The sequence below is a fragment of the Flavobacterium sp. RSP46 genome (genome assembly GCF_003984825.1).
Taxonomy (GTDB): domain Bacteria; phylum Bacteroidota; class Bacteroidia; order Flavobacteriales; family Flavobacteriaceae; genus Flavobacterium.
In genome coordinates, this window is sequence record NZ_RYDM01000001.1 from 823,126 (window position 1) to 938,468 (window position 115,343).

General features: G+C 35.9%; 123 protein-coding genes, 1 tRNA gene and 1 pseudogene (1 of these 125 running past the window's edge). 78 read left to right on the plus strand and 47 right to left on the minus strand.

The genetic code is table 11. The features are described 5' to 3' along the window. The first annotated feature begins 125 nt into the window (after positions 1-125). Complete coding sequence (locus EKM01_RS14905; protein ID WP_255416472.1) at positions 126-254, plus strand: hypothetical protein; 129 nt, start codon at positions 126-128, stop codon at positions 252-254. 515 nt (positions 255-769) lie between these two features. Here the strand turns inward: EKM01_RS14905 and EKM01_RS03665 are convergent. Continuing rightward, positions 770-1,480: a S24 family peptidase gene (locus tag EKM01_RS03665; RefSeq protein ID WP_126766857.1), complete on the minus strand. Its 711-nt coding sequence runs from the start codon at positions 1,478-1,480 to the stop codon at positions 770-772. Positions 1,481-1,572: 92 nt separating this feature from the next. Here EKM01_RS03665 and EKM01_RS03670 point away from each other — a divergent pair, with 92 nt between their 5' ends. From EKM01_RS03670 to EKM01_RS03780, 23 genes are all read left to right on the plus strand, one after another. Beyond that, positions 1,573-1,788: a hypothetical protein gene (locus EKM01_RS03670; protein WP_126766859.1), complete on the plus strand. Its 216-nt coding sequence runs from the start codon at positions 1,573-1,575 to the stop codon at positions 1,786-1,788. A gap of 5 nt (positions 1,789-1,793) precedes the next feature. Beyond that, entirely contained in the window at positions 1,794-3,836 is a 2,043-nt protein-coding gene (locus EKM01_RS03675; RefSeq protein ID WP_126766861.1) for a hypothetical protein, read from the plus strand. Positions 3,837-3,845: 9 nt separating this feature from the next. Then, a complete protein-coding gene (locus tag EKM01_RS03680; protein WP_126766863.1) occupies positions 3,846-4,724 on the plus strand; it encodes an ATP-binding protein in 879 nt (292 codons plus the stop codon). 1 nt (position 4,725) lies between these two features. After that, complete coding sequence (locus EKM01_RS03685; protein WP_126766865.1) at positions 4,726-5,352, plus strand: ATP-binding protein; 627 nt, start codon at positions 4,726-4,728, stop codon at positions 5,350-5,352. A 4-nt stretch (positions 5,353-5,356) separates the two neighbouring features. Then, positions 5,357-5,746, plus strand: a complete 390-nt coding sequence (locus tag EKM01_RS03690) for a hypothetical protein (protein ID WP_126766867.1) — start codon at positions 5,357-5,359, stop codon at positions 5,744-5,746. Between the two features lie 3 nt (positions 5,747-5,749). Further along, complete coding sequence (locus EKM01_RS03695) at positions 5,750-6,007, plus strand: hypothetical protein (protein WP_126766869.1); 258 nt, start codon at positions 5,750-5,752, stop codon at positions 6,005-6,007. 33 nt (positions 6,008-6,040) lie between these two features. Beyond that, positions 6,041-6,280 carry a hypothetical protein gene (locus tag EKM01_RS03700; protein WP_126766871.1) on the plus strand — a complete coding sequence of 80 codons (240 nt, stop codon included), beginning with the start codon at positions 6,041-6,043 and terminating at the stop codon, positions 6,278-6,280. Positions 6,281-6,282: 2 nt separating this feature from the next. After that, positions 6,283-6,936: a DUF3164 family protein gene (locus EKM01_RS03705; RefSeq protein WP_126766873.1), complete on the plus strand. Its 654-nt coding sequence runs from the start codon at positions 6,283-6,285 to the stop codon at positions 6,934-6,936. Between the two features lie 126 nt (positions 6,937-7,062). Next, positions 7,063-7,266 carry a hypothetical protein gene (locus tag EKM01_RS03710; RefSeq protein WP_126766875.1) on the plus strand — a complete coding sequence of 68 codons (204 nt, stop codon included), beginning with the start codon at positions 7,063-7,065 and terminating at the stop codon, positions 7,264-7,266. Between the two features lie 283 nt (positions 7,267-7,549). Further along, positions 7,550-7,747 (plus strand): hypothetical protein, encoded by a 198-nt coding sequence (locus EKM01_RS03720; RefSeq protein WP_126766879.1) that lies wholly within the window; start codon positions 7,550-7,552, stop codon positions 7,745-7,747. Between the two features lie 16 nt (positions 7,748-7,763). Further along, complete coding sequence (locus tag EKM01_RS03725; protein WP_126766881.1) at positions 7,764-8,012, plus strand: hypothetical protein; 249 nt, start codon at positions 7,764-7,766, stop codon at positions 8,010-8,012. Beyond that, positions 7,999-8,370: a hypothetical protein gene (locus EKM01_RS03730; protein ID WP_126766883.1), complete on the plus strand. Its 372-nt coding sequence runs from the start codon at positions 7,999-8,001 to the stop codon at positions 8,368-8,370. Before EKM01_RS03725 ends, EKM01_RS03730 begins: the two co-directional genes overlap by 14 nt. 533 nt (positions 8,371-8,903) lie before the next feature. Then, positions 8,904-9,254: a hypothetical protein gene (locus tag EKM01_RS03740; protein WP_126766887.1), complete on the plus strand. Its 351-nt coding sequence runs from the start codon at positions 8,904-8,906 to the stop codon at positions 9,252-9,254. Positions 9,255-9,264: 10 nt separating this feature from the next. Then, positions 9,265-9,405 carry a hypothetical protein gene (locus tag EKM01_RS14515; protein WP_158616084.1) on the plus strand — a complete coding sequence of 47 codons (141 nt, stop codon included), beginning with the start codon at positions 9,265-9,267 and terminating at the stop codon, positions 9,403-9,405. Continuing rightward, the gene (locus EKM01_RS03745; protein ID WP_126766889.1) at positions 9,402-9,734 is read left to right on the plus strand and encodes a DUF4406 domain-containing protein; all 333 of its coding nucleotides are present in this window, start codon (positions 9,402-9,404) and stop codon (positions 9,732-9,734) included. The genes EKM01_RS14515 and EKM01_RS03745 overlap by 4 nt, the downstream gene beginning before the upstream one ends. Next, positions 9,707-10,135, plus strand: coding sequence for a hypothetical protein (locus EKM01_RS03750; protein ID WP_126766891.1), 429 nt, complete (start codon positions 9,707-9,709; stop codon positions 10,133-10,135). The genes EKM01_RS03745 and EKM01_RS03750 overlap by 28 nt, the downstream gene beginning before the upstream one ends. 17 nt (positions 10,136-10,152) lie before the next feature. After that, on the plus strand, positions 10,153-10,383 hold the full coding sequence (locus EKM01_RS03755; RefSeq protein ID WP_126766893.1) for a hypothetical protein: 231 nt from the start codon (positions 10,153-10,155) through the stop codon (positions 10,381-10,383). Between the two features lies 1 nt (position 10,384). Then, positions 10,385-10,522 (plus strand): hypothetical protein, encoded by a 138-nt coding sequence (locus EKM01_RS14520; RefSeq protein WP_158616085.1) that lies wholly within the window; start codon positions 10,385-10,387, stop codon positions 10,520-10,522. Beyond that, the gene (locus EKM01_RS03760) at positions 10,519-11,055 is read left to right on the plus strand and encodes a hypothetical protein (protein ID WP_126766895.1); all 537 of its coding nucleotides are present in this window, start codon (positions 10,519-10,521) and stop codon (positions 11,053-11,055) included. Before EKM01_RS14520 ends, EKM01_RS03760 begins: the two co-directional genes overlap by 4 nt. 4 nt (positions 11,056-11,059) lie before the next feature. Next, positions 11,060-11,380 (plus strand): hypothetical protein, encoded by a 321-nt coding sequence (locus EKM01_RS03765; RefSeq protein WP_126766897.1) that lies wholly within the window; start codon positions 11,060-11,062, stop codon positions 11,378-11,380. A 68-nt stretch (positions 11,381-11,448) separates the two neighbouring features. Continuing rightward, complete coding sequence (locus EKM01_RS03770; RefSeq protein ID WP_126766899.1) at positions 11,449-12,267, plus strand: hypothetical protein; 819 nt, start codon at positions 11,449-11,451, stop codon at positions 12,265-12,267. A gap of 1 nt (position 12,268) precedes the next feature. Next, the gene (locus EKM01_RS03775) at positions 12,269-12,763 is read left to right on the plus strand and encodes a hypothetical protein (protein ID WP_126766901.1); all 495 of its coding nucleotides are present in this window, start codon (positions 12,269-12,271) and stop codon (positions 12,761-12,763) included. 87 nt (positions 12,764-12,850) lie between these two features. Then, positions 12,851-13,099, plus strand: coding sequence for a hypothetical protein (locus EKM01_RS03780; RefSeq protein ID WP_126766903.1), 249 nt, complete (start codon positions 12,851-12,853; stop codon positions 13,097-13,099). On the opposite strand, the gene EKM01_RS03785 is transcribed toward EKM01_RS03780, so the two are convergent. After that, positions 13,096-13,551: a hypothetical protein gene (locus EKM01_RS03785; RefSeq protein WP_126766905.1), complete on the minus strand. Its 456-nt coding sequence runs from the start codon at positions 13,549-13,551 to the stop codon at positions 13,096-13,098. The genes EKM01_RS03780 and EKM01_RS03785 overlap by 4 nt on opposite strands. After that, positions 13,548-14,102, minus strand: a complete 555-nt coding sequence (locus EKM01_RS03790; RefSeq protein WP_126766907.1) for a hypothetical protein — start codon at positions 14,100-14,102, stop codon at positions 13,548-13,550. The genes EKM01_RS03785 and EKM01_RS03790 overlap by 4 nt, the downstream gene beginning before the upstream one ends. Before the next feature lie 26 nt (positions 14,103-14,128). On the opposite strand from EKM01_RS03790, the gene EKM01_RS03795 reads away from it, so the two are divergent. Then, a complete protein-coding gene (locus tag EKM01_RS03795; RefSeq protein ID WP_126766909.1) occupies positions 14,129-14,362 on the plus strand; it encodes a hypothetical protein in 234 nt (77 codons plus the stop codon). On the opposite strand, the gene EKM01_RS03800 is transcribed toward EKM01_RS03795, so the two are convergent. The 6 genes from EKM01_RS03800 to EKM01_RS03820 all read right to left on the minus strand — a co-directional run bounded on the left by EKM01_RS03800 (position 14,355) and on the right by EKM01_RS03820 (position 19,805). Next, complete coding sequence (locus tag EKM01_RS03800; RefSeq protein WP_126766911.1) at positions 14,355-15,776, minus strand: phage minor head protein; 1,422 nt, start codon at positions 15,774-15,776, stop codon at positions 14,355-14,357. The genes EKM01_RS03795 and EKM01_RS03800 overlap by 8 nt on opposite strands. Positions 15,777-15,853: 77 nt before the next feature. Then, on the minus strand, positions 15,854-17,104 hold the full coding sequence (locus EKM01_RS03805) for a DUF935 family protein (protein ID WP_126766913.1): 1,251 nt from the start codon (positions 17,102-17,104) through the stop codon (positions 15,854-15,856). 1 nt (position 17,105) lies between these two features. Beyond that, complete coding sequence (locus EKM01_RS03810; protein ID WP_126766915.1) at positions 17,106-17,567, minus strand: phage protein Gp36 family protein; 462 nt, start codon at positions 17,565-17,567, stop codon at positions 17,106-17,108. A 1-nt stretch (position 17,568) separates the two neighbouring features. Next, complete coding sequence (locus EKM01_RS14525) at positions 17,569-17,724, minus strand: hypothetical protein (RefSeq protein WP_158616086.1); 156 nt, start codon at positions 17,722-17,724, stop codon at positions 17,569-17,571. 4 nt (positions 17,725-17,728) lie between these two features. After that, complete coding sequence (locus EKM01_RS03815) at positions 17,729-19,255, minus strand: hypothetical protein (RefSeq protein ID WP_126766917.1); 1,527 nt, start codon at positions 19,253-19,255, stop codon at positions 17,729-17,731. Beyond that, on the minus strand, positions 19,242-19,805 hold the full coding sequence (locus tag EKM01_RS03820; RefSeq protein ID WP_126766919.1) for a response regulator transcription factor: 564 nt from the start codon (positions 19,803-19,805) through the stop codon (positions 19,242-19,244). The genes EKM01_RS03815 and EKM01_RS03820 overlap by 14 nt, the downstream gene beginning before the upstream one ends. Before the next feature lie 189 nt (positions 19,806-19,994). Between EKM01_RS03820 and EKM01_RS03825 the strand changes: the two genes are divergently transcribed. The 27 genes from EKM01_RS03825 (at position 19,995) to EKM01_RS03955 (ending at position 46,375) form a co-directional block, all read left to right on the plus strand. Beyond that, positions 19,995-20,996, plus strand: coding sequence for a caudovirus prohead protease (locus EKM01_RS03825; RefSeq protein WP_126766921.1), 1,002 nt, complete (start codon positions 19,995-19,997; stop codon positions 20,994-20,996). A gap of 6 nt (positions 20,997-21,002) precedes the next feature. After that, positions 21,003-21,899 carry a hypothetical protein gene (locus EKM01_RS03830; RefSeq protein WP_126766924.1) on the plus strand — a complete coding sequence of 299 codons (897 nt, stop codon included), beginning with the start codon at positions 21,003-21,005 and terminating at the stop codon, positions 21,897-21,899. Positions 21,900-21,967: 68 nt separating this feature from the next. After that, positions 21,968-22,294 carry a hypothetical protein gene (locus EKM01_RS03835; protein WP_126563465.1) on the plus strand — a complete coding sequence of 109 codons (327 nt, stop codon included), beginning with the start codon at positions 21,968-21,970 and terminating at the stop codon, positions 22,292-22,294. Continuing rightward, entirely contained in the window at positions 22,291-22,767 is a 477-nt protein-coding gene (locus EKM01_RS03840; protein WP_126563464.1) for an N-acetylmuramoyl-L-alanine amidase, read from the plus strand. Before EKM01_RS03835 ends, EKM01_RS03840 begins: the two co-directional genes overlap by 4 nt. Further along, positions 22,767-23,246 (plus strand): hypothetical protein, encoded by a 480-nt coding sequence (locus EKM01_RS03845; protein ID WP_126766926.1) that lies wholly within the window; start codon positions 22,767-22,769, stop codon positions 23,244-23,246. The genes EKM01_RS03840 and EKM01_RS03845 overlap by 1 nt, the downstream gene beginning before the upstream one ends. Before the next feature lie 4 nt (positions 23,247-23,250). Continuing rightward, complete coding sequence (locus tag EKM01_RS03850) at positions 23,251-23,694, plus strand: hypothetical protein (protein WP_126766928.1); 444 nt, start codon at positions 23,251-23,253, stop codon at positions 23,692-23,694. Then, positions 23,694-24,887 carry a DUF2586 family protein gene (locus tag EKM01_RS03855; protein ID WP_126766930.1) on the plus strand — a complete coding sequence of 398 codons (1,194 nt, stop codon included), beginning with the start codon at positions 23,694-23,696 and terminating at the stop codon, positions 24,885-24,887. The genes EKM01_RS03850 and EKM01_RS03855 overlap by 1 nt, the downstream gene beginning before the upstream one ends. Before the next feature lie 5 nt (positions 24,888-24,892). Then, on the plus strand, positions 24,893-25,300 hold the full coding sequence (locus EKM01_RS03860; protein WP_126563460.1) for a hypothetical protein: 408 nt from the start codon (positions 24,893-24,895) through the stop codon (positions 25,298-25,300). A gap of 43 nt (positions 25,301-25,343) precedes the next feature. Continuing rightward, positions 25,344-25,667: a hypothetical protein gene (locus EKM01_RS03865; protein ID WP_126766932.1), complete on the plus strand. Its 324-nt coding sequence runs from the start codon at positions 25,344-25,346 to the stop codon at positions 25,665-25,667. Positions 25,668-25,822: 155 nt separating this feature from the next. Beyond that, positions 25,823-27,799: a phage tail tape measure protein gene (locus tag EKM01_RS03870; protein ID WP_126766934.1), complete on the plus strand. Its 1,977-nt coding sequence runs from the start codon at positions 25,823-25,825 to the stop codon at positions 27,797-27,799. 2 nt (positions 27,800-27,801) lie between these two features. Then, complete coding sequence (locus tag EKM01_RS03875) at positions 27,802-28,464, plus strand: DUF6046 domain-containing protein (protein WP_126766936.1); 663 nt, start codon at positions 27,802-27,804, stop codon at positions 28,462-28,464. A gap of 1 nt (position 28,465) precedes the next feature. Further along, a complete protein-coding gene (locus EKM01_RS03880; protein WP_126766945.1) occupies positions 28,466-29,440 on the plus strand; it encodes a hypothetical protein in 975 nt (324 codons plus the stop codon). Continuing rightward, on the plus strand, positions 29,440-29,949 hold the full coding sequence (locus EKM01_RS03885; RefSeq protein ID WP_126766947.1) for a hypothetical protein: 510 nt from the start codon (positions 29,440-29,442) through the stop codon (positions 29,947-29,949). Before EKM01_RS03880 ends, EKM01_RS03885 begins: the two co-directional genes overlap by 1 nt. Before the next feature lies 1 nt (position 29,950). Next, positions 29,951-30,160 carry a hypothetical protein gene (locus tag EKM01_RS03890; protein WP_126766949.1) on the plus strand — a complete coding sequence of 70 codons (210 nt, stop codon included), beginning with the start codon at positions 29,951-29,953 and terminating at the stop codon, positions 30,158-30,160. A 5-nt stretch (positions 30,161-30,165) separates the two neighbouring features. Then, positions 30,166-30,507, plus strand: coding sequence for a hypothetical protein (locus EKM01_RS03895; protein WP_126766951.1), 342 nt, complete (start codon positions 30,166-30,168; stop codon positions 30,505-30,507). Continuing rightward, positions 30,497-30,787 carry a hypothetical protein gene (locus EKM01_RS03900; RefSeq protein WP_126766953.1) on the plus strand — a complete coding sequence of 97 codons (291 nt, stop codon included), beginning with the start codon at positions 30,497-30,499 and terminating at the stop codon, positions 30,785-30,787. Before EKM01_RS03895 ends, EKM01_RS03900 begins: the two co-directional genes overlap by 11 nt. Next, the gene (locus EKM01_RS03905) at positions 30,787-31,659 is read left to right on the plus strand and encodes a nucleotidyltransferase (RefSeq protein ID WP_126766955.1); all 873 of its coding nucleotides are present in this window, start codon (positions 30,787-30,789) and stop codon (positions 31,657-31,659) included. Before EKM01_RS03900 ends, EKM01_RS03905 begins: the two co-directional genes overlap by 1 nt. Beyond that, a complete protein-coding gene (locus tag EKM01_RS03910) occupies positions 31,649-32,134 on the plus strand; it encodes a hypothetical protein (protein WP_126766957.1) in 486 nt (161 codons plus the stop codon). Before EKM01_RS03905 ends, EKM01_RS03910 begins: the two co-directional genes overlap by 11 nt. Beyond that, positions 32,127-32,897 carry a hypothetical protein gene (locus EKM01_RS03915; protein WP_126766959.1) on the plus strand — a complete coding sequence of 257 codons (771 nt, stop codon included), beginning with the start codon at positions 32,127-32,129 and terminating at the stop codon, positions 32,895-32,897. Before EKM01_RS03910 ends, EKM01_RS03915 begins: the two co-directional genes overlap by 8 nt. Before the next feature lie 4 nt (positions 32,898-32,901). Beyond that, the gene (locus tag EKM01_RS03920; protein ID WP_126766961.1) at positions 32,902-34,716 is read left to right on the plus strand and encodes a hypothetical protein; all 1,815 of its coding nucleotides are present in this window, start codon (positions 32,902-32,904) and stop codon (positions 34,714-34,716) included. Between the two features lie 10 nt (positions 34,717-34,726). Beyond that, on the plus strand, positions 34,727-35,365 hold the full coding sequence (locus tag EKM01_RS03925) for a hypothetical protein (RefSeq protein WP_126766963.1): 639 nt from the start codon (positions 34,727-34,729) through the stop codon (positions 35,363-35,365). Between the two features lie 38 nt (positions 35,366-35,403). Next, entirely contained in the window at positions 35,404-35,736 is a 333-nt protein-coding gene (locus EKM01_RS03930; protein ID WP_126766965.1) for a hypothetical protein, read from the plus strand. A 184-nt stretch (positions 35,737-35,920) separates the two neighbouring features. Continuing rightward, positions 35,921-36,559 (plus strand): thymidylate synthase, encoded by a 639-nt coding sequence (locus EKM01_RS03935; protein ID WP_126766968.1) that lies wholly within the window; start codon positions 35,921-35,923, stop codon positions 36,557-36,559. Positions 36,560-36,764: 205 nt separating this feature from the next. Then, the gene (locus tag EKM01_RS03940) at positions 36,765-37,904 is read left to right on the plus strand and encodes a restriction endonuclease subunit S (RefSeq protein ID WP_233589292.1); all 1,140 of its coding nucleotides are present in this window, start codon (positions 36,765-36,767) and stop codon (positions 37,902-37,904) included. Between the two features lie 33 nt (positions 37,905-37,937). Beyond that, a complete protein-coding gene (locus tag EKM01_RS03945) occupies positions 37,938-38,426 on the plus strand; it encodes a hypothetical protein (protein WP_126766973.1) in 489 nt (162 codons plus the stop codon). A 136-nt stretch (positions 38,427-38,562) separates the two neighbouring features. Beyond that, positions 38,563-45,285 carry a PKD-like domain-containing protein gene (locus EKM01_RS03950; protein ID WP_126766975.1) on the plus strand — a complete coding sequence of 2,241 codons (6,723 nt, stop codon included), beginning with the start codon at positions 38,563-38,565 and terminating at the stop codon, positions 45,283-45,285. Between the two features lie 13 nt (positions 45,286-45,298). Next, positions 45,299-46,375, plus strand: a complete 1,077-nt coding sequence (locus EKM01_RS03955) for a PorP/SprF family type IX secretion system membrane protein (protein WP_126555887.1) — start codon at positions 45,299-45,301, stop codon at positions 46,373-46,375. 264 nt (positions 46,376-46,639) lie between these two features. Here EKM01_RS03955 and EKM01_RS03960 read toward each other — a convergent pair. After that, positions 46,640-46,716: transfer RNA gene (locus EKM01_RS03960), tRNA-Met, on the minus strand. Between the two features lie 152 nt (positions 46,717-46,868). Between EKM01_RS03960 and EKM01_RS03965 the strand changes: the two genes are divergently transcribed. Next, entirely contained in the window at positions 46,869-47,261 is a 393-nt protein-coding gene (locus EKM01_RS03965) for an START-like domain-containing protein (RefSeq protein ID WP_126463160.1), read from the plus strand. Between the two features lie 54 nt (positions 47,262-47,315). Beyond that, positions 47,316-48,155 carry an aminotransferase class IV gene (locus EKM01_RS03970; RefSeq protein WP_126576655.1) on the plus strand — a complete coding sequence of 280 codons (840 nt, stop codon included), beginning with the start codon at positions 47,316-47,318 and terminating at the stop codon, positions 48,153-48,155. On the opposite strand, the gene EKM01_RS03975 is transcribed toward EKM01_RS03970, so the two are convergent. From EKM01_RS03975 to EKM01_RS03995, 5 genes are all read right to left on the minus strand, one after another. After that, complete coding sequence (locus tag EKM01_RS03975; RefSeq protein ID WP_126454436.1) at positions 48,152-48,712, minus strand: YqgE/AlgH family protein; 561 nt, start codon at positions 48,710-48,712, stop codon at positions 48,152-48,154. The genes EKM01_RS03970 and EKM01_RS03975 overlap by 4 nt on opposite strands. Before the next feature lie 119 nt (positions 48,713-48,831). Beyond that, positions 48,832-49,104 (minus strand): HU family DNA-binding protein, encoded by a 273-nt coding sequence (locus EKM01_RS03980; RefSeq protein ID WP_073017033.1) that lies wholly within the window; start codon positions 49,102-49,104, stop codon positions 48,832-48,834. Positions 49,105-49,283: 179 nt separating this feature from the next. Further along, positions 49,284-50,231 (minus strand): methionyl-tRNA formyltransferase, encoded by a 948-nt coding sequence (fmt, locus tag EKM01_RS03985; RefSeq protein WP_126766978.1) that lies wholly within the window; start codon positions 50,229-50,231, stop codon positions 49,284-49,286. Then, positions 50,231-52,126, minus strand: a complete 1,896-nt coding sequence (locus EKM01_RS03990; RefSeq protein ID WP_126555880.1) for an ATP-dependent DNA helicase RecQ — start codon at positions 52,124-52,126, stop codon at positions 50,231-50,233. The genes fmt and EKM01_RS03990 overlap by 1 nt, the downstream gene beginning before the upstream one ends. A gap of 59 nt (positions 52,127-52,185) precedes the next feature. Continuing rightward, positions 52,186-52,725, minus strand: coding sequence for an AAA family ATPase (locus EKM01_RS03995; RefSeq protein ID WP_126463169.1), 540 nt, complete (start codon positions 52,723-52,725; stop codon positions 52,186-52,188). A gap of 147 nt (positions 52,726-52,872) precedes the next feature. On the opposite strand from EKM01_RS03995, the gene EKM01_RS04000 reads away from it, so the two are divergent. The 4 genes from EKM01_RS04000 (at position 52,873) to EKM01_RS04015 (ending at position 56,365) form a co-directional block, all read left to right on the plus strand. Then, positions 52,873-53,157: a DUF493 family protein gene (locus tag EKM01_RS04000; RefSeq protein ID WP_126463171.1), complete on the plus strand. Its 285-nt coding sequence runs from the start codon at positions 52,873-52,875 to the stop codon at positions 53,155-53,157. Positions 53,158-53,241: 84 nt separating this feature from the next. Further along, positions 53,242-53,967: a DUF4290 domain-containing protein gene (locus EKM01_RS04005; protein WP_126463173.1), complete on the plus strand. Its 726-nt coding sequence runs from the start codon at positions 53,242-53,244 to the stop codon at positions 53,965-53,967. 104 nt (positions 53,968-54,071) lie between these two features. Then, positions 54,072-55,382 (plus strand): UDP-N-acetylglucosamine 1-carboxyvinyltransferase, encoded by a 1,311-nt coding sequence (gene murA / locus EKM01_RS04010; RefSeq protein ID WP_126463175.1) that lies wholly within the window; start codon positions 54,072-54,074, stop codon positions 55,380-55,382. A 113-nt stretch (positions 55,383-55,495) separates the two neighbouring features. Beyond that, positions 55,496-56,365, plus strand: a complete 870-nt coding sequence (locus tag EKM01_RS04015) for a cation diffusion facilitator family transporter (protein WP_126555878.1) — start codon at positions 55,496-55,498, stop codon at positions 56,363-56,365. A 147-nt stretch (positions 56,366-56,512) separates the two neighbouring features. Here the strand turns inward: EKM01_RS04015 and EKM01_RS04020 are convergent, their stop codons facing one another. From EKM01_RS04020 to EKM01_RS04030, 3 genes are all read right to left on the minus strand, one after another. Then, positions 56,513-58,999, minus strand: a complete 2,487-nt coding sequence (locus EKM01_RS04020; protein WP_126766980.1) for a DUF5686 and carboxypeptidase regulatory-like domain-containing protein — start codon at positions 58,997-58,999, stop codon at positions 56,513-56,515. 94 nt (positions 59,000-59,093) lie between these two features. Continuing rightward, positions 59,094-59,507, minus strand: coding sequence for a type II 3-dehydroquinate dehydratase (gene aroQ, locus EKM01_RS04025; protein ID WP_126555872.1), 414 nt, complete (start codon positions 59,505-59,507; stop codon positions 59,094-59,096). Between the two features lie 164 nt (positions 59,508-59,671). After that, positions 59,672-60,235 (minus strand): porin family protein, encoded by a 564-nt coding sequence (locus tag EKM01_RS04030; protein WP_126561673.1) that lies wholly within the window; start codon positions 60,233-60,235, stop codon positions 59,672-59,674. 419 nt (positions 60,236-60,654) lie between these two features. Here EKM01_RS04030 and EKM01_RS04035 point away from each other — a divergent pair, with 419 nt between their 5' ends. Both EKM01_RS04035 and xerD read left to right on the plus strand, forming a co-directional pair. Further along, complete coding sequence (locus tag EKM01_RS04035; protein ID WP_233589289.1) at positions 60,655-61,083, plus strand: porin family protein; 429 nt, start codon at positions 60,655-60,657, stop codon at positions 61,081-61,083. Between the two features lie 74 nt (positions 61,084-61,157). Further along, a complete protein-coding gene (xerD, locus tag EKM01_RS04040) occupies positions 61,158-62,054 on the plus strand; it encodes a site-specific tyrosine recombinase XerD (protein ID WP_126576658.1) in 897 nt (298 codons plus the stop codon). Positions 62,055-62,508: 454 nt separating this feature from the next. Here the strand turns inward: xerD and rny are convergent, their stop codons facing one another. The 3 genes from rny to EKM01_RS04055 form a co-directional block, all read right to left on the minus strand. Beyond that, positions 62,509-64,074, minus strand: coding sequence for a ribonuclease Y (gene rny / locus EKM01_RS04045; RefSeq protein ID WP_126561677.1), 1,566 nt, complete (start codon positions 64,072-64,074; stop codon positions 62,509-62,511). A 208-nt stretch (positions 64,075-64,282) separates the two neighbouring features. Further along, complete coding sequence (locus tag EKM01_RS04050) at positions 64,283-64,576, minus strand: cell division protein ZapA (protein WP_126463188.1); 294 nt, start codon at positions 64,574-64,576, stop codon at positions 64,283-64,285. Between the two features lie 8 nt (positions 64,577-64,584). Continuing rightward, complete coding sequence (locus tag EKM01_RS04055; protein WP_126463190.1) at positions 64,585-64,875, minus strand: hypothetical protein; 291 nt, start codon at positions 64,873-64,875, stop codon at positions 64,585-64,587. A 179-nt stretch (positions 64,876-65,054) separates the two neighbouring features. Between EKM01_RS04055 and EKM01_RS04060 the strand changes: the two genes are divergently transcribed. From EKM01_RS04060 to EKM01_RS04070, 3 genes are all read left to right on the plus strand, one after another. Continuing rightward, positions 65,055-66,749 (plus strand): M23 family metallopeptidase, encoded by a 1,695-nt coding sequence (locus tag EKM01_RS04060; RefSeq protein WP_126555866.1) that lies wholly within the window; start codon positions 65,055-65,057, stop codon positions 66,747-66,749. 15 nt (positions 66,750-66,764) lie between these two features. Further along, complete coding sequence (locus tag EKM01_RS04065) at positions 66,765-69,233, plus strand: carboxypeptidase-like regulatory domain-containing protein (RefSeq protein ID WP_233589290.1); 2,469 nt, start codon at positions 66,765-66,767, stop codon at positions 69,231-69,233. A gap of 122 nt (positions 69,234-69,355) precedes the next feature. Next, positions 69,356-70,078: a hypothetical protein gene (locus tag EKM01_RS04070; protein ID WP_126463194.1), complete on the plus strand. Its 723-nt coding sequence runs from the start codon at positions 69,356-69,358 to the stop codon at positions 70,076-70,078. 11 nt (positions 70,079-70,089) lie between these two features. On the opposite strand, the gene EKM01_RS04075 is transcribed toward EKM01_RS04070, so the two are convergent. The 5 genes from EKM01_RS04075 to EKM01_RS04095 all read right to left on the minus strand — a co-directional run bounded on the left by EKM01_RS04075 (position 70,090) and on the right by EKM01_RS04095 (position 76,534). Continuing rightward, complete coding sequence (locus EKM01_RS04075) at positions 70,090-70,791, minus strand: hypothetical protein (protein WP_126555863.1); 702 nt, start codon at positions 70,789-70,791, stop codon at positions 70,090-70,092. Positions 70,792-70,877: 86 nt separating this feature from the next. After that, the gene (locus EKM01_RS04080) at positions 70,878-72,707 is read right to left on the minus strand and encodes an ABC transporter ATP-binding protein (protein ID WP_126568636.1); all 1,830 of its coding nucleotides are present in this window, start codon (positions 72,705-72,707) and stop codon (positions 70,878-70,880) included. Beyond that, the gene (locus tag EKM01_RS04085) at positions 72,707-74,434 is read right to left on the minus strand and encodes a phospho-sugar mutase (protein ID WP_126563306.1); all 1,728 of its coding nucleotides are present in this window, start codon (positions 74,432-74,434) and stop codon (positions 72,707-72,709) included. Before EKM01_RS04085 ends, EKM01_RS04080 begins: the two co-directional genes overlap by 1 nt. 610 nt (positions 74,435-75,044) lie before the next feature. After that, complete coding sequence (locus EKM01_RS04090) at positions 75,045-75,998, minus strand: glycosyltransferase family 2 protein (RefSeq protein WP_126463202.1); 954 nt, start codon at positions 75,996-75,998, stop codon at positions 75,045-75,047. A gap of 5 nt (positions 75,999-76,003) precedes the next feature. Continuing rightward, positions 76,004-76,534 carry a DUF4199 domain-containing protein gene (locus EKM01_RS04095; RefSeq protein WP_126463204.1) on the minus strand — a complete coding sequence of 177 codons (531 nt, stop codon included), beginning with the start codon at positions 76,532-76,534 and terminating at the stop codon, positions 76,004-76,006. Positions 76,535-76,777: 243 nt separating this feature from the next. Between EKM01_RS04095 and EKM01_RS04100 the strand changes: the two genes are divergently transcribed. From EKM01_RS04100 to EKM01_RS04115, 4 genes are all read left to right on the plus strand, one after another. Beyond that, the gene (locus EKM01_RS04100) at positions 76,778-77,029 is read left to right on the plus strand and encodes a type B 50S ribosomal protein L31 (RefSeq protein ID WP_126454388.1); all 252 of its coding nucleotides are present in this window, start codon (positions 76,778-76,780) and stop codon (positions 77,027-77,029) included. A 161-nt stretch (positions 77,030-77,190) separates the two neighbouring features. Beyond that, a complete protein-coding gene (locus EKM01_RS04105; protein WP_126454386.1) occupies positions 77,191-78,366 on the plus strand; it encodes a GlmU family protein in 1,176 nt (391 codons plus the stop codon). Between the two features lie 283 nt (positions 78,367-78,649). Further along, positions 78,650-80,113 carry a sodium:alanine symporter family protein gene (locus tag EKM01_RS04110; RefSeq protein WP_126766982.1) on the plus strand — a complete coding sequence of 488 codons (1,464 nt, stop codon included), beginning with the start codon at positions 78,650-78,652 and terminating at the stop codon, positions 80,111-80,113. Between the two features lie 302 nt (positions 80,114-80,415). Next, positions 80,416-82,050: an ABC-F family ATP-binding cassette domain-containing protein gene (locus EKM01_RS04115; protein ID WP_126766985.1), complete on the plus strand. Its 1,635-nt coding sequence runs from the start codon at positions 80,416-80,418 to the stop codon at positions 82,048-82,050. A gap of 57 nt (positions 82,051-82,107) precedes the next feature. On the opposite strand, the gene EKM01_RS04120 is transcribed toward EKM01_RS04115, so the two are convergent. Both EKM01_RS04120 and EKM01_RS04125 read right to left on the minus strand, forming a co-directional pair. Further along, the gene (locus EKM01_RS04120) at positions 82,108-82,392 is read right to left on the minus strand and encodes a GNAT family N-acetyltransferase (RefSeq protein ID WP_126454468.1); all 285 of its coding nucleotides are present in this window, start codon (positions 82,390-82,392) and stop codon (positions 82,108-82,110) included. Positions 82,393-82,421: 29 nt separating this feature from the next. Beyond that, entirely contained in the window at positions 82,422-83,138 is a 717-nt protein-coding gene (locus EKM01_RS04125; RefSeq protein WP_126766988.1) for a pirin family protein, read from the minus strand. A gap of 240 nt (positions 83,139-83,378) precedes the next feature. Here EKM01_RS04125 and EKM01_RS04130 point away from each other — a divergent pair, with 240 nt between their 5' ends. Next, the gene (locus EKM01_RS04130; RefSeq protein ID WP_126766991.1) at positions 83,379-84,071 is read left to right on the plus strand and encodes an alpha/beta hydrolase; all 693 of its coding nucleotides are present in this window, start codon (positions 83,379-83,381) and stop codon (positions 84,069-84,071) included. Positions 84,072-84,090: 19 nt separating this feature from the next. Next, complete coding sequence (locus EKM01_RS04135) at positions 84,091-84,984, plus strand: lytic transglycosylase domain-containing protein (RefSeq protein WP_126766994.1); 894 nt, start codon at positions 84,091-84,093, stop codon at positions 84,982-84,984. Positions 84,985-85,268: 284 nt separating this feature from the next. Here EKM01_RS04135 and EKM01_RS04140 read toward each other — a convergent pair whose 3' ends face one another. Beyond that, positions 85,269-85,784 carry a DUF2892 domain-containing protein gene (locus tag EKM01_RS04140; protein ID WP_126561685.1) on the minus strand — a complete coding sequence of 172 codons (516 nt, stop codon included), beginning with the start codon at positions 85,782-85,784 and terminating at the stop codon, positions 85,269-85,271. 164 nt (positions 85,785-85,948) lie between these two features. On the opposite strand from EKM01_RS04140, the gene rpmH reads away from it, so the two are divergent. Together rpmH and carB are read left to right on the plus strand one after the other, a co-directional pair. Then, entirely contained in the window at positions 85,949-86,110 is a 162-nt protein-coding gene (gene rpmH, locus EKM01_RS04145; RefSeq protein WP_007136275.1) for a 50S ribosomal protein L34, read from the plus strand. A gap of 157 nt (positions 86,111-86,267) precedes the next feature. Next, complete coding sequence (gene carB / locus EKM01_RS04150) at positions 86,268-89,120, plus strand: carbamoyl-phosphate synthase large subunit (RefSeq protein WP_126561686.1); 2,853 nt, start codon at positions 86,268-86,270, stop codon at positions 89,118-89,120. 234 nt (positions 89,121-89,354) lie between these two features. Here carB and EKM01_RS04155 read toward each other — a convergent pair whose 3' ends face one another. From EKM01_RS04155 to EKM01_RS04205, 11 genes and pseudogenes are all read right to left on the minus strand, one after another. Further along, positions 89,355-90,521: an ATP-grasp domain-containing protein gene (locus EKM01_RS04155; protein WP_126766996.1), complete on the minus strand. Its 1,167-nt coding sequence runs from the start codon at positions 90,519-90,521 to the stop codon at positions 89,355-89,357. Between the two features lie 16 nt (positions 90,522-90,537). Beyond that, entirely contained in the window at positions 90,538-91,722 is a 1,185-nt protein-coding gene (locus EKM01_RS04160) for a M28 family peptidase (RefSeq protein WP_199749388.1), read from the minus strand. Positions 91,723-92,545: 823 nt separating this feature from the next. Continuing rightward, positions 92,546-92,902 (minus strand): type II toxin-antitoxin system HigA family antitoxin, encoded by a 357-nt coding sequence (locus EKM01_RS04165; RefSeq protein WP_126456257.1) that lies wholly within the window; start codon positions 92,900-92,902, stop codon positions 92,546-92,548. A 5-nt stretch (positions 92,903-92,907) separates the two neighbouring features. Further along, positions 92,908-93,201, minus strand: coding sequence for a type II toxin-antitoxin system HigB family toxin (locus EKM01_RS04170; RefSeq protein ID WP_126456259.1), 294 nt, complete (start codon positions 93,199-93,201; stop codon positions 92,908-92,910). A 997-nt stretch (positions 93,202-94,198) separates the two neighbouring features. After that, positions 94,199-94,345, minus strand: a complete 147-nt coding sequence (locus EKM01_RS14645; protein WP_199749390.1) for a hypothetical protein — start codon at positions 94,343-94,345, stop codon at positions 94,199-94,201. After that, complete coding sequence (locus EKM01_RS04180) at positions 94,332-94,916, minus strand: zeta toxin family protein (RefSeq protein WP_197037222.1); 585 nt, start codon at positions 94,914-94,916, stop codon at positions 94,332-94,334. The genes EKM01_RS14645 and EKM01_RS04180 overlap by 14 nt, the downstream gene beginning before the upstream one ends. Before the next feature lie 574 nt (positions 94,917-95,490). After that, entirely contained in the window at positions 95,491-96,180 is a 690-nt protein-coding gene (locus tag EKM01_RS04185) for a hypothetical protein (RefSeq protein WP_158614829.1), read from the minus strand. Positions 96,181-96,363: 183 nt separating this feature from the next. Then, the gene (locus tag EKM01_RS04190; protein ID WP_126463229.1) at positions 96,364-99,000 is read right to left on the minus strand and encodes a carboxypeptidase-like regulatory domain-containing protein; all 2,637 of its coding nucleotides are present in this window, start codon (positions 98,998-99,000) and stop codon (positions 96,364-96,366) included. Positions 99,001-99,026: 26 nt separating this feature from the next. Continuing rightward, positions 99,027-99,797, minus strand: coding sequence for a GLPGLI family protein (locus EKM01_RS04195; RefSeq protein WP_126463231.1), 771 nt, complete (start codon positions 99,795-99,797; stop codon positions 99,027-99,029). Positions 99,798-100,134: 337 nt separating this feature from the next. Then, positions 100,135-100,314 (minus strand): hypothetical protein, encoded by a 180-nt coding sequence (locus EKM01_RS04200; RefSeq protein ID WP_126463233.1) that lies wholly within the window; start codon positions 100,312-100,314, stop codon positions 100,135-100,137. 311 nt (positions 100,315-100,625) lie between these two features. Then, positions 100,626-101,729: pseudogene (locus EKM01_RS04205) on the minus strand (tyrosine-type recombinase/integrase). A 555-nt stretch (positions 101,730-102,284) separates the two neighbouring features. Between EKM01_RS04205 and EKM01_RS04210 the strand changes: the two are divergent. Further along, complete coding sequence (locus tag EKM01_RS04210; RefSeq protein ID WP_126463235.1) at positions 102,285-102,725, plus strand: hypothetical protein; 441 nt, start codon at positions 102,285-102,287, stop codon at positions 102,723-102,725. Between the two features lie 199 nt (positions 102,726-102,924). Here EKM01_RS04210 and EKM01_RS04215 read toward each other — a convergent pair whose 3' ends face one another. The 6 genes from EKM01_RS04215 to EKM01_RS04240 form a co-directional block, all read right to left on the minus strand. After that, positions 102,925-104,199, minus strand: coding sequence for a peptidylprolyl isomerase (locus tag EKM01_RS04215; RefSeq protein WP_126463237.1), 1,275 nt, complete (start codon positions 104,197-104,199; stop codon positions 102,925-102,927). A 33-nt stretch (positions 104,200-104,232) separates the two neighbouring features. Then, the gene (locus tag EKM01_RS04220) at positions 104,233-105,357 is read right to left on the minus strand and encodes a peptidylprolyl isomerase (RefSeq protein WP_126463239.1); all 1,125 of its coding nucleotides are present in this window, start codon (positions 105,355-105,357) and stop codon (positions 104,233-104,235) included. 14 nt (positions 105,358-105,371) lie between these two features. Further along, positions 105,372-106,031 (minus strand): gliding motility-associated peptidyl-prolyl isomerase GldI, encoded by a 660-nt coding sequence (gene gldI / locus EKM01_RS04225; RefSeq protein ID WP_126740677.1) that lies wholly within the window; start codon positions 106,029-106,031, stop codon positions 105,372-105,374. 3 nt (positions 106,032-106,034) lie between these two features. After that, on the minus strand, positions 106,035-107,039 hold the full coding sequence (locus tag EKM01_RS04230; protein ID WP_126556164.1) for a bifunctional oligoribonuclease/PAP phosphatase NrnA: 1,005 nt from the start codon (positions 107,037-107,039) through the stop codon (positions 106,035-106,037). 294 nt (positions 107,040-107,333) lie between these two features. Then, a complete protein-coding gene (locus EKM01_RS04235) occupies positions 107,334-108,590 on the minus strand; it encodes a voltage-gated chloride channel family protein (RefSeq protein WP_126767003.1) in 1,257 nt (418 codons plus the stop codon). Between the two features lie 35 nt (positions 108,591-108,625). Next, positions 108,626-109,036: a RidA family protein gene (locus EKM01_RS04240; protein ID WP_126456079.1), complete on the minus strand. Its 411-nt coding sequence runs from the start codon at positions 109,034-109,036 to the stop codon at positions 108,626-108,628. A gap of 283 nt (positions 109,037-109,319) precedes the next feature. On the opposite strand from EKM01_RS04240, the gene EKM01_RS04245 reads away from it, so the two are divergent. Continuing rightward, positions 109,320-109,988 carry a hypothetical protein gene (locus tag EKM01_RS04245; RefSeq protein ID WP_126767005.1) on the plus strand — a complete coding sequence of 223 codons (669 nt, stop codon included), beginning with the start codon at positions 109,320-109,322 and terminating at the stop codon, positions 109,986-109,988. A gap of 132 nt (positions 109,989-110,120) precedes the next feature. On the opposite strand, the gene EKM01_RS04250 is transcribed toward EKM01_RS04245, so the two are convergent. Continuing rightward, complete coding sequence (locus EKM01_RS04250; RefSeq protein WP_126767008.1) at positions 110,121-110,648, minus strand: hypothetical protein; 528 nt, start codon at positions 110,646-110,648, stop codon at positions 110,121-110,123. A gap of 198 nt (positions 110,649-110,846) precedes the next feature. Here EKM01_RS04250 and guaA point away from each other — a divergent pair, with 198 nt between their 5' ends. The 5 genes from guaA to EKM01_RS04275 all read left to right on the plus strand — a co-directional run. After that, positions 110,847-112,376, plus strand: coding sequence for a glutamine-hydrolyzing GMP synthase (gene guaA / locus EKM01_RS04255; RefSeq protein WP_126767010.1), 1,530 nt, complete (start codon positions 110,847-110,849; stop codon positions 112,374-112,376). Positions 112,377-112,506: 130 nt separating this feature from the next. After that, positions 112,507-114,459 (plus strand): LysM peptidoglycan-binding domain-containing protein, encoded by a 1,953-nt coding sequence (locus EKM01_RS04260; protein ID WP_126767013.1) that lies wholly within the window; start codon positions 112,507-112,509, stop codon positions 114,457-114,459. Continuing rightward, positions 114,459-114,860: an OsmC family protein gene (locus EKM01_RS04265; protein WP_126561696.1), complete on the plus strand. Its 402-nt coding sequence runs from the start codon at positions 114,459-114,461 to the stop codon at positions 114,858-114,860. Before EKM01_RS04260 ends, EKM01_RS04265 begins: the two co-directional genes overlap by 1 nt. Before the next feature lie 83 nt (positions 114,861-114,943). Then, complete coding sequence (locus tag EKM01_RS04270; protein WP_066082415.1) at positions 114,944-115,177, plus strand: DUF3820 family protein; 234 nt, start codon at positions 114,944-114,946, stop codon at positions 115,175-115,177. Between the two features lie 72 nt (positions 115,178-115,249). Beyond that, positions 115,250-115,343 carry the 5' portion of a CTP synthase gene (locus EKM01_RS04275; protein ID WP_126556181.1) on the plus strand. It continues 1,520 nt past the right edge of the window, so only the first 94 of its 1,614 coding nucleotides appear in the window; the start codon lies at positions 115,250-115,252; the stop codon falls past the right edge of the window.

A 115,343-nucleotide genomic window follows, 5' to 3' on the forward strand; every position in this document is an offset into this window, starting at 1 on the left:
CTTTGGGGTCGAACCAATTTGGAGTATGTTTTTTTATAGACGTTCGACCCTTTCCGGGTCAAACAAAATAATTAAAAATATTTTATTAGAAGTAGAGATTCAGAGTAATTTAAAGGGGTTGCGATATGAGTAATTGGAGAAATGTAGAAATTGGTAAAGTGATTGACTTTAATCCAAGTGAAAGTATCAAAAAAGGTACAATTGCTAAGAAAATACCAATGGACTATAGGCTATTAAACAATAGTTCTAATTAATACTTATATAAAAAAGGTCGAAAACACCAATGAAATCAATACTTAACATAAAAAAAGGTCGAAAAAGCAATTAAAACAAAACTTCTATTTAATTACTATTTACCACCATTTTACTACTATTGATTTAGCCATTTACTACCACCTATTTTGATTAGCTACTGTTATCTGGTACAAATACACCTAAAAGCACTATTTAATTGATGTTTAAAGCTATTTTAAACCATATTTAAGCCTCTTAATTGAGGCTTTTTTTATGCCATTTAGTGAGGAACACAAAAATATAGCAATTTCGATTTTTTATTTTGGGTGGACAGTTGGGTGGACATTTGCATGGACAGATCAGCAATAATATAAACTTGTTTACATGGCTGTAAATTAAGTTTAACCACGTTTATTGCATTAAAATTGTCAACTCACGATAGTTAATAACATGGTTTGATTATAATAAACAATTCAAAAACATTGATTGTCAATTATTTATGTTTTTAATTAAAAAAAAAGAAATAAAAAAAGTACTACTCTAGCCTAATCACACCCATAACTATAGCTATTGAGCGTATATCTGATTTATGTAATTCAAAAGGATCGTAGCTTTTATTATCACTAACAATAGTTACACAGTCCTCATTCTGCGCTTTGCAAATGCGTTTGATCAATACGCCTTGTTCAGTATCCAGTACATAAACTTTATTCCATTGGAAGAACGTGTCGAGCGGTAGATGCTTACATGCAACGATATCACCGCTATTATACTTCGGGTACATTGAGCTACCTCTTACTCCAATTAAATAATCTGATCCTTTAAAAGTTGGAACAATAAAGCGTTCTGTTTCATACTCCATAATTTGCACGTCTCCAGTTCCAAACCCCGCCATTGCCTCAACTGGAATTAAAGGAATCCCTTTTTCTTCTCTGTATCTTTCCTCTTTGTGGTCTTCAACTGAATTTGCTTCTATATTATTCTCAATATAAACTTGGTTACTTTCTTTTTCACTTCTTAAAACATTCCCTTGCTCATTTTTTATCCACATTTTTACTAATCGCCTGTCTAATTTACACAAACGATCAACAAAATCAGCTGGCAATGGCACTAAACTATTGAGAACTTGGGAAAAAGAGGACTTGCTTTTGTAGCCCATAAGCTTTCCTATCTCCTCTTGATTCTTGGCAATTCCTAAACTAATCAATGCTTTTACGGCTACTTTAATTCTCTGTATTTCAGTCATATAAAAAATATTATGTAAAAAAGTTTATATTTCATATCGATAATACTAAACAAGTTTATATATTTGTTTCAATATTTAAAACAAAAAAGGCAATGAACAAAAGTAAGACAAAAATTTATAAATCCTACGACTCAAATATTTTAGAGGCGTTGTTTTTAAAATATGGTGTTTCAAAATATTACATCCGTCAAAGTATAAGCGGGAGCGTTCAAGGTATAACACCCGACGCCATCAAAAAAGATTATGTGACAATGGAAAAAGCGAACCAGGAAACGGTTGCAAATCTTGTTAACAGAACTCTAGAGTAATAGATATGCCGTATCAATATTCAAACAATGTAATTGCCGTAGAGCTTGAGGAGCTAGTTCCAAATTTTTGGAACACTCTGGGCTCACTGCAGAAAGAAATTCAACGTTACAAAGACAAACCTTTTGGAATTAAACGTCTCCAAATAGGTGGTAACGGTAGAAAGCTACTGCTTGATTTTGACAGCCTAAAACCACACGTTCAAGAAGCAATTGGAGATCCTAGACGCGTTGACAACCCTTTAGAAACATTCTTTGAATTTGATGCCGATGCAGTACGCTATTATTCTAGGTTCAAAAGGTCAGGTAATAAACTGGAAGCCGACGAACAAGAGCGATACATTATTAACTCTAGTGTTATGAAAGCAGCTATAAAATTAGAGCAAGCCAGAACACAGGAACGCATCAAATTGAAAGGATCACTTAGAGGAATTACCGCCACGGTAGTCAAGGACGTCGAAAACTTCAATAATACGCTAAAAGTAAAGCACGAGGTATCACATAACCTTCCCGCTTCCGAAAAGCAGTTTAAAAAGCTTTTAAATGCGTGTAAAGAGGATTTGTACTACCCGCTTATCAAAGACCCGAACGGAGGAAAAACAAACAATGCTCGTAAGGTGGATGATCAAACTGAAATTTTGTTGAATTCAATTTTTGCTAAACAATTACATAAGCCAACACCTACGGATGTAGCTCGTAATTATGACGGTTTTTTAAATGGGTATGTTGAAGTTTATAATTCCGACACAGGAGAGCTTTATAATCCAAAAGATTTTAAGCCGCTTTCAACTGGTACGATTATAAATTACTTAAACAAATGGGAAAATAAAATTTCAAATCACAAATTGAGAAGTGGCGACCGACAAGTGTATATGGGAAATTTTACACCAGCACATCAAATGGATTTACCAGTTTACTCAGGTTCCATGATTTCAATTGATGACAGACAACCGCCATTTTGGTACGATAACAATAGAAATAGGGCTTGGTTTTACATAGGTGTCGATATTGCCTCTCAATGCTTCACAACGGTAGTTTATGGAAAGTCTAAAGAGGGGATTATCGTTGACTTTTACCGACAAATGGTACGAAATCATAGTGAATGGGGACTGCCAATTCCTCACGAATTAGAGTGCGAAAGCTCATTAAATAGTGGCTTTAGAGATACTTTATTACGTAACGGTAATATGTTTCAAAGCACTAGAATTATCCCAAACAAGGCCTCTGGAAAGTACATTGAGAGAATGTTTGGAAAGGTTCGTTATGATGTTGAAAAATCTGAAATAGGATGGATTGCTAGACCAAAAGCGAAATCAGAGGCAAATCAAGCCAGTGCAATTCCTACTACTATAATTCCTTATCCCGAATTAATTAACCAAAGGATGATTGAAATTGAAAACTGGAATAATTCGCCACATCCATCGGATAAGACAATGAGCCGTTTTGATTATTTCATGCAGAACCAACACCCCGATATTAAGCCTACGAATTGGGAGGCTATACTCCCATACATAGGATATAAAACGGAAACATCTTGCCAAGTTGGTGTAGTTGCACTTCAAAAAATAAAACGAGCTATTGCTGAGGACGGAAAAGTTTTAACAGGAGAGGCTTTAATTGAAAAAATGAAAATAATTGAGGGGAAAGAATTGGACGTGTATTGGCTTGACGGGAACGACGGTCAGGTTTTAAAATCACTAGTCTATTTGAGAGGAACAACACGGTTAATATGTGAAATAATGCCATTTCCTAAATACAATAGATCATCGCTCGAAAGAACACCAGAGCAAGAAAAAAATAGAGAATTGCAATCGGCTTATGTAGCATCAGTAGAAGGTTTCTCAAGATCACAAATTAAACGACTTGAAAATATTGGGATTATCGATAATACACCGAAGCTTATCAATTCAAACTTTAAGTTTTCAAACATAAAACGATACGAGGCACGAGAGGAACCAGTAGAAGTTTTTGCAGATGACCCCGATGACGATTTACCATACCAACCAAAACAAAGTACAGTGCCAGGATGGCGCGCCAATTTTAATCTATAAAACCAAAAGATGAATTTAACCACTGAATTTAAAGCAAAAGTAAGACAAGCAATACTTGAAAAAAGAGAGAATTACGGCGGTTCAGATGCCGATTTCTCTAAAAGTTTAGGGATTAATAACGCCATTTACAGCCGATTAAAAAAAGGAGAAACTGAGAGGATAATGAGCGATACCGTTTGGATCACTCTAGGAAGAGAATTACAAGTAAAAGTTTTTGAAGACAACTGGAAAGTAGCCCGCACTGCCGTTTACTCTGAAATAGAAGACAATTTGAGTTTTTGCAAAGAGTTAAGCCGCTCGATGGTGTTAGTAGATGACTGCGGGATTGGTAAAACATTTTGTACCAAACACATCATCAAGAAAATGAAAAATACTTTTTATGTGGATTGCTCTCAAGCCAAATCAAAACAACTTTTCATTAGGCTACTCGCTAAAACGGTGGGTATTGATAATCAAGGCAAGTATAACGATGTTTTAGCCAACTTAAAGTATTACATCACCACACTAGAAAAGCCTTTGATCATACTTGATGAAGCAGGCGACCTTGACTACTCCGCATTTGTAGAGCTTAAAGGAATCTGGAATGGTACCGACGGCGTTTGTGGTTGGTATATGATGGGAGCCGATGGATTAAGGAGCAAAATTTCAAAAGGAATGAATGCCAAAAAGGTGGGATTTGCAGAAATATTTAGCCGCTTCTCGGACGAATTTATAAAACTGGTACCAAACGGAAAAGCCGACAGACAAGCGTACTACTCTGACTTAATTGGAGCCGTAGCAATGGCAAACATCAAAGATAAGTCCAAGATAAAAGCACTTGTTAACAAGTGCCTAGATAAAGAAACAACACTTAGATATTTAGAAACCCTTATAAAATTAGGAGCATAGTATGGCTAGAGGAATTACAACCAAAACACTCTTAAGTAAAAAATTCAAAACATTCAAATTTGACGGTATTTGGGAAAAGGTTTTAGGGGAACAAGAGCGAAGCGGTATATGGGTGATTTATGGCAATGAAAAGAATGGAAAAACTACGCTAGCTCTACTACTCTCGGACTATCTAACCAAGTTTGAAAATTTGAATTATGTATCAGCTGAAGAGGGAACTGGATTCTCCTTTCAGCAGGCAGTTAAAAAAGCCCACATCGATTTTAAGAGCACGAAAATAAAGTGGCACGATTACCTAGAAATGGAGGATTTGACCAGCATGTTAGAAAAAAGACAATCCGCCCGAATTATGGTTATTGATAATGCTACAGCCTATGTGGATGATTTAAAAACAGCGGACTTACGAAGACTTAAAAGAAAGCATCCCGATAAACTAATTATTCTAATGGCACACATGGAAAAAAACGAGCCTACCACAGCAGTAGCAAAATTAGCAAAAAAGCTGTGCAACGTCTATTTCAGAGTCGAAGGTTTAACTGCATTTGTCGGTGGCAGATGTCCAGGGGGAAGTTTAACAATTAACGAACAAACAGCAATGCTATATCACGGCAGCGAAATAAAAAACTAGAGTCATGAAAACAACAATCACACAAGAGTCAAGCGTAGATTATTTAATGAATGAGCTACAAGCGAGCCAAACCAAAGAAGATTTTATACTATCCTTTTGGATGTTCTGGGCGCAAAGCGTAACCGTTAACAGTAGAGAGTTTCAAAACGTTGTTGCAAGTACACCCATAAGCAACTGGTTTATGACAGAATTAAAAAAGACAGAAAACGAGTTTAGATCATTAATATCAGAATATCCAGATACGCAAGGAAAGGACAAAGATTGGCTTTATATAAAATGTGTCAACAAATTAATGTCAAGGTTCCCAAAATCGCTGTTGGATCAAGCCAAAAAACCACAAACTATAAAAGTGGCTGGAATAAGAATAGAAACCTCAATACTTAACCAAAACTAGCCTATGAAATGTTATACCCCTTGTAAACGGCATCAACTCCTCGATTTAGTGCTTCAATATGACTCCTTTAAAAAGGAAATTGGAAAGCCCCACTTTTTTACTGACTCACAACGGTTTTTGATTAACCAGGAACGAGCCAAAATAATGCAAAATGATACCGATTTTACCCAGAATGAAGCCGTCATAATAAAGATAGCCTTTGTAGTAGAACAAATCAAAACCAATCACTGGAATCCACAGAAACCAATTGAGTATAAGTAAAAACCAATTTCAATAACAATAAAAACAATAATGATGGCACAAAAATTTTGCAAAATCTTCGAAGTCGAAGAACACCAAGTACTGTATCAAATTACAGAAGACGATGAAAGTAACGAATGTATTGAAACAACAACAATAATAGACGATCTCAGAATGTCTACTAAAATGTCTGGTTTTGAAAAAAACAATACAACCGCTGATATTCAATTTGAAAAAATAAATCAAGCTTTTGCCGAAAGCTTTTTCCAAGCAATGAAAAACCTAACTCAATAATTATGAACACAGAAACAGCAAAAGCCCCAACAGAATTGACAACTGCAGAATTGGAAGCACTTTTAAAAAACCGAAAAGCCTCAGAAGCAAAAAAACTAGAAAAAGAGCGCGCAGAGTACGAGAAAAATAGAGACGAAAAAATCTTTGCAATGATTACAACCGCCAAAGCACTGTATAGAGAACTGGGCGAATTCAAACAGTTTTGCCACATCGAGATGGACAACCAAGCCGTGAAACTTTCGGAATACGGAAAGATACGAAGCAACTCAAAAGGCGGTTTCTCGATTTCAGACATTGAGGACACCATGAGAGTGAAACGCCGTAGAGATACGGAACCCGCTTGGGATGAGCGCAGCTCGAAAGCTATTGAACTGATCAAAGAGTTTTTAAGTGATACCATCAAAAAACGTGACGTAAAACTTCACGAAATTTTGTTAAGCTTCTTAGAACGTAACGCAAACGGCGACCTCGAGTACAGCCGTGTAATGGATTTATACAAGCATGAGGATAAGTTTGACGACCCGCGTTGGAAAGAAGGCTTACGATTGATAAAAGAGTCATTCTCAAACCACTTAAAAGGATTTGGTTATGAATTCAAATTCAAAGACGACCAAGGACACTGGGAGAATATATTGTTAAACTTCTCAAGTCTTTAATGAACCAGTATGCTACAACCATAGCACTATTAGTGGTACTACTGATAGTGCTTAACGGCAAAGCCATAGTGAATTATATATCATGGCTTCGATTCAAAATAAGAACCTATTTCAAACAGCTAGAGAATGAGCGTAACAATAACCCCAATAATAGATCACGAACAATACGAGGTTAATGGTCATTTAGTTTGTAAAGATGGTTTGAATAACTGGACATGCAAACACGATTTATCGAGCCAAGAACTAAATGCTTTTCGGAATTATGAAAAGCTAGTAATAAACAATAAAGCCTTTAAAAAACACACAAAATCAATTTATAAAACAAAGTAATTATGAGTAAAAATTCAATACAATCAGGAGGAATAGGATTCGCAGGACTATTAACAATCGTATTCATAGTATTGAAATTAACTAAATACATAGACTGGAGTTGGTGGTGGGTACTCTCACCAATATTAATACCAACTATAGTTGTTATAGCGGTGCTAATAGTTCTTGGCGTGCTGTTTATGATAAAAAACAAATAATTGGTTAGTTAATTCGGTGTCCCGAGTGGAAATGGCTTTTGCGGGTTCGAGTCCCGCCTCGGGAGCAAATTTAAAACAACAACAAAATGGCAGATTTTAACAAAGAAAAAGCACTAGACGAATTATTAGCAATTTTTAGCCAAATGAAAAATCCATCTTTTTCAGATACAATGAAGGCAATGCAAACCGCTCAGAACTATTTAGAAGTAATACATCTGGAAAGCTTCCAGAAAGGATTAGAAGCCGGACTTAAAAAAATAGACATAGAAAACGACAACTCCTAAAAACAACAATAACAAAATGTATACAATAATCGAATTAGAAGATAACGGACAGGACTTTTTAGAATTAATCACAGACCAGAAAGGTGTAATCATTGACGCAAAACCTTTTCAAAAGGAAATTTGGGCGGGAGGAATAATTCCCATTGAGACAATGCTTATCGTTGGCGAAGAGTTACCTCTTCATAAACCGCCACATTTTAATTATGGTTTTTTAAAGCACAAAGTAAAATCAATAAAAAAAGTTGACAATTATGACAGCAACTAAATCGCCATATCTATTCGAGGGACAAGGTTCTGCAATAGATGACTACAACAGCCCAAAACAACAGCTTCAAAATGTAGTTAGTGGTAAATCAGGAAACTGGGGACTGTTTAAAAAAGACCATCCACTGGCAAAAGTTCACAAATTAATTAGATCGCTTTGCATTCAAAATGGTTGGAGTGTTACAAATGAAAGATGGGGAGAAATTGCCGACCTAGAAAAACTAAGCCGCTTTTTAAAAAGCGATAATTCACCAGTTAAAAAGCCTTTAATGGATATGTCGCATCAGGAGCTCGAAAAGATAATAGTTGCCCTAGAAGGTATTATAAACTCAACCTTTAAAACCAAAAAACACAAATAACATGAGCGACCTAATAATTTATTTGGCTGTGTTTTCCACAATGACATTGCTATTTAGCTTCGGTTTTTTAATTGGCTTTGCCAATGGAAGTAAAGCCAAAAAGAAAAATAAAACCCGCAAATCAAAATACCCACCATGTGACTGCAAAGATGTCAATGATTGCCATAAATGGTGCCACGCAAAAGAGTTATTCACCGAAGACTCCAAGAATGGACTCGTATAGTATCACCGAAATATGTCCACATGACATTGCCGAAACAAGAGTAATTGAAAGCGTCGCAACTTGTGAAACCATCGTAATAGTATGCACCCAATGTGGCGAACATTTATCAACCCCAAAAACCGAGTGTTAAGATGACCAGAGAGGAACAAATAGCAGATGCTTATAAAGAATGTCCTGAATATGTAAAAAAGCACATAAATAAAGAGGGATGGATTCCTCATACATATTATTTAGATCTGAAATGTTTTTATCATGGTGATGAAATTGATAAGATCGACAGTGAATTAGTTAGACCTAAAATATTAAGACAATGATACTACAACCTATTAACGCCAAACTTACAATAGATCAAATCGTTGCTCTTGAGTCAATGATGTGTAGCCTTGAAAAGTACAAACCTAAAAGCATAGAAGAAAAAGTAACCTACTCTGTAATTATTGATTTATCAGATAAAATAAACAAGCCCTACAATAAAATAATAAAAAGCGCTGACTTATTTAGTGATGGTAAAAAAATCAAATTACAATTGAAACTCCATGAAGCTTTTGCACTCTTAGGATTTATTGAAATGCACTTAAAATCACTACATAAAGAGTCAAAGTCACGAAATGACTTATTGAAACTCTTGTTATTTATTCAAGACGAATTTGCAAAATTTTAAAGTTAAAAAAATGCGTTCAAAATCAAAAAGAGGAATTCCTCCAACACTACCAGAAACAAGCTTTGAAACGAAGCAACGAGAACACAAACAGGCTATCGAAATAGCCTCTCAGTTCAAAAACATCAAACCTACTAAATACCTTTTAAAATGAAAAAAATATACATCGCAGGGAAAGTGACGGGAGAACCTATTGCGCAATGCACCATGAAGTTTGGCAAAGTTCAAAAAGCCCTTGAAGACTTAGGATATGAAGTTGTCAACCCGCTGGAGATAGTTGGCGACTGGAAGTGTCCTTGGGATATCGCCATGCGCAAATGTATTACGGCACTAATGCAATGCGACGCCGTTTTTTTAATCTATGATTTTATGCTAAGCAAAGGCGCACTCATCGAGTCAGAACTAGCAAAAAATGTGAACCTTGAAGTATTTGTAAACCTTGAAGATTTAATACAATGGAGAAATGCACCACTTATAAAGTAACCTTTAAAGAAACGGCTGACGAATGGCTGTTTCAATACAGGGACAGCGATGGAACAATTTACAGCTTTTTTAATATAAAAGGGAAACGGGTTTTAAAGCTATTTGCAAACGGACAGTTTCCTGGTACCGTAAAGGAAATGGAAAATTGGACAAAGTACAAGCAATTAGTTACAATAGAGTTGGTTTTAGACGATTACTCATTTGAGGCTTTTTGGGTTAAATACAATTTAAAAGTTAAAAAAGACCACTCTCAAAAAGCATTTGAAAAATTGTCCTTAGTTGAAAAAATAAAGTGTTTCAATGCCCTAAAAAAATACGATGAGTCTTTACTCAAAACAGGACAGGCAAAAGCGCACTTAGTCACTTGGCTGAATCAGAAAAGATATAATGATGAGTACTAACTAATAAAAAAACTACAATGGCAAAACTAACATTCAAAACAAAAGCACCAAGAAAAGGGTACATCAACCACGGAAGTTTTATGACACATGAAACAAAAGGAATTTATGACAAATTACCGACTGAAGAAATTCAAAAAGAAGCGCATAAAATAGTAGCCGAGACAATGTATGATTTGATTAAGAAGCTAGAAGTATTAGGCTATGATCAAACAAGAGTAGGTTTTTATATTCACACTAAACTATTTTAAAATGATAGATAAAAACATGGCCGCACTCGAAAGAGAAGCTAAAGATTTTCAAAAAGTGACTAAAGATGGAAAATTGAAATGGCAAAAGGAAAGAAACAGAATGAAGCACTTAACGCCTAAAAAGAAAAAAAGAAAATGATACTGCCATTTAGCACACAAATGAACGGAAAGCCTAATTATTTTATTGAGAAAATATGGGAAGGCTTGTTAAAGCATATTTTTTGTCAGGATACTGAATACATCGAATACCTAAATAGCCATGAGATGCAATTCGGTAAAAACTGGGATTGGCTCCGAGAAGGATGTGAGCCTGATCCCAAAATCCACACCATTCGGGAAGATAAAAATGATCGTTGGAAACCAGGAACAAAAATAGATTTCTTTATCAATTGCCGTCAAAAAGATATGTTTCGGTTTACACCGGTTCTGCCAGTGGTGAGTGTTCAGGGAGTAGAGATAATATGGGTTGAGTTGTTCGGCATCAAAGTGGTACATGTGTTTATTGAAAAAGAATTCTTTGCCAAGGTAAAATTTGATAGCGAAATGATTGTAAAGGATGACATGCTACGACTAGCCAAAAACGATGGCTTCGATACTATTGAGGACTTCTTTGCTTACTTCAATAAAGATTTTAAAGGTAAACTAATCCACTGGACGGATTTAAAATATTAGAAAGATGGTTACAAAACAAATAAATAAATCAGAAATACTAGCAATTCATAATTTCTTGATGTGTGCGATACACGATTTCCATGCAATGAATTGCCAATCGGATGAGTTAATTATTAGTCTGCCAAATTGGTTACAACAACTTTTACACTGGCACCCGATCATCAAATATTTAGATTACAATGAGCCGATGTCCTTAGAACATTTAAAATATGCTGATGTTAAAACACAACCCCATTACAGTGATGAAGTTGTAGTTTTTTTTAAAGATTACCACATTAACCCGCAAAGTTTTTCTCCAAAAATTCATTTAATACAGATTGATTAATGAAAAAATAAAAGCCAAACTTAAATTTGGCTTTTTATATTTATATTTGATTTATTAAACACAATTTTATGAAGATATTTCTAGCGATATTCAAGTGGTTTTTTTGGTTTTTTGGATTTTCTCTGATAGCCTCAGGTATTGCAGTAGCAATATTAGACGATAAAAGCGATAGATGGATACCAGCAATCACGCTTATTGTTTTTGGAATTATATTGTTTTCAATCGGCTATGTTTTAAAGATTAACAAATATAGTAAGAAGCAAAAGCAAACGGAATATTCCCAAAAAGAGAATCCAATAAGGACTTCAAATCTTGACGATTCACTTCAAACACTTGTTACGCACGCCCAAGCCCAATGGCAAAAAGAGGTAAAAAATTACAGGTATCAAAAAGAGCAAGTAAGAGGCAAAATACTTCAGTCATTAGAAAGTATGGAAATAATTGAGAGTACTAAAAACCTCGACACGCTTCAGAGCAGATACTCGTTTCTTCAAAAGTTATTTAACGAATTACAAATAGCTTCTACAAATTCAAGGTACCTTCGTGATGCCCAAGACTCTATTGATGATTACAAACAACTTTATTATGACAAAATACCTCGTAGAACTCAACTAGCGGGAGTTTTGAAACCTATGGATTTTGATATTGTTGCTTTCGGGGGGGAATCTATTTTTAACTGTTTTATGAGACATTACGATTTTCAATTACAACAAATAGATTCTCTCAAAACAGAATCAGGCAAAAAAGGACGTTATAAAAAGTTACTCGAGAGCCTTGACGAAACGACAATACTGTTAAGAGACGAATTTATAGGAGGTAAAGATTTTGAGGATTCACACCAAAGACTAAAAAAAATTAAATTAGAAATAGAACAAAAATTAATATAACATGAAAAACCTAATACTTTACATTGCACTTCTAATCTGCTCTTTTACACAGGCACAGAATATCGCATTAATCGAACGCATGCAAGCTGGTTCTTTATCAGAAGCAAAACAACTCACTAGCGAATTGTTGAACTTAAACGAAACTAAACTAGAACTGGTTAAAGAAAAGCAAACTAAGGAAGCTTACATACTGTTTTATCTTCCTGCAGGACTTACAGCTGAGCAAAAAGAATCTGCTGCAGTTGATGCTTATGAAAGCGGTGTTGTAGTGCGTCTTTCAAAACAAAATGACAACAGCTATAAATTAAAAGAGTTCTATGCAGACCCAAAATTGATGTTTGCCATTGTGAATGATGTGTTTTACCCAATGGCCAATTATAATGACTTTATTGTATCGGCTAAATATCGAGACTATATTGATATCCAAAAGAAACATAAGTTTTATTTTTACTCTGGTGATTCGCTAACAAGTAAGTATCGATTTTATTCCTATTAATAAAAAACCCGACTGGATCCAGTCGGGTTTTTTTATGCCTATCAATTCGTGTTGCACAATAGATAAAAACTATTTACATTTGCTTATATGTCTGTATCCCTCAATCGTAGTCTTGGTATTCAACGCAATAAGCTGTTACGTTACAGACTTATCAAAGAGCTGTACCAAAAACATAAGACTGAGGATATTCCCACAACAGTTGTATGGCGCAAATACATTTGCCCAATTTATCCCATTTCAAGAACAACACTTTACGAAGTGCTTTGTACACCAGTCACTTCGGAACTTAAAAAAATTGAGGATGCTATTGCAATTCAAACAAGATTGTTTAATTAAACATTAGTCATACCTATCGTATAAGTCACTTCGTACTCCTGAATTCCATCATCCCTTTTTACTTTTCGCATGGCGGTGCGCATCATAGCACCTGCAGAACCACCAACCGCTACACCGTGCAGTTTTGCGTGAACACTTGCTACAATGTCCCAAATAGCCCAAGCTTTGTCCTTTTGTGATTGTGGAGCTCTCGCACTTGTATTAGTTAGTTTGAGATTAGCAATACTGATCACAATGGTACCTGTGGCCATTTGGCGGTTTTGAGGTGTGGCCGTTTTGTCTTTTCCAATATCGCTATACTGCAGGTTGCCAATATCAATTAAAGCCAAAGGAAATTGTGTTGGCGGGTTGGGTGAATAATCATCCAGTTGTCCCCAGTCTTCATCCACATATCGCATTCCTGGTATAGGTGTCAAAATATCCTGAATGCTTTTTAATACTTCTTTACTCATCGTTTTAATTTATTAAAAATTTCCTTCTCTAAATCTTTCATGTTTCGGTCAACCACTTGCTCGATGCGTTGGCGCAGCTGTGGATGGTCGCCTATGAACTGGCGTTGTTTAACTTTCATTTTAGCACCTACTTTTTGCAAGGCTAAGGCTCTCCACATTGCCGCTTCGCCTGTCAATCTTTTGTTTCTAGCCGTGTCTCTATTGACAACTTGCTGGTCTTTATCTCTTTTCATTGTGATAGCTCCATCACTTTTGAAAAACATCGCCCAAAAGAAGCGTTTCATTCTTTCGGTTACAATAATTTCACCGCCCTCATTTTGTAGGCTTGCATAAGGCAAACTACTGGACCAGCTAATGTGATTACTTCCTTGTTTGGAACGAATAGAGCGGCGTAGCTTTCCAGTACGCATCATTAGACTTCCTTTGTGGTTTGGTATTTTACTGTTTTCCCAAGGCTTGTCAAAAAAGGCTTTGCGCTCAAAATTTCTGTCGAATTCGTCAGTCAGATCAATTCTTATATCAGATAGAATATTTTTTATAAAATCTTGCATATCAATATTTTTTGTACATTTGTTTTATGGAAGGTAAAGAACTACTTAACGAACTTTTATCAAAAAGAGACTATTCAGGCAATGACGCTGATGAGTATGCTCAATTCCTATCTACGCTTATGCTTCACTTAGGTGAGGAACTTTACCCTTTATTAGAAAAAGCGAAATCCAAAAATAAGAAGCTTGCTCTTAAACGATCCATTACTGAGTCTGACATATTAGTTGACGAATATACCGTTTCAGACATTACTTTTATTTAGTTTTTAAAATATCAGCAAGCTTTATCATTTCATCATAAAGCTCTGGCATTATCTCCTTGAACACATCATTACCCGCATATCTATTTTCAAAAGTGTGTGCTATAAATTCAGCCTCAGACATTCCTCTTTTTTTGAAATACGATTTATCGTGTCCATAACCAAAATTATAGTTTAGCGAACATACTGTATCAGCACAAGCCCCAATCTTTTCTAGTTTGTCATGTTCTTTATTTACATAAGCTTCATAACCCATTTTACGTAATTGCGTATCTACTGATTTAAATAACTCATTATCATTTTTAGCAAAAATGGTTTTGTGTTTTTTCATTAAATCAACAACCTCTTTTTGTGCTTGAAACCCTCTTTGAATATCGGCAGCGTGTCCAAATTCATGGTAAATAATAGATTGAGCATTCCACTTGCTGTTTCGTTTCCTTTCGTCAAAAGGAATTTTAACATAGTTTTCTGTTGGATGATAATATGCTCCTTTGTTGCGAATGCGTTTGTCTAAATTTACTTCAGTTAAAGTGGTTTCTTTTTTTAATAATGAAAAGAAACTGCGGTCTACTTTTACTCCAAATTTTTTTTCATAAGCATCAATGTTTACCGGAACAAATGTGTTTTCTAATACTTTTTCTACCGTTTTTGCCCCCGCCACTTTGCCGTACGGATGCGCTGGAGGAAATAAAACCTTTTCTGCACCAGGATTAAATCTAAAAATTTCTAAACGGTTCTTGCCGTCCTTGCCTATTTGGCTTGTGGCTTTTTCTCCTGCAGTAATTGCTTTTTCGCTGTCGCTGGTTTCAAATTTATCCTTTAAAACTTCTACCACAGTACAACGGCAGTTCCATCCATTGGGTGGCGTGTAAGAGTTCCAAAATGGGTCAGACTTTGGTAAAGTTATATCTCTTAATGCATCGTGTTCCGCACGCACTCGATTGTCTCCCGCTGTACGGTATTGCAACTCATATCGGTCATTGTCCGCAAACTCATTCCATTTAGCCGCCATTTGTGATGAACCAACAGCAAACTCATATTCAGCGTCTAAATAGTTCTTGTTGTAGGTTATATTCAGTTTGTCATACTCATGCGACAATTGACTGAATGGTTTTAAATTGCCTTTGTCATCTAACAATAATTTTGAAGCTTCAAACAGTTGGGCATTTGTTTTTAGACCGCCAAATAAACGAGCGTTATCCTGCAGCGCATTACGCATTACTTCAGGGATATCATTGTCAACAATGGCAAAATTGAAAGCATCAAATGTTTGATTGATCAAATCTTTATAGACTTTCTCAGTTTGCAAGTCTTCAGGTTTGTAACTGCCTATTTCGTGCAATCGTTTAAATGCTTTTTCACCAGTGTTTAAAAGCTTTTTAAATGCTTTATTATTTGATTGCGCTAGCGTAAGCAATTTTGTGTTACAATCATCACAACCGCATTTGTACAAATTGGAAATTCGCAAATGCAATGCCCCAAAATATTCAGGGCTTAGACGAAAAAACCGTCACCTAGATTAAGTGATAAGTTGGCTGGTGCCGCTGTCGTTTTAGTCCCTATTACTTTGATGCCAAATTTTTCTTCTACCCATTTAGGGTCAATCTCTAAAAAGTTAGCCGCCTCCGTTACCATTTTCCAAAGCACTGTTAAATCCTCCGTTGCATCGTATTTATACAATACGCCTGCAGGAAGTATTCCCAAAGTTTGCAAAGCAGGAATCACGGTATCACGCCAGCATTGTTCAATCAATGACAGATCACTATCAACCAAATCGTCAAGAATTCCAATTGAGGTTTTTTCTTTGCCGTTTGAACCGTTTTTGGTGTCTTGACCTACAACGGTTCCAGAAACTCCCATTGATAACTCATTATTGCAATAATTTAATAAATTAGCATACACATCACCATTAGTATTCACACCTTTGGCAAACTCAAAACTCTCCGAATCATCAATGATAAAGTAAGCAGCTGAACCCATATCAGCCATCATTTGTTTGGCACGATTGACCATTACACGGTCTTGTGTATTGGTTTTCATTACACGAGGTGGAATTCCGTAAATCTCACACAATTCACTCCAACAGCTACCACCAAAGCGTTTGAATAATACCATTGGTACACAACCATCCAATAGGCCTAAAGTGGTGTTCTTTTCGCCAAATTCAATCAACCATGACCCGTATTCTTTTTGTTCACGGTATTTGATTTTTTTATCATCAGTATAGTCATAATATAAATACCCGGTTACTGGGTCAACATTTTGACGTGGTATAGTGTCAAAGGTTAAAACAGGCTCATTGTTTACGAGTTTATACGAGAACTCACCCAACGAATGACGTCTATACACTGTTTCTAAAATGGCTTTATTGATTTGAAAAACAAAACCTTTGTCCTGGAGCAATGTGGTTAAATCATCATTGGTTTTTCCATCGGCATTTTTGATACTGAAGGGACGGCTCAATGATTTAAGCATTCTATTATTGACCTGAGACTGCAGGTGTAAATCTTTCAGAATGTTATCATACAGGTTTTGGATAGGAAAGAATTTTGGATTCTCTTCTACCATTGCCATATTTTGAGCATTAGTCCAGGTCTTAATGTCCTGTCTTGTTTGACTAATGGTCTTCGGTACAATATTCTGAATGTAACTATTCCCTGGCTTAGTGCTACCACTTACTCCAAGGTTTACCGTTTCAGGCTTTTGCCCAAACGGGTTTTTTATAAAATCTGTAATTTTTCCCATCTTAATAATCGTGATTAAATTTTGCTCTTGAACCAAATTCAAAAGGTTGTTTGTCGCCTGCTGTTGTTTCGTCTCGCACTAATTGTGGTAATGAGGAAACGTTGATAGTTCCTGTCGCTACTTTTGTAAACCAACTGGTGGCACGGTCATAGCGGTCTTTTGCTTTTTCGTAGATAAAGTCGGCATTGCATAACTCTGCTACATACCACTTTGCCAGCGTGCAACAATGTTGTACTACTAGTGAGTGGCGGTCGTTCCCTACTTTATTAAAAATGTTCTCTACATCATACAATAATCTACCATCCAACCATTTTTTGTTGTCCGTATTCGGCGTTAAGTAACTTCTTGCTTCTTCAATGGCAGCATTACAAGCTTGCACTACTAAATCATCATTACCTTCTGTAATTTGGTCTAGTTGGTAATCATAGATCACATTACCTAAATCTTCTTTTGTGATAAACATATTAATGTTGTTTAATGAATTTTTCTACGACTGAAACCCAAAAGGATTTTGCAGGATTTAATTTGCTAGTTGGACTTTCGCCTCTATAAACATAATGCTCTACATAAATTGGAAAGCCTAAAATGTCAACCCCTACTTGGTAAGTTGCTTTTATCATAGATTTAATATTTACGGTTGTTAATGTGTCCAACTACATACTGAGAATTCTCTTTGCTGGATACGTTTTCAATAATCCAAATACCACCTTCTAATCCATCTGGTCCATCCATCATTTTTGAGTTTGGCGCTACGCCTAAAAATTCCTCCTCCATTCTTTGCATGTGTGGATTGTCTTTTTCGTCTTCATTGAAATAGAGACAGCCTTGTTTGTATTTAGGTTCTAATGTTCCCTCTACACGGGTATATTTATCGTCTTTTTTCCTTTTGTCTAATGACATAAACAGCGGGAATTTATTCAATAGCTTACCAACAGCTTTTACCAATGGTTTTAAAACTTGCTCCCAAAAAGGATCTTGTAGCGAGTTGTTTTCAATCCAAGTTTTGAAGGTGTCAACCTTTTTACTCTTCACCCAATCGTTTGCATGGTAAAGGTTGGTTACAAAAGTTTGCTGTGTCATATTGTCCAGCCAAACCTTGTATAAATAAAAGTTTCCTTGTCTGTAGCCAATAACGCCCGTGAATTTTCGAGAGCTGTTTTTATTGTCTTTATTACTGGTGGCAGGATCGGAATAAACTAACACATGCTCACAAGCTCGAAGCGGTGGGCATTTAGCCCAATGTACTTTTTTGAATAATTTACCAACACGGATAGGGTTATTGAAATACTCTTTTTGAATGGCACTTGTGGTCATTGTTCTAAAAGCTAAATCAATCAACGCCTCGGTGTTACGTTGTGGCCAAGTAGAAACACCGTTTTTGTCTCGAATGTTTACGATATCGTGAATGTTAGCTTTTTTAGCCATTTCAGTAATGCAGCAATATTTCGCAATGATGTTTCCACAGGCAATAATTAACAACGGTACCGATATAGAACGAGTTGGAATTAATGCGGTTTCAAGCCAAGCGTATTTCTTTTCAATGGTATCAGGATTGTTACAATCAACATCAGTGTCAAAATCATCAATCAATATGACATCTGGACGGGCCGCATCGTTACGAGTTCCACGAGGCGATTGTCCCGCCCCAACTGCTCTAAATGAAACTCCTTTTTTGGTGGTAAAATCGCCCTCTTCCCAACCGCTTAATGCTTTTTGCTCTCCATAATCGTTTTTTAATCGGTCATTAACTTCGAGTAAAGTTTTATAGGGTTTTAATAGTCTTTCTGCATCATCATAAGTGGCAGACGTAAGTACAACAGTTTTCTTTTTTCCTGTAATTGTCAGTTTAATTACTTCCATCATAGTTCTACCTGACTTGGATAAATCTCTAGCCCAGGAACGCACTTCATACCATTCAGGATTTGCAAAAACCCGCTTAGTTGCTTTTTTGTGAAATGGTGCTGGTTCTGAGGTGTAAAAATTAGGAAAATAATACTTAAACCATTCCTCATCATTTGCCTCTAAATGTGCTATTCTTTTTAGCTTATTGGTTGCCGTTTCGTTCATGTCAACAGGCGTTGCCCTGTATTGGTTTACGACGAAAGCATCCCACGCTAATATTTGTTCTTTATCTTTTCTACTTAGTGCCATCGCTCATTTTTTGTTTGATAAAGGCATCGCAATAGGATGTTAATTGATTGGCAAAAACAGAATCAATACTTCTAACAAATAGTACCAAGCCTTTGGCAACTGATATGGTTTCGCCAATATTAGTCTCTGTTTCCAGTCGCTTAATAGCGGTGGTCAACTTCGAGATCATATCCGTGTCTTTTGAATTGGGAAAGTTTCCAATCAAAATGGGATAGTCTTCAGCAACGTATTTTGGGTATTCCAGTTTTTCGTCACCAGAGCTGTCTTTTAGCTTTATAGGCTTGAGCATAAAGTTGGGAATATCACGAACAACCGGGCGTGTCTTTATCTCATCATTTACGGCTTGTAATTGACCGTATAATGCGGTAATTTGACTGTCCTTGGTTACTAATAAAGATACTTTCTCTTTGTCCCAATCTCCTTTTTTTACCCAAGTGCCAACCGTTTTCTCCGTAAGCTTTAAACGTTCGGCAATTTCCTTTTGGCTGAGCCCGTCATTAATGTAATACCTTTTTGCTAGGTCATGTTCAACCTGTTTTTTGACTCCCATATTTGCGTATTTAATAGCAAAGTTGACAGATAAGAGGCTTTTAAAAAAATTACTGTTTACTTGCTTTACAACTCTGTAAGGTTCTCAAACACAAGTGTTCGGTTGCTGTGCTGTTGTTTTTTTGAGACTTGTGTTTAGCTAATCTTTGTCATCTCAAAAGGCAAGAACTGCCGACCAAAACACCTACAAATGGCCAGACCAGAATACTTTGTTTTTAATGACGAAAATGTGAAAAACTCTTATGGTTTTTACATCAATACTTTGGGAATTAAAATGGATCGCTTCAATGACAATCCAGTCATGTTGAATAACCATATCAACAGTACCGAAAATGTTATTGGCAACTGGTCGGATGCGGTTAAGGAAAACGGACTGTTAAAACTAAAACCCCATTTTGATGAAGAAAGTAATTTAGGTAAAGACGTAGCCGGGAAGGTTGATCGCGGTTTTTTAAAAGGCTGTTCAATGGGTATTATACCCAATTGGGATAGTGTTGAAAAAATTGGTGATCGCTTAATTATGATGGAATGTGAACTCGCTGAGGGAACAATTATACCGGTACCATCGAATAAAGGTGCAATTGCCATTTATAGTGCAGACGGCACTGAAGTTTTAAAAGCGAGCGATATTAAATCTCTTTGCTTATCCGTAACCGAAAAAATAAACGGAATCCCTGAAAATTTAAACTCAAAAACAGATATGAACAAAATCATTTTAAGCGTAGCGGCTCTTATGGCTTTAAGCTTTAAAGACCAGCCAAAGGATGGACTCGATGTTGCTGATGTAGAAGCCAAAGTATTAGGCTTATCTAAACAAGTAACCGACTTAACAGCCGAAAATCAAGGGCTGAAATTAGCGGCAGAAACTGCCAAAGAAGCTCAAGAAGCTGCAGTAAAATTAGCCGCAACCCAAAAGGTTGATTTGGCGGTCACTCAGGGTAAAATCCCTGCAGACAAAAAAGAAGCCTTTGTACAATTGGGAATTACTTCACCTGAAGTATTGCAAACCACATTGGATTCTATCCCCGCAAAACAAAATTTGGGTGCGGGTGTAATTGTTCCAGGAGGAACCGGAGGAGCTCCAACGGTAGCAACTATGGAGGAATTCCAAAAGTTGTCAGTTGGTGATCAACTGTCATTCAAGGCGGACAATCCAAATGAGTACCAAAAATTAGTAGAATCAATTAAATAATAAAATATGAATTTTCCAGAAATTTGGGTAAGAAGGGTTATTCAAAATATAACCAACCAATCCGTTGCGCCTTGGCTAGACGGGATTCCAGAACTTGATGCTGACTTTACAGTTCTTGAAGAGGGTTCTGCATCTGAGCTTACGGTGATTAATATTCCACGTGCGAATTTTAATCCAGATGTATTGGTAAACAATAATGTTTATCCAATTCCAATTCAAGCGTATTCCGATGATGGGGTGGTATTGTCTATTGACAAGTATCAAACGAAAGCCACTTCGGTTTCAGATGACCAAATCATAGGTTCTGCTTATGATAAAATTGACGCTACAACTCGTAGTCATGTCAGAGCGATTTTAACTAAAAAGTTCAAAAAAGCAATTCACTCTATTGCGCCAACTTCTACAACAGCAGCTACACCAGTAATTGCAGCTACAGGAACGGCAGTTGGAGGCATAGCAACTTTGCAGTATGATGACCTTGTTGCGCTTAAAGATAAATTCGATGCTGATGAAGTTGATCCAACCGAAAGAAGAATCGTGTTGTCAACTAAGCATTGGAACGACTTGCTAATTGACCGTAAAAACTTTGGGGATCAACTTGTTAATTATAGAACTGGAATGCCAGCGCCAATGATTGCAGGTTTTGAATTGTTCCAATATAACGGAAATCCTTTGTACACTAGCGCGGGTGTGAAAAAAGCATTTGGAGCTGTTAAAGCAGTTGGAGACCGTGAAGGGTCTGTTGCTTTTTGGAAAGGTGGAATTGCAAAGAAAACTGGTTTAACAAAACAGTATTTTACTGCAGCATCTACTGATACTGGAAACCAAGCTAACCTTTTAAACTACCGTCATTACTTTATGGCGTTGCCGTTTGAGAGCAGATTCATTGGGTCAATCTACTAGTGCCAAAAACTAGAACCTATAACAAAAGGCTACTGCAAAATGTAGTAGCCTTTTTTTAAAACACCTTAATGGAACAATTTATCTACCCCACGCTAACCGCATTTTTTGCCGCTTTGATTACTTGGTTTTTCAGCCGTAAAAGTACTGAAATTGATAATGGGACTAAGTCAGCTTTGTTTTATCAAAACTTACTAGACGATGCCACCAAAAGAATTAATCAATGCCTTGAAATTATCGATAATCTCAATATTAAAGTAGCTGAAAGGGATAAAATAATTGAAAGCCAAGATATTGAGAAAAAACAGTTACGTCAGCACATACAAGAGTTAATGGTGTCAAACGAAACTTTGATCAATGAAATAAAGAAGTTCAAACAGTTAAACGGAAAAGCATGAGAACGGCTAAAGAAATAAAATACATCGCTATTCATTGTTCGGCTGGTTTCGGTAAGCGGGAATCAATAGAGGCTTTTTGGAAAACCAAAGGATGGAAGTCTCCTGGATACCACCGCTTAATTGAAGTGGATGGAACAATACACAAGCTACTTGATTTTAGCAAAACATCAAACGGTGTTTTAGGTTTCAACGAGCAAACAATCAATATCTGTTATGTAGGAGGTGTTGAAAATAAGGGAACGGCGCAACAACCAATTTGGAAAGCCAAAGACACCCGAACGGAAGCCCAAAAAACAGCCCTTAAAAGTTGTATTAAAGAGGCTCAGCAATGGTTACAGAAAAACGCAAACACAAACAAAATTATCATTCAAGGACATCGTGACTTTTCACCCGATTTGAACAAAAACGGAATCATTGAAAGTTGGGAGCGCATTAAAGAATGTCCTTCGTTTGACGCTAAAAAAGAGTATTAATGAAATCACTAAAACACATTGTGTTGTTGTTTTTCTCACTCGTGGTACTGGCTTCTTGCGGAAGTTCGAAGCCCGCCACGTTTGAAAACAAAACGCAAACCATCACTATCAAAGAAACTATCCATGACACCCTTTTTAAGATAGAAAAAGATAGCAGTTCTTATCAAGCATTGCTAGAATGCCAGAACGGTAAGGTTGTTATAAAAAATGTTACTAAAGCCGAACCAGGGCGCACATTAAAAAGCCCAACGGTTCGGCTGGATAACAACCAGTTGAAAATTGACTGTGAGGCACGAGCTCAGGAGTTACTCGCTCATTATAAAAACACACATCAAACGAGTAATGAAGTCATCAGGGTACCGGTCGAAGTAAATAAACTGACTTGGTGGCAGGAAACACAAATTAAACTATTTCGAATCTTCGCCATCCTTTCGCTTTTATTAGCGGTTTGGCTATTTGTAAAATCTAAAATCACATAAAATCATGCACAAAATTTTTGAAACAAATCCAGACTTAAAGAAAGCGTACATCACTTCGGACGGAACGCCATTTTATCAAGAGACTGACGCAAAGAACCACGCCAAAACCTTAAATGATAAAAGCGTTGAACCTATTTTTAACGAAAAGGAATTACAGGTAGTTGATGAAGAGGAGTTGACGGATGCCGACCTAGAAATGGCAGAATTCGAAGCGGCTGAAAAGCTAAAAGCAGATCAAGAAGCTGAAAGGCAAAAAGCTATTCAGTACCAAATGGAATTAGCTCAAGCATTACTTGAATTTAACCCCGAAACCACTAAATATCCTGAGGCTTTGAAATTATTCAAAACATTAGGATTAGAAGCAGAAAACGAGAAAAAAGATACAATCTTTCCTTTGTTAGTTGCGGCGAAAGCAAGCGCACAAGAAGGAGTTAATACTCAAGAATAATGGGAAAACCAAAAGTAAGTATAGGCTTTGAAAACGGCAACCTTGGGGTTGTCGCTACAAGCCCCGATGGAATTTGCTCTATTGTGGCAAGTGCCGTGGCAAACGGAACTTTTGCTTTAAATACTGTTTATACAGTGTTTAGTTTGAAAGAAGCCGAAACATTGGGCATCATAGGTGGAATTTCTAACTATGAATTGCACAAAACCATCAAGGAGTTTTATGCTGAAGCGGGAGACGGTACTGAGCTTTGGATTTATGGCGTTGCCAAAACCCAAACTTTAGATCAATTAGTGGCTGCAAGTGAAGTTCCATTAATGGCATCAAACAGACGAATCCGTTTTGTGTTGTTGAAATATGCTCCAAGCGTTGCAGAAATGGTGGTTACTGCAGGAATAAGAACGGGTTTTCCTGCCACATTAGCGGCGGCTCAAACTATTGCTGATGATTTCACTATAAACAAAATACACCCAGTTGTTTTTGTTATCGAAGGATACAATTACACGGGAGTTCCGGGTGATTTAACTGGCTTTTCAATAACAACTTATAACCGTGTTGCGGTTTTAATTGGGGATACCGAAACAAGAACCGGAACAACAGCCTCCAAAGGTGCTGCAGTAGGAGTTTTAGGAGGTCGTATCGCTAAGAACCAAGTACATGTAAATGTAGGTCGTGTTCGTGACGGCGCATTGAAACCTTTAGAGTTCTTTGTCCTTGACACTCCCATTGAGCAAGTCAATATTGATGCTTTGTATGACAAAGGTTTTATCACATTGACTACTCACGTAGGGAAATCAGGTTACTATTTTGTAGATGATCATTTGGCTTGTACGGTTGAGGATGATTATCATTTCTTAACTCGTAGACGTGTTATTGATAAAGCCTATGTTTTAGCTAATGGAGTATTAACCAACTACGTTTTGGATGATTTTGATTTGTTAGATGGTGGGAAACTATCGCCAATTGACGCCAGAACCATAGAGGCCGAAATGGAGCGCGTGATTGCACAAGAAATGAGTGCAAGAAATGAGCTTTCGGTTGACAAGACCAAGGCAAATGATACAGGAGTACAATGTTTAGTAGATACTACTAATAACGTGGCTACTACTGGAATCATTAAAGGAAAAGTACAAGTGAAACCAAAAGGCTACGGTAGATATCTCGAATTTACAATAGGCTATAACCTTAACTCTTAGAAAATATGTTTAACACAAGAGAATACGAGTGGGCGGATATAACTGTCATTTTGGGAGGAGTTGATTTATTGACGATTCGCGCTGTAAAAGCTAAAAAGAAACGTGAAAAAGAGCCAATATATGCAAAAGGCCGTCAGCCATTTGCTATTCAGAGCGGGAATGATGCTTACGAAGGTGAGATTGAATTACTAAAGTCTGGTTATGATGCGTTAGAAGATGCTGCAGGCGGCAACATCTTGGACGCTAAAGTGGATATGCTTATTTGTTATGGTAATCCATCATCTGGCGATGTGATTCGCACGAAAAGAATTTCTGGAGTAAGTTTTACAGAGTCAGAAGAAGCTGCCAAACAAGGCGACAAGTTTATGCCAGTAACCTTACCATTCTTAGCATTAGGAATGAAAAATGTATAATCAATAATCCCGAGCAATCGGGATTATTTAATAAAAACAACAAATGAACACACCAACATACAAAGTAGTAGAAGGAACCAGTACAGCGTCTCCTGAACAATTAGAAGAATGGAAAGCCACACACGGTGAATTTTTTGGAATCGTAATCGAGGATAAAGTTTGCTATTTAAAAAAACCTGATCGTAAAGCGTTAAGCTTTGCCTCACAAGTAGGCTCTGACCCGATGAAGTTTAATGAAGTGATTTTAAAAAATTGCTGGTTGGGTGGTGACGAAGACATTTTAACAAATGATAGTTTGTTTCTTGCTGCCTCTTCAAAACTAGACCAAGTAATTGAATTTAAAAAAGCGGAGCTGGTAAAGTACTAGAGTCATCAGTTGTTGACGAAAACGACTGGTTTCGCATCACAAATGCCCAATTGCGCTATTACATGAGTATAGCCAATCCTGATGACTTGTCAGACGAAGAGTGGGCGCAACGATACAAAGAACTGGAATACATTCGAAAAAAAGAAAACGCATAAATGAGCAATACCTTATCCTATATCATACAAATTAATGAAAACTTTGATAAGGTAAATTCCTCATTCAATAAGTTTCAAACTAATGTACATACAGGAATTGACAAAGTTCAAAAGCAGTTGAATGGATTACGGTTAAACAACTTAATTCAAAATATAAGTTCTGCAGCCGATGGACTGACAGCAATGAATGATCCAGGGATAAAGTTGAGTACAAGTCTTTATGACCTATCCGCAATTACAGGAGTAACGGGAAGCAAATTAAAAGAAATTGAAGGTTATGCACGCGAGAACGCCAAAACGTTTGGAGGTGCTGCAGCTGATAGTGCGGAATCATACAAGTTGATTCTTTCGCAATTGTCTCCCGAAATAGGAAAAGTCCCTATCGCTTTGAAAGCAATGGGTAAAGAAGCATCGATTACAAGTAAATTGATGGGTGGCGATACTGTTGCTGCAACAAACGTTCTTACCACAGCGATGAATCAATACCAAGTTTCTTTGGCCGACCCAATAAAGGCATCCAAAGAAATGGCAAAGATGAACAATGTGATGGCAGCATCTGCTAAAGAAGGTTCTGCTGAATTGCCACAAATTGCTCAAGCCTTAGAACAATCAGGATTGGCTGCAAAAACGGCAAATGTTTCCTTTGAAGAAACGAATGCATTTATTCAGGTACTTGATAAAAACGGAAAAAAAGGAGCTGAAGGTGGTGTTGCTTTGCGTAACGTAATGGCAACATTAGCTCAAGGTCGTTTTTTACCAAAAGATGTAAAAGCAGAATTAACCAGTGCTGGAGTAAACATTAATAAACTTACTGATAACTCTATTTCGTTGTCAGAGCGATTAAAACCGCTAAAAAGCATAATGACAGATCAAGCTTTGGTTACAAAGCTTTTTGGTAAAGAAAATAGTAATGCGGCCATAGCTATGATTGCGGGTATTAACGAAGCGGAACGCCTTACAACAGCCGTGAGTGGAACTAATACTGCTTATGAGCAGGCAGCTATTATAATGGAAGCCCCTGCAGAAAAAAACAAGCAGTTACAGGCTCAAATTGATGACTTTAAAATATCCTTATTCAATGGTTCAAATGGTTTATTAGCTTACACTAATATTCTTGGAAACACTGCTAGAGATTTCAGCAATTTAATGCCCATTTTTCAAGGAGCGGGTACCATTATTTCAACAGTAACCAGTGCGACAAAACTACAGGCATTATGGACTGGGACTGTTTCTGGCGCTACTGCAGTATGGACAGGAATTCAAACTGCATTTAATACTGTAATGGCAATGAATCCTATTATATGGGTTGTTATTGGAATTATGGCTTTGGCAGCAGCTATTGTTTGGGTGGTTTCAAAAACAGAAGGTTGGGGTAATGCCTGGAAACATACCGTTACTGGTGCAAAATTATTGTTTACGGCTTATGTCGAAACTGTTAAAGCACAATTTAATACTATGGTAAACGGCATTATGATTGGAATTGATAAGATTCAAATTGCATGGTATAAGTTTAAAAATATGGCAGGTCTTGGCGATAGCAAAGCCAATTCTGCTGAGATATCCAAACTAAACAGCGATGTTGAAGCTCGGAAAGAATCTATCAAAGCGGGCTATAAAAAGGCTGCTTCTACTGCAGTCGCAGCAGGAATGGAATTTAAAGCGGCTTATGATTCCGTAAAATGGAAAAAAGAGAGTAAAACAGATGATGCAGGCATTGCCGACGCAGGAACTATTCCTGGTACTGCTGGAAAAGGTGGAGCGGGAAGTTCGGGTGGAGGTTCTGCAAGTGCTAAAAAATCAAACGAAGCCATTGCCACAGGCGGTACCAAACACAATTATATCACTATCACCATCAAAGAGCTGAACGGTTTGAAAGATGTGGTGATCAGTGGTAAAGATGCAGCCAATAAAGCAGGTAATGAAGTTGCAGACGAATTATTAAGAATATTGGCAATGGCCACAACAGCAACAGGATAATTATGCTAACAGATAAAGACATACTATTCGCTAGTTTGATGGGTACGGCTAACATTAAAACGTATCAGCGAACCCAATTAGTACAAAATGAATTAAGTAAACACGTTTTACCTAGAATTCCTTTTCTACCCTTTCAAAATGAAAATGTGATTGCTCAAGAGAATTTGAATCCTTCGTGGTTGATTAACCAAACGGATTTGCCAATTCCTGAAGAACAACAGTTTTTTCCGTTGTCTTTTAGTTTAACTGAAAATGGACAAAGATGGTTATTCCCTTATGAGCCTATGATTACAATAAGTTCAGGAAATACCGTAATAAAAAGAAATGTTGCTAAACAAGGCGATAAATTGATTGGTACAATAAAGGAACGCTGGAATCGAAAGGATTTTGATATTACAGTTACGGGTGTTTTGATGGGAAGTTTAACAACTGGAAAGTTTGAAGATTGTTTTCCTAGAGCACAAATGCGAAAGCTTTTTGAGTTTTTGAAGTACAACAAAGAGTTTTATATCTATTGTGCGCCTTTGGAAATTTTAGGCATTATAAAAGTAGTTGTTGAGGATTACACTTTTCCTTTTACCAAAGGGGAAAATGTGCAGGCTTATGATTTAAAATTAACAAGTGATGACTTTTACAACCTACTAGTTATCGAAGAAAATAAATAACATGTTTGATATTAACTGGAGTGTAAAGTTTAAAAATGCGGGTGTTACCTACAGGTTAGAAACGATTGCCGCCATTGATATTGACGAAAGCGTGGATAATCTAGTAGATACAGCCACCATAACGTTACCAGAGGCGGTAATGAATCAGGTTTTGAATATTGGCGACCGCATTGGTAGAGGCACAGAAGTGGCTGTACAATTAGGTTATGATGAAGTTTTAATAACGGAATTTGTGGGCTATGTAAAAGACATAGTGACTAACGATAGTTCTTTGAAAATTCTTTGTGAAGATGCTTTGTTTTTGTTTCGTGTAGGCGTTAAAGATATCGAAATGAAGCCTACCACAATGGCTAAAATTGCACAATCCTTACTCTCCCAAATTAATCCAGGTTATAAATTAGTTTGTGATTATGACATTGCTTACGAAAAGTTTGTCATTCATCAAGCCACTGGATTTGATGTTTTAAAAAAACTGGCCGAGGAAACGAAAGCCAACATCTATTTCAACACGGATAAAAAGGAGTTACATATTCATCCGCCTTATTTAGAAAAAAGCGGTGAAGTCATTTACTCCATGCAGGTGAACGTTGAAAAAAGTTCATTAGAATATAAAGAAGCCATCGACCGTAAAGTCGAGGTTATAGTTGAAAGTACTAATGTAAAAGGGAAAGTTGAAAGCTATACAGCAGGAACTACAGGAGGCGAAAAGATAACGCTAAAAGTAGGTTCTGTGAGTCCGCAAGATTTGCCAAAAATAGCCAATGCAGAACTCATTCGCCGTTCTGCTGATATGTATGAGGGAAGTATTGACGGTTGGTTAATTCCATTTGTGAAACCCACGTATTCGGCTAAAATTAAGGATGAAGATTATCCAGAAAAGGACGGAACCTATTATGTTGTGGGTGTTGTTACTTCTGTAAGTGAAGCGGGTTGTAAGAGAACTGTTAAATTAGGAGTTAAATTATCAGTTAAATAATGGATACATCTGCAGAAATAAAAAAGGCATTGATTGAAGCTTTAGGAATAGCTCCAAATTTAGCGATTACTGCAACCGTTGTATCGGTTGAAAATGACACTTGTACTGTGCGATTGTTGAGTGAGTTGGTTTTGTCTGACGTGCGATTGAAAGCGACTATTTCGGAAGATGATGATGATCATTTTTTGATTGTTCCAAAGCTAGATAGTGAGGTTATATTAATGAGCCAAACAGGGACTTTAAGCGGTTTGATAGTTTTGAAAGTTGATGCCGTTGAAAGCATTCAATATAAGAAAGGCGATTTTGAATTTGTTGTTGATGGTACCACCGGGAAAGTAACTTTAAAAAAGAGCGGCGTCAATTTTGGGGCTTTAGTTTCTGACCTGATAAAAGAAATAAGCAACGCCATTATTTTGACACCAGCGGGACCAGGACAGATAGCCGCCTCAACTAAATCCAAATTGACGGCATTGGACACAAAGTTTAAAACACTTTTAAACAGCAATTAAAATGGGGTTAAATAAAGCGGGATTAAAAGAAGCGATCAAAGCAATACTTACCGATATGCTAACCAAAGAGGAAAATTCTATTGAGGAATTTGCCACACGATTAAGTGATGGAATTGATGTGTTTGTAAAATCAGGGACGGTAAATGTAACTGTTGCCACAACTGGAACGGCTACGAGTCACACAGGAACCGGAACCGGAACCATAAATTAGACAATATGAAAGGCATAGGGATACAAGTAAACGACCATAACGACACAGGCGATATTTTGGATTTAAAAATTGAACCCATTCGTGACAGCTCCAACAAAATTGTTGGTGGCTTGGTTATAGGAGTTACACTAGAACAAAACATTTCACTTATGCTATTAGCGCACCAGGGGGAACTGAAATCAAACCCTGATTTAGGAGTTGGTCTTGAAGATATTGTGTTGAGCGAAGATTATTTGGCTTTTCGTCACAAGATCAGAGAGCATTTAAAAAAGGATGGATTAGCAGTAAGTCAATTGGATTTATTTGAAGGAAAACCTTTTAAAATAGTAGCCGAATATGGAAAGTAAAGTATACCAAGGACAAAACTTATCGGATAAAGCTGTTGAAATGACAGGCTCAATTGAAAATATTTTTGCGCTTGCTATCGAGAACAATGTTTCTATAACTGAATCTTTGGCCATCGGTACAACCTTGAATTATTCAGGTAAAGCAATCAAATCAATTAGCGCATTGTTTAATGACAATAATCGATGCTCCACCGCGATAACCGCTCAAAACCACGAGCTTATTGTAGCCGATGAGGGTATTGGTGCAATGATAATCGAAAACACATTTATAATAGGATAATGGCAAGAACTAAAACACAAATTAAATCAGAAATCACAACGCCATTTATGGCTAATGAAAAATTGGCGGCCGATTATGGTTTTGCTATTGGAGCTTCGTTTGATGCTGAATTTTCATTAGTGAGTTTGGAAAATATCCTTTTTGAAATAGTGGCTTTGGCTCTTTTTATTCACGAATTGTTTTTTGATCAACATACAAAAGAAGTCAATGAACGTTTAGCGAATGAAAAAGCAGGTACAAAACCTTGGTACCGCACGATGGCTTTGCGCTTCCAATTTGGTTTTGACTTGGTGGCGGATAAAGATTATTTTGATAATGGTACCGCTACTGATGAACAAATTGCCCTTTCAAAAATAATCAAATACGCTGCCGTAAACGAAGCGGCAGATAGTAGCCGTGTCATTCTAAAAATAGCGGGAGAAACTAGCGGTGTTTTATCTGATTTTGATGATCCGGCACAAGTTGAGGCAATTGAAGCTTATGTAAATGAAATCAGAGTGGCCGGTGTTCAGGTCACAATCATTAATTACAAAGCCGACAGGCTATATCTGAACTTACAAATAAAACGGGATGCCTTAATGCTTGACGAAAATGGAATGAGTAAACTGGATGCTAATTACCCAGTTGTTGAAGCTTTGCAGGAGTTTATGAAAGAGCTGAAATTTAACGGAGAATTGCAACTTTCTTTCTTGATAGATAAAATACAAATGGTGCCTGGTGTTTTAGATGCCACATTAATAAGTGCCGAAAGTTCTTGGATCGATCCTGCGCTAAATGGCTATGGAACCCCTCAACCAATTTTTATTTCAAAAATAGCGGAAAGCGGTTATTTTGAGATTGTAACTTTTGATAATGTCAATTATGTGGTATAAAATAGACTGGAACATACTTGTGTTGGATAATCTTCCAACAGTAATGCGAAAACCGTCTCTTTCTGCCTTGGCTCAAATACTGTTAAAGCCATTGAATTCTTTGTATTACAAATGGTATAACTGGCGAATAGACAATATTTATAAGTTAGATCACACAAACCAAATATGTTATTTAAGAGGATCGCTCAATGACAAATTTGACCCAGTGGAAAGGCGGATTTACATTGGTGATGGGCAATTTTACAAAACGCAGTACATCTTTACCGAGGTAGAAGAGCAAGATGTTTGGCTTGATACCGAGGTAGAACCGGACACAATTTGGCTTCGAACAGAATCCGAAACTGCGGACACAGGTTTAGACTTTATTGTCTATGTTCCGGAAGCTCTTTTTAACACACAACTGGATGGGCTACACGCACATATTAAATTTTATAAAGCAGGCGGCAAACGCTATAATATTTTTATAAATGAATAAAACAAATTTTAACCAAACAGGCGGTTTTCCGCTAAAAACAGAACGCTTGCAGGAACTGCAAACGGCTTTCGAAATCTTTCAGGCTTTTGGAGCATTGGCGGGTAACTTGACAATTATATCAGGTTGTGAGTTGTTAGGTGCGACCGTAAAAAAAGGGGTTGTTTACATCGATGGTGAACCGTTAGAATTTAGGGAAGCAGCCGTTACTGGAACTTCGACTGTAATCATTATTGAAGAGCCCGTAAATCGTGCCTTTGAAAATGGTACTGTAAAACAAGTTCACACTGTTCGCTATGCCACTTTTGGAACTGCTGCTACATCATGGTTGTGGACGGCTTTTAAGCGTGTTGATCCAGCTGTTCAATTAATGGTGCGTCTTGATTCCCTTGAGAAAAAAACGGCAGTATTTCAATCTGGTGGTGGGATGGTTCTTTGGAACAAACCCGCTGTTGATATTCCTGCGGGTTGGCAAGAAGTTTTAGATTGGCGTGGGCGTATTCCTGTTGGTCTTGATGCTACGCAACCTGAGTTTGATACTTTGGGTGAAATTGGAGGGGCGAAAAGCAAAACGCTTTCTATAGATGAAATTCCATCGCATACGCACGGATTTAGAGCGTATGTACAAAGTGGGTCAAATGATGGTTCTGGAGGAGAAGCCGCCGGTAATTTTCAAGATAAACAAACGGGATCCATCGGAGGCGGTCAATCTTTTTCATTAATGAACCCGTACAGAGTAGTATTATTTATTGAATATATAGGATAAAATTATGGCAAATTTAGCACAGATATATGACTGGTTTATGACCGGTAAAAAACCTACACAGGCTCAATTTTGGGCTTCGTGGGGTAGTTTTTGGAACAAGGAAGAGCCAATACCGCAAAGTAGTATTTCAGGTCTTACAAGTGTTTTGAATGCTAAAACTGAAAACGACCAGTTTAATGCGCATAAAACGGATGCTGTTGCTCACGCCACATTGTTCAGTGCCAAAGAAGATAAAACTAAAAAAGGCGTAGCCAATGGTTACGCCCCGCTAAATGAATTTGCAAAAATAGCCAGCGATTATTTAGTAATTGTAAATGATTTAGTTACTGGTGGCGTTACTTCATTGGCTAGTGCCGAAACGGTCAAAACATTAAAAACTCAGATCAACGCAATTAATGTATTGCTAACTTCTGACAATCTTAATTTAGACACTGTTCAGGAGTTAGTCGATGCTATTGAAAACGTGCAAACTTCCTTAAGTACGATTTTGGTTAATGACTTGACTACTGGCGGAACCACGAAAGCCTTGACGGCAGAAATGGGTAAAACTTTGAAGGGTTTGATTGATGGTTTGACAACAAACAAAGTAGATAAAGTAGCAGGCGAACGCCTTATAAATGAAGGTGAAATCACCAAGCTTGCAGGATTGGCAAACATTACCACAACTGTTAAACCAATTCTTTCAACTGCATTGGCAACGCAAAATGTAGCGGGATTTGTTACGTATATCAATGCCTTAAACCCGGTTCTTGTAGTTGGAGCAAGTGAGATTGTAAAATACAACCTTACTGATACTGGACGAGTTTTTGAATTGAATTTAAGAAACAGAAGTTTTGGAATTGGACAACCGGCTATTGTTGCAGCAGATGTTTTGGAGGTTACGGAGTTCTTGAATAAAGATATAAAATTGAGTAATTATCCAAACACAAGAAATGATGGGCAACTTCCAACGAATAAAGTTTTAAGCACCGATGCAAACGGAAACTTGAAAATGTACACGATTGCAACAGCGCCAGCGCCTTATTTAGAAGTTTTAATACCTGACAGCACATTGCCAAGCACAACCACAAATTTCACTTTAAAAGGGGCTTTTTTTACTCCTACTATGACTGTGGCAATTGTAGGGCAAACAATTAATTATATCACGTTTGTAAGTGATAATTTAGTTAAGGTTAATGTCACAACGGGAGCAGCTGAAGGACTTTATGCTGTCACTCTTAATAACGGGTTATCGGCAACTTTTGCTAATGCTTTAATGATTGTCTTAGGGACTGTTTACACTCCTACAACTGAAGATTGGGTAAATGTTACTGGTTTTATTGACTTAACAGAAAACAGTAGCGCCAAAGTTTTTAGTTATGGTATTTCAGGTTCTGCTACATTAAAACAACCATTATTCACAATTGATGTGTTAAATTTTAGAATAACTTTCTCTTTCTTACAATCGCCTTTTGGTTCAGAAACACCTGAGGAATGGCTTTCGTTTTTATCACTACATAGATCGTCAGATAATGTAAAAGTTTACGACTTTCAAATATTGAATGCTCCGTGGTATGGAAATACTAATACATCTTATTTTCGGTACTATCAAAATGATAATCAAGCAGGTGTTTATATAGAAGATAATATAATGCAAAATGCTGCAGTTCCAATAAATGTTTTATGGACTTTTCAAAGATTAAACGGAGTTATCACATTACGTAGAGGCTCAACGTTAGTTACAACTTTTTCTTACAACGAAGCTACCAATATGTATGCTATTTTTAAAGTTAAAAGGCAAGATATAATGAACATAAAATACATTGAATTAGCATCTTAAAACCACCATTATGAGCGCACAAATAGTATTAGATCATTACCTCGAAAAATACCAGACTCTTGGTAACACCATGAGTGATATAAACTTCGACAATCTTTCTTTTTTTACTGCAAAAGAGAAAGTAATTGACATGAAAGGACAATGGGTTTCTAAGTCTTATTATGCTGCAAAAGACAAGGAAGCCATCAGGATAACGTATGAGAAATTATACGGTACGCACACGCATAATGGTGTTGAGTGGCCAAACATATTTCTAGGAGTTGGAAAATCCATTCATTACTTGGACTGGGCTGGTGAAATCGCTTATACCAAAAACAAGCAACCAGAGTATTTTGATTTACAGCCTGTGTTTGTAGGTGATGGCACGGAGACGGTTGTTGGTTTTTCAAGTCAAAAACAAAGGCAAATATTAAAAGAAGAACGTCGTAGTGCGGATGATTATTTGCAGGCTAAAAACCCAAATTTATATGCGTTGCTTTATGCCAGATATACCGACACCTATGAATATTATCTAAAAACGGGTAAGAAAGCCGACCTGGTTACTGCTATAAATGCCGAAACTGATCCTGATATTAATGCGGTTTTTAACAATCTTGTTTTCGGTACTGAAATTACGGTACGGGATTTAATCCTAATGAATTTACAGTAATGGGTACCGCTTTAGCAATAGTGTCGGTATTTTTATCGATGCTACTATTTCCTTTAGGACTGCTGATAACGTTTTTCATTAATCTTTATAAAAGGCGTTGGAGTTTTTCGTTTAAGCGATTAGACCAGCAATTTTTGAGCATTGCCACAAGTATAGACGCATCCGGTAACGTGGTCTGTAAAGATTTGTTTAACCTGATTTTAATCAAGAAAGGAGGTTATGAATTCGGGAATAGGAAAGAAACTATCTCAAGCGTACTAGGTAAAAATCAACGTGATAACACGCTCACGGGGATAGGTAAAGGAGTCGCTTTTGTCCTTGACAAAATAGATCCTAATCATTGTATGAAAAGCATTGATAGTTTAGTGTAGTTCTCAGGAGGATGGGAAGTAAAAAATAGTCCTCCAACATTAAAAAAAACTCTCACATCTTAATTAATTTAGCACCAAAGCCAGCGTTGGAGGACATAAGTCTTCTAATGCTGGCTTTGCTATTTTAATTTATGATGTGAGAGGTACAAATATAATCAATCATCAATCAAAAATCGAATTAAAAATGAACAAGTATCATGGAATGCTTAATAAAATCCTTGAGAAAGGTAAGAATCAAAAGAATAAAAAAGGCTCAATCACTTATCTTTTGAATCAATCTCTAGAATTAAAGCCAATTGACCTGCTGGAACTGTTTGAGGGTCACGCTATGGCACGAAAGAAGCTTAAAGATGAATTAGGGTTGTTTATGGCCGGTGAACGCTCTACGGAGGCTTATAGGGGAGTTGGTGTTACTTGGTGGGATTATTGCGGTCCTATTCTAGTAAATAGTTATCCAACGTATTTTGAGCAATTGCCAAAGTTATTAGAGAAGATCAACAAAGAAAAGCGCACGTCAAAGAATTATGTATTGTTTCTAGGTTCTAACAATACTGAGAGCAATCAACAGCCGTGTTTAAGTTTGATACAGTTTCAGATAGAGAATGGAAAACTATTGGTTACAGCTTACCAGCGTAGCTCAGACGCTAACCTTGGGCTTCCTGCTGACATCTACCATTTGTATTTGATTAGTAACCAGATTGCGCTGCCCTTGAAGAGTATTACCTTGTTTCTAGGCAATGTTCACGTGTATGAGAACAACCTCGACAACACAAAGGCGCTGCTTGATGGGAATGATGCTAAGTTTAATTTAAACGTTGTTTAAAGGGTAGTTAAAAGGCTTTACAATGTGTGGAGCCTTTTTGTTATATTTGTCAAAAAAATGGAAGTTTTGATTTACAAAAATGGAAATTTTGATTTTTCGATTATAGGACAAACTTAAAGTTTTTGAAAAAAAAATAAAAGGTTTTGAGTTCTCAGAATATAGTGCAGGTCCTAAATTTAGGAATGGCGACACCCTTGTTGCAAAAATAACACCCTGTCTTGAAAATGGTAAAACTGCTCAAGTTGATGTTTTAGCAGAAAATGAAGTTGCCTTTGGCTCGTCTGAATTTATTGTTTTAAGAGAAAATGAAAATACAATCAATGATTTTATTTTCTATTTAGCAAAAAGTCCTGCTTTCAGAAAAAGAGCAATTGGTTGTATGGAAGGTACCTCTGGAAGAAAAAGAGTAAATGAAGGAGCATTAAAGTTGCAAGTTCTTCCAATACCTGATAAATTAACCCAACAAAAAATAGCCAAAGTCCTTTCTGATTTAGATTCTAAAATAGAACTCAATAACCGCATCAATACCGAGCTGGAAGCAATGGCAAAAACGCTGTACGACTATTGGTTTGTGCAGTTTGATTTTCCTTATTCCCCTCCTTCGGAGGGGTGTCCGCAGGACGGGGTGGGCATTGGAAAACCGTATAAAACTTCTGGTGGTAAAATGGTTTGGAATGATGAGTTGAAAAGAGAAATTCCGGAGGGTTGGGATTGTATTTTACTTGGTGAAATGGGTAATTTTAAAAATGGGGTCAACTATGATCCATCAAAACCTGGAAACGTTGCTTGTCCAATTATAAACGTGAGAAATATAAGTGCAAGTAGTTACTTTTTGAAAAATTCAGATTTAGATATAATTTATTTACGTGAATCAGATGTTAGGAAATATGCTGTTCATGAAGGAAGTATTATTATCGCAAGAAGTGGTATACCCGGAGCTACAAGATTAATTTCTGATTTTGTAGAAAACACATTATATTGTGGGTTTGCCATCCATTATGAACTAAATGATTTATCACTCAAAATTCCTGTTTTTTTCTATCTAAAATCAATTGAGGAAATAATAAAAAATGGTTCAGGTGGCACTATATTAAAAAATGTTAATCAAGCAAGATTGAATAATTTGCAAGTTATATTGCCCGAAAATGAAACAATAATTTCCCAATTCAACGAGCTGATAGTTCCAATTTTTAACAAAATAAATTTAATTGAAAGAGAAAACCAAGAACTCGCTTCACTTCGCGATTGGTTGTTACCTATGTTAATGAATGGTCAGGTGAGTGTGGGTGATGGTGAAGAGGAATTGGGAATGGTTGCGGAGGAAAGCCCACGTTATGGGAAATAAAAATCAATAGTTTGATACTAAAATTAAAAAAAGATGTCAAAACACGATGAAATAAAGCAAATGCCTTTGTACCAAAAGGCAGAGCAAATCCTAAAAATCACCATGGGATTAGTAGAAATTGTACCCAAAGAAAACGAGTTTTTGCAAGAAACGACCGTACGGTTTATGATGGAAAATGCGTTCCTGATTCCGGCCAAAATTGCTGGAGCTGCAGGGGTTGGGTTGTATGATATAAAAATGGAAAACGCCGCGATTATTCGTAAAGCTGCCAGAGAATTGTATGTGCAGGCAGGAAGTTTACGATTTGAAGAAGATATTACTGATAAAGATTACATCGAATTATTAAGAAATACCATTGACGAATTCAGGTTATTGTTTATTGATTGGGTGGCGAGTTTTGATGTTTGGGATTATATCAAAGACAGTTGGGGATTATTTAATCCGCCGGGTGTCAATGCCCATGATAAAGATCCAGATGATGATATCCCATTTGATCCAAATGATTTTTTTGATGATATTTAGACGACATTACGGAAAACCGTAAAGGAGATAGTATTATAAACTGTAGGTTTGAACTTTCATGTTTAGGAATAAATAAATTATCCTGTTTAATTATTTGGATAAAATATAATTACTGACAGCAAACAAAATATACTTAATGAAACACTTTTACAAAATTCTATTTTTATTTATCTTCCTTTTTACTGCAATATCTAGTGTTAACTCTCAGACAATTAACTTAATTAGATTTAATAATACAGCTAATTATACTGCTGGTTCAGGAGTTTCTGTAATCGTTAATCCAACAGGAATATTTCAATTGGATAATCAATTTATTTTAGAATTATCTAACGTTGGAGGGATTTTTCCGACTTCACCAACGATATTAACAACTTTAAATGAGTTTTATGCTCCTGTGATGAATGGTACACTTCCTGCTGGACTTCCTGCTGGAACTTATAAATTAAGGGTTAGAGCGACAACAGGTTTGGGGACAACACCAGAAACATATCCCACAGAAGAAACTTTATCATTTAATATTGTTCCAGGTAGTAGTGATATTCCTTCTGCTACTTCTGATTTAACAAATAATAGTTCTTTTTTTAATTGTACTTTAACCTGTTTAAAAACAACAAACATATTTGGTTCGTTGACACAAAGTTCAGGAGCTACTAGTAATATTTTGCCGAAAAAGAAGATTACAGTTTGCAATTATTTAAATACGGATAATTACAAAATAACCTTAATAGACGTAATTAATGGTACACAAACTCTCATTGCCTATAACATTGGAAATGGAGAAATAACGATCCCTGACAATTTAGCAATTGGAACGTATGTTTTTGAAATTGAAAAGAACAGTAAATCTGTGTATAGTTTGGTGTTTTTGTTTCACGGAAATGGTACAAGTTTAGGTAACTCTACAAGTGAAGTGGTTTGTGTAGGTGTAGATGTTTCATTTACTGTTGATGTAACAAATCAAGGAATTGGAAGAAATTACAGTGGTTCAAAATATAGGGTTGATTTTGGCGACAGTTCACCTGTATTGGAACTAACGCAGGCAGAATTAATGGCAAATCCAACCATAACTCATACATTTACGTCGGTATCATGTGCTAAGACTGATGGTAATTTTATTATAAAAGAAACTCTTTTAAATAAAGGCGTTTACAATGGTGGCGCTAATGCAAATTACTGTACTGAATTTTATAAAAATGGAAATGGTGTTGAGAAAAAAGTAAATGTAAGTTTAGCCCCAAAAGCAGAATTTCTTTTATCAACAAAGCAATGCATCAATCTAGACATTATTGCAACTAATAAAACAATGTTGGGGTCGTATGGGAGCAGTGGAACTTGTCTTGATAAAGCCACCTTTACATGGTATTACAAAAAACCCGGGGATGTGAGTTTTACGGAGGTTAAAATCTCTAGTTGGATTGATTCTTCGAATAATCTGAAAATTCCCAAAGCATTAATTACTATTCCAGGTTGTTGGGAAATAAAATTAACAGCAATAAATGACGATTTATGTCAGACTGTTTCTGAAGTTACTAAAACCATAAAAATAGAGATCTCACCAACAGCTACTTTCACGAATACACCAGAAACACCGATTTGTCCAAATACACAAATCCAATTTACAAATACTTCAAATGTAATTAATCTTAGTTGTCAAGAGCCAATCTATTTATGGACTGTTTCACCTTCTACTGGTTATCAATTTGTCAGTCCGTCTAATTCTGCTTCAAAAGACCCTGAAATAGTATTTACAGATCCTGGTATTTATACTGTGAAATTATCTGTTACAAATTCTTGTGGAACTGTTGTGTCGACACCAAAAATTATTGAAGTTTTAGGAAGCCCTACAGTAAGTTTTAGTCCTAACACAATATCAATATGCAATCAGGCACCACCCAATTATACAATCGATTTTAGTCAAGTCGGGACGAAGCCAAATTATAGTGTCGCTCCTTATGCTCCAACAAGTTTCTTATGGTCTATTTCCGGTAGTGGTGTCACTGCATCGGATTACAGTTTTATCGGCGGGACAACGGCTAATAGTCAGTTCCCTAAAATAAACGTTACGGCATTTAAAACGTATAATATCACTGTAGTCGTTAATGGAAATTGCGCAGGCTCAGGTCAAGCTACTTTTACTTTTACATTAAATAAATTCTCCAGTTTAATTGTTACAGATCCCTTAGCAGTTTGTTCTCCTGGGACTGTAGACATTACAGTACCAGCCATAACATTAGGTTCTGACAACGGATTAATTTATAGTTATTGGACAAACGCATCAGCAACAACAGCGATATCAGCACCATCTGCGATTACAGTTTCAGGTACATACTATATCAAAGCAACGAATACGAACGGTTGTTCTATAATTAAACCAGTAACAGTAGTTGTAAATGCTTTACCAGTTATAGGAGGGACATTGTCTACATGTATTGGTGCTAGCTCACAATTATCAGGTACAGCAACAGCATCCACAACTTCACCTTGGTCATCTTCAAATCCGGCTGTCGCTTCAATTAGCGATACTGGACTAGTTACTGCATTCACAAGCGGAACTACAATAATTACGTATACAAATTCTAATGGTTGCCAGAAAACAGAAACATTTACTGTGAGTATTAATCCAAGTATTATAACCCCACAAAACCAAACCATCTGTTCCTCTACCGCTTTTTCAATAGTTCCTTCAGACGGTGTGGGAAATATTGTCCCGGTTGGAACCACCTATTCATGGTCGGCTCCTGTGGTAACTGGAGGAATTACGGGAGGTGCAGCCTTAGTAAATCAAACAACTATAAAGGGTACATTAATTAATCCAACAAATGATGTTCAAACGGCTACATATACTATAACTCCTAAATCTGGAACTTGTACAGGGCCAACATTTACAGTAATAATTACTGTTAATCCCTCTCCAAAAGTCCAATTTTCGGGAGTAAATCAAACGCTGTGCTCTGGAAGTGACAGTTCACTAATAAGTTTATCAAGTCCTACTACCGGAAATGTTACCTTCAATTGGACGGCTACTATTCCTGCGGGAATTTCTGGCGCAACACCTTCGGGAACAGATACAATAGCAATTCAAACGCTGGTAAATTCAACCACAAATCCACTAACTGTAATTTATACTGCGACCGCTACTTTTAAAAATAATGCGGTTTCTTGTTCGGGGGTGCCTTTAGTTTATAAAATAACGGTAAGTCCTGCCATTATAACATCCAGTATTCCTTCTAATTTTAATGGATTTAATGTGAGTACTATTGGTGCAAGTGATGGAGCAATTAATGTTACCGTTACGGGAGGTTCGGGCGCTTATACTTATTTATGGTCAGGACCAAGCGGTTTTTCGGCTTCAAGTCAAGATATTTCACTTGTTCCAGCGGGCGCATACTCATTAACCATAAACGATGGACTTTGTAATCCTGTCATATTAAATTTTACCTTAACGGCACCATTAGCTTTGCTTATCCAGGAAGATACAGCAGCACAAATAAATGTTTTGTGTTTTGGTTATTTGACTGGAGCTATTAAAGTAGATGTTACACAACAATCTGTTGGACCTTATGATTATTTATTGACTTTGCAAGGAAGTGGAACAATTAATAGTATTGTTGATTCAGCAGCTACTACTTATACTTTTACGGGTTTGGGGGTAGGCATTTATGATATTAAAATTACCGATGCAAATGGAAGTGTGAAGACAATTTCTGGAATAGTAATTACACAGCCTAACGGTATAACAGCTTCCATATCATATCCTACGAATATCAGTTGTGCTGGCAGTGCAACGGGTTCGGCAACGGTAACCGCAAGTGGTGGTGTAGGAACTTTAACCTATTCTTGGAATACGAATCCAATTCAAACTACGGCAACAGCGTCAGGTTTGAAAGCAGGAACTTATACCGTTACGATAACCGATGAAAATACTTGTTCGATACAAAAACAGGTTATGATTACGGAACCAAACGGTATTATTACATCCATTACATCTCAAACCAATGTGTTCTGTTTTGGAGATAACACGGGTTCAGCAACGGTTTCTGCCACCGGAGGTACAGGAACTTTAACCTATTCATGGGACACTATTCCAATTCAGACAACGGCAACAACAACGGGATTAGTAGTAGGTACTTATAATGTAACCATAACAGATGCCAATGGTTGTTCAAAAGTGCAAACAGTACTTATTACTCAGCCTTCTGCCGGATTGACCGCTATGATTTCGAATTCAACTAACGTGAGCTGTTTTGGAGGAAATAACGGAAATGCTACTGTCTTAGTTACTGGAGGGACTTCCCCTTATTCTTACTCTTGGAATACCAGCCCAATTCAAACCTCGGCAACAGCTATCGGGTTAAAAGCCGGAACTTATAATGTAACTGTTACTGATGCGAAAGGGTGCATTATTTTAAGCTCCGTAACAATAACAGAACCAGCAGGAATGTCTGCAACTATAACCGCTCAAACGGATGTTTTATGTTCAGGAAATAGCACCGGTTCAGCAACTGTGACTGCTACTGGAGGCACAGCGCCTTTCAGTTATTCTTGGAACACAACACCAGTTCAAACTTCAGCTGTAGCAATAAATCTGACAATCGGCACGTATACAGCCACAATTACAGATGCTAAAGGTTGTACTACAGCAGCACAAGCCACGATCACAGAACCAAACGGAATTATAATTTCAATAGCCTCACAAACCAATGTAAATTGTTTCGAAAATAATACAGGTGCAGTTACCGTTTTAGCAAGTGGTGGAACGGGAATATTGACATACTCTTGGGATACAATTCCAGTACAGACTTCGTTAAATGCAACAGGATTAATTGCAGGAACTTATCATTTGACCGTTACAGATGCTAAGAATTGCTCGAAGGTTCAAACAGTAAATATTACGCAACCCGACGATATTGGTATAACTACTGATTTAGAAAAAGACATTACTTGTTTTAATGCTGCCAATGGTGAAATTAAAATCACAATCACTGGCGGTACATTAAATTACAATTATGCTTGGACGAAAGATGGAATTTCTTATGCAACCACCGATGATATATCCAATTTAAGTCCCGGAATATATAAAGTAACCGTATCGGACGCTAATAATTGCAACCCAAAAACTGCGACATTTACCATAACAGAACCACCTGTATTAGCGGTTAGCCTAATCAGTAAAACTAATATATTGTGCTCTGGAGAATCTACAGGAGCGATACAGATTGCAGTAGTTGGAGGAACACCTACACTTTCGGGCTATAGCTTTGCTTGGACTGGACCTAACGGATTTACAAGTTCCAATAAAAATCTCACTGCTACTTCAGCTGGAACTTATAATGTACAGGTTACTGATAATTCAGGTTGTTCTAAAGTATTAAGTGTTACACTTACCCAACCAACTGCCATTGTTTTGTCAGCCACAACCACACCAATAATCTGTTATGGTTCTAATGATGCTTCTATACGTCTTGTTATAAATGGAGGTCTTGCACCCTATCGAATCGTGTGGAGTAATCTTGGCAGCGGCACGTTTCAGGATAATCTTACGGCTGGTGATTATCTAATCACCATTACAGATTCAAATAATTGTGTAAAAACACTGAATGTAAATATCCCCGAATCCCCCATTTTTACGATCAATCCTGTAGTTAAAAACATTTCTTGTTTTGGTGCCCAAGATGGTAGTATAAATCTAAATATTATTGGAGGGATTGCTCCTGTAAAATTGGTTTGGGATGATAGTTCAGTAGCTGGAAATGTTAGAAACAATTTGAAACCAGGCTCTTACGTCGTAACTATCGTGGATGGTAAGCCTTGCGCAATCAAAAAAACTTTTATAATATTAGAACCTCAACCTTTAATTTTATCCGCTAATACTACCAATGCCTTTGATTGTGACAATGCCAATAGTGGTACAATAAATCTTCTGGTTGCTGGAGGGACACCACCTTTTACGTATTCTTGGTCAAATGGATCTACAACTGAGGATTTAGTGAATATTCCAGGAGGAAATTATCTGGTTACAGTAACTGATAGCAGAGGCTGTTCAAAACAGGCGCAATATAGCATCAATCGACCGCCACCTATCGTTATTGGAGTGGCAACCAAAACAGAATTTGATTGTGAAACCAAATACGTTAAACAAAACTTTGTAGCCCAAGTTTCGGGTGGGGTTCCGCCTTACCAATTGTCTTGGTCCAATGGAACGGTCAGCGGTTCAAATAATGAAATAATGAATACCAGTCAAAACGGAACGGCAATATTATATGTAACTGATGCCTTGGGCTGTAAAGCAAATTACTCCTTCAATGTTAAATTGCAGTCTCTTGGAACACCATCATTTAATGTAACATCATATTCTTATTTAACGTATGGTAGTTATTCTATAATGGATCCAATACAGTTTACCAATACCGCTACTGGTGATTACATCAGTATGATTTGGGACTTTAGCGACGGTAGCTTTTCAACAGATCTAAATCCAGTACATACCTTCATAAATCCAAAAGAATATACGGTAACACAAACAGTTACTTATCCGTTTGGATGCATCTATGTACAAAAAATTAGTTTTATCGTTGAAAAGGGGTATGTGTTGGTTGTTCCCACTGCTTTTACACCCAACAACGATATTGTCAATGATACATTCAGACCTGTGGCGAAGACCTTAAAAAATGTTCGCCTGGATATTTATGACACCTGGGGTTCACTTATTTATTCAGAAACCGGAGACACATTGAAAGGGTGGGATGGTAAAATAAAAGGCCAGAATGCGGAGAATGGTAATTATTATTGTAAAGTTAGCGCAGAAACTTTTTATGGAACTATTGTCACTGAAAATCACCCTTTTGTAGTAATAAAATAATCAACAACAGAGAATGAAATTAAAATTTGCTTTGTATATCCTGTTAACTTCCATATTTATTACAGAAGTTAACGCACAAGATCCTGTTTTTACACACTATTATTTTGTCCCTGAAACGCAGAACGGCGCGTTTACAGGAACCGTAAACACGTTAAACACCGGAATTTTACACCGAACACAGTGGCCCGATGGAGTTAGAAGAGTGGATACTGATTATGCCTTTATCAATGGTTCCATTGGGAATTTATCAGAAGATTCCCGTCCGAATGATTCAAATCTTCAAAATATTGGAATCGGTATCACCGTACTAAATCAGTATGAGGCTTTTACAAACTATAATTACACTCAAATTAACGGTGTGTTTTCGCTAAATCTTGACTTAGATAATTTTTATTCCGGATTAAGAATGATTTTAGGAGTAGAAGGGGGTTATGGAACTAAAAATTTTAATTTCAAAAGCCTTTTGTTTGAAGATCAAATTAATAGTAACGATGGTAGTATTGGTGATGGTAGTTCAGATCCAAGTCTTATAGGTCTACAAAATAAAATAGATTTCTTAGATATTTCATCTGGTCTTTTACTTTATACCGATGATTTTTGGCTCGGAGCTTCAGTGAAGCATCTCAATACTCCCAATATTGCCTTCGACTCTCAAGGTAAGCTCCCTTTAGATATGAACATTACTCTTCAGAGTGGATATGCATTTAATCTGGACAGTAATCCCGCTTTATCATTTTTACCGAATGATTCCAAATTAGTACTTACATCAAATTTCATGAAACAAGGACAATATAATCGATTGGATTTTGGTAGTATTGTTCATTTTAATCCATTTATTCTGGGAGTCATTGCTGCAACAAATCCTATGATTAAAAGTAGTGAAAGCCATATACTTACTTCAGTAAATCTAATTGGTTCTATTAAAATATATAACTTCACTTTTGGATATTCCTACGATGTAAGTACATCAAAAATAAAAAATACCCAAGGAGTTCATGAGTTTTCGCTTACTTGGCAGATAGGTAGGGAATGTCATAGTTGTAATAATTATTTAGCAAGAAGACCCTGGGGTAGGAATTATGATGATTAACATTTTAAAAGAAAAAACAATCAAACGAATTAATCATACTACAATCTTCTGCAACAATTAAAATTCTGAAAATTTGGTTGAAAGAGACGCGGTACACATGAAAACTACATTGCATGTTTGCCGTGTCTGTATCATACTTAAAGAATTATCAGCTCAATTCATAAAATTCGTCACTTCGGTGCTCACTGGAGTAATCAGAGGGCGATGTTTTTTGAATTATTTCCAATAAAAAACCCTAACATATTGATGTTAGGGTTTTTGCTTTGGTAGCGAGACCGAGATTTGAACTCGGGACCTCAGGGTTATGAATCCTGCGCTCTAACCGACTGAGCTATCTCGCCATAATTAGGGAAAAACCTTCCCTGAATGCGGGTGCAAATATAAAAATAAAAATATTGGATGCAACTATATTTTTAATAAAAAAATATATTTTTAAAAACACTTTTTTTATGTAGTTATATTCTATATATTTCCGAAAAATTAAATGTAGGTCATGGATCAAAAAGTACGTTACGAAATCGAGTTTCCCATAAATTCTTCTCCACAATTATTGTATCAGTATATCTCTACTCCATCAGGTTTGTCTGAATGGTTTGCAGATAATGTAAACTCTCGTGGTGAATTTTTTACTTTTATTTGGAAGGATTCCGAAGAAAAAGCAAGGCTTGCCTCTAAGAAAGCAGGTGAGAAAGTAAAATTCAAGTGGGTCGACGAGAATAGTAAAGACACGGAGTACTTTTTTGAATTGCATATTTTAGTAGATGAACTCACTAAAGACGTTTCTTTAATGGTAGTAGATTTTGCTGAAAAAGACGAGGTAGACGAGGCCACATTACTGTGGGAAAATCAAATATCGGATCTTAAACATCTAATAGGATCTGTATAGTAAAATCATATTTTATGACTTATATTTGCCTTGAATAAAATTTAGGGCTTCTTTATGATTAATTTTAATGGAACTATTGTGTCTCAGGACACCAATGTATTGTTTCAAAACCGTGCTTTTCTATATGGTGACGGTGTTTTTGAAACAGTTAAAATAGTAAATAATACAATTCTTTTTCTAGAAGATCATTATTTCAGGTTAATGTCTTCTATGCGGGTGGTACGTATGGAAATCCCAATGAATTTCACCATGGAATACCTGGAGGAACAAATTCTCTCTTTAGTAAAAAAAACGGGTCTCTCTCTTTCCTCCCGAGCCAGAATTACAGTATATAGAAACGATGGCGGGTATTATTTGCCGCAAAATAATACGGTTTCTTTTTTGATTCATTCAATAGCGCTTGAGAACACTTTGTATTCAATTGAAAAGAAAGAATATGAAGTAGATTTATACAAAGACTTCTATATCACAAAACAATTGCTATCGTCGATCAAAACGACTAATAAAATTATCAATATAACAGGAAGTATTTTCGCTAATGAAAATGGCTTGGACAATTGCTTAGTACTTAATGATAGCAAGAATGTAGTAGAAGCATTGCAGGGGAATATCTTTATGCTAATGGGTGATAAATTGATTACGCCGCCGGTTTCTGAGGGGTGTTTAAACGGCGTTATGAGAAAACAGATTTTAAGTCTGGCTAAAAAAATAGAAACTTTAGAGGTTGTCGAGGAAGTGATCTCTCCGTTTGACCTGCAAAAAGCGGATGAATTATTTATAACGAACGTAATAAAAGGCATTCAACCCATAACGCGATACCGCAAAAAAATATTTACGACTCACGTATCGACTCAATTATTAGAAAAACTCAACGAAATAGTCCGAAATACTTAATTTAGGTATGGATTTTCCGGAGCATTAGACCAGATGAGGTATTCGCCGCCTAATTCCATAATCTGTTCTTTCCAGAAATGAGTGGCTGATGTTCCAATTATTTTGTTTTCATAGCTGTTCGCCGTTATAATCCACGAGCGACTTTCCATTTCGCTTTCTAGTTGGTTTTCATGCCAGCCGGTATAACCTAAAAAGAATCGGATATTGTCTTTGCTTATTTCTCCTTTATTGATGAGCTCTTTAGTTGCTTCAAAGTCACCACCCCAATATATTCCGTTAGATATTTCAATGCTATTTGGAATTAATTCAGGGATATTATGAATGAAATACAAGTTGTCTTGTTCTACCGGACCACCATTATAAATCTTAAATCGTGCCGCTATCTCCGGAATTAAATCGTGGATAGTGTACTTTAAAGGTTTATTAATTATGAACCCTACGGATCCTTCTTCATTATAATCAGCTAATAAAATTACCGATCTATTGAATGATAAATCCCCAATTATCTTAGGCTCTGCTATAAGCAAATATCCTTTTTTTATCTTATCTGTTATCATCGGATTAGATTTTTCATTAAATTTAGGTTTTTTATTTTAAGGGCGCCATATAAAATCGGTGAAACGTATAAAAAAACCTTCCAGATGGAAGGTTTTATTATATTTAGGAAGGATAAAAATTAGTTTACTGCACCTTCTAATTCTGCTCCAGCTTTAAATTTCACTACATTCTTAGCAGCGATTTGAATAGTTTTTCCTGTTTGAGGATTTCTACCGTCTCTTGCGGCTCTGGCAGATACTGACCATGATCCGAAACCTACTAAAGATACTCTTCCACCTTTTTTCAAAGTTCCGCCTACGTTACCTAAAAATGACTCTAAAGCTAATTTTGCTGCAGCTTTTGTAATTCCTGCATCAGCAGCGATAGCATCGATTAATTCTGATTTGTTCATAATAATTAGTTATTAATTGTTGGTTAAAAAAAATTGTTAATACACAAATTTAGTAGGAAATACGTTCCTTGCAAGCGTTTTGTGTTAATTTAGAGTATTTTGTTGATAACTTATTTTTTTTGTTGATAAAGTAAAGATTGTTTCTTGTTAAAGTGTATGAAGTACCCTTTTTGTTGGTGTTAATAGACTTTTGCGTCAACAGAAAATACAATCCCGTTCAGAAATTCAGAAGTATTCATTTTCTTTTTGCCTGGAAACTGTAGAGTAAGTATTTGGATAAATCCTTTTTTTACCGCTACCTTCATTTCTTTTTTGGTACAAATTAAACTCCCGACAGCATAATTATGTTCCTCAGTGATTATTTTGGCTTCGTATAGCTTTACATTCCACTCTTCATTATTGTCGCCAAAGTAACTCCAAGCCGCTGGGTACGGACTCAAACCTCGGATCAGATTGTTTATTTCCTGCGCTGATTTTGTCCAGTCTATTTTGCAATTCTCTTTGTTGAGTTTGTAGGCTGTTTTGATATCGTTGGTGTCTTTTTGAATCACTGTCGATACACTTCCTTTTTCGATCAGTGCCAAAGTGTCAATAACGGTCTCGCTTCCTAATTCCATTAATCGGTCATGCAAATGTCCCGCATTTTCGGTTTCATCAATTGGAATTTCCGAACTTAAAATCATTGCGCCTGTATCAATTTTATCATCGATAAAAAAAGTGGTGACACCAGTTTTAGTTTCTCCATTAATGATTGCCCAGTTTATGGGTGCCGCGCCGCGATAATTCGGCAGGAGCGAAGCATGAAGATTAAAAGTGCCTAAAGAGGGCATTTCCCAAACTGCTTTTGGCAGCATTCTAAACGCAACTACAGTTTGCAAATTAGCATTCAACGCTTTTAATTCAGCTAAAAAAGTTTCGTCTTTTAAGTTTAAAGGCTGCAATAAAGTTAGATTATTGGCTAGTGCGTATTCCTTTACTGCTGAGTATTTTAATTTTTGTCCGCGACCTGCAGGTTTGTCTGCAGCAGTAATGACACCTACGACTTCGTAGTTGTTTTTAAGTATCGTGTCTAATATTCCCACGGCAAATTCAGGCGTACCCATAAAAACTATTCGTAATTTTTCCATTATGATCGTAAAGTATATTTATTATTTGGTTTAACCAAAATTGTGTTGTTTTCTAGTAAATCCTGAAGTACAAAGATAACTTCGTCTGGACTATTTTTAGTTTTATTTTGAATGTCTCTTGAGTTTAAATCTTCTGCTTGTAATAACGCAATTATTTCTTTGGAAAGCACCGATACCTCTTTTTTCTTTATTTTTTTAGTAATGCAAAAGGAGCAAACACCGCAATCAACGGTTGTTTTTTCGCCAAAATAATTTAGAATCAACTTATTTTTGCATACTTTTTTCTCACTTATATACTGAATTACGGATTGAAGCTGTTCTTTTTTTAACTGATTTTGATTTTCTAAATGCTTCGAAACTCGATTGATGGTTCTGTCATCTTCCCGAACTTCATTGAAAATTAATGTGGCGTCATTATTTTTCGAATGGTACTCTATAATTTTCTTTTCTTTTAATTTATGTAAAACAGCCTGAATTTCAGTTTCCTTATGGTTTGATTTTTTAGCAATCAGTTGCAGGTTGAATGCCGTTTGCATTTCGTAAATTCCCGGATACGTGCGCAAAATGGCTAAAATAATTTCCTCGTCATTTGGATTTAAACTCATATACCGAATCACTTCTTTGGAGGGAATAAGAAACTGCATGGTGATTTTTTCTGAAAATTCTTGAGACAGGCTAATAATTCCTTGTCGGTCCAGGAATTGCATTGCATGGTACGTTTTTAAGGTTGGGAATTCATATTTTAAACAAAAATGATGTAAATTGAAGGTAAACTGTTCATTGATTCCTTCTCCGTAAGCGATTTGAAAATAGTTGCAAAGCTTGACATACATGAGATTCAAAAACTTTTTATCAGGAAGAATAGTGATAAATTGGCTTTGAGCCTGAATGATGTCAGAGGGACTGGTTAATAAAACCGCAAAAGCTCTTTCTCCGTTTCTACCCGCACGTCCGGCTTCCTGATAATAATTTTCCATATTTTCCGGAAGCTGAATGTGAATGACCGTTTTTACATTGGCTTTGTCAATTCCCATTCCAAAAGCATTGGTTGCCACAATAACCTGTACATCCTCATTCATCCAGGATTCCATGTTTTTATCTTTTTCTTTGGACGAAAGTCCGCCGTGATAATACGTAGCTTTAAATCCTAATGAATTCAATTGAGAGGAAATATCCAGACACGATTTCCTGTTTCGTACATATATTATGGAAGGTTGTGGATTTTTCTTCAGGATTTGTTCGATTCGGAACAGTTTATCCTCGACCTCAAAAATCATATAAGCAATATTTTCTCTGGCAAATGATTTTTCAAAAATCTGTGGTTTATGTAGTCCCAGTTCTGCGATGATATCTTTTTTGACTCTTGGCGTTGCAGTAGCGGTTAAGGCTAAAAATGGGACTGTTGGAAAATGCTTTTTTAGTTCTGAAATTTTTAAATAAGCTGGTCGGAAATCATGTCCCCATTGGGAAACGCAATGCGCTTCATCGATTGTGATTAAATGGATGGGAAGATTTTTTATTCGTTCTAAAATCCAATCGGATTGAAGACGCTCTGGCGATAAATAAAGGAATTTGTAATTTCCGAATTGGCAATTGTCCAATAAATCAATCATTTCTTCGGATCGAATTCCGCCTGTCAGGGCTATGGCTTTGATGTTTCGCTGTTGCAAATTGGCGACTTGATCTTTCATGAGCGCTACCAATGGCGAGATAACCAGGCAAATGCCTTCTTTCATCATTGCCGGAATCTGGAAACAAATTGATTTTCCACCGCCGGTTGGCATCAATGCAAAAGTATCTTGACCGCTTAAAACGGAATCGATGATTTCCTTTTGCAGTGACCTGAATTTGTTGTGCTTCCAATATTTTTGAAGAATAGCTTCTGCTTCTTGCATAGAGTATAGATTTCATTTCATTGAAAAACAGTCCAAAGCATAGATCCTAAACCTGCAGACTATCTGGAAATTTCATCTAAGATAAAAAGAATTCGGTTATCCATCGTATCTTTTGGAACTTCTATGAGTTTGTACCCATAATTTTCATAGGTTTCAGTGAGATGATTGTAGATGAGTTTCGCTTGTTCGAAGTTTTCATAACGTTCGTGGTCGCTGATATAAATTTCTTCCCAAGGTGGGAGTATGAATATTTTTGAGTAGGTGTGTTCGCGGCAAGCCGTATCAAAAGTAGCAGGATAACTATCGCCTATGTAATGCATATAGGCCAAAACATCCGGAATTCCTCTGTCTATAAATACAATATCGTGGATTTCTTTAGAAGCATTTTGAAATTGTTTTTTTCTCCCTTCAAGAAGCAATTCGCTGAATAACAGTGGTTTTTCTAGGAATAATTGCTCGATTCCTTGTTTTTTTGCTTCCAATGTTACTTCCCGGGAAATTTCGGGATAACAACAATGTCCCTGAGCTATCAATCCATCGATGATAGTAGTTTTACCGGTTCCTGGACCGCCAATGATAACTATAATTTCTTTCTGCACTTTTAAAAAATAAGGGGCAAATTTACTTAAACTTATTGGGATTTGAAAAAATCATTGCGGTTAAAGTGCGATTAGACAAAAAATCATATTTCAAAATTCATAATTCACGTTTGAAACCGTATATTTGCCTTTATTTTTAAATAAAAAATGGATAAGAAGACGGAAGAATTTTACGATAGATTAAAAGTAGAGTTGGATATGAGCAATACATGGCCAGCAGAATATTTATTTAAATTTATTGTGCCAACAGAAAGTGATAATGTAGAACGCGTTGAGTTGGCTTTTGATTGTATGGGAGCGGTTATCAAAACCACAAAATCCAAAACAGGCAAATTTACCAGTATATCTGTTGATGTGACTGTGAAAGATGCACAAGAAATAGTAGATAAATACCTAGAAGTCTCTACAATAAAAGGCATTGTTTCTCTTTAGATATAAAAAAATTGGAATGGGTGTTCGAATGATTCCACTATTCGAAAAAGAAAACACGTAAATCAAAAAAATATACATTCAAATATGAATTCAAAATATAGTAAAGAAAATGCGAACGATGTAGTGCATCATTTGGAATACAATGCAGAGCGATCGCATTTGATTATTCCGGAGTACGGACGTCATTTGCAAAAATTAATTGATCAGGCAACTAAAATTGAAGATGATGTAGAACGCAATAAAGCGGCAAAATACATTATTCAGGTCATGGGCAGCTTGAATCCGCATTTGCGTGATGTTCCTGATTTTCAGCACAAATTATGGGATCAAATTTTCATAATGTCTGATTTTAAACTAGTGGCGGATTCGCCCTACCCAACTCCATCTCGCGAAGTCTTGCAGCTTAAACCGGATGTGTTGAGTTATCCTCAGAATTTTCCCAAATACAGGTATTATGGCAACAACATAAAATACATGATTGATGTGGCCAATAAATGGGAAGATGGCGATATGAAAAGTGCCTTGGTGAAAGTAATTGCCAATCACATGAAAAAATCATATTTGAGTTGGAACAAAGACACAGTAAAAGATGATGTCATTTTTGAACATTTATTTGAACTCTCCGATGGCAAGTTGAATTTGATTCAAAGTTCAGAGGAATTATTAAATACCACTGATTTATTACGAACCAATAAGCGGGTTTCGAATAAAATATTGCCGGTAGGACAACCCAAAATTCTTAGCAATAAGAATACAAAAACAGGAAAACCAAATCCGATTCACAAGAACCAAAATAGGAAACCTTTGTAAGTCAGTTATAAATTGGAGTTATAAGTTTTGAATTTTGTTCTATTACTTTTAGCTCGTAACTTTTTAACTCATAACTAATAATTTATAACTCATAACTGTAAAAAATGGGAATTTTCAAAATAGAAGGTGGCATCAGTCTAAAAGGAGAAATCACGCCACAAGGGGCAAAAAATGAAGCGTTGCAAATTTTATGTGCCGTTCTTTTAACACCTGAAAAAGTAATTATCAATAATATTCCTGATATTATTGACATCAATAAACTAATTACGCTTCTAGGAAATTTAGGAGTAAAAATTCAAAAAAATGGATCAGGCTCGTATACTTTTCAAGCTGATGAAGTGAATATAGAGTATCTGGAAACCGAAGCATTCAAGAAAGAAGGCGGTTCTTTAAGAGGTTCTATCATGATTGTTGGGCCACTTTTGGCACGATTTGGAAAAGGATATATCCCAAAACCAGGTGGTGATAAAATAGGCCGTCGAAGATTGGATACGCATTTTGAAGGATTCATCAATCTGGGCGCTAAATTTCGTTACAACAGAGAAGATCATTTTTATGGCGTTGAAGCACCAAAAGGATTAAAAGGGGCCGATATGTTATTAGACGAAGCCTCCGTAACCGGAACCGCAAATATTGTTATGGCTGCCGTTTTGGCCAAAGGAAAAACAACAGTGTATAATGCAGCTTGTGAACCTTACTTGCAACAATTGTGTAAGATGTTGAACTCTATGGGAGCTAAAATAACTGGAGTTGGGTCTAACTTATTGACTATTGAAGGAGTTGAAAGTTTAGGTGGTTGCGAGCATAGAATTCTTCCAGATATGATTGAAATTGGGAGCTGGATTGGCCTGGCTGCAATGACAAAATCAGAGATTACAATAAAAAATGTCAGCTGGGACAACCTTGGTGTTATTCCTACTACCTTTAGAAAACTTGGAATTACGCTGGAACGTCGTGGCGATGATATATACATTCCTGCTCACGTAGATGGATATGAAGTAAAAACAGATATTGACGGTTCTATTTTGACAATTGCTGATGCACCTTGGCCTGGATTTACTCCGGATTTATTGAGTATTGTGCTTGTAGTTGCCACTCAGGCAAGAGGTGATGTTTTGATTCATCAAAAAATGTTTGAAAGCAGATTGTTCTTTGTGGATAAACTGATTGATATGGGAGCAAAAATTATGTTGTGCGATCCGCATAGAGCAGTTGTGATGGGACATGATTTCAAATCGCAGCTCAAAGCCACCACAATGTCATCACCGGATATTCGTGCGGGAATTTCATTATTGATTGCTGCGCTTTCCGCAAAAGGAACGAGTACAATTCAAAACATTGAACAAATCGACAGAGGATACGAACGTATTGACGAACGATTGAGGGCTATTGGTGCAAATATTGTACGTGCATAAATAACATAAATCATAAAAATTTTCGTTTAAGTAAGCCAGAAAGAATTTAAATCTAAAATTCAATTCGGTTTACTTAAACGATTTTACTTTTATTTCATCTTTAAACAAAGCGCATGTCAAGCGAACAAACAGCGATCAAGGCGACTTATTTTAGCATTATAGGGAATACTTGCCTGGCTATTATTAAAGGGTTGGCCGGTTTTTTCGGAAATTCGTATGCACTAATTGCAGACGCAATTGAATCAACGACTGATATTTTTGCTTCTTTTTTGGTGTTGTTCGGAATTAAATATTCCAACAGGCCAGCGGATAAAAATCATCCGTACGGACATGGTAGAGCAGAACCTTTGATTACTTTTCTGGTGGTAGGTTTTTTGATTACTTCGGCCACAATTATTGCCTATGAAAGTATTGTAAATATTGGAACGCCACATCAATTACCAAAACCATGGACATTACTCGTTCTGGCTGCAATTATTATTTGGAAAGAATATTCGTTTCGACTGGTGATGAAAAGAAGCATTCAAACCAATAGTTCCTCACTACGAGCTGATGCTTGGCACCATCGAAGTGATGCCATAACTTCTGTGGCGGCATTTGTTGGAATTTCGATTGCCTTGATTTTAGGGGATGGTTACGAATCTGCGGATGATTGGGCTGCACTTTTTGCTTCGGGATTCATACTTTATAACAGTTACCTTATTTTTAGACCCGCTTTGGGCGAAATAATGGACGAACATTTATACGACGATTTAATAGCTCAAATCCGAATGGTTTCCATTCAGGTTGACGGAATTATCGATACCGAGAAATGTTTTATTCGAAAAGCCGGCATGCAATATCATGTAGATTTGCATGCTACTGTCGATTCAAATATTACCGTGAAAGAAGGACACGATCTGGCTCATAAACTAAAGGATACTTTGCTAGAGGAAATTCCGGAATTGGGACAGGTGTTGATTCATGTGGAACCAAATGATTAATATTGTGGTGTATGATAAAACTAAAAAAGGCACCAAAACTATTTTCGAGTGCCTTTTTTTAATTCGTTATGTTTTTGTCACATCGAGCGCAGTCGAGATGCCGTTATATTTTCCGACTGTACTGCAACTGACAAATAGATTCTTTTTTTATTCCAATATATTCAAAAATTTGAGCCCAAATACTACTCCGTCTCCTTGAAATCCATTTTGGTACGAACGAACATAATCGATACGGAGCATTTTAAATTTACCAAAACCTAAATTGTCTAACCCAACTGTAATTTGAGTATAAGGTTTGTTGTTTGGCGTAGACAGCGCGTGAGCACCCAGTGTCAAAGTTGATTTTAGTTTGTTCAATAAAGGTATTTTATTCATGATATAGCCTTTGTCGTTGTATTCCGTATGCACTTCAAAATAGCTGTCGTTCGTACTGTTAGAGTAATACGGCAGTAAGTTAAATACATTCAAATAGCGCGCTGACTGCCCAATGTGGGTTTGATTGCCATTAAAATGCTTGTAATCTATAAAAGCAATGTTATCTGCATTCAGAAACTTCCCCGCTTTTAGATTCAACCCTAAAACACCTTTATTTTTCAATGTCAAATCATACGTTAATCGGCTATTGAAATGGTCAAACTCATACTTCTTTTCATTAGCCGCAATTGCTTTTTCATAGCCTAAATAAAGAGTTGGATATTTTTCATTTCGGATGTTAAATTTTCCATCGGGACGGGAGGAATATTTGTTTCCAAAATTGATTTTTGCAAGTAAATTAATTTTCGTCAAATGGTGTTTTTCAAAACCGGGAGTGGTGAAATCATTTGGTACCAACGGATTATTCGAAGTGTATAATTCGTCCTTGTTAAAAAAAGAAAAATCCGTATTGTTGAATACTGGTTTGCGTTGCTGGTATTCTATCTTTCCATTGAGATTCACGCCATTTGCAACATCTTGGCTGTAGCCAATTGCCGCTGATTCCAGATTATACAACTTCATAAAATTGTTCTTGAATGCTAGGGAACTGATTGTGTTTATTACTTTACTGATGGGTTCATTCGGATTAAATTGCTTTACAGAACTGCCTCCTGTCATATATAAAGTGGCATAATTCTGATTGTTGAACCGGTGGATAAATTGTCCGGTGACACGCAAACGATCTTCGGCAAAACCGTAATTGAGTTTTGTACTTATGGAAGTGTAGATTCCTTTACTTTCCTGATTTTTCCAGTTGGTGTATTTAAATCCTGAGTCAAAATTATATCCTTGCACCGTATTGAAACTCAATGAACCAAGATTTAATAATCCTTCATAACTAAAACTGTGTTTTTTGCTACTGTTTTTATAGGTGTAGCCGCTCAGTAGCTTCAAGATTTTGAACTTGTTCTCTTTTGTGTCTACTGAATCCAGGTATTTTTCGGAATTTCGGACCTTGTAAATGCTGTCTTTTCTAAAATAATCCATGCTTTCTTCATTTGTTAACGGAATGGGTCTGTTGGTAGTCCAGAATAAGCTGTCTTTTTTATTGGCATTTATTTCGATTCTCGTAATTTCATTTGTAAATGTTTTGGGTGCAAAAGCATTTATGAATTCATAATTGCTATACACGTAATTGTATTTTCCGGTAAATTTTATCCCAAAAGCACCTGCTGTGATTTCGAGACTTTGGGTATTTTTGGCCCAGATTTTATTGCTGTTGTTGTAACTGAAATTTTGTTTTAAGGTCATCACATCCAGAAATTCTTCTTTTATTCGGTAGCCTTTTATATCCAGATCAACGGCGTAAATCGCCCAGGAGTCTTCCACTATATAAATGTACCCTTCAAAAACGGGTTCACTGTCGCGCTTTGCAATCACTTTTATTTTGTTGATCATGTTTGTATTCTCGTCAAAAAAAGTGCTTTCTAAGGTGTAATTATAGTAGTTGAACGCGTTGTTCGCTATTGGAGAAATCATTTGGACACTAAAATCGATGGTGTTGTCATAAAAATCGTAGAATGAAGATGTAGCCGTATTGTAGCTGTAGCCATTGTCTCTGCCACTTACTTTTGAGGCAGTAACTACTTCTTTTAAGTTATTGGGTTTCTCAAATGCTATTTTTGAAAACGTTTCAGATAAGGAAATGATTCCGGTTCCGGTAGAATCCAGTGCGCCATCAAGATCACCAATTTTTTGGCCTAATATTTTTTTTGGGGCATTTTTTAGTTTAAAAATACCGCGGGAATAAAAGTTAGCGTTGAATCGATTTGTTTTTTTGGTGTTTTGTTTTCTGCTGGCAATGGCACTTTTTATTATCGCTAAAGCCGGATTGTTTTTTTTGTTGATGATTACTTCGTTCAGCGAGAAACTTTCTTCGATCATTTTGATGTGCAACGAATAAGGGAGTTTGTCTGTTTGTATAACTACTTTCTGGGTTTTAAAACCTAAAAATTGAAAGACAACTGTTTGTTTTTCCTTTTTCTTTAAGTTGAATTCATAGTTTCCTTGCTCGTTTGAAGTGGTTCCATTATAGGTGTCCTCCTGAAAAATAGTCACAAAAGGCAAGGGATTTCCTTTTTCGTCCGAAACGGTTCCTTTAATTTGTGCAGTACTGACAAATGAAACTAATAAAAGCAGTAGAAAGTAGTATTTTTTCATGAAAGTTTTTTCTTTCACAAAAATAGAAGAAGTTACAAAAGAGCGTATTAATTATTTGTTAAAGATTTATCTAATGGCTTATTTTATTTTGATACTACAAAAATGACTGAATCGCCAGCTCATAACTCTTTAAACCAAAACCCAGAATAACACCTTTGGTATTTCCAGAAATATAGGATTGATGTCTAAAACTTTCACGGGAAAACGTATTCGAAATATGAACTTCAACCACTGGAGTGGTAACGGCTTTTACAGCATCGCCAATTCCTATAGAAGTATGTGTATACGCTCCGGCATTTAGGATTATGCCATCAAATGAAAAACCAAATTCCTGAATTTTATCAATTAATTCCCCTTCAATGTTACTTTGGAAATAAGTAAATGCTATTGCTGGGTATTTAATTTGTAAAGTAGTGAAATATTCTTCAAAAGTTTGATTTCCGTAAACTGAAGGCTCGCGTTGACCCAGAAGATTGAGGTTCGGTCCATTGATGATACTAATTTTCATAAGTAGTTGCTATTTGTTTTTTATTTGAATATCGAATTCCCATGTGGCTTATCTGGTTTTCATTACATTTCCGATACGCTCATTTTATAATTCCTGCTTCTGTAAAAATAAAAAAACCGTTCCACTTTATAGAACGGTTTTAATAAATTTAATTTTTTATTTTTTTAGAATGTAAATCCTGCTGAAATTTGAAGAACAGAGTTCTTAACTTCTGCTTGTTTTGAAGCTTCAGTTAATCCTAACACATAACGACCTTGAAGGAAAATGTGTTTAGTTACATTTAGAGTTAAACCACCGGCTACTCCAAATTCAAAAGTTTCTGCATTTTTTACATCAAATTCATTTCTTTCACTCAATAGGAATGAAGCTTGTGGTCCAAGATCTAAACTTACTGTTTTGTTGAAATGAAATTTAGCCATAACAGGAATAGATAAATACCCTAATTCATTTTTGAACTCATCGACAGCATTTTTATACGTTGCTCCCTGAGTGGAATACAATAATTCGGGTTGTATCGAAAAACCATCTGTCAATTTAAGTTCAGCTACTAAACCCCCATGATAACTGGTAATCGCATCAGTGTTGTAATTATTACTGTTTACTGTGATATCAGTTCCTGATTGATTGGCGTAATTTAAACCCCCTTTAAACCCAAACTTGATCAATTGTGCTTGCATGTCTACTGACGCGGCAAGAAGAACTACTGCAACTAGAATTATTTTTTTCATAATTTTTTTTTAAATTAATTTAATGAGAGCATGTATTACAAACTGTTTTGTTTGATTATTATTGTTGTCTTTTCTCTAATCAAAAATTAGTCCACATTTTGTTAATAGGAATAATAGTTATTTTTTTTAATTATTATTCTTGGTTAGTTTGGATTAAAATGTTACAATTGAGTGCGTTGTGTATTTGTAAATTTATAATTATATTTTTTATGTGAAGAAAAATACTGTGAATTTTAAAAGTTATTTTTTTCATAAAAATCGTACAAAATATTTAGCATTATCTACTTTCGTTCCAATAAAAACAAATCAATATGAAAAAAATTATGCTGTCCGGTATTGCCTTTTTTGCTTTTTTAGTTGCTCAAGCTCAAGAAAATGAATTGCAAATGCAAGGAAATCAAGGTTCTAACGGAAAATGATTGATTGAAGCAAATACAGGTTTTGGGCAAAATGTAGGCAATACTTCTTTGTACTTTAAAACATCTGATGGTGTTACCGCCTATAATATAGGGCTTGAAGGGGGTTATTTTATTAAAGATAACTTAGCAATTAAAGTGGGATTAGGCTATGGCGACGATGGTGTCAGTACTCTCACGGACCCAATTGCGTATAAATTAGGATTGAAGTATTATTTTAAAAGTAAAATTCCGGTCGAGATTTCCTATAATGGTGTAGGCTTTGGCGATACAGATGCAAATCCTGCCTACATTGGTTTTCAAGCAGGATGCGCTTTTTTTCTTGGCAAAAATGTAAGTATGGAACCAGGTATTCGCTACAATAATGCGGTTAACAAATCGTTTTATGATTCAAATTTTCAATTTAATATGGGTTTTGCATTGCATTTCTAAAGTTTGCATAGTTACATTCAAAAGCCTCTCAATTTGGAAGGTTTTTTAATGAATAAAAGTGTTACTTTGTGTTTATGAATTGGACTGCTTACATAAAAAGGTATCAATCGTACTTAAAAATTGAGCGCGGTTTGTCTCACAACACAATAGAAAATTATTCGTTTGATGTACAACGATTGTGTCTTTTTTTGACTGAAAATAAAATGGAAGTTTCACCAATTCAAATTGATGAAGAAGTACTTCAACAGTTTATTTACAGTGTTTCAAAAGAAGTGAATCCCCGATCACAAGCCCGAATTATCTCGGGTCTTAAAAGTTTTTTTGGTTATTTAATGTTTGAGGACTATCGAACAGATAATCCATTAGAACTTATAGAAACACCCAAAACGGGCAGGAAACTTCCAGATATTTTATCTGTTGATGAGATCGATACTCTTATTGCAGCCATTGATTTGACCTCTAATGAAGGGGAACGCAATCGCGCTATGATGGAAACCCTTTATGGTTGCGGGCTTCGTGTTTCGGAATTAGTGGCATTAAAAATGTCCGACTTGTTTTTTGAAGAGGGTTTTATAAAAGTTACCGGAAAAGGAAACAAACAGCGCTTTGTACCTGTAGGGGATTATACTCAAAAATTCATCATTATCTACAGGGATACAAAACGAAATCAACTGAATATAAAAAAAGGTTTTGAAGACACCTTGTTTTTAAATAGAAGGGGAAGCCAATTGACAAGAGCCATGATTTTTACGATAATCAAAAATTTGGCGTCAGTCATAGCGTTGCACAAAACAATTAGTCCACATACCCTGAGGCATTCTTTTGCCACACACCTTTTAGAAAATGGGGCTGATTTGCGTGCAATACAATTGATGCTTGGTCATGAATCAATCACCACAACGGAAATATACGTACATCTTGACAGAACATTTCTTACTCAGGTTCTTAATACTTTTCACCCAAGAAAGTAATATTTTTATTAGTTTAACCTGTTGAGTGTAATTAGTTTTTGATGGAAATTTTCGTCAGTTCGAGTGATCCCGCTTTTAGGCGGGATTATATCGAGAACTAAAAAATTAGTATTAATAACGGTTCTCGATACACGTCACTTCGAGTGCGAAGCGTATCGAGAAGTTTTGTTGCGTTTTACTTTACAAAAAACACTCGAACTGACGTTTTGAACAATTGTACCCAACGGGTTAGTTTAGTTGAAATTTTATAAAATTGATACTTTTTTTATGTTTGAATAAAAATAAAATCTAAATTATAATCGCATTTAAATGATATAAAAAGTAATTATGGTTTTTGATGTTCCCTAAAACGAAAATTACCAAGAGATAAATAATTTTTAAAAACCGTATTTTCAGTGCAAAAAAAAACTTCTCCGTATGGAGAAGTTTTTTTGTTTCTTATAATGGGAATAAATTATTTAGCAATATTCACAGCTCTTGTTTCCCGAATTACGGTTACTTTAACTTGGCCCGGATAGGTCATTTCTGTTTGAATTTTTTGTGAAATATCAAAAGATAAGGTAGCCGCATTTTCATCCGAAACCTTTTCGCTCTCTACGATAACCCGAAGTTCTCTACCAGCTTGAATGGCATAAGCATTTTTCACACCGCTGAAGCCGTACGCTACTTCCTCAAGATCTTTTAGACGTTGTATATAAGAATCCAAGACTTGTCTTCTTGCTCCTGGTCTTGCACCTGAAATAGCATCACAAACCTGAATGATCGGGGATAGTAATGATTTCATCTCTATCTCGTCGTGGTGAGCACCAATGGCGTTACAAACCTCTTCTTTTTCACCGTATTTCTCAGCCCATTGCATTCCTAATAAAGCGTGTGGTAAATCACTTTCAGCATCTGGAACTTTACCAATATCGTGCAATAAACCAGCTCTTTTAGCCAGTTTTACGTTTAAGCCAAGTTCAGCTGCCATGATTCCACATAGTTTAGAAACTTCCCGGGAGTGTTGCAATAAATTTTGTCCGTAAGAAGAACGGTATTTCATGCGTCCTACTACTTTAATCAATTCAGGGTGTAATCCGTGAATTCCTAAGTCTATAACGGTACGTTTACCCACTTCTATAATTTCATCGTCAATTTGTTTGGCAGTTTTTGCTACTACTTCTTCAATACGAGCGGGGTGAATTCTTCCGTCAGTCACTAATTTATGTAGTGCCAAACGTGCAATTTCTCTTCGAACCGGATCAAAACAGGAAAGGATAATCGCCTCCGGGGTGTCATCTACAATGATTTCTACTCCTGTAGCTGCTTCCAGTGCACGGATATTTCTACCTTCACGGCCTATGATTCGTCCTTTTACATCATCAGATTCAATGTTGAATACTGAAACGCAATTTTCTACTGCTTCTTCGGTTCCAACTCTTTGAATGGTGTTGATGATTATTTTCTTAGCCTCTTGTTGTGCTGTAAGTTTCGCCTCTTCAATCGTGTCTTGTATGTGAGACATTGCTTTGCTTTTAGCCTCGGCTTTAAGTCCTTCAATCAATTGATTTTTTGCTTCCTCTGCGGATAAGCCGGAGATTACTTCCAATTGTTGCAATTGACTCTTATGAAGTTTGTCCACTTCAGCCTGTCTTTTGTCTAAAACGTCTATTTTAGAGTTGTATTCTACCGTTTTTGCTTCAAAATCATCATTTACTTTTTTAGCTTTTGATAATTCATTTGAAATTTGAGATTCTTTGTCCCGAACTCTTTTTTCTATTTCAGCGACTTTTTTATCACGAGAAAGGATCACTTGCTCATGTTCGGATTTTAATTCAATAAATTTTTCTTTCGCTTGAAGAATTTTATCCTTCTTTATATTTTCAGCTTCAAGATTGGCATCTTTAAGAATCGATGCGGCTTCTTTTTTTGAATTCTTAATCAAGTTAGAGATATTGCTTTTTTCTATCATTTTTGCGATGGCAAAACCGCCTGCAATACCTATAATTCCCGTAATAATAATCGTTAATATGTTGTCCATGTTTGTTAAAATTTATAAATAAAAAAGCCTACATTAGTTGTGTTGAATAAACTCGGAAAGACAAGTTTTGAGCTAACTCACTGTTCAAGTTTCCTCGCCGGGGCGTGGCATGCTTTAGTAGTGATGATTTGCTCATTCTAAATTGTTAGTGTTGAGTTTACCAAATGTGAACTAATGTAGGCAGTATCTTAGTTTTTGTAAAGAACGTTTATTTGTCGAGATATTGATCTAAAACCGCATTGATTTTTTTAATTCTTTCAATGGTTTCTTCTCCATCAATTGCATTATCAATTTGTTTTTGTTCCGTTTGTGAGGCAAATTGCAGGGCACACATTGCTAAAACATCCTGCTTATCACGAACGGCATAGTTTTCTTCAAATTGCTTTATCATTTTATCAATTTTTTTTGAAGCACTTCTCAGTCCTTCTTCCTGTGAAAGATCAACCGTTAACGGGTAGACTCTGTCTGCAATTGATATTTTAATTTTAAGCTTTTCGTCCATATCTTTTATTAGTCTGATAGCTGGGCTATACAATAATCAATTTCGCGAATTAATGAATTTATTTTAAACTTGGTATCTCTTTTATTATCGTCACTGCCTAGTAATGCATTCGCTACTTTGAGTGTTTCATACTGCGTTTTTAAGGCCTCAATCTGTTGTGATTGAGTTAGTATTATAGATGCAGTTTTTGTTAATTCGTTTCTTAAATCTTGATTGTTTTGTTCCAAACTTTTCATTTTTATGAAAAGTTTTTCAACTTTATTTTCAAGAGTATCAATAATTTCTGCAATTGCACTCATTATATATTCTAATTCATTACATAATCATACAAAGTTAGTATTCCTTTTTAATTTTGCAATATTTTATTATTTTTTTTGCATTTATTTAGTTAAATAACAGTTAAACAATTGATTAGGAACTGTTTTTTTTTAGAACTGTTTTTGCATACTTTTTTTTTACCTTAGCAAAAATGTAAACAATGAAATTTTCTCTTTATTTAGTATTTTTTTGCAACTTTGTTTTTGCGCAAGCGGAGTATCCCAAAGATTATTTTAGGTCTCCATTAGACATCCCGATGCAATTGTCAGGGAATTTTGGAGAATTACGACCCAACCATTTTCATGCAGGATTTGATTTAAGAACCCAGCAAAAGGAGGGTTTCAAGGTGTATGCAGTAGCCGATGGGTATGTGTCCAGAATAAAAATTTCTACTTTTGGTAATGGAAAAACAATTTATATTAATCATCCTAATGGTTTTACATCCGTTTATGGGCATTTAAAAATGGCCAATGGTGCCATTGAAAGCTACATCAAAAACAGCCATTATAAAGAGGAATCATTTGAAATTGAAATGTTTTTTAAACCCGATGAAATGCAGGTTAAAAACGGGGATGTTATCGCTTTTTCTGGTAATACAGGATCTTCTCAAGGTCCTCATCTGCATTTTGAATTTCGAGATTCCAAAACGGAGTTCATAATCAATCCCATGCTTTTTGGCTACGATACATATTTAAAAGACACTAAAAAACCAATTGTTTCAGCCGTTTACGTGTACCCTTTAGATTCAAAAACAACAGTTAACCATTCCAAACGACCAATAGCCCTCAATGTTTCGTTACAAAAAGATGGGACATACCTGTCTGATAAAGTAACCGCAAATGGCGTGATTGGTTTTGGTATTTCCGCTTCTGATAGTGATGATGTCTCGTTTAATGTTAACGGAGTGTACAAGGTGCACTCCTTTTATAATGGGAAACCAAATTTCGGGTATGAATTCAATACCTATTCCTTTGATGAGATGCGTTACATTAATGCTTTGATTGATTATCCCAGATATAAAAAAACGCAACAACGGGTTCAGAAACTTTTTATGAAAACTCCGTATAATTTGAGCATTATTCAAGCCGATGAAAATAAAGGTGTGTTGCAAATAACGCCAAATTTAGCTTCGTTGTATCGCATTGAAGTGTCGGATTTCTTTGGAAACAAAAAAATAATAGCGATTCCTATTCAATATGATTTATTGCCAACGGTTATAAGCCCGGAACCTGCGGTGTCAAATTATTTTGTGAACGCTAACGTAGATAGCAATTTTGCTTTAGAGAACATGTCAGTTTTCTTTCCTGCGGGAACATTTTACGATGATTTTAATATGAATTTTGATGTAAAAAACGACATTTTATGGTTGCATGATGATACCGTTCCTGCCCATAGTAATTTTACTGTTTCTATTGAAGACACAAAAGCTACGGAACTGCAAAGAGAGAAAATGTTTATTGGCAGAATCGACGGAAAAGCTACAAATTACAATCCAACATATAGAAAAGACAACGTATTTAGCACCAAAGTCAAAATTTTGGGCAAATATGCTTTGGTTTCTGATACCGTTGCTCCTAAAATCACCATGAATGCACCTGTAGAAGGAAAATGGATCAGTACACAAAAAAGGATTCAGCTTTCTATATCCGATGATTTGTCAGGCATCAAATCATACAATGGGTATTTGAACGGAAAATGGGTATTGTTTGAATATGATAATAAAATCAGAAAAATTACTCATTATTTTAGTGATGGGATTGTTGCTGAAGGCGCCAATGATTTAAAAGTGGTAGTGACGGATAATGTAGGAAATTCAACTACCTTTGAAACGCATTTTTTTAGAAGTCAAAAATAATAAAAGCCAAACCATTTGAGCACGAATCGATTATTACCTGTATTCTTTTTTTTTCTTCTGAGCCTTACTGCAGTAGCCCAAACGGCTAGGATCAAAGGGGTGATTTTGGATGAAAACAACCAGCCTGTGGCAAGCGTAAATGTTTCGTATTCCGGTAGTGGAACAAGCTCCAATCAAAATGGATTTTATGCGCTAAAAGTTCCTGCGAATAAACAAATTACGCTTGTTTTTACACATGTTTCGCTAAAAAAAATAACGGTGACTTTTGTATTGGAACCAAAGGAGGAAAGAGAGTTCAACCCTGTAATGACGAATCGGAAGGAGCAAATGGGAGAAGTTATTGTAACAACAAATAACAGAAAACAGATCCAGGGAATTACTACAATTGAGCCAGAAATGATCCGAAAAATTCCTGGGGCTAACGCGGGTGTCGAGAATATTTTGAAAACATTGCCGGGAGTAAACTCAAATAACGAATTGAGTACGCAATACGCCGTACGCGGTGGTAATTACGATGAGAATTTAGTTTATGTGAATGAAATTGAAGTCTATCGTCCGTTTCTAATTCGGTCGGGGCAACAAGAAGGGTTGAGCTTTACTAATACGGATTTAGTGCAAAATGTTGATTTTTCAGCGGGTGGTTTTCAAGCGAAGTTTGGAGATAAATTATCCTCGGTTTTAGATATTACGTATCGAAAACCGATTAAATTTGGCGCAAGCCTTGAAGCGAGTCTTCTTGGCGGAAGCCTTTCTGTAGATGTGGTTTCCAAGGATAAAAAATGGTCTGCGGTTACGGGAGTCCGCTATCGCAACAACAGTCTTCTGGTGAATAGCCAGGAAACACAAACAAATTTCACGCCTTCCTTTGCAGACATTCAAGCCAATATAAATTATAATGCTTCGGCGAAATGGCAATGGAGTTTTTTAGGTAATATTTCCCAAAACAAATACCAGTATCAACCATTAACCAGACAAACTAATTTCGGAACTATAGATAATCCAATGCGTCTTTCTGTTTTCTATGAAGGACAGGAAAAGGATCAGTACGACACGTATTTTGGCGCGGTGAAAACAACCTTTAACGTTTCGGATAATTTTACGTTGAAATTTATTGGTTCTGTTTTTCATACTTTAGAACAAGAATATTTTGATATTTTTGCCCAATATCGCTTAGGCGAAGTGGATTCCAGTATTGGTTCTGAAACCTATGGCGAAGTCGCTTTTACAAGAGGAATTGGCTCCCAGCTCAATCATGCCAGAAATGACTTAGATGCACTGATTGTTAATACGGAAATAAAAGGATTTCAGGATTGGAAAGAAAGCCAATTTGAATGGGGAATAAAGTATACACGAGAATCCATCCGGGATCGAATTATAGAGTGGGAGGTAATCGATTCAGCCGGTTTCTCGTTGAATCCACCTGTTATTGATTTGCCTAAAAACGACCAGCCCTACTCGCCTTACACAGGACCGTTAGTGCCCTACCAAGACATTCGTGCGACTAATTTTAATTCGATCAATAGATTTTCAGGCTATGGCCAATGGAGTTTGAAAAGTACTATTGGCAGGAGTGAAGTTTGGTATAATGCCGGAGTCCGGATGCATCAATGGGAAGTATCAGGTGCTACTATAATTGGTAAATCCCAAATAACGATTAGTCCCAGAGCACAATTTGCCATAAAGCCGGATTGGCAGCTCGATATGATCTTTAGACTTTCCGGAGGTTTATACCATCAACCTCCGTTTTACAGGGAACTGAGAAATGCAGATGCACTGGTGCAGCCCAATACCAAGGCGCAACAATCCATTCATTTTGTGATTGGGAATGATTTTAGTTTCACGATGTGGAATCGCCCTTTCAAACTAATATCTGAGTTGTATTACAAATCACTGTCGCATGTAAATACCTATACGATTGACAATGTGCGCATTAGGTATGCCGCTAATAATAATGCTACAGCGTACGCGCAAGGAGTAGACATTCGGTTAAACGGGGAATTTGTTCCCGGAACCGAATCATGGTTTAGTTTTGGGTATTTGAAAACAGAGGAAAATAGCAATAACCAGGGTTTTATCGCAAGACCAACAGACCAGAGATTAAAATTTGGTCTGTTGTTTCAGGATTATATGCCCAATATTCCAAGTATTAAATTGTATTTGAATTTAGTGTATAATACGGGACTGCCGGGAGGTTCGCCGTCTTATGCAGATCCTTATGCATACCAAAACCGATTGAATGATTACCGCCGTGTGGATGTAGGTTTTTCTAAAGTTTTTATAGATAACACAACAGTAAAAAAGAATACGGGTTGGTTTAAAGATTTTAAAGAGTTGGCGGTAGGATTGGAAATTTTTAATCTTTTTGACAATCAAAATGCCATTACGAATACTTGGGTTCGCGATGTATATTCTAAAAATCAGTATGCAATTCCTAATTATATGACTACCAGAGTTTTTAATGTGAAATTGAGTGCTAAATTATAGTAGTATGCGATATGTCGTATTTTAGATAAAAGTAGGGCTCTATTTTAATTAGATAAATCGACAACGGAATACGATTGTCATTTTTTAAAAATGATTATATTTGAATTTTAAAGCACAGCATCATGAAAAAAATACAGATCACTCTTATAGGAATAGCCGTTCTGCTTTTGACCAGTTGTAAAGAAGAGGTTGAAAAACCTAAAGTAACTTACGATGGAACGAGCAAAGCAAAGGTAATTGCCCGAGTGGATTCTACTCAAATACAAATTGCTGACTTACCATTGCAAATGGAAGGGACGGATTATTTGATTCATCCTGTGGCCGATTTAAGTATCCGTGAAAGAGGAACTAAAGCGCGATATGGATCTTCGAGTGTAAATGATTTAAGTTTTACGATTTCTAATTATGGTGAATTTGAAATCACCGGTTTTTTGCAAAATTTAAAATTTCAAAAAGTAGATTCGGATTCCATCAGGAAATTGACAGACAAACCTGTTTTGATTCAAACAGCGACGTATTTGAAGTCCGTTGCTGACAAAACCAATAACCAGATTATGGTCTATACGATGGTCGATGTGGATACTAATAAAGATGGAAAACTAGATACAAGCGATATTAAGGCCTTGTATTTAAGTGAAATTAGCGGCAAGAAGTTCACAAAGATGTCACCCGATTTTCAGGAATTGATCGATTGGAAATTGATCGGTTCCAAAAATCGTTTGTATTTTAGGACCGTTGAAGACACTAATAAAAATGGTGAATTTGATAAAAAAGATGTCGTGAATTATTACTATATCGATTTGTCCAATAAAGAGTGGAAAATAATTGGGTATGAGCCCGTTTAGAAGCACTGATTTTAGATCAAAATATCACTTTCCAAGTCTGATTTTTCAATGGTAAAATTAAATCCCAGTTGTTTCACTAACTGAATGACCAGGTTTTTATACCAGTTTTCGGATTTGGGATGGATGTATATTTTTTCAATTAACTGATTGATGTCTACATTGATTTTTAAACCATCATTAATTTTTATATCGCTTTCTCCAATGTCCGTGATGATGCGCACTTCACCTTCATATTGAAAACTTTTTCGCTTGAACAAAAAAGGAAAAAATAGATCATCAAACGGGATGTGTTCTTTTTTGTAATCAATATAATTTACTTCCCCAATGTATTGATTAAAATTTGTTTCCGGACCAAGTGCTTGCTGTAAACGCCCAATCGTAGATTGAATGGCTAAACCTTCACTGTTTTGCGTGAAAATTTGCCACATAGCAAATGATTCATATTCGTTGATGTGCCAGCTGCTAATCGCTACTTTTTCCCGATGTGTTTTATAGTAGTTTAAAAAGTCAGGATTGTCAATAGAAAGTTTTTTTATTTCCTCAAAAGTAGGCTCGCTAAAAGTGCCTTCGTATTGATCTTCAAATTTATCGGATCGGGACATAAATAGCTTTTGTGACAACAACAAGTCCAGAAACTTAGACAAATCGAGGTATTTCCAAACAACAGTATTGGGGTCCTCGGGAAGATTTATGTTTGGATTATTAATGTACATTTTTAATTTAAAGATTTAAAAATCTGTCAAAATCATGTTTTTACTGTCGCAAATTCATTTCATCAGCGTATCATAAGACGCAAGTGTTATTCGAATGACTGCATCGTCACTAATTTATGATAGGTTCCATCAAGAGTAATTAATTCGTCATGTGTTCCTTGTTCTACTATTTTTCCTTTTTGCATCACCACAATTTTATCCGCTTTTTGAATGGTTGATAGTCGGTGCGCAATCACAATCGAAGTTCGGTTTTGCATCATGTTCTCCAAAGCGACTTGAACGAATTTTTCGCTTTCGGTATCCAATGCTGATGTGGCCTCATCCAGAATCATAATTGGTGGATTTTTCAAAACGGCTCTGGCAATCGATAAACGTTGTTTTTGACCTCCGGAAAGTTTGTTTCCGCTGTCGCCAATGTTCGTGTGAATCCCTAACGGTAAATCTTTTACAAATTCATAGGCATTGGCAATTTTCAACGCTTCGATAATTTCCTCATCGGTTGCGTCTAATTTTCCCAGGGCAACATTGGCTTTGATCGTATCATTAAACAAGATGCTGTCCTGCGTAACCAAGCCCATCAAGCCCCGAAGCGATTTTAAACTAAAATCTTTTATGTTAACTCCATCAATGGTGATTTCGCCTTCACTGGTGTCATAAAAACGGGTGAGCAAATTGGCAATGGTACTTTTTCCGCTCCCAGATTGCCCAACAAGAGCCACCGTTTGACCCTTTTTTACTTCAAGAGTAAAGTCTTTCAACACATTCTCTTTTTCGTATTTAAAGTTAATGTTTTTGATTGTGATATTGGAATCGAAAGTGTTTTTTTCGATTGCATTTTCTTTTGAAGTGATTTCGTTTTCGACTTCTAAAACTTCAAAAACTCGTTCTGCAGCGGCTAAACCATTTTTCACGGCATACGATGCTTTCGAAATGGCTTTGGCAGGAGTAAGAATGTTGAAGGCCAGCGTAAGAAAAACAATAAAAGCGGCACCTTCAAGGGTTTTGTCAATTAAGACTAAGTTTCCACCATACCATAGCAAGGCAGCAATAGTCGTAATTCCTAAAAATTCGCTCAATGGCGTTGCCAAATTATTTTTGTCGCCTATACTATTGGATAAATTCAATAATCGGGTTACCGAATCGTTGAATCGGTTTTTAAAATTAGGTTCGGCATTATAGCTTTTAATCACTTTTAAACCACCTAGGCTTTCATCAACTATTGAAATCAGAAAACCACTTTCTTTTTGTGCCTGTAAAGATTGTGCTCTCAAGTTTTTAGCGATTTTTGAAATGATAAATCCCGAAATCGGAATAAAGATCAAAACGAAAAACGTTAGTTCAACGCTTATGAAAAACATGGTGACTATTGCAAAGACTATAGTCAAAGGTTCTTTTACGATAAGTTCCAGTATTGAGAAAAAAGAGTTTTGAACCTCATTGACATCGCCCAGCATTCGCGCCATAATGTCTCCTTTTCTTTTTTCGGAATAATAGGATATGGGCAATTCAACTATTTTATCATACATTGATTTTCGTAAATCGCGTAATACACCATTTTTAAGGTGCATGATGTGATGCGAAGCGAGGTAATTGAATAAATTTTTGAATAAAAAAGTGACAATGACTAATGAAACGACTAATAAAAGCGCAAACTGAGCGCTATTGTCTTTTGTTAATTCGGTTATTTTAAAATACAAAAGATCAGTCCCGTAGTCTTTTATATTCCCTATTCCGGTATATATTGGCTCTTTTTCTACTGTTTTGACTTTGCCAAAAAGCACCTGAAGTACTGGAAGCAGCGTCAACATTGAAATGGTACTAAATAAAGCATACAAAATATTGTACACCACATTCCAGATAATATGTGTTTTGTATGGTTTTGTAAAGGGAATTAATTTGATTAAATTTTTGTCCATTAGTTCAATTGCATTGCAATAATAATATTTTTAATTTTCTCGTTCAATACGGTTTCTACTTCCTGAAAATCTTCTACTGAATATAGTTCAGCATTTACACTGATGTAGAATTTTATTTTTGGTTCCGTACCGCTTGGTCTGGCACAAATTTTAGACCCGTCTTCCGTGTAATAAATCAACACGTTCGATTTTGGAATGGTCATTGTAGACTCGGATCCGTCCAAAAGGTTTTTAGCGATTGATGATTGGTAATCTTCCAGCATAATCACGCGTTGTCCGTTGATCTCTTTCAGTGGGTTCTCCCTCATGTCAACCATCATCTGATTGATTTCCTGTAAACCATCCATTCCTTTTTTAGTCAACGAGACCAAGTGTTCTTTATAAAATCCGTTATCAACATAGAGTGTTAATAATTCTTTGTACACCGTACTTCCTTTGGCTTTAGCCTGAGCTGCAAGTTCGCAAATCAATAACGTTGCTGCAACAGCATCTTTATCCCGTACCGCATCGCCCACCATATAGCCAAAACTTTCTTCACCACCACCTATGAATTCCAATTCAGGAAAGTCTTTAATCATTTTGGCAATCCATTTAAAACCAGTCAAACCCACTTTGCATTCTACATCGTAGTTTGTCGCTAATTCCATCATCATAGGTGTGGAAACGATCGTAGAGCCCACAAATTGTTTGCCGTTAATTTTACCTGCTTTTTTCCATTGTTCCAATAAAAATGCAGTCATCAAAATCATAGTTTGATTGCCGTTTAGCAACGTCATTTTGCCTTCATTGTCTCTAACAGCAACTCCCAAACGATCACAATCAGGATCCGTCCCAATAACAATATCCGCATTTACTTTATCGGCAAGTGCTAACGCCATGGTCAAGGCTTCCGGTTCCTCCGGATTTGGCGATTTCACAGTAGGGAAATCACCATTGGGTACTCGTTGTTCTTCCACGATATTCACATTTGGATACCCCGCTTGCGCCAAAGTATCAGGAACTAGTTTTATAGAGGTTCCGTGCAAGGAAGTAAATACAATATTCAGCTTTTCTTTGGCTACAGCCGAAGTTCCAAAACTAGCATTTTCGATCGTCGATTGGATAAAAGCCGTATCAATTTCTGTATCTATATAATGAATCAAATCTTCATTGGCAGTAAACTTGATCTGATTGTAATTTAAATTTTCAATGACAGTAATAATTCCTTCATCTTCCGGTGGCACAATTTGTCCACCATCTTGCCAGTACACTTTGTATCCGTTATATTCCGGCGGATTGTGTGATGCCGTAAGCACAATGCCACACTGGCACCCCAAATGTTTCACCGCAAAGGACAATTCTGGTGTAGGTCTCATCTCCGAGAACAAGTACACTTCAATCCCATTGGCACTAAAAACATTCGCAACTAACTTAGCCAACGTATCGCTATTGTGACGGCAATCATAAGCAATAACCGCTTTCAAAGGCTGGTTTGGAAAGACAGTGTGCATATAATCAGAAAGACCTTGCGTGCTTTTCCCAAGCGTATATTTATTGATCCGATTGTTTCCTACGCCCATGACACCGCGCATTCCGCCGGTTCCAAATTCCAGGTTTTTATAAAAACTTTCCTCCAGCTCTTTTGGTGATGTAGTCATCAATTCAGTAATTGCTTCCTGAGTCGCAGCATCAAATGTTGGCGTAAGCCATTCATTTACGGCGTCTAAAATGTGTCGTTTAATTTCCATTTTTATAAATTTTTCGGAGCTTTTTCCTGCTATTCATTTCAATCTTTTTTTCGGTAAAAACCTCAAAAAAGGATTTCCATTGCTATCAGGGCTAGTACTCGTTTTTTCAAAAATTATTTTTTGTACCCAATTCTATTTCGTTCAGAATCCTTTTGAGCCGTATTACCTTTATTTACCAAATAATTTAATGCGTTGTAAATATCCAGACTCGAGTCTGAAAGACGAACAGGCGAAAGCAAATTGATTTTCTATTGCTTTTTTTAGACAATCAAGAGCATTGCGATCCCTTGTTCTGTAAAGCAAAAGGCAAAGCAACACTAATATTGCTTTTTTAGGGTATCACAGCTTGTGATACCCATTAGTTTGTCTCAGTTGCGGTCAGCATAAACATGAAATTTTTGGGGAATCGAGAGCGGTTTCTTCGTACGACTTGCTATAAAATGCGTGTTTCAACATTGTTTAACAAGGCTAAACCAAAATCAAGCATCACGTTGAATTCTCTTATCTCCACTATTTTTTTGTGTATAATTTTTAATTCTATAGCTTCTAAATGTTTGAGGTCACAATTTGGGACCTTAAAAAAAATAATTATACAAAAAGATTGATCTCGTTAATTCAGTTCTTTCGAAATTTTATAGCGTTCCTCATTGTTTTTTGTTCGCAAAATAATTTCGCCCAGAAAGCCAGCTAAAAACAATTGTGTTCCCAAAACCATTGTCGTTAGCGCAATATAAAACCAAGGATTATTCGTTACCAGGCTATAGCGCATGTCATTGTACATGTGGTATAATTTGGAAACACCAATATATCCGGCAAGCATAAACCCAATGATAAACATCAACGATCCCATGGCGCCAAATAAATGCATCGGTCTTTTTCCAAAACGAGAAAGAAACCAAATGGTAATTAAATCCAGGAAACCATTGATGAAACGTTCCATTCCAAATTTTGTTTGTCCGTATTTTCTAGCTTGATGCTGTACCACTTTTTCACCAATTTTTCCAAAACCGGCATTTTTTGCCAAAACCGGAATGTAGCGGTGCATTTCACCCGAAACTTCGATATTTTTTACTACAACATTTTTATAAGCTTTCAATCCACAATTGAAATCATTCAATGCTACACCAGAGGTTTTTCTGGCAGCCCAATTGAATAATTTAGACGGAAGGTTTTTTGCCACTACGGAGTCGTAGCGTTTCTTTTTCCATCCGGAAACCAAATCATATTTGCCATTGGTGATCATATCGTACAAACCTGGAATTTCCTCCGGGCTATCTTGTAAATCGGCGTCCATAGTAATTATAACATCACCCTGCGCTTTTGCAAAACCAGCATGCAACGCTTGTGATTTTCCAAAATTTTTCATGAAACGAACTCCCTTTACATGAGGGTTCTCTTGGGCAAATCCTTCTATAAGTGTCCAGGAATTATCCGTGCTTCCATCATCCAGAAAAAGGATTTCATAAGAATAATTATGAGATTGCATCACTTTGATAATCCAGCGGTAGAGTTCATTAAGGGATTCCTCTTCATTAAGAAGCGGTATGAGTATAGATAAATTCATTACTTTTATTCTTGTGTAGTGTTACTTTTAAAGAATGCTGCCATGATTAATCCTAATATGGCACAAAAAAAGAGTACGAAAACAGATCCTTTTAATTGTTCAACGATCGAATACGGATCTGTTTCTCTTAATTTTGAAACGGTTTCATTCAATGAGGATGCCGGAACCCCAAACTGTTCAGACGTACTAATTAAATATTTTATGGTTAAGTCTAAAAGAGTCTCCTTTACGGAAGGATCAATAAAATTAAATAAAATGATTTTAAAAACAACAGAAATAAGAACGGCAACCACTGCTGATATAAAATAGGTAGTAAAGGCCTCTTTAAAAGAAAGAATGCCATTTAATTCCTTTTTTGTTTTTGACAGCATTATGATAGGAACGATTATAAAAACAGAGAAGCTTAAAAGGGTAGTCCACCATGCGATGAATAATTTGATATCTATAGCGTACATAACAGCAGTTATCAATGATAATAGTACTCCTGCAATTACACCGTAGGTTACACCGTTTTTTTTAATTATTTCGTTGATCATTATGTGTTGTTTTAGAATTAATCTACAAATATAGCAATTCCCAATATATTCGGGACTAAAAATCACTTTTTACGATTATATAAAAAAAGTGAGACAAAGATTTGTTTATTGGAAAAAAATTGTAAATTTGCAGACTCAAAATAATAGTGTAAAAACAAAAAGTTATAATACATTTATACCTTTTCTGTCAGAAGAAAAGCTTCAAAATGACTTATAGCCAAACAAATAAAAAAGAATAACAAGATGAAAAAAGGTGTACACCCAGAAAATTACAGATTAGTTGCTTTTAAAGACATGTCAAATGAAGATGTTTTTATCACTAAATCTACTGCAGATACAAGAGAAACGTTAACAGTTGACGGAGTTGAATATCCAGTTGTAAAAATGGAGATCTCCAGAACTTCTCACCCTTTTTACACCGGTAAATCTAAACTTATCGATACTGCAGGACGTATTGATAAATTTAAAACGAAATATGCTAAACACGCTAAATAATAAAAGCTTGTTTTTAATTATAGTAAAGCCTTCCTCCCGATACTTCGAGATGGAAGGCTTTTTTTATTTTTATCTATTTGAAAACTTTGTAACTTTGGCACTGCTTAAAAGTACGGACAAGTCACGACTTGTCCGTACGGATACATTTTAAAAAAAAATATATGAATTACATACTTTTTGACGGTCCCGCTCGAAACGCCTTACTGCCTTTTACGTTTACACGTCCTGTTGCGGATATTCTTATTGGGATTATGACCATTCGTCAAAAATGGGAAATGCATTTAGGCTCTACCACAACTACTTTGACGGAGGACTATTTGTCTGAAAAATTCCCTATGGTGGAACTAGAAGAAAATGTGATGATCAATGCTTCTTTTCTGCCCAATGCTATTTTGGTAGAAATGATTAGTAATCTGGAACCCAATCAGGCCATTTTTAGAGCAGATGAAGTGATTGCTTTTTACACCACTGAAGAACAAGAAGAAGTAGATTTTGATTCCTATGAAATTATAGAATTTCAGGACGATTGTTTGACGGTTCAAAATACATGGGATATTTTTTCGAAAAATGATGCCGCCATTCGGGAAGATTTCGAAATCTTAACCGAAGACCGCAGGTCACAGCCCATCCCAAAAAGTGTCAACGTCATCGCTCCCGAAAATATATTTATCGAGGAAGGCGCAAAGTTAGAGTTTGTTACTTTAAATGCTTCAACAGGTCCAATATATATAGGTAAGGATTCTGAAATTATGGAAGGTTCTGTCATCAGAGGTCCTTTTGCCTTGTGCGAAAACGCAACCGTAAAAATGGCTGCCAAAGTCTACGGAGCAACAACCGTAGGTCCGCATTCCAGAATTGGAGGCGAAGTTAATAATTCGGTATTGTTTGGGTATTCGAATAAAGGACATGATGGTTTTTTAGGGAATTCTGTTCTTGGCGAATGGTGTAATATTGGCGCGGATAGTAACAATTCAAACTTAAAAAATAATTATGAAGAAGTAAAATTATGGAGTTACGAAACCGAAGGTTTTGCTAAAACCGGACTTCAGTTTTGTGGATTGATGATGGGAGATCATAGTAAATGCGGAATTAATACGATGTTTAATACCGGAACGGTAGTAGGCGTAAGTGCTAATATTTTTGGCAGCGGCTTTCCACGCAATTTTGTACCGAGTTTTTCTTGGGGTGGGGCTTCCGGTTTTACGACCTATATTACCAAGAAAGCATTTGAAACAGCTCGACTGGTAATGAGTCGCCGAAACGTAGCTTTTGATGAAAGAGAAGCGGCTATTCTTGAACATGTTTTTGAAGAAACTAAAAAGTGGAGGAAGGAATAATTACTTTCGCTAAGCTGTCAGAATTATTTAAAACAAAAAAATGCTCCATTCAATTGAATGGAGCATTTTTTTTAATGGAATAAAAATGGATTCTTTATAAAAACAAGAAAAAGAGAATGGATACATCTTTTTTTGAATACAAATAAGACGCTGTTTCAGCCGTTGGTTTTAAGTGGATTAAGAGTTTGTTTGGGTTTTAGAGGGCTCTTAGTTAGTTTTCTTTGGCTTAATGTTATAGTTTTATACAAATTAATTGGTCGGATTATTAATATAAATGGAATATATGGAAGAGATTGTTGGAATGATAAATGAAATAGTTTGGAGTACGCCTTTAATAATTTTATGTTTAGGAACGGGGCTTTATTTCTCTATTCGGACTCGTTTTCTTCAACTGCGGCACATTAAGGAAATGTTTCGTTTGCTGTTTGATGGCAAAAGTTCAGAATCTGGTGTTTCGTCTTTTCAAGCGTTATCCATGTCTTTGGCCGGCAGGGTTGGTACGGGAAATATTGCCGGAGTGGCTACAGCAATAACCTTTGGTGGTCCGGGTGCTTTATTTTGGATGTGGATGGTTGCTTTTTTGGGTGCGAGTACCGCATTTGTAGAGGCGACTCTTGCGCAAATTTACAAAGAAAAACATTTGGGACAGTTTCGAGGAGGTCCTGCTTTTTATATCGAAAGAGGCTTGGGTGTTAAGTGGTTTGCCATCTTGTTTGCTATAGTTTCTATTATTTCTGCAGGAATCTTGCTGCCCGGTATTCAGTCCAATTCGGTTGCTGAAGGTTTAGAGAATGCCTTCAATCTTGATACTAGAATTACCGCCGTTGTTGTTGCTCTTGTGTTTGGAGCGATTATTTTTGGTGGGGTAAAAAGAATTGCAAAAGTGACTGAGATCGTGGTTCCTATCATGGCCATTGGTTATATTTTGCTTGTAGTTGTGATAATAGGGATGAACTTTAGCGAGCTACCGGGCGTTATTTCTTTGGTTTTTACAAGTGCTTTTAATCAGGAAGCCGGATTTGGAGCCGTTATTGGATTGGCAATTCAGTGGGGTGTAAAGAGAGGACTTTATTCTAATGAAGCGGGACAGGGTACTGCACCGCATATTGCCGCTGCTGCAAATGTGTCGCATCCGGTAAAACAAGGCTTAGTGCAATCTTTTTCAGTTTATATAGATACATTATTGATTTGTAGTGCAACCGGTTTTATGTTGCTGATTACCGGTAGATATAATGTAGAAAATCCGGTCTTAGGTACAAATGGGGCCACTGAATTTTTGTACGAGGGAGCGCAAAATGTTACTGCTGGGACAGGCTATACACAGAGCGCTATGGATAGTGTTTTTCCTGGCTTTGGCTCTTTCTTTGTGGCTATTGCGTTATTTTTCTTTGCTTTCACCACTATTTTGGCATATTACTATATTGCTGAAACTAATATTTCGTACTTGACCAGAAAGATAAATTCGCACATGTTCAATCGCGTGTTAAAAGTGGTGATGATACTAGTGGTTATGTATGGCTGTGTCAATGAAGCTAAGTTGATTTGGAATATTGGTGATATTGGTGTGGGGATTATGGCTTGGTGTAATATTATTGCAATCCTGCTGTTGCAAAAACCAGCTCTCGCAGCATTAAAAGATTACGAAAAACAAAAGAAAGAGGGTAAGAATCCAGTGTTTAATCCACAAAATATTGGTGTTATGAATGCGCCATTATGGGACGAGATCAATACAAATAAAGAAGCGTAAGTAAGTCGAAAGTTTAAAAGTCGTAAAGTCAAAAGAATTAACTTTAAGTAAAATAGCTTTAAATCAGATTGTTACATAACTTTATCCTGATTTTAAAATACGACATTATACCATGGTTATTACTTAGTTTGAGTATTTCTTTTTAAAAGCTTGCAGGACCAGAATTTTTATTCTCTTTCTGCAAGCTTTTATTTTATAGTAAACAGAGTACTTAATTAATCTATCTTTGCACTTTTAAAAAATCGTTTAATTGATTTAACCGATTAACCGATTAACCGAATTACCAAATCAACAAATAAACAATGATTACAGTTAACGATATTTCCGTACAATTTGGTGGAACGACACTTTTTAGTGATGTTTCTTTTGCCATAAATGAGAATGATAAAATTGCCCTAATGGGCAAAAATGGAGCAGGAAAATCGACACTGCTTAAAATTATTGCGGGTCAAAGCAAGCCGTCAACCGGGAATATTTCAGCGCCAAAAGATGCCGTAGTGGCGTATTTGCCGCAGCATTTATTGACTACAGATGGCGCAACGGTTATGGAAGAAACCTCTAAAGCCTTTGGTGAAATCTTTGGTATGAAAGCGGAAATTGATGCAATCAACGAGCAATTGACAGTTCGTACCGATTATGAAAGTGACGCATATATGAAGTTAATCGAGCGCGTTTCAGACCTGAGCGAGAAATTTTATGCTATTGAAGAAGTAAATTATGAGGCCGAAGTGGAGAAAATCCTACTTGGTCTGGGATTTGTTCGCGAAGATTTTGTCCGACAAACTACGGAATTTTCCGGAGGTTGGAGAATGCGAATTGAACTTGCCAAAATCCTTTTGCAAAAACCAGATTTAATTTTGCTGGATGAGCCTACCAATCACATGGATATCGAAAGTATTCAATGGTTAGAGGATTTCTTGATTAATTCAGCCAAAGCGGTTGTGGTTATTTCGCACGATAAAGCTTTTGTCGATAATATTACGAATCGCACCATCGAAGTTACAATGGGACGTATTTATGATTATAAAGCCAAGTATTCACATTATTTAGAACTCAGAAAAGACAGACGTGTGCATCAGCAAAAAGCGTATGACGAGCAACAGCGCATGATTGCGGATAACAGGACTTTTATTGATCGCTTTAAAGGAACTTTTTCTAAAACGGATGCTGTACAGTCCCGTGTAAAAATGTTAGAGAAACTCGTTATCGTTCAGGTAGATGAGGTAGATACTTCTGCTTTGAAACTAAAATTTCCACCAGCTGCTCGCTCCGGTCAATATCCCGTAATTGTAAAAGATTTATCAAAAGCGTATGGAGAGCATGTGGTTTTTTCGAATGCAAATATGGTGATCGAAAGAGGCGAAAAAGTGGCTTTTGTAGGGAAAAATGGAGAAGGAAAATCGACGATGATCAAAGCCATTATGAAACAAATCGAAATCAATGGTGGTAGTTTAGAAATTGGCCATAACGCCCAAATTGGTTATTTTGCTCAAAATCAAGCCTCTTTATTAAATGAAAATGCGACTATTTTTGAAACCATCGATGACATTGCCGTGGGGGATGTCCGAACTAAAATAAAAGATATTTTGGGGGCTTTTATGTTTCAGGGCGATGATGTAACCAAAAAAGTGAAAGTGCTTTCCGGAGGAGAGAAAACCCGTTTGGCAATGATTAAATTATTATTGGAACCGGTGAATTTATTGATTCTGGATGAGCCATCGAATCATTTGGACATGAAAACCAAAGACATCATCAAAGAGGCTTTGCGCGATTTTGATGGTACATTGATTATCGTTTCTCACGATAGGGATTTCTTAGACGGATTAGCCACTAAGGTTTTTGAGTTTGGAAACAAAAGAGTAGTGGAACATTTTGAGGATATTGCGGGTTTCCTAGCGCACAAAAAAATGGACAGTATGCGAGAGATAGAGAAGTAATCGCTTGAAAATCTACATAAAAAAAGAGGCTGTATTCAAGAATATAGCCTCTTTTTTTTAGAGTCTGATTCCCGGAGGAAGCAACTCTTTGTAAATAGGGTTCTTTTTAAAAAAAACAACTATTTTTGGAAGGATAGGAACAACTTTAAATTTTCGTTCTATTGCAATTTCCATGATGTTTTTTAGAAATTTAGAAATGAATTCCTCATCTTCAAAGGATTCCGGTACATTTATTTTTGTCAAAAATATTTTTTTCTCCTGAAACGAATATTCAACAGTAACTAATCCTTCGTCGACCATAGTTTCAAATTGTCTTGCAAAAGTGTTGTCTTTGATTTCCATAGTGATTGCTGCCTCCATAATAATTAACGCTAATTCATTGGTACCTCTACCAAAAGTATTTTTGATTTGGTAATAATCTTGATTTCAAATGCCTCAAAATCGATTATTCCCATGGCATCTCTTGCCTTCAAAACATGGTTGTTAACTTCTATTTCGCCTTCGATTAAAAATAAGTACACACCGTTATTAGGAATTCGAACCTGATAGGTCGAACAAGTATTGCTGTCAAAAATTCCTAAATGGAAAAAGGTTTTCTGGTAAACCCAAAGTGCATTACCATCATTCATATCATTTGGCGAAACAATATTTACAAAGGTATTGATTTGATTTTCAATATCAAATGATTTTTGGTCGTATCTTGGTGTAACTTCTTCTTTGTCAGGAAAGACCCAAAGCTGTAGCGTTTTGGCTTCGTCGATGTGGCTTGCGTTCATTTCAGAATGTTCTACTCCAGTCCCGGCACTCATTACCTGAACTTCTCCAAAACCAATGACACCGATGTTTCCCATGCTGTCACGATGTTTCAAGCCGCCTTCAAGAGGAATGGTGATAATTTCCATGTTGGCATGACCGTGAGTCCCAAAACCCATTCCGCCCTTGATGATATCATCATTTAAAACACGTAACATTCCAAATTGCAAACGTTCCGGATTGAAATAATTTCCAAAAGAAAAAGAAAAATTGGCTTTTAGCCAGCCAAAATCAGCTTTGCCCCTAGTGTTTGATTCAAATAGTTGTGTAGTCATAAATTATTAATAATATAAGATGATAAGTAATAACCATGGTATAATGTCATATTTTAAAATCAGGATAAAATTATGTAACAATCTGATTTAAAGCTATTTTGCTTAAAGTTAATTCTTTTGACTTTACGACTTTTAAACTTTCGACTTACTTAGTTACAGCAGGTTCCAATAAAAAAATTAATTTTATACAAAATTCGCTATAAAAAAGGGGAATGTTGTTATAAAATCGTTAAAACAATTATGAGTAAAATTCCAGTTTATTTAATGCCAGGATTAGCGGCAAGTACCGCTATTTTTGAACGAATTGCACTTCCGGAAGATCGTTTTGAGATCCATTTATTAGAGTGGGAGATTCCGTTGGACAATGAAGCGCTGATGGATTATGCCAATAGGATAGCTAAGAAAATCAAGCATAAAAATCCCGTTTTGATAGGCGTTTCATTTGGAGGTATTTTGGTTCAGGAAATCGCCAGATGTATAGCTGTCTCAAAAGTGATTATCATTTCGAGTGTCAAAAGTAATTTAGAATTTCCACGCCGATTAAAAATTGCTAAAACAACGAAGGCTTATAAGCTGATTCCTATGAGTTTGATTTTGAATCTGGAAAACCTGGCTAAATTTTCGTTTGGAGAAAAAGTGAATCAAAGATTAAAATTGTATAAAAAATTCCTTTCGGTTCGGGATATTCGCTATTTGAATTGGGCAGTAGAGCAGGTTGTTCTTTGGGACAGAACAGTTGCAGACCCAGACGTGATTCATATTCATGGAGATATGGATGATGTTTTCCCGATCAAATATATTAAGAATTGTATCGTTGTAAAAGGAGGAACACATATTATGATTTTGAATAAATACAAATGGTTGAATGAAAATTTGCCTTCCATTATATTGGAAACCAAAAAAGAAGCAAACGCACTTTCGCAATTACTCTAAAGGTATAAAAAAAGAAAAGATGAAAGTAATGAATAAAGTGATTCTAGTGCTTACCGTAGTTTTTGCGAGTGGGATATTAGTTTTTGCCACTACAAATCCGGACGTTGAAAAAGTGTTAAAAAGAGAATCGGCATCTTTTTTTCCTGAAAAACTGAATTTTTCAGGGGAAGCAACTCCGTTGAAAATAGCAGATGTCAAGGAACGATTTGACCGGGAATTACAGGTGAATGTCAATTTACATGCTTCTACAATTTTGGCAATAAAAAGAGCCAGTCGTGCTTTTTTAGTAATTGAGCCTATTCTAAAAAAGAACGGTATTCCGGATGATTTCAAATATTTGGCCGTTATTGAAAGTGGATTAGTGAATGTAGTTTCTCCGGCAGGGGCAAGGGGAATCTGGCAATTTATGCCGGAAACGGCCAAAGAACGCGGCATGGAAGTCAATGAAAATGTGGATGAGCGTTATGATCTTGAGAAATCAACCCAGGCAGCGTGCAGTTATTTTTTGAGTGCCAAAGGTAAATTTGGCAGTTGGACTTTGGCAGCAGCCTCGTATAATGGCGGAATGACAGGAGTAAACAAACAAATTGAGATTCAAAAAGTATCGAATTATTATGATTTGTTGCTTACCGAAGAAACATCCCGCTATGTTTTCAGAATTTTAGCCTTGAAAGAAATTATGGAAAATCCAGAAAAATACAATTTTAGGATTGCTCCCGAAGAATTATACGCAACGCTGCCCACTCGGAAAATAGAAATTGACAGTTCGATTGCAGATTTAGCTGATTTTGCAAAAGGCCAAGGGATTAACTATAAGATTTTGAAAATTCATAATCCTTGGCTTAGAGAAACAAAATTAATAAATGATACCGGTAAGAAATACCAAATCGATATTCCGTTAAAAGGATATTAACTGATTTTTTTGAACCATATAAGGCATTTAAGAAAATAGAAATGTCCGCAAAGTGTGCCAAGCATTTTTTTGACACGGATTTCAAAGATTTGCACAGATTTTATTTTGTATTTAAGAAATCAGTTGAATCTTTTTAATCTGTGGCTAATTTTATCAATTTAGTATTAATAACGGATATTGATATAAGAAAACATGAAGCAGTTTTATTCCAAAAATTAGGATATATACCAAAGAAAAAGGGTCAAATGTGTATCATTTGACCCTTTTTTCGATAATTATAAAAACTATATTTTCTTCATTTGTTGTTTCATCATAGTAATCTGCTCTTTCAGCATATTCTGTTTGTCTAATTTTTTGGCTTCGTTCAATAGGGAAGTGGCTTCAAGTTTACGACGACGTGTCATGGCAACTCCGGCCAGATTCAATTTGGCTACAGCCAAGTCCATGTCCATTGATAATCCGAGTTCAATGGCTTTCTTAAAATATTTCTCTGCTTGATTGATATTCGTTTGCGAAAGCATGATCCCGTGCAGGTAATTAAAATAGCCTTGCTGTTTTTGTATCAAAGCCGTTTCCGGATTTTTGATGTACGCCAACCATTTTTTGGCACCTTCAAAATCTTGTTTTCGTAGTTTTAAGAAGGCTAATAGGATGAATTCGTTTTTGAAGTAAAGGAAAATAGGGATTACAGTTAATAATATAAGGAATATTCCATTCCCAATATTACTTTCTTTAAATTGCCAAATGCCAGTAGCTATAATAAGTCCGGCGATAATAAGTTTAATATTTCTGTGAAACATAGTGTGATTATTTTAAGATGACAAATATAGTAAAATGAATTGAAAATATTTTTACAAAACTACTTGTGAGAAAAAAAAGTCTTTGTATATTTGCACTCGGTTTTAGAATAACAGTTATTCAAAAATAGGAAGACATATAAATAAGATTTTAAAGATACAAAGCAATGAGCAAAAGAACGTTTCAACCATCGAAAAGAAAAAGAAGAAATAAGCACGGATTTATGGACAGAATGGCTTCTGCTAATGGAAGAAAAGTTCTTGCGCGTAGAAGAGCTAAAGGAAGACATAAATTGACTGTTTCTTGCGAACCAAGACACAAAAAATAATGTTTGTATAAACATAAATAAGGCGTTACTTTTTTTAGTATCGCCTTTTTTTATACCTAATCGTTAAAAAATGTTTAAGATTTACAGTTAAAAGATTTGAGTTCAGTAATTTTAATCTTTTCAAAACAACAACTACACAACACTATAATTACACACAATGCCAAAAGATACATCCATAAAATCAGTTTTAATAATAGGTTCAGGTCCTATTGTTATTGGTCAAGCATGCGAATTTGATTATGCGGGATCGCAATCTGCACGTTCTATTCGTGAAGAAGGAATCGAAGTTATTTTGATCAACTCGAATCCGGCAACAATCATGACCGATCCTTCAATGGCGGATCACATTTATTTATTGCCTTTAACGACAAAATCGATTATTCAAATTTTAAAAGAACATCCTCAGATTGATGCAGTCCTACCTACAATGGGAGGCCAAACGGCTTTAAATCTCTGTTTAGAAGCCGATGAAAAAGGGATTTGGCAGGATTTTGGCGTGAAATTAATTGGCGTTGATGTTAACGCCATTAACATTACTGAAGATCGAGAACAGTTCAAACAACTGCTTAAAAAAATCGGTGTGCCATCTGCTCCAGCAGAAATATGTACGTCTTATCTGAGAGGAAAAGAAATTGCTCAGGAATTTGGTTTCCCATTAGTAATTCGTCCTTCGTTTACTTTAGGTGGAACAGGAGCGGCTATTGTTTATAAAAAAGAAGATTTTAATGAACTTCTAACCCGAGGTTTAGAAGCATCTCCAATTCATGAAGTCTTAATTGACAAGGCTTTAATGGGTTGGAAAGAATACGAATTGGAGCTTTTGAGAGATAAAAACGATAATGTTGTGATTATCTGTTCGATCGAAAATATGGATCCAATGGGAATCCACACCGGTGATTCCATCACTGTGGCGCCAGCAATGACATTATCTGACACGACTTTTCAAAGAATGCGTGATTATGCAATCTTGATGATGAGAAGCATCGGAAACTTTGCCGGAGGTTGTAACGTGCAGTTTGCCGTTTCTCCTGACGATAAGGAAGACATCGTAGCGATTGAAATCAATCCTCGTGTATCTCGTTCCTCTGCTTTGGCATCAAAAGCAACGGGATATCCTATTGCAAAAATCGCTTCCAAACTAGCTTTGGGATACAACTTAGATGAACTGCAAAATCAAATTACCAAATCGACTTCGGCATTATTCGAACCAACTTTGGATTATGTGATTGTAAAAATTCCACGTTGGAACTTTGATAAATTCGAAGGAGCTGACAGAACGTTAGGACTTCAAATGAAATCTGTTGGGGAAGTAATGGGAATTGGACGTTCGTTCCAAGAAGCATTGCACAAAGCGACTCAATCATTAGAAATCAAAAGAAATGGTCTGGGTGCTGACGGAAAAGGATATACAAACTACGAACAAATTATCGAGAAACTGACTTTTGCGAGTTGGGATCGTGTTTTTGTGATTTATGATGCTATCGCGATGGGAATTCCATTGAGTCGCATTCATGAAATCACTAAAATCGACATGTGGTTCTTGAAACAATACGAAGAGCTTTATACGTTAGAGAAAGAAGTCTCTACTTATAAAGTGGATTCTTTACCCAGAGAATTGCTATTAGAAGCCAAACAAAAAGGTTTCGCCGACAGACAAATTGCTCACATGGTAGGTTGCTTGGAAAGCCAGGTACATACGCTGCGAACTACAATGAACATCAATCGTGTATTCAAATTGGTGGATACGTGTGCAGCGGAGTTCAAAGCAAAAACGCCTTATTATTACTCGACTTTTGAAGCCGAAATAGAAAAAGCGGACGGAACCCGTTACGTTGACAATGAAAGTATTGTTACCGATAAAAAGAAAATAATCGTTCTTGGGTCAGGCCCAAATAGAATTGGACAAGGAATCGAGTTTGATTATTCTTGTGTTCACGGGGTGCTTGCCGCCAAAGAATGTGGTTATGAAACGATTATGATCAACTGTAATCCGGAAACAGTTTCGACTGATTTTGATACAGCAGATAAATTGTATTTCGAACCCGTTTTCTGGGAGCATATTTATGATATTATCCAACATGAGAAACCAGAAGGGGTAATTGTGCAGTTAGGAGGTCAAACGGCCCTGAAACTAGCCGAAAAACTGTCTAAATACGGTATTAAAATTATAGGAACGAGTTTTGATGCATTGGATTTAGCCGAAGACAGAGGTCGTTTCTCAGAATTGTTGACCGATTTAAAAATTCCTTTTCCACAATTTGGAATCGCTGAAACAGCGGATGAAGCTTCAGCTTTGGCGGATACTTTAGATTTTCCATTATTGATTCGTCCTTCGTATGTGTTGGGTGGTCAAGGAATGAAAATTGTAATCAACAAACAAGAACTGGAAGAGCACGTAATCAATTTATTGAAAACGATTCCAGGAAATAAATTGCTTTTAGACCATTATTTAGATGGTGCAATTGAAGCGGAAGCTGATGCGATTTGCGATGGCGAAAATGTGTACATCATAGGAATTATGGAGCACATCGAACCTTGCGGAGTGCACTCTGGAGATAGTAACGCGACTTTGCCACCGTTTAACTTAGGTGAATTTGTAATGCAACAAATAAAAGACCACACTAAAAATATTGCGTTGGCTTTGAGAACCGTTGGTTTAATCAACATTCAGTTTGCAATCAAAGATGATATCGTTTACATCATTGAAGCAAATCCTAGAGCGTCTCGTACGGTGCCGTTTATTGCAAAAGCTTACGGAGAACCGTATGTGAACTATGCGACCAAAGTAATGTTAGGGCATAATAAAGTAACCGATTTTAAATTTAATCCGCAATTGAAAGGATATGCCATCAAGCAACCGGTTTTCTCTTTCAGCAAGTTCCATAATGTGAACAAAGCATTAGGACCAGAAATGAAATCAACAGGAGAAAGCATCTTGTTTATTGATGACTTGAAAGACGATCAATTCTACGAATTGTACTCCAGAAGAAAAATGTATTTGAGTAAATAAAAACTTGAATTTGTTATATGTAAAAAGCCCCGATTGGGGCTTTTTTTGGAATTTGCTGAAAGGTAAAATAGCGTAGATGCTTCTATTGTGCCACGCAACCAAGTCTAGCTTTGGACAGCTTTTTCTTTGAAAGCTTTTTCGTAAATTTTGCGCACTTGTTTCATAGATTAAAATTAAGATTATTTCTTAACTCTCTATGATGGCTAAGTCAGCATGTTCACTTTAAAATTTTCCTTATTTCAATACTATATATTTTCTTAAATCAGAGGTTAGGATGTCATTTAATTCCTTTTGATTACTGGCAGCACTTTCAATAAAGGCAAATCCAAAAACAGGATATTTATTTATATCTAATTCTCTAATTACTATCGGTTTTTCAAAATCTTTAGCAAGACCTGAATAGTTAAATCCTAAAATATCCGAAGGGATTATTCCCGAATTATTATCCAAAATAATGACACTAAATGTTTTATTCTCTTTTCCTTTAAATATAGTATCCCAGTCTGGTTTTTTGTTTTCACAAAAGCATTTGTATTCATTAAATCCTAAAGTTACTCCTAGAAGATCGGCCGTGGTGCAAAATCCACCAAAGCGTAAAGGGTTTACTTCGATGGGGATTATTTTTCCATTTTCATCTATGCGGACTTCTGCATGAGCCGGGAAATTTTTTAAATGTAACTCTTTACCAATTTTACTTAAAAAATATTCAAGATCAATTTTATACTTTTCAATGATTGCTTTGGATGTTGAATAAACCCGATCACTTGTGTCTGTACCGGATGAAAAGAGGTGGTGTAAAACGTTTAACAAAACAGCATCTCCATTATTGTCGTAATAATAATCGATTGCATATTCTTCTCCACGAATAAATTCTTCAATAATAAAATTACTTGTGTTTAATACATTTTCAGGAAATATACTTTTAAGTTTATCAGGTTGTAACTCACTTTTAGCTTTTACCCAGTCTTTCTCATTTTCTACTATATGAACTCCTATGCTAAAGAAACCAACAGCAGGTTTAATTACAAAAGGGAACCGAATTTCATCATCGGACAATCGTTGGATTTCTTCAATACTTATTTGCTTAAAATAAAAGTCGGGAAACAACTCTTTTATAAGTTCTCTAAACTTTACTTTATTTTTTAAAACGTGTAATTGACTTGATAATTCACTTTCTCCATAGTATTGATCGATCCAAGCTAATGCGTTCTCTGAATTGCTATAAAGAGAAATTTCTGGATTATTTTTTAGTAAAGTGATTGCTTCCTCTTCGGCTATCCATGCCAAAGAATCATCTTTTACCAATTCTTTTGCTACTTTGGTTGCAATTATTTTATAATTATTATCTTTTATTGTTTTGATAAGAAAATCGGAAACAAATGGCTTGTCTATTAAGAACATAATAAGTAGTTATTTTTTATTTTTTTATTTCAATAGTTAAAGCAGGACGTTTGGCACTTTCAGCAACTCTCCATCCGGTTTCATAGATCCACTTTGCCATCTTAGTAAGTTTTACGTAGTCAATTTTATCTGGGCTATCGAAGGGGGTATGGTAGTCAGGGTGTAATAAGGTGGTAAAAAATATTGCTGGAACATTAGCTTGAGCATAGGGAAGATGATCGCTTCGGAAGTACCAATTCTCTGGGTGATCTGCAGCATCCCAAGAAGTATCTACTTTGAAGTTGGCAATACTTTTATTAGCTGCTAAAGTGATAGCTACAAGGTCAGAAGAATTAAGATGAGGTTCTGTTACGCCTAATAGCGCCGCAGAATCAGGTGCATTGCGTCCTATCATATCACCATTTAAAACAGCAACTATGGAGGGCAGTTTAACGGTGGGATGGCTAACAAAATAGCGAGAACCCAATAAACCTCTTTCCTCAGATCCGTGCCACACAAATAAAGCCGATCGCTTAGCGGGTTGTGTACTCCACGCATTCCCTATTGCAAGCATCGCTACCGTTACTGATGCATTATCATCAGCGCCGTTCCAGATTGGATCACCGTTAACAGCAGGTCCTACTCCGTCATGGTCCTGGTGACCGCTGAATAAAACATATTCCTCTTTCAGTTTAGGATCAGTTCCATCAACCTTTGCAACAACATTAATAGAAGGATAGTCAAAATTCTCTACCTTCAAATTAGTTTTTAAATAAGCGTCTTGTTTAGAAAATATATTTTGTAATTGTTTACTTGCCAATATAATTGGTACCGTAGCTGCTGTAGAGGATTCGCCACCTTCGATTTTATAACTTCCTTCTTGATAATGAAATCCCGTAAACGAAATAAGTGATTCTACAGTATCATCAGCAATAAAAATGATAGCTGTAACACCGCGGCTGAGGAGTTCTTTTCCCTGCTGGTTCATGGCAGAAGCGGTATAACGATATTGCCATAGGCTCACCCAGTCTTGAATAATGGGAGTTGGAGGCATAATATTCATAGCTACAATTTTGCCTTTCAGATCGACAGTATTATCCGGTATTTTGTCCAACCAAACTACGGAGCCTTCTAGGGTAGTGTCAACCAAATTAGTTGGCCAAATCTCTTTCCAAAGATCAAGTGCTTTACCATTTACACTAACAGTACTACTATTGGCCACACGGCTGCGTTTCAGATTAAAGAATTGGAAGTAGGTTCCATCTTCGCCTGCAGGTTTAAGGCCAGCTTCACGGGCCTTTTGAGCCACCCAAACAGAAGCTCGCATTTCGCCAAGTTCTCCTCCTCTTCGTCCCCGAAAGGCGTCACCCGCCAGTTCATATAAATCATCTTTTAGATCTTGCTGCTTAATTTTATCTAATTGTGGTGCTGTGCTTTGCGCAAAAAGCGAAGTGGAAATAAATAATATCAAAAGAAGAATTTGTTTGGATTTCATAAGATTTATTTTTAAAAATTGAAAAGTTTAAAATCGTAAAGGATCAATAAGTATTGGCAGCCCGTCTGTAATCGCTACTGAACAGTCTAGCCTTTCCAAATGTATAGATAATCTTTTATTACAAATCATCAAAATGACTTTTTTTTTGCTGAATACTTTTGGTACTTCATTGACTATGAGTTTTTCTACTATTTCGCTCTAATAATTCCCGAATATAGCGTAAATCCGTTTCGTTTACTAAGAAATGTGTCGCATAGGGATTCTATTTGGGACTTTATTTGGTATCCTGGTTTCTTAACTTTTTATGCTGGTGAAGTTAGCATGTCCACGCTACAAAAAAAGAGGCTCGCTTGCCTCTTGTAATTCTCTCTAAAAACTTTACGACAACTCCATAGTGTTAACGGACGTACAATCGGTTCTCCCGTAAAAACGGGACAGGCTGTTCAACCCGGGTTTACCTCATTGAATTTATTTTTGTTGGATTCGGTGATTATAATTCATTGTTGGTGCTGCGCACGCAACGAAACCCTAGCTGTTGGCAGTCGTACTTTTAATAAGTTTGAATTAAAACGTCAGTTGGTATATGAAGCCTTTCGTGTAATTGTCTTATCATTTCCAAAGAAAGCTTTCTTTTTCGGTTTAAAATTTCGCTTGCACGACTTTTCAGACCTATAATATTTGCTAAATCATTTTGGTTGTAACCCATTTGCTCCATTCTAAATTTAATTGCTTCAATGGGGTCTGGTAAGCTGATAGGAAATTTTTCATTTTCATATTTGTCAATTAAAATACCGAGCACCTCAAGTTCGTCTCCTTCAGGAGAGCCATTTTTTGCATCAAAGATTATTTCAAGTCTTTGTAAAGCTTGATTGTAATCGTTTTCTGTTTTTATAGGTTTAATTTCCATAATATTTAAATTTCATTTGCATTAATCTTGTCATATTCTGCATGCGTTCCAATAAATCGAATCCAAATCATTTGATATTCATAAGTTAGTTTAACTATCAATCTGTAATTATTTCCTTTAATATTGAAAACTATTCTATTGTCATTTAAAATACTAGCACTAGGATAATCTAACTTTATTTCGTTTGGGTTTTTCCATTCAGCTGTACTTGCTTCTTGAAACCATGATTTTAATTGTTGTTCACAATCACCATGTATCTCCCAAAAGTCTCTTAATATTTTTTTAGCTACTACTCTCAAATGTATTAATTTTTTTCAAAGATAATAAAAAAAAGTTCCCGAAATGGGATTTCTATTTTTTCAGTCGCAAGTGTGTTTGACTGCCAACGTCAGTTCGTCTAAAAATCTCTAAACGAACTGTATTTTGTTACTCATTGAGTAAATACCTGTGATTTAAACTACAATTAAAATTCGTTCTGGCAAAATTCGCTTATGAATATTAAAATATAACAGTCCGTAAAAAGGGTTAAAAATTGTTTTTAGAGTCCCAAAATATAAAGCCATCTTTTTTAGGAGATTGCACTGAATACGAACAAATCCGGAGCAAAGTGAACACCTCATTCCGGTTCAAACTGGACAGTTTTGATGATAATTTTCAGCTTCGATAGCGCGGATTTGCAATCCGTGCCCGTAAACAATATCGAAATAATTCTAATAAAACCACTTCTATTTCACACTCTAAACGGGCACAATTTCTTGCTGAATCATTCTCTTTGTGGGCACGGATTGCAAATCCGCGCTATCGTTGTCCGAAAAATCAGATATCCGCGCGATCGGGGCTGCAAGTGAAGGTGTTAGAAAAAGTAGAAAAGAAGCCTTTTTTACCCAAGTGTCCGTGTTGTAAAACAGGAAATTTACACCGGATAGCAGTCTTTGACCAGCGTGGTCCACCTGCTTGGTATCTTGGCGGTAGCCAAAGTTCAAATTCCTGTCCCGCTAATTAGCGGGATGGGTAAGGGAACTTGTGCTCAAAAGTGATGAAAAACACGAAAAAAAACAAGCTGAAACCACGCTACAAAAAAAGAGGCTCGCTTGCCTCTTATAATTCTCTCTAATTTTTTTTCGATAAGAGCATAGCGTTGACGGACGTACAATCGGTTCTCCCGTAAAAACGGGACAGGCAGTTCAACCCGGATTTACCTCATTGAATTTATTTTTGTTGGTATTCGGTGATTATAATTGATTTTTCGTGCTGCGCACGCAACGAAACCCTAGCTGCTGGCAGAAGTGCAAATATTTACGGTTTTAGTCTTACGATTTGGTTATCTTTCAATATTATCAATTCGCTATTCATTTTCTTTTTGAATTCGATTAGTTTTTCATAAACTTTATCCATTCCTTCTAAAATCTTGATTTGATTTAATGTTCTTTTATGCTTTTTCATTGTAATATTTTTTAAGTTTATCGAATTTCATTTCATTTAAAATGTTTATTTCTGTTTCTAAAGTTTTTTCAGCAATCAATTCAGGTTTCCCTCCTGAATTATCAAAAATCATAACTTCATCAACTATTGAAAGATAAATTTCAAATAAGTTTTTAATCCCGTTTTTATATCTACGTCGAATAACTTCTGTCTCTATATTATGTCCACCTTCCAATACTCGTGTTTTTACTCTTTCAATTGCCAAATCTACGTTTTGCAACCAAAAAAAAAGTAAAGTAACAGTATAATTTTTACTCTGAGCTTTTATTACTTTTGACTTATAACTTTTGGTAGCTAAAGTAGTTTCAAAAGCAAAATTTTCATTAATTTCAAGAAGTTCATTAACTCTCTTTATCATTATTCTTCCAGCTTCAAATGAAACTTTTTCGGGCTGAAATGGCGATAATCCTTTCGCTATTTCGTCAGCATTTACAAATTCTTTACAGTCTAAAATATCAGGTAAAATAGTAAAAGAAGCGGTTGTTTTCCCTGCTCCGTTGCAACCTGCAATTATGTAAAGGTTTTTATTCATAATTGCAAATATAATCAAATTCAAAATTGGAAACTATTCTTTTTCGATTTCTGGATTTTTTTGAGATTACTGCCAACGTCAGTTCGTCTAAAAATCTCTAAACGAACTGTATTTTGTTACTCATTGAGTAAATACCTGTGATTTAAACTACAATTAAAATTCGTTCTGGCAAAAGTTGCTTTATAGATATTCCGGGTCAAACTGGACCGGTGATTCCGGAGCAAAGTGAACACCTCATTCCGGTTCAAATTGGACAGTTTTGATGATAATTTTTAGCTTCGATAGCGCGGATTTGCAATCCGTGTCCGTAAACAATATCGAAATAATTCTAATAAAACCACTTCTATTTCACACTCTAAACGGGCACAATTTCTTGCTGAATCATTCTCTTTGTGGGCACGGATTGCAAATCCGCGCTATCGTTGTCCGAAAAATCAGATATCCGCGCGATCGGGGTTTTTTTGGTTTAAAATATCATATAACGTCCCGCTACTACAGCGGGTTTGTGACTAAATTAAGTCCTATTTTCGGATTTGCCAAATATTCACAAATACAAAACCATTTTCCCATTCAGCTAAATGCCCAAATCCGTTTTAGTAGCTGTTATGCCTAGTTTTTTATCGTCAACAATCCTCTCAACCAAATCTCGGAATGTTTGAATATTTCCAGTCTTTATACTTCTTTTGTATATCCAGTTCGGAAATATTTTGTCAATCCAATATTTAAATCGTCTTTCATTTTCTAATTTCCCATATTCAAGCTTGTCAAAAGTCTTTAAACCAGTTAAAGTTACTTCTTCCAATAGTGGAGAAAAATTCTTGTTTACGTTTAGAAACTCTTCAATTTTTGTAGAAGGTTTCAAGTTGGAAACATCAACACCTTTGTTTTTTAGATTTCTCTTTAATGTTATAAAAATTGCTGTTGTTAAACATTCCGCACCTAAAATTTTAATAGGTTTGATTATTTCTTTTTCAGCAATAGTTGATAAAAAGATACAAAGTTCTCCCAGAGTTTTTTTGTCATCAGGATTTAAGATTCTGTCCCAAGTTTTTAATGGCACATTAATTCTGAATTCTTGATTTAAAAATTCAGCAAGTTCATCCCAAGGCAATAAATCTTGAGCATCACGCCATTCATAAATTAAGGTCTCCTTTGTTAATACAAAAGTTTCATTGGCCATTATGTCAAGTGGACTGCAAAGTCTATGCTGTTCTTTAAATATTTCAAAAAGTTCGTCAGGTGTATATGTTGTATTATCGTTCATTTCTTTTGTCCTAAAATTAGGCATAACGTTATGCCACTTTGAGATGGCTGGAAATTCGTAACCGCTCCATTTTCGACTTAACGAAAACATGATGCGAAACGTTAATTCCACTAAATCACAGACTAAATCAAAACGGCTGTTGCAAGATGCCTTTCTTGTTTACTTTGTTACGATTGTTTATTTTCAAAACCTATATTCCATTTTTAATAGCATATATCTTGGCATTAATCTATATTCGGTTTGTGAAATATTAATGTCAGAAATACTGTAATTCCGAAATGTTTCTGTATTGAAAAGATTATTACCAGATAGAAAAAACGTAAGTTTATTTTCTTTAACCACATAACGCGCTTCTAAATCTAAAAAATAATATTTGTTATTGTCTTTATCTAAATTTCCAAAAAAATAGCGTTCAGATTGTAACTGAATATTAAATTTATCACTAAACATAAACGATAAATCTAAAAAACTCATATTATCTGTAAATGAATTTTTTATGGTAGTTTCTACTTGGTTGTAATTCCATTTTGAGCCAATGTGGTAATTAAAAAAACCTCTAAAACCAGAACGCAATTCAAAACCATAATCCGCATTGAAGTTTTTAACTTCTCTTAAATTTGAATTGTTTACGATATTTTTAAAATTAGTTTTGTTTGCTCCTAAATTGATTTTTAAGTTGGACTTTATAGGTTTAAAATAACGGTCGATGCTTGAAGAAATAGACAAAAATTCACGGTCTTTGATGATGATTTTTTCGGATTGTGAATAATTTTGAGCAATGATAGAATTATTGCTAAAAAAATCATTGTTTGTAGAGTATAGAATAAACGTATTGGCAAAAAACTTGTCGCCCCAACTGCCATAAGTATAATTTAAAACGGCACTTGATGAATTCAACTGATTAAATTCCTCTAGACCTTTTGAAAAAGAACGAAAACCTGTTTGTACAAATCCAGAATATACATCTAAAACGCCTGCATTTGTAGTGTTGTAAGAATAGGATGTTAAGATTTTGTTTTTGTCGTTAATTTTCCAATCTAACCCAATTTTTGGCATAATGTAAAAAGGATTTTGAGTGGTTTTTTCTTCAAAATTTGCTAATTGATTGAATAATTGATGAAAATCTGATTGGGTTAATAAAGTGAAATTTTTTAATTTAAAATCATATTTAGCGGATAAATACAAATCGTTTGTGGTATAAGTTAAGTTATTTTGATACCCATTTGGAAAAGCGAGATTGTTTTCATTTTGCAACAACTCAAAACTAGTGTTTAAATCATCAATTCGTACCTGATTGCCGATTTTTAGTTCTAACAAATCGCCATTTCTCTTTTTGTCTAACAAATGAGCTTCCAACCCTGCAAACTGCATTTTGTTTTTGCTGAATTGTTTGGTGTTATTTGCGTTTTCTGTAAACAAATCATTAAAAATAAACTGATTAACTGAGTAATTTTGTAGCGTTTTCTCGTTGATGTATCGGCTTGAAAGTAAAAAAACTTTATTCTCTTTGAATTTGTTAGTAAAAACTATTTTTTGGTCAAAAAGTTGGTTGTTTGCATTTAAACGTTCGTTTAGTAAATCATTGTTGAATAACAAATCGCTTCTGTTTTTTTCGTTGGTTTTATTGAATTTTCCTGTATATGCAAAAGTTTTAGTTTTGGTAATATCGTAGGTTAAATCTACTTTTCCAAAGCCTGTGAGTTGTGTTTTTCTGCCCACAAAATTTTCGGTATTTGTAAATGTTGTATTTTCAACAGAAAATTGCTGCAAACTATTTCTGAAAAAATCAATTTCATCAGTATTAAGAAAACCTAAAATTTTGAGTTTAATTTTATCAGAAAGTGTAAAAATACTATTTAAAGATAGCATTTCGGCATTGTTGAGATTCACTCTTTTTTGTTTTAAGTTTGGCGTATCAATACCTAAACCTAACAATGTATTTGCTGTTTGGTCATCGCCAATACTTGCAGGTTCATCAAAACGATAAGGTCTTATTAAATTGTTAATTTCGCCTGTGGCATCCTCGCCAATATTATTGATATTTGTTAAAAAATAATATTTATTTTTTTTTCCAAAGTTCATTAAATTACTTCTAACTTCATAACGATTTTCTGACCCCAAACCATAACCAGCTGAAATATTGCCAAACCAAACACGCTTTGCATCTTCTTTTAGGGTTAAATTTAGTGCTACTTTATTGCTATTCTCTATTCCTTTTAGATGTTTGTTATTTGAATAATGCTGATAGATTTCTACTTTCTCTACTGGGTTTACAGGCATGTTTTTAGTCAAAATTTTATAACCTCTTTCGAACATATCATCACCATCAATCATTACTTTTTCCACTTCTTGATTGCCTACTTTGATAGTTCCATCTGATGTAATATTAAGGCCTGGAATTTTTTTTAGTAAATCCTCAATCACTTGCTCATTGCCTTGAATAAATGACTTTGCAAGAAACGAAATCGTGTCTTTTTTGATAGTAATTGGTTTTTCGGAAGTGATAATTACTTCATCTAAAATGGTAACTTCATCAACAAGATTTATGTTATAAACGATTGATTCATTGTTAATAAGTAGAGGAATTGTTTTTCTTTCATAATTAATACTCGAAAATTCAAGAAAATACTCTCCATTTGGAATGTTGTGAATTTCGTAATCACCATTTTCATTGGTGAATGTATAATTTATAATACTTAAATCAGTTGATTTCTTTAAGACTACATTTATTAAAAAGGCAGGTTTTTTTTTATTGTCTCCTACCTTTCCAATTATATTCCATTGAGAATAACAATTTATACTGATTGTAATTAAAAACATTAATATACAATTTTTAGAGTTCATTGCTATTCAATTTTCTTTTCTATTTCATTATTGTCATCTTCTGTCATTTCAATAGATGCACCTCGTGGAAGTTTTGCTAATAATTTTGTTCTAAATATTTTTTCTGATTTTTTATCATAATCATCTCGTAATGTGGAATAAGTATTAATTGTTATATTGTTTGTATAAATAGTTTTAGGTATTTTCAAAGTAGTTTTATGAGGTATTTTAATATTTTCTGCTATAAAACTAACCTCCCCTTTATCATCTTGCACTTTTAAAATTAGCCCAGGTAAACCTGAGAATTTCCACGGACCAACAGGTAGCGGAATTTGTTCAGTGTACCACGCTGTATAGACTCGTCCTCTAAATTTAGTGGTAGCTTTCTTGCAATTATAATTTTTTATTTGGGATGTTTCTTGATGCAAAACCCACTTTATGCTAAAAGGTTCTATAATATTGTATTCTTTAAAGCTTTCTCCATCGTTTTCAGTTAGATAAACTTTAGAAATAATTTCTTTTTTTTTATAATTTACAAGAATAAATGGATGTATGCTATCTGGCCATTTTCTATTTAAAGTCGTAATTCCAGTTTCTTCATTTGCAATAGCACTTTCAGGTTTTATCTTTTTTATCAAACTATATGTTGATTGATTTCCGTTAATTATGAGTTCTTCATAAATTGGAGCATAACTGTTTTTTAAAAGTAAAGATTTATAAGTTATTTTTGCATTGGTTTGACAATATGAAGTAAACGCAATCAAAAAATTTATAAACAGTATGTATTTTTTCATCTTTTTAAATGTTTTTGTAAAAAAAAGATTGCCTAAAAGTTTTTTTGTTAAATAATTTAACAGTAAGCCATTTAGACAATCTGTTTTAGTAATTAAAATTAATTTTCATTATTATTTATTGAAACCAACTCCCTATTTTAAACTTAGCGCAAGTCCATAATGATTGATCGTGCAAGGTGATTGTGTAAGACTTTCCGTCAATCATGAAATTCCCTGAACAGTCCATAACTTCCATAGACTCTTTAATATTATGTTCTCTATTATTTGCATATGACTCTGCAAATAAACAATTACAAAATAGGACTAAAATTATAAATTTATTTCTCATAATATAAAATTATTGAATCATTGCTTTTATTAGGGCTGCACAGCTAGTTCCGTGAACTGTAATAGTATAACTTTTCCCTGTTGTATTGTCTTTAATAGTCATTTTACAATCTTCTACAAGTTTTTGTTGTGCTACTACCGAAGAAAATAAAGCGATAGTCAAAATTGATGTTAAAAATAATTTTTTCATTTTAAAAAGTATTGTGCTTCAATCTTTGCAAGTTCTTCTGGAATGTTAAGGCAGTCAAAGATTTTCTACTATTGTTTTCCCTTATGGGTTTCTGCCCGCTACAAGTAATTTATTTTCTTCCGTTAGGTGTTATTTCGTCTTTTATAAGAGCCATTTCGTAGGCTGAACGTTGAAATTTTACACGAACGTTGTTCATAAGGTTTCTTGCAACTTGTCTATACTCGCTATAAAGTAGCGACTATACACCCTGTTTTGGGTAGATTGTCGCTATTGAGCAGCGCATTGCGATTCAAATATAATAAATTAATTTCTTACAAATCATCAAATGGGCTTTTTATTTGTTGCAAACTTTTCGTACTTACGTGAGTATAAATTTCGGTGGTTTTGCTGCTGCTGTGTCCCAATAATTCTTGTATATATCTTAAATCGGTGCCACTTTCTAATAAGTGCGTTGCGTAGCTGTGTCTGAGCCAATGTAAGGTGGCTGGTTTTGTGATCCCAGCTTTTTGAAGCGCTTGTTTCAACACCTATTGCAAACTTCTATCATCGTAGGGTTGTCCTTTGATTTGTCCTTCAAATAAATAAGATATAGGTCTATAAACTTTATAATACTCACGAAGCATTTCTAATATTTTTAGACTTAATGGCACAATCCTGTCTTTTTGACCTTTGGCGTTTTTTAGCAAAACTATGTTTCGGTTAGCATCGATATGAACGGGTCGAAGTGCTAATAATTCACCACAGCGTAACCCACAACTATAAATCAGACTCAACATCATTTTGTGCTTAATGTTGCTGTGTGCATTCAAAATCAATTTTATCTCTTCTTTGCTCAATACATTTGGCAAAACCTTAGCCCGTTTTGGTCGGTGAATTTTGTCAATTTCGATTTTGGTGTTTTGTATAGTTTTAAAATATAGCTTAAGGGCGTTTGTAATTTGGTTTTGATACGAAGCCGAAAGATTGTTTTTCAAAATGTATTCATTATTGTACACAATTACATCTTCATTGGTAATTTCAGCAATAGGTTTTTGGTTATAAAAAACCAAGAAGCATTTCAAAGCTTCACTATAGGTAACAACCGTACTTTGGCTATACCGCTTGGAACGCATCCATTGCTTGAGTTTCTCGATTTGAGCAATGCCTTCAGGTGACGGAAAGGAGTAGGTAAGTGCTGGGATTTTAAACCGAATTCTATTTTCTTCCGTATCTGGAATGTGCCAAGCGACTAAAGATTGGCTCCATCTGGAACCGGCTACTGTTTTTATTCGAGTAATTAATTCTTGATTTTTTTCGAAATAGACCGCGATTCTTTTCTCTTTTTTATGTGTAATAATTTTAGCATTCCAGCTCATACTATTTCTTTTGGTGGTACTAAAGTAGCCATTTATTGTCATCTTTCCAAAATAGCGCATTGGTTCAGGTGCTAGTTAAAACAATGTGCTTCAATGTGTTTTGCTTTTGGATTCTAAAAATAATATAGGATTATCATTTAGAATGGTATCCGTACAGACTTTAATACTGCCGTCAAATCTATTACATTTTTAGTCCAGCATTAATGATTAAGCAGCAAGAAAAGGATATAGATACAAGTATTAAAAAAAGTGGTACCACAGCATAGGCTGATAAAAGATTTTTAAAGATGCCTGATGAATTAATCGGTGTAAATGGGTGAAATCTCAGGAAAGAAATCCAGCGCTGGATTAAAACAAAACCTTAAATTGTAGTTTTAACGATGGGGATTAAAAAAAATTGAGCACTTTGCCTCCCCGAAAACCGATCCTACTCTGTAGTTTGGCAGCTGGTTTTTTTATACTCGGCTAGATTACTAAAAAGTCTTCAGTTTTTAATGATAAAAAGGGCAAACATTATAAAAACTTTGCGAACTTTGCGTTCCATAATCAGGATTGGAAAAGGAGCTGTTGCAATACACATTGATTTTTCTATTCACTAAAAAAAACAGACTACGTATGAAAATAAATCCAAAACACGGCATCGATAAGCTTCTTTTCGGGATGAAACAAAATGATGTTACGGCGCTTTACGGGAAACCAGACCGCAATTATAAGGATGAGGATGATAATGTAATTTTTGCTTACAACAAACTCAAAATGCGCTTGACATTCTATAAGGAAGAAGAGCTGAAATTGGGGTACATTGTCGCATCAAGTCCGGAGTTGGAATTATTTGGATACAAATTGATCAACAGAAAAATTAGTGAGGTCAAAAAAGATTTGGTTACCAAAGGAATCACTAAATTTACTCAGGAAGAGTTTGATACGTTCGAAAATTACTTCAACGAGGAAAACTGGATCATTTTTCAAACAGAATTTGATGAGGTGGTGAAATTTGAAATTGGTGCAATTATCAATCAGAAAGATGAATTTGACTGGAAATTTACAAAGAAATAATAGTGTTGGTTTACGTCTGATAGCACACAGATGGCACGGTTGCGACAGAAGAAAAACGAATTTTAAGTATTTTTTAATCAGTGTAACCCAGTTTAAATCCGCATACTGAATAAGATTTATCTAAATGGATTAAATAATAAACCCGACAGTTTTCCTTTGATGAGAATTGTCGGGTTTTATAATTGTCAAATATTTTATTTTATTGTTTTGGAGTTGGCTGTTTTTCTAGCATTTCTAATTCGAACACAAGCATTGTATTAGGCGGAATAACGCCTCCGGCACCTCGCTCGCCATACGCCAGATTGGATGGAATAAAAATGACTGCTTTATCGCCAAAAGCCATATTGTCAAGTCCTTCAATAAATCCGGGTATCATGCCGTCTTTTTTTCCGGCTTCAAACGGGAAGGCTCGGTATCCGTTTTGGGCGGCACGATTGGCATCAAATTTCCCGTAGACTTGATTGACTTCTTCATAGCTACTGTCAAATAGGGTTCCGTCCTCAAAATAGCCTGCGTAATGAAAATAAAATGTTGCTCCGTTAGCAGGTTTTACTCCGGTTCCTTTCTCTGTTATCTTGTACGCTAATCCGGAAGGTGTGATGGTTGCTGTCGCTTTAGCAGCGGCTAAATAGGTTTTTTTAGCGGTTACTACAGCACCGTATTTTTCCATGTATACTCGTTTAGCTTCCGCTTCCAGCGCTTCTCTTTTTACTTTGTTTTCCGCTTCAAAAACAGCTTGTTTTGCTTTATTTTCAGCGTTTGCCAGGTCTTGTTTTTTCTGGTCTTCGGATTTATTGTTGAAATAATCAGCGAATACTTTTGGCGCATCAAATTTTTTGGCCAAAGCGCCTTTTCTCACAATAGTAATCTTTGTAATTACATCGCTTTGCGCAATAGCGTTCACGATGGCCATTCCTTGGGTTACATGCCCAAAAACGGAGTGCTTACCATCTAACCATGGCGTTGCTTTATGGGTGATAAAAAACTGGCTTCCATTAGTTGCAGGTCCAGAATTAGCCATAGAAAGAATACCGGCTTTGTTGTGTCTCAAGTCCGTAAATTCATCTTTGAAACTATAACCTGGGCCACCGGAACCATTGCCGGAAGGATCTCCAGTCTGTATCATAAAATCTTGTATGACACGGTGAAATTTCAGAGCGTCAAAGAACGGTTTTCCTTTTAGTTTGTCATCAGTGACAAAAGTGTTTTTACCTTCTGCCAATGCAATGAAGTTCGCAACGGTAACCGGTGCTTTTTGGTAGGCTAGTTCCACTACAATGTCTCCTTTGTTGGTAGCAATTGTTGCAAAAATTCCCTCAATAACTACCGGAGCTTTTACCGCAGGTTTCACCGGTTTTTTTACAATTGCTTTTGCTGTTGTCACCGGTTTTTTGGCAGGAATAGATTTCTTGACCGTTTGGGAATGTACATTGACCATTCCCAGAAACAATAAAACCAGAATTTTAAATTTCATAGTGTACTAATTTAAAGGCTTATTTTCTTACTATTATTGAGGCATTTTTTCTAATAATTCAATTTCAAAAATGATGTTGGCATTAGGCGGAATCACACCTCCGGCTCCAGCTGCCCCATATCCCAATTGGGATGGAATAAAAATCACGGCTTTGTCTCCAAACGATAATTTTTCGATGCCTTCAATGAAACCAGGAATCATGCCATCTTTTTTACCAGCTTGGAAAGGGATGGGTTGGTAGCCGTTTTGAGCGGCTCTGTTTTCATCGTATTTTCCAAAAGTTTGGGCAATACTTTCGATACTAGCATCAAATAATTCAGCATTTTCAAGAAAACCGGCGTAATGAATGAAGATGCCAGTACCAATAGCAGGTTTTTTACCCCCGCTTTTTTTGGTGATCACGTATTGCAGTCCTGTTTTGGTTTTTGTTGCTTTGGCTTTCAATTCGGCAAAATAAGCTACTTTTTGTTTGCGGACTTCTTTGTATTTCTCGTTGTAAACTCGCTTGTTTTCAGTATCTACAGCTGCTTTTTCCTTTTGATTTTTATTTTCTACAGCAAAATAATCATTGAATATTTTTACTGCGTTAAATTTTTTAGCCGCTTCTCCATTTCTGATAATGGTAACTGTATTGATGTAATCGTTTTGTTGAATTTTGTTCACGACCTCCATCCCTTTTTCGACTACATGACCAAAAATAGTGTGTTTGCCATCTAGCCAAGGTGTAGCAAGATGCGTGATAAAAAACTGACTGCTGTTGGTGGCCGGGCCGTTATTGGCCATAGCCAGAACGCCTCCTTTATCAAATTGCAAATCAGTAAATTCATCTTTGAACTTGTAGCCGGTATCACCAGAACCCGTTCCTAGCGGATCTCCGGTTTGTATCATGAAGTCATTGATGACACGATGGAATTTTAAACCATCAAAAAAAGGTCTTTTTTTAAGATTTTCATTGGTCACATAATCATTTTTCCCTTCTGCTAATGCCACATAATTTGCTACTGTAATAGGGGCCTTTTCAAAATTTAATTGTACGATGATGTCCCCTTTATTGGTTTCAATTTTAGCGTATAAACCGTCTGGAAGATCGCTGTGTTCTTCTTTACAGGAGTAAAATGAGGCAATTGCCAGGAATGCGAGTACGATCTTTTTTTTCATTTCTAACTTTATTTTTATTGGTTTATAGTGTCTTTAGGTGTACTGGTGGGCGGTACTTGTTGTTTGCTGGGAGCTGGGAGTACAACTGTTTTTACTGGTGCTTCGTTCTCTTTTTTATAAGTTGCTTCCGATTTAAAGTCACGCAGCGTAACCGTGCAGATTAAGGGCTGGTTGGTGCCAATTTTTTTGTCATCACCATGGTAACCGTACCCCATATTTGATGGAAAAAGAAAGGTAACTTTCTCGTTTTTACGCATTAGTTTGATGCCGTCTCGCAATCCCATCATAATATTTTGTTTGTCAACATAATAGACTTGAGGTCTTAGCTCTACTTCAGAATAAATGATAGCTCCCTTTAAATCTTTTATCTCGTAATCAAAAAAGGCTACATCTCCTTTTTTTGGCGTAAGCGTATCCGTTTCATTCCGGGTTTGATAGGTGTACCAATATCCTTTTTTTGAGGCAAGGTATTTTATCTTTGGGTCGCTTTTGATTAAAGCCTCAATTTTATCTTCTTCGGTGGCCACCAGTTTTTTGTTGCGTTGAATTGATTTTTTCATGAAACTTCCCGAAGCTTGCGAAAGGGGTCTGCGCGCCTCCTGATGCTGCTTGCAGCTTGACATAACCAGAATCAAAAAAAAGACCAGTGCAATAGGCGTACTGAATTTTAACATGGATTATACTTTTAGCGTTGTTACTAAATCTTCGAATTTTTTGATAGTTTCTGTCATTGATGTTTCTGATTTCCCTCCGGCTGCATTGCGATGTCCGCCACCATTAAAATGGTCTCTTGCAAATTGATTCACATCAAAATCGCCTTGGGAACGGAATGAAATTTTGATGATTTTTTCTTCTCTATTTTCTATAAAGATAGCTGTAAAAATGATTCCCTTGATGCTTAATCCGTAGTTTACAATACCTTCTGTATCGCCTTTTACATAATCAAACGAATTTAATTCGTCCTGGCTAAGAGTCGTGTAGGCTGTTTTATGTTCCGGAAGTACTTTCATGTTTTGGAGCGCTCTTCCTAGTATTTGCAAACGTCCAAAGGAGCTGTTGTCAAATAATAAGCTTGGGATTTCTGTGTTCTCAACGCCTAAATCGATTAATTCAGCCACAATCTTATGGGTTGTTCCAGTTGTTTTTGGAAAACGAAAAGAACCGGAATCGGTTAGGATTCCAGTATAAATGCAGGTTCCGATAGTCTTGTCGATATCTTGCTTTTTTCCAAGGAATAAAATGAAGTTGTACACCATTTCACAAGTTGATCCAAAGGCCGTATCAGAGTAGGTGATCGCGGCATAATCATCCGGTTTTTGATGGTGGTCAATCATGATGAAGGGTGCCTTTAGCTGGGATAAAACCTGCTCCATATCGCCGGTGCGGTGCAAGGCATTAAAATCTAAGGTAAAAATCAGATCGGCCTCTTCAAGGATTTTTGTGCAATTTTGTTTGTCTTTTTCAAATATTTTAATCGTTTCAGAGCCCGGCATCCAAGCCAGAAAATCTGGAAATTCATTGGGAGAAACAACAACGGGCTGGTGTTTGTTTTTTAATAAAAAATGATATAAAGCCAGGGTAGAACCCATGGCGTCGCCATCAGGGCCTCGGTGTGGGATTATGGCAATCTTTTTAGGAGTTGCTAATAACAACTGTATCGCTTGAATGTCTTGTATTTTCATAGATTGCGAAATTACATTTTTTTACTGTAATGTTGAAATCATTTATACAAATAACCAGTTGGGTGTAATTAGTTTTTAATTATAATTTTCATCAGTTCGAGTGATCTCGCTTTTGGGTGGGATGGCATCGAGAAAGAGGAAAATTTCATTAAAAACGGTTCTCGATACACATCACTTCGAGTGCGAAGCGTATCGAGAAGTTTTGTTCCGTTTTACTCCACAAAAAAACAATGGAACTGACGTTTTGAATAATTCTAACTAATCGGGTTATGCCATTAACAAACTTTTAGAGGGTTATAAAAAGTAGGTGTTGCTTCTTTTTAATTTTTGGTACAAATGGTATTTTGCTCCTTTTACAATTTGGGCGTTGTAAATCCCCACGGAACCGGATGTAAAGTAGGCCAACACACAAGCAATCCCAATAAAAATACCACTTTCAATCCCAAAGAGTTCCATTCCCATGACCGTGCAAGCAATAGGTGTATGGGTGGCTCCGGAAAAAACAGCCACAAACCCCATGCCTGCCAAAAGGGCAATTGGCAATGGCACAACCAGCGATAAGGCACTTCCTAAAGTAGCGCCAACAAAAAATAGCGGGGTTACCTCGCCCCCTTTAAATCCTGCTCCCAGCGTAAATCCCGTAAAGAGTATTTTTAGTAGGAAATCATAAGAAGCATTTGGACTCGAAAATGCCTCAATAATCATAGGAACTCCAAGGCCAATGTATTTTGTAGTTCCAATAAAATAGACGGCTAATGCAATGAAACATCCTCCCACAAAAGGGCGAAGAGGCGGAAACGATATGGTTTTAGAAAATAAATGCCCCCAAAAATGTGTGCTTCTGGAGAAAAGCATGGCGACCAAGCCAAACAAAATACTCACGAGAACTACCCAGAATAAGGTAATGAAAGTAATTGAAGGGACAAAAGGAATAGCATAATGCGTGTGTTGTACCTGCCAAAGTTCCACGGTGAAATAAGCGATATAGGCAACAAAAAACGATAATAGGATGCTTTTTAAATTGATTTTACTAAAAAAAACAACTTCCAAAGCAAATAAGGCTCCGGCTAAAGGGGTGCCAAAAATGGAAGCAAATCCTGCGCTGATTCCCAGAATGAGGATTGTTTTTCTTTCGGAAACGTCAAGCTGAAATAGTTTTGTGAACTGATCCGCAATGGCACCGCCCATTTGTACTGCTGTTCCTTCACGGCCGGCTGAACCGCCAAAAAGATGGGTGATCAAGGTGCCAAAAAGTACCAAAGGCGCCATTTTGAATGGAATAATTTGCTGCGGATTTTCGTATTCTTTTAACAATAAATTATTCCCCTTGACGACTGATTCCCCCCAATAGTAATATCCCAGTCCTATTGCCAAGCCACCTATTGGCAAAAGCCAGATGATCCAGTTGTTGTTGTCTCGGGTTTGGGTTACCCATTCTAATGCTACCAGAAAAAAAGCAGATGCCGATCCGGAAAAAATACCTATTAAAATGCAAATGAAAATCCATTTGAGCAGGAGTGTCGTAATTTTTTTAGTTTTTTCTAAACTCATTAGTGGAAAGGGGGCAAAGTGTTTGTGCAAAAGTATTATAATCCGTCTTGAATTAATGATTTTTCAGGGGCTATTGCTGTAAATTCAATTTCAACTAGATATTCAGGACCGACTAATTTGCTGATTTCATAAAAACCAGTGGCAGGTTTTATATCTTTAAAAAATTGAGCATGAGCCTTAGCAACGTATTCAAAAGTAGTAATGTCAGTAGTGAAAATTCGGGTTCTGATAACATCTTTCATACTTGCATCCAAGTCTTCAAGAACTTTTTCGACACGTTCTAAAATATTGAGCGTTTGTGCATAGGCGTCATTAGCTTTCACTTTTTTGCCGTCAACCAGTGCGACAGTTCCGGAAACCTCAATAGAGTTGCCAATGCGTACGGCGCGGCAATATCCCATTTTGTCTTCCCATGGCGAACCTGTCAGTATGTTTTCTCTTTTCATTGTAGTAGTGTTTAAAGGTTGTTTAGTGTTATGGAAGGCGATGCTTTGGTATGGCATACTATTTGCAAGTTATAAAAAAAAGCGAAATAAAATCACCCGTTTTGTAATTAAAATATTCCTTTTATGTACCGGTTTTTTATGGTGTTTGGGTATCCAAAATATAATAAAATCGGAAATTATAAGTTATAAATGAAAGTTAAATTAGTGCTTCATTTTTGATTAAGTACAATAGGTTTTTTATTTTTAAATTTTTACAGGTACAAAAAACCTAATTTTGAAAGTTATGAAAAGGATTTTATTTTTAATGATTACCATCAGCATGTCTCTAAGCGGATATGCCCAAAACGAATTTAGCTCAAAATTTAAAGCCATTCCCCCTAAAAATAGCGCACTAAAAATTAAAAAACCAATTCCGCCAAAAGCGAGTGTTCCACCTGTTAAGACACCTAATGTGTTTAAAAATCCGGAGTTATTAAATCCAAAACCAAATGCTTCAGCTCCTGTAGCGCCGGCAAATAATTTTTCGATGATTCCTAAAAATGAGTTTATTAATCCGGGAGATGTGTATAGAGACAAATGGAATAAAAAAGAAGAAAAAACAGAAGGTTTGGTGTATCGAAAAAACCAAGATTTAGGCAATTTTACCACGGGATCTGTCACAGCAAAAGTAATGTATCGCGATGCGGCCTACGTTGATGGAGATCAGATCAGGGTGTATCTGAACGATAAAGTGATCCAGTACCAAGTGAATCTTGAAAGTAATTTTCAAGGATTTGAAATCGTCTTAGAAAAAGGATTTAACAAGATTGAATTTGAAGCGTTGAACCAGGGATCTTCAGGACCCAATACTGCTGAATTCAAAGTATATAATGATAAAGGAGGTTTGATATCAGGAAGTCAATGGAATCTGGGAACAGGTTTTAAAGCGACCATTATTTTGGTCAAAGAATAGTTGACATAAATCCTGTATTGTAAAAACAAAAAGACCTTTGAAATGAGATTCCAAAGGTCTTTTTTTGTCTTATTTGAAATTTCAGGGTACAATCACTTTGGATTTTGTCAGCCACTAGTTTGATAGCTTTTTCTAAAAAGGATCTGCAGTAACTTGAAATTTCATGTCCGCTTTTATGGAAATATCTTGAGTAATCGCCTCTTTGGTTATCGCTTTTGTTCGTAGTTTAAAACTGGAAGCTTTAACGTATTTGTCTAATTTTGCTGTGGTACAGGTTAAACTCAACGTGTTTGATGTTGCGTTTATATCGTCTAAAAAAGCCAGTTCAATCTCGTCGCTGTCATTTGTTGAAATATAAATATGTATCGATTTTAAAAATGAAAATGATTTGTTAGCAGGATTTGTTACCGTCAATTTCATCTCTTTCAATTTTACATCTTTGACTAATTCGGCATTTGTATTGTTATTTTCAAATGCGGTACTAGAATTAGACGGAACATCTGGAGTAACTAATTCTAAAGCGGTGTTCACTGGAAATCCAGATGGAATGGTAACGGTCGTTTGATTGTCTATCGAAAAGGTCAATAAATCATCAATTACATTACATGAAATGATAATAAAGCCAAAAAAGGCAACGACTATAAAATTTTTTGCTTTCATTTTTGCTGTTTTAAGTAGATTATTAGGGCTGCAAATGTACTCTTTTATCTTCTAAACTTAATTTCAGGATAATTCCAAAATGGACTAAAAGGCTAATTCTCTTTTAAAAGATAGGAGAAATTATTTTGGCGATCCAAAATAAAATAAATATTTTAAAATTCGATTTTTCAATTCAAAATATAAAAAGTATTTTTGCACATGCAACACAACGTACTTATTTTAGATTTCGGATCGCAATACACACAACTTATTGCTCGTAGAGTTCGCGAATTAAATATATTCTGCGAAATCTTCCCATACAATCATTTTCCGAGTGATTTATCTTCTTACAAAGCCGTAATCCTTGGTGGTAGCCCTTTTTCTGTTCGAGGAGAAGATGCGCCACATCCTGATTTATCTCAAATTAGAGGAAAATTACCTTTATTAGCCGTTTGTTACGGAGCCCAATATTTATCTCATTTTAGTGGAGGTGAAGTGGCAGCTTCAAATACAAGAGAATATGGTAGAGCTAATTTATCTTTTATAAAAGAGAATGAAGTGTTCTTCGAGGGTGTTTCTGAAAACAGCCAAGTTTGGATGAGCCATAGCGATAGTATCAAAGCATTGCCCACTAATGGAGTAAAACTTGCCAGTACCCACGATGTGGAATTTGCAGCTTACAAAATAGAGGGTGAAACCACGTACGCCATTCAGTACCATCCGGAAGTTTTTCACTCAACCGACGGATCTAAAATGTTGGAGAACTTTTTGGTGAAAATTGCGGAAGTGCCTCAAAATTTTACGCCAAATGCTTTTGTTGAAGAAATGGTGGTTGAATTAAAAGAAAAACTACAAGACGATAAAGTGGTTCTCGGACTTTCTGGAGGAGTAGATTCTACCGTGGCAGCAGTTTTATTACATCAAGCGATTGGTAAAAACCTGTATTGTATTTTTGTAAATAATGGTTTGCTTCGTAAAAATGAGTTCCAGAACGTACTGGATCAGTACAAAGGAATGGGTTTGAACGTAAAAGGAGTCGATGCCGGTGATCGTTTTTTATCTGAATTAGCAGGTGTCAGCGACCCGGAGACCAAACGTAAAATTATAGGACGTGTCTTTATCGAAGTTTTTGATGATGAATCGCACCTTATACAAGATGTAAAATGGTTGGCACAAGGTACTATTTACCCGGATGTTATTGAATCCGTTTCTGTAAAAGGACCATCGGCAACCATAAAATCACACCATAATGTTGGCGGTTTACCGGATTACATGAAACTAAAAATAGTAGAGCCATTGCGCATGCTTTTTAAAGATGAGGTACGCAGAGTAGGGGCTTCTTTAGGAATAGACCCTGAATTATTAGGCAGACATCCTTTTCCAGGACCAGGACTGTCCATCAGAATTTTAGGAGACATTACCCCGGAAAAAGTACAGATTTTACAGGACGTTGATGCTGTTTTTATTGACGGATTAAAATCTTGGGGACTGTACGATAAAGTATGGCAAGCCGGAGCCATTTTACTTCCCGTTAATAGCGTAGGAGTAATGGGAGATGAGCGTACCTATGAGAAAGTAATTGCATTACGTGCTGTAGAATCTACAGATGGTATGACAGCAGATTGGGTACATCTTCCCTATGATTTCCTGATGAAAGTCTCGAATGACATAATCAACAAAGTAAAAGGGGTTAATAGAGTGGTGTATGATATCAGTTCAAAACCGCCGGCAACTATTGAATGGGAATAATACTTTACTATTTAGTCCTTTCTGAGAACAGCTTTTGTTAATGTTCCCATATAAACGGTATCAAATTTTTTAGAATAAAATTTGGTACCGTTCTTGTATTACTAATTTGAATAATTTATAAATGAAAACGATGAAATATTTTTTTGTAATTTGTATGGTGCTGTTGTTGTTCAATCATGATAGTGTTTTTGCACAAGAAAAAAATACAACGCACAAAGTGGCGAAAGGGGAAACAATTAACGAAATTGCTCAAAAATACAAGGTCACTCCATTTGATATATATCAACTAAATCCGGATGCTCAAAGTGGATTGAAACCAAACAGTATTTTGCTGATTCCTAAAAAAGGGGGCAGCCAAAAACCGTTGACTACGACTACACCAGATGCGAAGGCTATAATTCACGAAGTGACACCAAAAGAAACGCTCTATGGTATCGAAAAAAAATATGAGGTAACGGATGAAGCTTTAAAAGAAGCGAACCCTTTTCTTGAAAACGAGGGCCTCCAAATAGGGCAGACGCTTATTATTCCATCTAAAAATGGGTTAAAAAAAACAGTATCAAATCAGGATAAAGTAGTGTATCACGATGTGCTTCCAAAAGAAACTAAATACTCAATCGCGAAATACTATGGAATTACCATTGCAGAATTAGAGCAGAAAAATCCTGAAATAGTTTCCGGTTTACCCATTGGATATAAATTGCGTATCAAAGGGAATCCCGAAACTTTGGGGCCAAAAGCAGATAAAACGGAAGCAGCGTTTGCGTCCAACGAAGAAATGGGAGAAAATAATGCACAACCAGCCAAAGTACTCTTTAGTTACCGTTCCTATGTTATAAAACCGAAAGAAACACTGTATAGTTTGTCCCGAATGTTTAATTTGAGTCAGGAGGAATTAATTGCTTTAAACCCCGCTTTATCTCAGGGCGTGACAGAAGGTATGATTTTGAAAGTCCCGTCAGCGACTCCTGTTTTGCAAGAAATTAAAAAAGAATATACCGTATTGTCAAATAATAGCGCGAACAGGAAAAAACTAGTGCTTCTTTTGCCCTTTAATATTGCAAAAATGGAGGTGGATACTGCAAATTCAATCATCACCCGCTTGAAAAACGACAAGTTTTTGAATATGACTTTAGATTTTTATGCAGGTGCATTAATGGCCATAGATTCTGCCAAACAATTGGGTCTTTCTCTTGATGTGAGTATCTATGATTCCCAGGAAACTAAGGATTATTCTAATATAGCAGCATTAATTAAGCGAAATAATTTGGAAGATTCAGATGCTATAATTGGACCATTTTATCAAAGTAACGTCGAGATAACGGCTGAATTACTTCATAAACACCAGGTTCCGGTAATCTCCCCTTTATCAAAAGATGTTGGTAACTCCCTTAGTAATTTATATCAAACCATTCCAACGACCACTGAGGTTAAAAATGCGATGTTCAATTATATGCGAGCCAGAGGAGGCGTTATTATAGCAGTAGTCGATAGGAAAAAAGAATCTGTAATTCAGTTTATAAAAGAAAATCATAAAGACGTTAAATTTGCAACTCTTAATCCAAATGGCAGTGTGTCTCCAGAAAATCTACAGCGTTTATTTGTAAAAGGCAAAATGAATTACGTGGTGATGGAAACCGAAAACACGAGTATGATCAAGGCAACTATGGCCACTATGTTGAGTGCTATGTCTGCGTATCAAGTGCAGTTAGTAATTCTGGAACCAAATGAAACATTAGACACGGACGAAATTAATTTTGTGAATTTGACAAAATTGAAATTAATGTATCCGTCAGTTGCTCGTGAAAATGAAACACCTGAAGCATTAATTTTTGAGAAAGAGTTTAAAAACAGGAATAAAATTACTCCAAGTGCTTATGCAATTCGTGGTTTTGATGTTACTTTTGACACGATGATGCGTTTGTCACAAGATAAGAAATATCAGGAAACAGTAGCCTTTACGGCAACGGAACAAATAGATAATAAGTTTGAATTCTATAAAAAAGAAGATGGTGGGTATACCAATAAAGGAATTTATATTTTATATTATGATACCGATTTAACCATAAAAGAAGCAAAATAATGACATCAATAGTAACGTATTTAGGGGATTTAAGAACCTCTTCTATTCATTTGCAATCCGGGACTGAAATTTTTTCGGATGCTCCTTTAGATAATAATGGGAAAGGAGAAGCTTTTTCTCCAACGGATGCGGTTGCCAATGCTCTGGCAACTTGTATGATGACCATTATGGGAATAAAAGCACGAGATCTCGAAGTGGATTTAAAAGGATCTACCGCTGAGGTGGTCAAAATAATGAAAATGGAACCCAGACGTATTGATGTGATAGCGATTAATTTTGAGATGTACGGAACTGCTGATGTAAAGAATATAACAATACTGGAAAGTGCAGCAATGACCTGTCCTGTATTCCTGAGTCTGCATCCCGAAATCGAGAAACGAATTATTTTTAACTGGAATTAAATAGTCTTTGGAAGCAAGAGACAGGAAACAAAAATGATTATTTCTTCTTGTTTTCCTGTCTCTTGCTTCTTTTTTATTATAAAATGGATCAAAACCAAAAACAACTCATCAAGCTAGCCCATACTAAAATGCCTTTTGGTAAATACGAAGGCTGGTTTCTTATCGATATCCCGGAATACTATATTGTTTGGTATAGCAATAAAGGGTTTCCTAAAGGGGAACTAGGGGAACAACTGAAATTAATTTATGAATTGAAACTCAATGGTCTGGAAGAGTTAATTCGAAATATAAAAAAACGGTACCCAAAACCGATTTAATTTTCAATTTGACAATTTATAATTGTACTTTTGCCACGTTTTTTACACAACTACAATACAAATAACAACAGAATGAATCAAACGAAATATATTTTTGTTACTGGCGGTGTGACTTCTTCTTTAGGGAAAGGAATCATTGCAGCATCTTTGGCAAAATTGTTACAAG

Bases quoted from the DNA above. Each gene is read 5' to 3' on its own strand.
- EKM01_RS03910 (WP_126766957.1), top strand. From the start codon at position 31,649: ATGTGGTATAAAATAGACTGGAACATACTTGTGTTGGATAATCTTCCA.
- EKM01_RS03760 (WP_126766895.1), top strand. From the start codon at position 10,519: ATGATACTGCCATTTAGCACACAAATGAACGGAAAGCCTAATTATTTT.
- gldI (WP_126740677.1), bottom strand. From the start codon at position 106,031: ATGTTAAAATTCAGTACGCCTATTGCACTGGTCTTTTTTTTGATTCTG.
- EKM01_RS03840 (WP_126563464.1), top strand. From the start codon at position 22,291: ATGAGAACGGCTAAAGAAATAAAATACATCGCTATTCATTGTTCGGCT.
- EKM01_RS14515 (WP_158616084.1), top strand. From the start codon at position 9,265: ATGCGTTCAAAATCAAAAAGAGGAATTCCTCCAACACTACCAGAAACA.
- EKM01_RS03850 (WP_126766928.1), top strand. From the start codon at position 23,251: ATGCACAAAATTTTTGAAACAAATCCAGACTTAAAGAAAGCGTACATC.
- EKM01_RS04165 (WP_126456257.1), bottom strand. From the start codon at position 92,902: ATGGAAATTAAACCTATAAAAACAGAAAACGATTACAATCAAGCTTTA.
- EKM01_RS04245 (WP_126767005.1), top strand. From the start codon at position 109,320: ATGAAAAGGATTTTATTTTTAATGATTACCATCAGCATGTCTCTAAGC.
- EKM01_RS04030 (WP_126561673.1), bottom strand. From the start codon at position 60,235: ATGAAAAAAATAATTCTAGTTGCAGTAGTTCTTCTTGCCGCGTCAGTA.
- EKM01_RS04015 (WP_126555878.1), top strand. From the start codon at position 55,496: ATGTCAAGCGAACAAACAGCGATCAAGGCGACTTATTTTAGCATTATA.
- EKM01_RS04180 (WP_197037222.1), bottom strand. From the start codon at position 94,916: ATGAATAAAAACCTTTACATAATTGCAGGTTGCAACGGAGCAGGGAAA.
- EKM01_RS03905 (WP_126766955.1), top strand. From the start codon at position 30,787: ATGGCAAGAACTAAAACACAAATTAAATCAGAAATCACAACGCCATTT.
- EKM01_RS03695 (WP_126766869.1), top strand. From the start codon at position 5,750: ATGAAATGTTATACCCCTTGTAAACGGCATCAACTCCTCGATTTAGTG.
- EKM01_RS03945 (WP_126766973.1), top strand. From the start codon at position 37,938: ATGTCAAAACACGATGAAATAAAGCAAATGCCTTTGTACCAAAAGGCA.
- EKM01_RS04210 (WP_126463235.1), top strand. From the start codon at position 102,285: ATGAAAATAAATCCAAAACACGGCATCGATAAGCTTCTTTTCGGGATG.
- EKM01_RS03755 (WP_126766893.1), top strand. From the start codon at position 10,153: ATGGCAAAACTAACATTCAAAACAAAAGCACCAAGAAAAGGGTACATC.
- EKM01_RS03950 (WP_126766975.1), top strand. From the start codon at position 38,563: ATGAAACACTTTTACAAAATTCTATTTTTATTTATCTTCCTTTTTACT.
- EKM01_RS03720 (WP_126766879.1), top strand. From the start codon at position 7,550: ATGGCAGATTTTAACAAAGAAAAAGCACTAGACGAATTATTAGCAATT.
- EKM01_RS03885 (WP_126766947.1), top strand. From the start codon at position 29,440: ATGGATACATCTGCAGAAATAAAAAAGGCATTGATTGAAGCTTTAGGA.
- rpmH (WP_007136275.1), top strand. From the start codon at position 85,949: ATGAGCAAAAGAACGTTTCAACCATCGAAAAGAAAAAGAAGAAATAAG.
- EKM01_RS03900 (WP_126766953.1), top strand. From the start codon at position 30,497: ATGGAAAGTAAAGTATACCAAGGACAAAACTTATCGGATAAAGCTGTT.
- EKM01_RS04235 (WP_126767003.1), bottom strand. From the start codon at position 108,590: ATGAGTTTAGAAAAAACTAAAAAAATTACGACACTCCTGCTCAAATGG.
- EKM01_RS03920 (WP_126766961.1), top strand. From the start codon at position 32,902: ATGGCAAATTTAGCACAGATATATGACTGGTTTATGACCGGTAAAAAA.
- EKM01_RS04005 (WP_126463173.1), top strand. From the start codon at position 53,242: ATGAATTCAAAATATAGTAAAGAAAATGCGAACGATGTAGTGCATCAT.
- EKM01_RS03870 (WP_126766934.1), top strand. From the start codon at position 25,823: ATGAGCAATACCTTATCCTATATCATACAAATTAATGAAAACTTTGAT.
- murA (WP_126463175.1), top strand. From the start codon at position 54,072: ATGGGAATTTTCAAAATAGAAGGTGGCATCAGTCTAAAAGGAGAAATC.
- EKM01_RS04250 (WP_126767008.1), bottom strand. From the start codon at position 110,648: ATGAAAGCAAAAAATTTTATAGTCGTTGCCTTTTTTGGCTTTATTATC.
- EKM01_RS03770 (WP_126766899.1), top strand. From the start codon at position 11,449: ATGAAGATATTTCTAGCGATATTCAAGTGGTTTTTTTGGTTTTTTGGA.
- EKM01_RS04125 (WP_126766988.1), bottom strand. From the start codon at position 83,138: ATGACTACACAACTATTTGAATCAAACACTAGGGGCAAAGCTGATTTT.
- EKM01_RS04085 (WP_126563306.1), bottom strand. From the start codon at position 74,434: ATGGAAATTAAACGACACATTTTAGACGCCGTAAATGAATGGCTTACG.
- EKM01_RS03915 (WP_126766959.1), top strand. From the start codon at position 32,127: ATGAATAAAACAAATTTTAACCAAACAGGCGGTTTTCCGCTAAAAACA.
- EKM01_RS03775 (WP_126766901.1), top strand. From the start codon at position 12,269: ATGAAAAACCTAATACTTTACATTGCACTTCTAATCTGCTCTTTTACA.
- EKM01_RS03825 (WP_126766921.1), top strand. From the start codon at position 19,995: ATGGCCAGACCAGAATACTTTGTTTTTAATGACGAAAATGTGAAAAAC.
- EKM01_RS03680 (WP_126766863.1), top strand. From the start codon at position 3,846: ATGAATTTAACCACTGAATTTAAAGCAAAAGTAAGACAAGCAATACTT.
- EKM01_RS04220 (WP_126463239.1), bottom strand. From the start codon at position 105,357: ATGAAAAAAAAGATCGTACTCGCATTCCTGGCAATTGCCTCATTTTAC.
- EKM01_RS03815 (WP_126766917.1), bottom strand. From the start codon at position 19,255: ATGGCACTAAGTAGAAAAGATAAAGAACAAATATTAGCGTGGGATGCT.
- EKM01_RS03990 (WP_126555880.1), bottom strand. From the start codon at position 52,126: ATGCAAGAAGCAGAAGCTATTCTTCAAAAATATTGGAAGCACAACAAA.
- EKM01_RS04230 (WP_126556164.1), bottom strand. From the start codon at position 107,039: ATGAAAATACAAGACATTCAAGCGATACAGTTGTTATTAGCAACTCCT.
- EKM01_RS04075 (WP_126555863.1), bottom strand. From the start codon at position 70,791: ATGTACATTAATAATCCAAACATAAATCTTCCCGAGGACCCCAATACT.
- EKM01_RS04120 (WP_126454468.1), bottom strand. From the start codon at position 82,392: ATGGAAATCAAAGACAACACTTTTGCAAGACAATTTGAAACTATGGTC.
- EKM01_RS03860 (WP_126563460.1), top strand. From the start codon at position 24,893: ATGTTTAACACAAGAGAATACGAGTGGGCGGATATAACTGTCATTTTG.
- EKM01_RS03665 (WP_126766857.1), bottom strand. From the start codon at position 1,480: ATGACTGAAATACAGAGAATTAAAGTAGCCGTAAAAGCATTGATTAGT.
- EKM01_RS03845 (WP_126766926.1), top strand. From the start codon at position 22,767: ATGAAATCACTAAAACACATTGTGTTGTTGTTTTTCTCACTCGTGGTA.
- EKM01_RS04105 (WP_126454386.1), top strand. From the start codon at position 77,191: ATGAATTACATACTTTTTGACGGTCCCGCTCGAAACGCCTTACTGCCT.
- EKM01_RS03705 (WP_126766873.1), top strand. From the start codon at position 6,283: ATGAACACAGAAACAGCAAAAGCCCCAACAGAATTGACAACTGCAGAA.
- EKM01_RS04050 (WP_126463188.1), bottom strand. From the start codon at position 64,576: ATGGACGAAAAGCTTAAAATTAAAATATCAATTGCAGACAGAGTCTAC.
- EKM01_RS04020 (WP_126766980.1), bottom strand. From the start codon at position 58,999: ATGAAAAAATACTACTTTCTACTGCTTTTATTAGTTTCATTTGTCAGT.
- EKM01_RS04195 (WP_126463231.1), bottom strand. From the start codon at position 99,797: ATGAAAAAATACATACTGTTTATAAATTTTTTGATTGCGTTTACTTCA.
- EKM01_RS03780 (WP_126766903.1), top strand. From the start codon at position 12,851: ATGTCTGTATCCCTCAATCGTAGTCTTGGTATTCAACGCAATAAGCTG.
- EKM01_RS04240 (WP_126456079.1), bottom strand. From the start codon at position 109,036: ATGAAAAGAGAAAACATACTGACAGGTTCGCCATGGGAAGACAAAATG.
- xerD (WP_126576658.1), top strand. From the start codon at position 61,158: ATGAATTGGACTGCTTACATAAAAAGGTATCAATCGTACTTAAAAATT.
- rny (WP_126561677.1), bottom strand. From the start codon at position 64,074: ATGGACAACATATTAACGATTATTATTACGGGAATTATAGGTATTGCA.
- EKM01_RS03810 (WP_126766915.1), bottom strand. From the start codon at position 17,567: ATGTTTATCACAAAAGAAGATTTAGGTAATGTGATCTATGATTACCAA.
- EKM01_RS04070 (WP_126463194.1), top strand. From the start codon at position 69,356: ATGAAAAAAATACAGATCACTCTTATAGGAATAGCCGTTCTGCTTTTG.
- EKM01_RS04000 (WP_126463171.1), top strand. From the start codon at position 52,873: ATGGATAAGAAGACGGAAGAATTTTACGATAGATTAAAAGTAGAGTTG.
- EKM01_RS04265 (WP_126561696.1), top strand. From the start codon at position 114,459: ATGACATCAATAGTAACGTATTTAGGGGATTTAAGAACCTCTTCTATT.
- EKM01_RS04200 (WP_126463233.1), bottom strand. From the start codon at position 100,314: ATGAAAAAATTATTTTTAACATCAATTTTGACTATCGCTTTATTTTCT.
- EKM01_RS03790 (WP_126766907.1), bottom strand. From the start codon at position 14,102: ATGCAAGATTTTATAAAAAATATTCTATCTGATATAAGAATTGATCTG.
- EKM01_RS03970 (WP_126576655.1), top strand. From the start codon at position 47,316: ATGATTAATTTTAATGGAACTATTGTGTCTCAGGACACCAATGTATTG.
- EKM01_RS03895 (WP_126766951.1), top strand. From the start codon at position 30,166: ATGAAAGGCATAGGGATACAAGTAAACGACCATAACGACACAGGCGAT.
- EKM01_RS04135 (WP_126766994.1), top strand. From the start codon at position 84,091: ATGAAAGTAATGAATAAAGTGATTCTAGTGCTTACCGTAGTTTTTGCG.
- EKM01_RS03750 (WP_126766891.1), top strand. From the start codon at position 9,707: ATGGAGAAATGCACCACTTATAAAGTAACCTTTAAAGAAACGGCTGAC.
- EKM01_RS14645 (WP_199749390.1), bottom strand. From the start codon at position 94,345: ATGAAAAAGCATAAAAGAACATTAAATCAAATCAAGATTTTAGAAGGA.
- EKM01_RS04115 (WP_126766985.1), top strand. From the start codon at position 80,416: ATGATTACAGTTAACGATATTTCCGTACAATTTGGTGGAACGACACTT.
- EKM01_RS04060 (WP_126555866.1), top strand. From the start codon at position 65,055: ATGAAATTTTCTCTTTATTTAGTATTTTTTTGCAACTTTGTTTTTGCG.
- EKM01_RS14905 (WP_255416472.1), top strand. From the start codon at position 126: ATGAGTAATTGGAGAAATGTAGAAATTGGTAAAGTGATTGACTTTAAT.
- EKM01_RS03835 (WP_126563465.1), top strand. From the start codon at position 21,968: ATGGAACAATTTATCTACCCCACGCTAACCGCATTTTTTGCCGCTTTG.
- EKM01_RS04140 (WP_126561685.1), bottom strand. From the start codon at position 85,784: ATGTTTCACAGAAATATTAAACTTATTATCGCCGGACTTATTATAGCT.
- EKM01_RS14520 (WP_158616085.1), top strand. From the start codon at position 10,385: ATGATAGATAAAAACATGGCCGCACTCGAAAGAGAAGCTAAAGATTTT.
- EKM01_RS03805 (WP_126766913.1), bottom strand. From the start codon at position 17,104: ATGGGAAAAATTACAGATTTTATAAAAAACCCGTTTGGGCAAAAGCCT.
- EKM01_RS04100 (WP_126454388.1), top strand. From the start codon at position 76,778: ATGAAAAAAGGTGTACACCCAGAAAATTACAGATTAGTTGCTTTTAAA.
- EKM01_RS03730 (WP_126766883.1), top strand. From the start codon at position 7,999: ATGACAGCAACTAAATCGCCATATCTATTCGAGGGACAAGGTTCTGCA.
- fmt (WP_126766978.1), bottom strand. From the start codon at position 50,231: ATGGAAAAATTACGAATAGTTTTTATGGGTACGCCTGAATTTGCCGTG.
- EKM01_RS04215 (WP_126463237.1), bottom strand. From the start codon at position 104,199: ATGAAATTTAAAATTCTGGTTTTATTGTTTCTGGGAATGGTCAATGTA.
- EKM01_RS04095 (WP_126463204.1), bottom strand. From the start codon at position 76,534: ATGATCAACGAAATAATTAAAAAAAACGGTGTAACCTACGGTGTAATT.
- EKM01_RS03685 (WP_126766865.1), top strand. From the start codon at position 4,726: ATGGCTAGAGGAATTACAACCAAAACACTCTTAAGTAAAAAATTCAAA.
- EKM01_RS04190 (WP_126463229.1), bottom strand. From the start codon at position 99,000: ATGTTTTTAATTACAATCAGTATAAATTGTTATTCTCAATGGAATATA.
- guaA (WP_126767010.1), top strand. From the start codon at position 110,847: ATGCAACACAACGTACTTATTTTAGATTTCGGATCGCAATACACACAA.
- EKM01_RS03785 (WP_126766905.1), bottom strand. From the start codon at position 13,551: ATGAGTAAAGAAGTATTAAAAAGCATTCAGGATATTTTGACACCTATA.
- EKM01_RS03745 (WP_126766889.1), top strand. From the start codon at position 9,402: ATGAAAAAAATATACATCGCAGGGAAAGTGACGGGAGAACCTATTGCG.
- EKM01_RS04185 (WP_158614829.1), bottom strand. From the start codon at position 96,180: ATGAACGATAATACAACATATACACCTGACGAACTTTTTGAAATATTT.
- EKM01_RS03830 (WP_126766924.1), top strand. From the start codon at position 21,003: ATGAATTTTCCAGAAATTTGGGTAAGAAGGGTTATTCAAAATATAACC.
- EKM01_RS03875 (WP_126766936.1), top strand. From the start codon at position 27,802: ATGCTAACAGATAAAGACATACTATTCGCTAGTTTGATGGGTACGGCT.
- EKM01_RS04090 (WP_126463202.1), bottom strand. From the start codon at position 75,998: ATGAATTTATCTATACTCATACCGCTTCTTAATGAAGAGGAATCCCTT.
- EKM01_RS14525 (WP_158616086.1), bottom strand. From the start codon at position 17,724: ATGATAAAAGCAACTTACCAAGTAGGGGTTGACATTTTAGGCTTTCCA.
- EKM01_RS03880 (WP_126766945.1), top strand. From the start codon at position 28,466: ATGTTTGATATTAACTGGAGTGTAAAGTTTAAAAATGCGGGTGTTACC.
- EKM01_RS03725 (WP_126766881.1), top strand. From the start codon at position 7,764: ATGTATACAATAATCGAATTAGAAGATAACGGACAGGACTTTTTAGAA.
- EKM01_RS03935 (WP_126766968.1), top strand. From the start codon at position 35,921: ATGAACAAGTATCATGGAATGCTTAATAAAATCCTTGAGAAAGGTAAG.
- aroQ (WP_126555872.1), bottom strand. From the start codon at position 59,507: ATGAAAATTAGTATCATCAATGGACCGAACCTCAATCTTCTGGGTCAA.
- EKM01_RS03980 (WP_073017033.1), bottom strand. From the start codon at position 49,104: ATGAACAAATCAGAATTAATCGATGCTATCGCTGCTGATGCAGGAATT.
- carB (WP_126561686.1), top strand. From the start codon at position 86,268: ATGCCAAAAGATACATCCATAAAATCAGTTTTAATAATAGGTTCAGGT.
- EKM01_RS03740 (WP_126766887.1), top strand. From the start codon at position 8,904: ATGATACTACAACCTATTAACGCCAAACTTACAATAGATCAAATCGTT.
- EKM01_RS04155 (WP_126766996.1), bottom strand. From the start codon at position 90,521: ATGTTCTTAATAGACAAGCCATTTGTTTCCGATTTTCTTATCAAAACA.
- EKM01_RS03710 (WP_126766875.1), top strand. From the start codon at position 7,063: ATGAGCGTAACAATAACCCCAATAATAGATCACGAACAATACGAGGTT.
- EKM01_RS03820 (WP_126766919.1), bottom strand. From the start codon at position 19,805: ATGGGAGTCAAAAAACAGGTTGAACATGACCTAGCAAAAAGGTATTAC.
- EKM01_RS04260 (WP_126767013.1), top strand. From the start codon at position 112,507: ATGAAATATTTTTTTGTAATTTGTATGGTGCTGTTGTTGTTCAATCAT.
- EKM01_RS04080 (WP_126568636.1), bottom strand. From the start codon at position 72,707: ATGGACAAAAATTTAATCAAATTAATTCCCTTTACAAAACCATACAAA.
- EKM01_RS04270 (WP_066082415.1), top strand. From the start codon at position 114,944: ATGGATCAAAACCAAAAACAACTCATCAAGCTAGCCCATACTAAAATG.
- EKM01_RS03855 (WP_126766930.1), top strand. From the start codon at position 23,694: ATGGGAAAACCAAAAGTAAGTATAGGCTTTGAAAACGGCAACCTTGGG.
- EKM01_RS03675 (WP_126766861.1), top strand. From the start codon at position 1,794: ATGCCGTATCAATATTCAAACAATGTAATTGCCGTAGAGCTTGAGGAG.
- EKM01_RS04110 (WP_126766982.1), top strand. From the start codon at position 78,650: ATGGAAGAGATTGTTGGAATGATAAATGAAATAGTTTGGAGTACGCCT.
- EKM01_RS03930 (WP_126766965.1), top strand. From the start codon at position 35,404: ATGCTACTATTTCCTTTAGGACTGCTGATAACGTTTTTCATTAATCTT.
- EKM01_RS04055 (WP_126463190.1), bottom strand. From the start codon at position 64,875: ATGAGTGCAATTGCAGAAATTATTGATACTCTTGAAAATAAAGTTGAA.
- EKM01_RS03865 (WP_126766932.1), top strand. From the start codon at position 25,344: ATGAACACACCAACATACAAAGTAGTAGAAGGAACCAGTACAGCGTCT.
- EKM01_RS03670 (WP_126766859.1), top strand. From the start codon at position 1,573: ATGAACAAAAGTAAGACAAAAATTTATAAATCCTACGACTCAAATATT.
- EKM01_RS03975 (WP_126454436.1), bottom strand. From the start codon at position 48,712: ATGATAACAGATAAGATAAAAAAAGGATATTTGCTTATAGCAGAGCCT.
- EKM01_RS03955 (WP_126555887.1), top strand. From the start codon at position 45,299: ATGAAATTAAAATTTGCTTTGTATATCCTGTTAACTTCCATATTTATT.
- EKM01_RS03795 (WP_126766909.1), top strand. From the start codon at position 14,129: ATGGAAGGTAAAGAACTACTTAACGAACTTTTATCAAAAAGAGACTAT.
- EKM01_RS03690 (WP_126766867.1), top strand. From the start codon at position 5,357: ATGAAAACAACAATCACACAAGAGTCAAGCGTAGATTATTTAATGAAT.
- EKM01_RS03890 (WP_126766949.1), top strand. From the start codon at position 29,951: ATGGGGTTAAATAAAGCGGGATTAAAAGAAGCGATCAAAGCAATACTT.
- EKM01_RS03765 (WP_126766897.1), top strand. From the start codon at position 11,060: ATGGTTACAAAACAAATAAATAAATCAGAAATACTAGCAATTCATAAT.
- EKM01_RS03700 (WP_126766871.1), top strand. From the start codon at position 6,041: ATGGCACAAAAATTTTGCAAAATCTTCGAAGTCGAAGAACACCAAGTA.
- EKM01_RS04130 (WP_126766991.1), top strand. From the start codon at position 83,379: ATGAGTAAAATTCCAGTTTATTTAATGCCAGGATTAGCGGCAAGTACC.
- EKM01_RS03965 (WP_126463160.1), top strand. From the start codon at position 46,869: ATGGATCAAAAAGTACGTTACGAAATCGAGTTTCCCATAAATTCTTCT.
- EKM01_RS03925 (WP_126766963.1), top strand. From the start codon at position 34,727: ATGAGCGCACAAATAGTATTAGATCATTACCTCGAAAAATACCAGACT.